Source organism: Streptomyces sp. JLBG701, from assembly GCF_058544905.1.
The window spans coordinates 5,543,086-5,654,708 of the sequence record NZ_CM178588.1 but is presented as its reverse complement, the minus strand read 5'-3'; the positions used below and the strand labels follow the sequence as shown (position 1 = coordinate 5,654,708).

The window sequence follows — 111,623 nt, the reverse complement described above, 5'->3', positions numbered from 1 at the left end:
CCGCGGCCTGGGGTTACGTCCTCCTCAACCGCACCCCCGACTACCTGCCCTGGCTGAAGTGGCTGGTCCTCATCGGCGGCCTGGTCGGCGCCCTCGGCCTGATCTTCGCGGCCAAGCTGAGCCGTCAGCTCGCGCTCGCCGCGGTGGGCCTGAGCATCGTCGCCTCGGTGGCCGGTCCGACCGCCTACACGATCAGCACCCTCCAGGAGGGCCACACCGGCTCCATCGTCACGGCCGGTCCGGCCGGCGCCAGCATGATGGGCGGCATGGGTGGCGGCGGCGGTCGCGGTGGTGGCTTCCCCGGCGGCGGCAACACGCAGAACGGCAACGGCAACACCCAGGGCCAGGGCCAGCAGGGCGGCGGCATGGGCCAGCCCCCGACCGGCGGCATGGGCGGCGGTATGCCGGGCCAGAACCAGCAGAACGGCAACGGCAGCACCCAGGGCCAGGGCAACCAGCAGGGCGGCATGCCCGGCGGTTCCATGGAGGGCGGCATGGGCGGCGGCGGTGGCGTCGGCGGCCTGCTCAACGGCGCGACGGTCACCGACGAGGCCAAGAAGCTGCTGGAGGCCGACGCCGACAAGTACACCTGGGCCGCGGCGGCCATCGGCGCCCAGAACGCCGCGAGCTACCAGCTCGCCACCGAGCAACCGGTGATGGCGATCGGCGGCTTCAACGGCACCGACCCGTCCCCGACGCTGGCGGAGTTCAAGAAGTACGTGGAGGACGGCAAGATCCACTACTTCATCTCCAGCGGCTCCGGCGGCGGCATGGGTAGCAGCAGTAGCGGTACGTCGTCGCAGATCAGCGAGTGGGTGGAGGCCAACTTCAAGGAGGTCACGGTCGGTTCGTCCACCTTCTACGACCTGACGCAGCCGACGAGCTGATTCCGACGGTTCGCTGAGAGGGCGATGGCTACGGCTGCCGCCCTCTTTCACACCCTCGCGCTGTACGCCGTATAAGGACTGTTCTACGGTGTACAGCATGCCCATGTCCACCACCCCCCAAGGCCACCCCCGCCGCTGGCTGATCCTCGGTGTCATCTGCCTCGCGCAGCTCACCGTGCTGCTCGACAACACCGTCCTGAACGTGGCGATCCCCTCCCTCACCCGTGAACTGGGCGCGGCCACCGCCGACATCCAGTGGATGATCAACGCCTACTCGCTCGTGCAGTCCGGCCTGCTGCTCACGGCAGGCAGCGCCGCCGACCGCTACGGCCGCAAGCGCATGCTGATAGCGGGCCTGACCCTCTTCGGCATCGGCTCGCTCGCGGCCGGACTGGCCGACTCCACCGGCCAGTTGATCGCCGCGCGGGCCGGTATGGGGGTCGGCGGCGCGCTGCTGCTGACCACGACCCTCGCCGTGGCGATGCAGATCTTCGCACCCGAGGAGCACGCCAAGGCCATCGGAATCTGGAGCGCGGTCAACGCGCTGGGCTTCGCGGCCGGTCCCCTCCTCGGCGGCTTCATGCTCGACCACTTCTGGTGGGGCGCGATCTTCCTGATCAACCTGCCGGTCGCGGCGCTGGGCCTGGCGGCGGTCGTAGCCCTGGTCCCGGAGTCCAAAAACCCCACGGGCGACCGCCCGGACCTGCTGGGCGCCCTGCTCTCCACGATCGGCATGACCTCGCTCGTCTACGCCATCATCTCCGGCCCCGAGCACGGGTGGACGTCCGTCCGGGTGCCGGCGACGGCGGCCGTGGCGGTGCTGGGGCTGTTCGCCTACTGGGAGAGCCGCATCCCGTACCCCATGCTCGACCTGCACTTCTTCCGGGACCGGCGGTTCACGGGTGCGGTCGCCGGGGCCGTGCTGATCACCTTCGGGATGGGCGGGGCGTTGTTCCTGCTGACCCAGCATCTCCAATTCGTGCTCGGATACGACGCGTTGGAGGCGGGCCTGCGGATCGCTCCGCTGGCCTTGACCGTGGTGGTGCTGAACTTCTCCGGGTTGTCGGCGAAGTGGATGACGAGGTTGGGGATGCCGGTTTCCATCGCGTTCGGGATGGTGTTGATGTCGGGGGGACTGGTGTCGATCGCGGTTGCCTCCAGTGGGTACGGCGGGACGCTGCTTGGCCTGTTGCTCATCGGGGCGGGGTGTGCGATCGCCAACCCGGCCATGGCGCAGGCCATCATGAGTGCGATTCCTCCGGAGAAGGCGGGGGTGGGGGCCGGGATCAACGGGACGCTTGCGGAGTTCGGGAACGGGTTGGGGGTAGCGGTGTTGGGGGCTGTCCTCAACTCGCGGTTCGCTGCGTTGATTCCGGTGGCGGCCGGCTCCTTGCCAGCGGCGTTGGGGGCTGCGGGGTCGGCTGAGGAGAGGGGGCGGATTACGGAGGCGTTCTCTTCGGGGCTTGAGGCTAGTCAGCTGGTGGGGGCGGTTGCCGTACTGCTTGGGGGGCTGTTGGCGGCGGCGTTGTTGCACCGTGCGGAGCGGGAAGACTCGGAGATGGTGGTCGCCCAATAGCTCGGGTGGCAGTGGTGATTGCGCGAGTGCGGGTCGTTCGTGGTTGATCGCGCAGTTCCCCGCGCCCCTAAAGGGGCGCTTAACATGGGCGGAATGTGAAAGTTCAGGAAGGTGCGCCAATGGTTAGGGCAGGCCAGAAGGCGGCGCGGGCCAGTGTTTGGCTGGAGGGCAAGGTTCGGCGCGGGGGGCGTGGGCAGCCTTCCGGGCTCGACCGGGAGCGGATCACAGGCGTCACCGTGCGGCTCCTGGACGCCGAAGGGCTTGCCAAGTTCTCCATGCGGCGTCTTGCCGGGGAGCTGAACGTCACGGCGATGTCCGTCTACTGGTACGTCGACACCAAGGACGACCTCCTCGAACTCGCCCTGGACGCGGCCTACGGCGAGTTGAGCCTGCCCGACCCGGATGCCGCCGGCGAGGACTGGCGGGGCCAACTGCGGGCGCTGGCCCGGGAGTACCGCGCCCTGCTGGTCCGCCACCCCTGGATCTCGCCGCTCGCCGGGACCTACCTCAACATCGGCCCGAACTCCCTCGCGTTCTCGCGAGTCGTCCAGCGGGTGATGCGCGGGACAGGTCTACCGACCCGCGGCCTGACCGGCGCGATCTCCGCCGTCTTCCAGTTCGTGTACGGCTACGGCACGATCGAGGGCCACTTCATCGCCCGCTGCGCCTCCGCCGGCATGACCCAGGACGCCTATTTCCGCCAGGCCATGAGCGCGGTGACCCAGGCCCCGGAGGCCGCCGAGGTCATCCAGGAGTCGGCCGACCTGATGGCGGCCAGGGGAGGCGACACGGTGGAAGAGATGCGGGAGAGGGACTTCGAGTTCGCACTGGAGCTGTTGGTGGCGGGAATCGAGGCGATGGTGAAAAGAGAGGCTGAGTAGACGTACGTCAGGGGCGCGGGGAACTGCGCGACCAGCCACAGCAAACCCGCACCCGCAAGACGACACAGCCCCCCGAGCTATTAGGCGAGCTAGGCGAGCTAGGCGAGCCGAGCCGGAAAGCCGCCGGTGGCAACCGGCCCCCACCGCTCCGGCGTAACCCGAATAATCGACTTCCCCTGCTTCACCATCGCCTCCCGGTACTCATCCCAGTCCGGATGCTCCCCGGCGATGTTCCGGTAGTACTCCACAAGCGGCTCCACAGACTCAGGCGAGTCGATGACCTCGGCCGAGCCGTCGATCTGAACCCACGGCCCATTCCAGTCGTCGCTCAGAACGACGAGGCTGACCCGCGCATCCCGCTTCGCGTTACGCGTCTTGGCCCGCTCAGGGTACGTGGAGACGACGATCCGCCCCGAGTCGTCGACCCCGCAGGTCAACGGCGACGCCTGGGGCCCACCGTCGCCCCGCCGGGTCAGCAGGATCGCCCGATGGCGAGGCCGTACGAAGTCCAGCAGCTCGGCCAGGGACACGGAGGTGTTGGTAGCGATGTTCGGTGCCATGCCGCCAGCCTAGGCGCAGCGACCGCCGATCAGCCTGACCCTCTCGTGCCTACGCCTGCGGAAGGCTCTCCCCCTGCACCGCCTGGACCTCCAGCTCGACCTTCAACGTCGTTCCGATGGCCGCGATGCCCGCCTGCACGACCTGGTTGTAGTTCATGGCGAAGTCCTCGCGCCGCAGCTCCGCCGTAGCCCGGAAGGCCGCCCGCGTCCCACCCCACGGATCCGACCCCGTACCGAGGTAGGCGAGGTCCAGGTCGACGGCCCGTACGACCCCGTGCATCCCCAACTCACCGTGCACCGTCCACCGATCCGCACCGGCGGCCGTAAGCCCCGTAGAGCGGTAGGTGATCTCGGGGTACCTCTCGACGTCCAGGAAGTCCGCCGACCGCAGATGCGTGTCCCGCATGCCGTTGCCCGTGTCGATGGAGGCCGCCCGAATCACCGCCTCCACACGGGACTTGGTCACCTCGTCCGGCGCGATCTCGATCACCGCGCTGAAGTCGGTGAAACGACCGTGCACGCTGGAGATGCCGAGGTGCTGGGCCACGGCGCCGACGGTGGAGTGCGCCGGGTCGATCGTCCACGGCCCCGGCGGCGGCAGCTCGGTACCGCCCTGCCGGGCCAGCGTCACCGTCCCGACCTCGGCCCGCCGGCTCGCGGTGACGAGGGCGCTCGCGGCGGCGGGCGCGTACCCGACGGCCGTGACGATGACGGTGTACGCCCCGGGCGCCAGCGCCGTCCCGTCCCGCACGACGCCCTCCTCGTCCGCCTCGGCCCGCACCACCTGCGACCCGGTCATGTCGGTCACCGTGACGACCGCGTGCTGCACGGCCCATCCGTCCCGGGTCCGGATCCTCGCGGTCAGTCCCATGTCCCTCAAACTCCTTGCCGTACGGCCGTACAAATGAGACCGGCCCGTGGAACGCGCCTCCGCTCGGGACGCGTTCCACGGGCCGGGTGTGAACTACTCGCCGGAATGGGCGAGTTCGATGTCGTGGTCGTCAACGCCACGGCCGTTCACCGTCAGTGCGGTCGCCACCGGCGCGTAACCCGTCGCGATGACCGTGTACTCGCCGCTGTCCAGGTCGGTGAAGGCGTACGCCCCGTCCGTCCCGGTCGTCGCCGTGCCGACCACGTTGCCCGCCGCGTCGACGAGCGTCACCCGCGCGTCCGCCAGCGGACCGTGCGGGGCGCGTACGACACCCTGGAGCTGGGCGCCCGAGTCCAGGTCGACCTCGATCCGGGTGACCCCGCTGCCGCCCACCTCGACGGGCAGGGCGCGCGGCCGGTACCCGGCGGCGTTCACCGCGACGGTCACGGCACCCGGCACCAGCTCGGCGAAGCTGAACTCGCCCTGCTCACCGGTGGCCTGGGTGGCCAGCAGATCGCCGCGCACGTCGGTCACGATGACCATGGCGTCCTTGACGGGGACCGAGGTCTCTGCGGCCCGCACGATCCCGTTCAGCCCGCTGGTACCGCTGAGCAGGATGTCGTACGACACCGGCTCACCGCCCACCACGACGGTCGAGGCCTGCGGCTGGAACCCGTCGGCGGAGGCGATCAGGACGTAGGAACCCGTGCCCGGCGCGTCCACCGCGTAGGAGCCGTCGCCCTGCGCGACCGAACGGCCCAACTGCCGTCCCGCGAGGGAGATCAGCGTGACGGCGGCCCGCGGGACGGGCGCGCTCTCGGCGCCGCGCACGAAGCCGCGCACCGGGATGCCGCCGGAGCCGGCCGGGGTCTCGGTGGCCACCGCGACAGCGGCCGCGAGCTTCTGCGTGCCCCCGGGGCCGGCCTCGGTGTCCGAAGAGTTCGCGGCGACGGCCCAGCTCGGGACCCTCTCCTCGACCGGCGCGGACGCCTCGACGGCCGCCTCGGCCGGGGTTTCCTCCGACGCCGCCTGCGCCAGCGCGCCCTTGGTCCGCAGCGGGACCTCCTTGATGAACAGGGTGATCAGGAAGGCGATGAGGGCCCCGCCGGCCGCGATGAGGAAGACGTCCGCGATGCCGTGGCCGTACGCGCTCTCCATGACGGTGCGCAGTGGCGCGGGCAGGCTGTCCATGTCCGGGATGCTGCTGGTGGAGCTGGAACCGGACAGTGCGGAGGCGTACTTGGGACCCAGGTCGGCGACGCCGTCCTTGGCGTAGTCGGTGATCCGGTTGGCCATGACGGCACCGAGCGCCGAGACGCCGATCGCACCGCCCAGCGAACGGAAGAACGTCACCGTGGAGCTGGCCGAGCCGAGGTCGGAGGGGTCCACCTGGTTCTGCGTGGACAGGACCAGGTTCTGCATCATCATGCCGATGCCGAGACCCAGCAGCGCCATGAAGACCGCGGTCTTCCAGTAGTCCGTGTCGTAGCGGATGGTGCTCAGCAGACCGAGGCCCGCGGTGATGAGCACACCGCCGCTGACCAGCCAGGCCTTCCACTTGCCCGTCCGGGTGATGAACTGCCCGGAGACGGTGGAGGAGACGAACAGGCCGCCGATCATCGGGATGGTGAGGACACCCGACATCGTCGGGGACTCGTCCCGGGCCAGCTGGAAGTACTGGCTGAAGAAGACCGTGCCGGAGAACATCGCGATGCCCACGAAGAGCGAGGCGACGGAGGACAGGGTGATGGTGCGGTTGCGGAACAGCCGCAGCGGAATGATCGGCTCACTGGCCCGGCTCTCGATGAGCACGAAGATCAGCCCGAGCACGACCGAGCCGCCGACCATCGCGTACGTCTGCCACGACAGCCACTCGTACTTGTCACCGGCGAAGGTGACCCAGACCAGCAGCAGCGAGACCGCGGCGGCGATGAAGAAGGCGCCGGACCAGTCGACCTTCACGTCCCGCTTCACGACGGGCAGCTTCAGGGTCTTCTGCAGGACGATCAGCGCGATGATCGCGAAGGGGACACCGACGTAGAAGCACCAGCGCCAGCCCAGCCACGAGGTGTCGGTGATGACACCGCCGAGCAGCGGGCCGCCGACGGTCGCGACCGCGAACGTGGCACCCAGGTAACCGGAGTAACGCCCGCGCTCACGCGGGGAGATCATCGCGGCCATCACGATCTGCGCGAGGGCGGAGAGCCCGCCGACGCCTATGCCCTGGACGACACGGCAGGCGATGAGCATGCCGGCGTTCTGCGAGAGCCCGGCGGCGGCCGATCCGAGCACGTAGATGACGAGCGCGGTCTGGACGAGCGCCTTCTTGCTGTACAGGTCGGCGAGCTTGCCCCACAGGGGCGTGGCCGCGGTCATCGACAGCAGGGCGGCGGTGACGACCCAGGTGTAGGCGGACTGGCCGCCGCCGAGGTCGTTGATGATCTCCGGGAGGGCGTTCGAGACGATCGTGGACGACAGGATCGCCACGAACATCCCGAGCAGCAGCCCGGAGAGCGCCTCCATGATCTGCCGGTGCGTCATCGGAGCGGCGTCGTCGTGACCGCCTCCGTGCTTGGCATGAGCCCGCACACCGGCTGGTGTGGTCGTTGCCATGGGCTTCCTTTTCGTCTGTTGCTTATGCGGGTGTACGGGTGGTGTTTTCGAGTACGGGTTCGAGTACGGGGGTGTGCGCGGGGGGCCGGTGGTGGTGGACCGGGGCTCGACAGTCGTCGAAGCTCGCCCGCAGCCGCGTCATGAGCCGGATGAGCTGGGCGACCTCGTCGTCGCTCCAGTCGCCCAGGCGGTCGGCGAGCAGCTGGGTGGTCCGCCGGGACAGTTCGTCAAGGCGGGCCTGGCCTGCCGGGGTGAGGCGCAGGATGCGGGAGCGTTTGTCCGCCGGGTCGGGGGACCGCTGGATCCAGCCGCGCTCCGCGACGTGCGCGACATGGCGGCTGGTCACCGACATGTCCACGGCGAGCAACTCGGCGAGCCTGCTCATCCGCATGTCGCCGTGGCGGCCGAGCAACGTCAGTACGGCCGCGGAGCCGCCGGGGCAGTCGGACGGCAGGATCCGGCCCATCTCCCGCTTCACGGCACCGAAGGCACTGAACTGACGCACCAGCTCCTCGTACTGCGCCTGCTCGGCCATCACACCTCCCGTATTCGTTGCTTAGGGCAACCATAGAGAAGATTGGTTGCTGCAGGCAAATGAAGCGAGGTGTGGGCGCCATAAAAACTTGGCAAAGGCAAGTATTGCGAACGTAAACGCACAGCTCAGAGGAGCCTCCCCTGGCCCTGGCCACCGCGCATTCGCTAGGGTCTCGGACCATGGCCAACACCCAGCGCCCCGAGGGCAACTACGACCCCTCCGGCAGCACCCAGATGTTCCGCGCCTTCGTCGACGAGGCCCCCCAGGGCACCCAGCGGCAGGCCGCCACTTCGTCCGGCCCCCGCATCGGCCTGATCATCGGCGTGATCGTGGCCGTGGCGGTCATCGCGGCGGTGGCCTGGCTGGCGCTCAAGTAGTCCGAGCAGGGCGAGCCGTCGGCTGATGGACCCGGCATCCCTGGACCCGGCATCCCTGGAGTCGGAACTCGCCTCGTTCATGGCCGCCTACGAGCGGGCCAACAACAGCCACGACATCGACCGCGTCCTGCCGTTCATCGCCGAGGACGCCGTGTACTGGTTCTCGGACGGCTCGTACCGGGGCGTCGGGGAGATCAGGTCCGCGATCGAGAAGACGTTCGCGACGATCCTCGACGAGGTGTACGAGGTGCGCGACCTGGAGTGGCCCGTGCTGACGGCCGATGTCGCCGTCTGCCGCTACCGGTTCGCCTGGACCGGTGTCGTCGGCGGCGAACCCCGCTCCGGCGAGGGCCGGGGCACCAACGTCATCGTGCGGCGGGCCGCCGGCTGGAAGATGCTGCACGAGCATCTGAGCTCTTGACCCCGGCTACTTCCACTGGACATCCACGTCTCGCGTCTCGATGTGCATGCCCAGCGGCACACGCCACGCGTCGACGCACACCGTCCAGGTCTTCTCCTCGCGCGCGTCGGCCGAGATCGGCACCGGTAGTTCCACGGCCGTCTCGACGGTCGCCCAGTCGACCCCGAGCGCCCCGATGATGTGCGTCCCGAACGTCACCGTGCCCGAACGCACCGGGCTTCCCCCGCTGTTGCGGAAGCCGACGGTCACGTCCTCGCACCAACGCTCGTCCGTGGCCGCCCGCACGGGGTCGCCCCAGCTGAGTGCGGCGGGCCCGCTGGGCGTCGTACGACCGGCAGTCGGGGTCGGTGACGGTGAATCGACTGTCGTACGACCGGACTTGGCGTCGTCGGGTGAGGGGCTCGGGTCGGACGTGCTCTGTGGTGACGCGCCCGAAGTCTCGCCGAGGTCGGGCGAGTTGCTCCGGTCGGCAGACGCCGGTCCGTCGAGCGGCACCAGCGTGACACCCTCCGTCGGTTTCACCGCCGTAGCGGACCCCTGCGGTGAGCCACCCGCGGCGCCGACCGCCACGTACCCATCGCCATCTCCGCTTCCGCACGCGGCCAGAAGACCGCCCAGGCAGACGACGGCCGCCGACGCGCCCAGTAGGGCGCCCCGGCGGCCAGGTGTCCACGTCGATCGAAGCATCGCGCCATGGTGGCTGACACTCCGTCAAATAGGAAGCCTCGTGAGCTTGTTGGGACTCAGTCGGCTCAGTCGGCTCAGTCGGAGATCAGGCCCTCGCGCAGCTGTGACAGCGTGCGGGTCAGGAGGCGGGAGACGTGCATCTGAGAGATGCCGACCTCCTCGCCGATCTGCGACTGGGTCATGTTGGCGAAGAAGCGCAGCATGATGATGCGGCGCTCGCGGGGCGGGAGTTTGGCCAGGAGCGGCTTCAGGGACTCGCGGTATTCCACGCCCTCCAGGGCCGTGTCCTCGTAGCCGAGGCGGTCCGCGAGGGAGCCCTCGCCGCCGTCGTCCTCGGGGGCCGGGGAGTCGAGCGAGGAGGCCGTGTAGGCGTTGCCCACGGCCAGGCCGTCGACTACGTCCTCCTCCGATACGCCCAGTACCGCGGCGAGTTCGGGGACGGTCGGGGAGCGGTCGAGCTTCTGGGCGAGCTCGTCACTGGCCTTGGTGAGGGCCAGCCGCAGCTCCTGCAGACGGCGCGGGACGCGCACCGACCACGACGTGTCGCGGAAGAACCGCTTGATCTCACCGACCACCGTCGGCATCGCGAACGTCGGGAACTCCACGCCGCGTTCGCAGTCGAAGCGGTCGATCGCCTTGATCAGGCCGATGGTGCCGACCTGGACGATGTCCTCCATCGGCTCGTTGCGTGAGCGGAAGCGGGCTGCCGCGTACCGCACGAGCGGGAGGTTGAGCTCGATGAGGGTGTCCCGGACGTAGACACGCTCGGGGCTGTTCTCGTCGAGTGCGGCGAGCCGCAGGAAGAGGGAGCGGGACAGGGTGCGGGTGTCGATGGGGCCTGAGGCCGGGAGGACGACCGGCGGTGCCTCGGCCTCCACAACGGCCGGGACATCGTCGAGCGCGATGTGCGCCTCGGGCGCTGCCTCGCTCTTCGTGAGCGTGAGCACCTTGGAGCTGCCCTGGTCTGCGGACATGCCACCCCCTTTGGGTCGCGGGACGGTCGCGGCGGACGCTCCCATTGAGGAACGCAGCCTTCACCTGAATACCGGAGCCGAAGCCACGGCAAACGCGTCTCCGGCAGAATGTCACATGTCGGCAACACGCTGTAGTGACATGTCGACATGCCGGTAACGAATCGGCCCTGGAAAGAGGGGGTCTGACGGTTTTTCAGCCGAGAACTGTCGGGAAGCGCACCAATGAGCGATTCGCTCGTGCCGGTGACATCTCGCTCATGCTTGCGGTTAAGCCCCGATCCACCTGTTGGGCTACGCCTCGATCCGGTTCGCGGACCGCAGCCGCTGGAAGCTACGGGCGAGTAGCCGGGAGACGTGCATCTGGGAGACGCCGAGTTCCGCGCTGATCTGAGACTGGGTGAGGTTGCTGTAGTAGCGCAGGAGAAGGATCCGCTGCTCGCGCTCGGGGAGTTGGACGAGGAGATGGCGGACCAGGTCGCGGTGCTCGACCCCGTCCAGCGCCGGGTCCTCGTAGCCGAGCCGGTCGAGGAGGCCCGGCAGGCCGTCGCCCTCCTGGGCCGCCTCCAGCGAGGTGGCGTGGTACGAGCGTCCGGCCTCGATGCAGGACAGCACCTCCTCCTCGCTGATGCGCAGCCGCTCGGCGATCTCGCCGGTCGTCGGGGTGCGTCCGAAGGCGGTCGTCAGGTCCTCGGTCGCGCTGTTGACCTGCACCCACAGCTCGTGCAGCCGGCGCGGGACATGGACCGTGCGGACGTTGTCCCGGAAGTACCGCTTGATCTCGCCGATCACCGTCGGCATCGCGAACGTCGGGAACTGCACGCCCCGGTCCGGGTCGAAGCGGTCGATGGCGTTGATGAGCCCGATGGTGCCGACCTGGACGACGTCCTCCATCGGCTCGTTGCGGGAGCGGAAGCGGGCGGCGGCGTAGCGCACGAGCGGGAGGTTGGCCTCGATGAGCGCCCCGCGCACCCGGCTGTGCTCCGGCGTGCCCGGCTGCAGGTGCTTGAGCTGGCCGAAGAGCACCTGGGTGAGGGCCCGGGTGTCGGCGCCGCGGCTCCGGGGCGGAGCGGGTTCCTGTGGAGCGGCCGGGGCGGGAGCCTCTTCCTGGGGCGGCGCAGTACTGGCCGACACGGTCAACGCCACCTCTTCATCGGTCAATCATCCGTCAAAAGCGGTCATAGCATCACAAGACATGTGCACTGTGTGCAAGCACCGCATAACGATGTGTTATGTCGTGTTGAGGGGCGAGTTGGGGCATAAGGCACAGAAGAGCCCCCTGCCGTTCCCGGCGGGGGGCTCGAACGTGTGGCGCTCAGAACTCGTAGTCCGCGATCACCCAAGTGGCGAACTCGCGCCACAACGCCACGCCCGCCTGGTGCGCGGGGTGCTCCGCGTACCGCCGCAGGGCGTCCTTGTCGTCGACCGCCGAGTTGATCGCGAAGTCGTAGGCGATGGGGCGGTCGGAGATGTTCCACTCGCACTCCCAGAACCGCAGTTCCTCGATCTGGTCGCCGAGGCCGCGGAAGGCCTTGACGCCCTCCACGACGCGCGGATCGTCGCGCCCGACGCCGTCGTTGAGCTTGAAGAGGACCAGGTGGCGGATCATGTGCGCTCCCAGCTACTGCGCCCCGTTGGCGAGCCATGTGAAGAAGTCGCCTATGGCTGTGGCGGCGTCCGATATGCCCTCGAACCCTATCTGGACGTAGTCCGCGGACTTCTCCGGGTCCGTGATGATCACGTACGCCACGAAGACCACGACCACATAGACGGCGACCTTCTTCGAATTCACCGCCACGGCGGCCTCCCTGTGACTGTTGTGCCCTTAGGGCCCCCTGTTGCCGGCGGCAAGAGTAACCTTCACCGGCACTTTTATGGACGCACGAAGGGCCCCGTCTCTCGACGGGGCCCTTCTCAAGCGGTAGCGGAGGGATTTGAACCCTCGGTGACTTGCGCCACACTCGCTTTCGAGGCGAGCTCCTTCGGCCGCTCGGACACGCTACCGAGAGAGACCTTACAACAAGGTCGGGCGTGGTTTGAAATCGGTATTTGGCGAAGCCGGGTTCAGCGGACGCGGAAGAACTCGGTGAGCAGAGCGGCGCACTCCTCGGCGAGTACGCCCTCGATCACCTCGGGGCGATGGTTGAGGCGACGGTCGCGTACGACGTCCCAGAGGGAGCCGGCCGCGCCCGCCTTCTCGTCGCGGGCGCCGTAGACCACACGGTCCACCCGGGACTGCACGAGCGCGCCCGCGCACATCGTGCAGGGCTCCAGCGTGACGACGAGCGTGCAGCCCGTCAGCCGCCACTCGCCGAGTTCCCTCGCGGCCCGGCGCAGGGCCAGGACCTCGGCGTGTGCCGTCGGATCGCCGGTGGCCTCACGCTCGTTGTGGCCGGCCGCCAGCACGGTCGTACCGTCCGGTGACAGTACGACGGCGCCGACGGGGACGTCCCCGGAGCGGGCGGCCTGTCCGGCCTCGTCCAGGGCGAGCCGCATCGCGGCCCGCCAGCGGTCGCGTACCGGGTCGGACGGCTCCTGTCCGCTCAGCGCACCGTCTCCAGGACCTCCGAGGCGCCCAGCGCCTCGGCGATGGCGCTCAGCGCGTCGTCCGCGTCCAGGGCGCGCAGCTCCTTCTCGCCGACACCGAGATCATCGAGGATCTCCGTGTCGCCGACGGGGCTGTGCGGGACGGCGTCGGCCGAGGCGGCGGCTTCGTCGCCGTCATCCTCGTCCTCGTCGGTTTCTCCTTCCCCGTCTTCCGTACCGTCGAGATCCAGGGCGTCCAGGTCGGCGACGTCGTCGTCACCCGGATCCCGTCCGAGCAGCTCATCGGTGAGCAGGATCTCGCCGTACGAACTGCGGGCTGCGGCGGCGGCGTCCGAGACGTAGATGCGAGGGTCTTCCTCGCCGTCCACGCGGACGACGCCGAACCACGCGTCTTCCTGCTCGATCAGTACGAGCACCGTGTCGTCCTCGGTCGAGGCTTCCCGGGCGAGGTCGGCCAGATCCGACAGGGTCTCCACATCGTCGAGCTCTGTGTCGCTCGCTTCCCACCCGTCTTCGGTGCGCGCGAGCAGTGCGGCGAAGTACACCGTGACTCTCCCACTGGTCATAGGCGTGCCGGTTGGGGGTCCCCCCGGCGGAGGTTGGTTGGGCGGGGAGAGCTGCGCTCCGAGCCCGCCCACTCGGAATCGTGGCAGAAACGGAGCGTTCAGGGGACGTCTTCGGCTCCCTGTGTGTCCGGCTGTTCCGATCTCGTGTCCGTACGGGACTCACCAGCGCACTCGCTGCCGCCACCTGCGGATCGTACGCGGCCCAGGCGCCGCATATGCACGCGGGCGCCCCCGAGTTGCGCCTCCGGTTGCCCCGGCCGCCGTCCGGTTACCAGCGGAATGTGCGCATGCGCACGGCGTGGCGGAGGCGGGCGGTCTTGGCGCGGCGGGGCTGGACACGGTCGCGCAGTTCGCGTGCCTCGGTCAGCTCGCGCAGGAACTGCGCCCGTCGTCGGCGCCGCTCGGCGTCGGTCTCGCGCTGTGACGCGTCCGCTCGGGACTCACGGTCAGGCATAGGCACACCACCCCAGTCCGTCCTCCCACTTTCCCCCTGATGGGCGGTTTGATGCCAGCGCGAGGGTGACGGCGGCCCGGTTAGTGTTAGCCCATGCGCCTCCACGTCGTCGACCACCCCCTGGTCGCCCACAAGCTCACCACGCTGCGCGACCAGCGCACCGACTCCGCGACCTTCCGCCGCCTCGCCGACGAGCTGGTCACCCTGCTCGCCTACGAGGCCACGCGCGATGTGCGCACCGAACAGGTCGACATCACGACGCCGGTCGCCTCGACCACGGGCGTCAAACTCTCCTACCCGCGCCCGCTGGTCGTCCCGATCCTGCGGGCGGGTCTCGGCATGCTGGAGGGCATGGTCAGGCTGCTGCCGAGCGCCGAGGTGGGCTTCATGGGCATGATCCGCGACGAGGAGACCCTCCAGGCCTCCACGTACGCCACGCGCATGCCGGAGGACCTCTCGGGCCGCCAGGTGTACGTCCTCGACCCGATGCTCGCCACCGGCGGCACCCTGGTCGCGGCGATCCGGGAACTCATCAAGCGCGGCGCCGACGACGTGACCGCCGTGGTGCTGCTCGCCGCGCCGGAGGGCGTCGAGGTCATGGAGCGCGACCTCGCGGGCGCCCCGGTGACGGTCGTGACGGCGTCGGTCGACGAGCGCCTCAACGAGCACGGCTACATCGTGCCGGGCCTGGGCGACGCGGGGGACCGGATGTACGGGGCCGCCGAGTAGGCGGCCCGTACGACAGCTCGGCTCAGCAGGTCTTCTTCGTGGAGGTGGCCGTCGGCTGCGGCGCGGCCAGCTTGGCCAGTGCCTTGTCGGCGGCCGCCTTCGTCGTGAGCGACTTGAAGCCGGTGCCGAGGATCAGGTCGATGTCGGTGCCCTTGCGGGCCGCGTCGGTGCGCTGCTCGGCTGTGGCCAGCTGGGTGCCGAGCACGGGCAGCGAGCTCTTCAGGGCGGACGCGGGGCCGAGCAGTATCCCGGTGCCGTCGACCTTCTTGTCGAACTGCTCCGTCGCGTTGCCGACCTCGCCGATGCGGAAGCCGCGCTTCTTCAGTTCGTCCGCGGTGTCCGCGGCCAGGCCGGCGCGGGGCGTGGCGTTGAAGACGTTGACCGTGATCTTGCCGGGCTTGGGCAGGGCGGCCGCGGTTGTTCCTGAGCCCGTGCCCGTGCTCGAACTGGCCGAGGGGCTCGCCTTGGTCGAGCAGTCCGCCTTGGGGCCGGCCGCCGATGCCTTCTCGCCGCCGCCCGTGAAGACGTCGATGAGCTGCAGGGTGCCCCAGCCGGCCACGCCGAGCACGGTGACGGAGACGACGGACAGGGCGACGAGCCTGCCCCGCCGCCGGGGTCGGCGCATTCGCGGGTACTTGTCCCCCGTGATCCGGTACTGGCCGCCCATGCCAGGGGGAGTGAGCATGCTCATGAGCGCAGCGTAGTGCGCCTGAGCGACGATGCCTACTAAATGATCATTGGACACCGTGAAGAAGAACCCGAAAGGGCCAACCCGTTACCGGGAAGTGGCGTCGGGCAGGCCTTGAGGGCGGGCTCTAGTCCAGTTCCAGCACGCGCGCGTGCAGCACCTGGCGCTGTTGCAGGGCCGCCCTGACCGCGCGGTGGAGGCCGTCCTCCAGATACAGGTCGCCCTGCCACTTCACGACGTGCGCGAAGAGGTCGCCGTAGAACGTCGAGTCCTCGGCGAGGAGGGTTTCCAGGTCGAGCTGGCCCTTGGTCGTCACGAGTTGATCGAGGCGGACCGGGCGCGGCGCGACGTCCGCCCACTGCCGGGTGCTTTCCCGGCCGTGGTCGGGGTACGGCCGGCCGTTTCCGATGCGCTTGAAGATCACACGGAAAGCCTACCGGTCAAGACCTTCCGGGCGCAGCCATGGAGACGCAGTGCGACGCCGGAAAAGGTGCCACAAAACGGTTGAAACGGGAACCGTGACGGGAACGTGACGGGAAAAAGAGGTCCGACATGAGCGACAGCGAGACCGTGCCACCGGCAACTGCGCCCGAGGCGCCCGGGAGAGGCATGTACAAGGCAAGCGGAGGCGGTAACTCCACAAGGGGGCCCCGCCTCCGCCGGACGCTCAGTGCTCCCGTTCCTTCGGGGCCTGTTGCGGCTGGGGCTCCTTCGTCGGTTCTGGTTTGGGCGCGTTGCGTACGGCTTCCGCGCGCAACAGGGCCCGCAGGACCGCGTACGGGTCTGTGGACATGTCTGTGTTCCTTGTGTCTGTTGCGTCGAACTGACTGACCTTGCTCGGGGTGGGAGCGGTCGATCAGCAGCGCAGGATCACCGAGCGCGGGGTCGGCGGCCCGTACGGCGGCCGGGGCGGGGCCGGAACACAGCGGGGGGTGTGCGGGACCGCGGGTGCCGCAGGGCGCAGGGGTGCGGCGGGGCGCCGGCAGCCCCGCATCGGGAGTCGTAGCGCCGTGTCGAGTACGTCGGGTTCGGCGGCCTCGCTCGCCATGGCCGTGACCGGTACGGCGTACGCCTCGCTGTGCGCGCCCGGGACGAGCAGGGCGAGCAGGAGGACGAGGGCCCGTAGCCAGGTGTTGCGGCGCGGGGCGGCGGGGCTCATACGAGGTCGTCTGCCCGTCGGGCGTACCTCTTTCATCGCGTTCGCTGTGAGAACCGCTCGCTCGGCGTACCGATGGGGCATGAGGTTGACGCGGTCACACGGTGCGGGGCACGCGCTGGGCGCCGCCTCGGATCCGGAGCGCCGTGATGATCTCGACGGCGCCGACCACGACCAGCCAGATGCCGCCGACGAGGGTGAGTACGGCGACCGACTCGAACGGGGAGTCGATCAGCACGATTCCGGCGATGAACGTGACGACGCCGAGGAAGATCTGCCAGCCGCGTGCGGGCATCGTGGGGTCGTGGATGGCGGCCAGGGTCTGGGTGATGCCGCGGATCAGCCAGCCGATGCCGATCCACAGGGCGAGCAGCAGGATCGACTGCATGGGTCCGCGGAAGCAGAACAGGCCCAGCAGGATCGACAGGGCGCCGCTGATGAAGGCCAGGACGCGCAGGGACGTCGTCCGGTGGGTGCCGAAGGCGGAGGCCAGCTGGAGGATGCCGCTGAAGAGGAGGTAGAGGCCGAACAGGATGCCGGCCGCGAAGATGGAGGCGCCCGGCCAGACGAGGACCAGGATGCCCAGGATCAGGGACGCGACGCCGGTGAGCAGGACGGCCTGCCAGGCGGTGCGGGACAGGGCGTGCAGGGGGCCCTCGAACGGGGGCTCGGGGGCGGGTGCTTCACGCGTGCGTGTGGCGTGTGCCCGGCGGTCGTCGTACTCCGGGCCCCAGGAGGGGGAGCCGCTCGGTGGCTCGTTCATGTTCCATGTATGGACCTGCGGCCCGGGACCCGCAACCGGCGCGGGCCACCCGGCTGAACCCGTGAATCCAGTGAGTCCTGCCCCTACTTCTTCGCGGCCTTCGCCGCCGCCTTCATCTCCTGCTTGTGCGCGCGGACCTTGGCGAGCGACTCCGGCCCGGTGATGTCGGCGACGGAACGGAAGGACTCCGGTTCGCCGTAGGCGCCGGCGGCCTCCTGCCAGCCCTTCGGGCGGACCCCGAGCTGCTTGCCAAGGAGGGCCAGGAAGATCTGGGCCTTCTGCTTGCCGAACCCGGGGAGGTCCTCAAGCCGCTTCAGCAGCTCGCGTCCGTCGTCGACGCCCTTCCAGACGAGCTCGGCGTTCCCGTCGTAGTGCTCGACGAGGTACTGGCACAGCTGCTGGATCCGCTTGGCCATCGAACCGGGGTAGCGGTGCACGGCGGGCTTCTCCGACAGGAGCGCGGCGAAGGCATCGGGGTCGTACACCGAGATTTCGTGCGCGTCGAGGTCGTCCGCACCCATGCGGCCGGCGATCGTCGCCGGTCCCTTGAACGCCCACTCCATGGGCACCTGCTGGTCAAGCAGCATGCCGGTGAGCGCGGCGAGGGGGCTGCGGCCGAGCAGTTCGTCGGCCTCGGGGTCCTGGGCGAGGTGCAGGGTGACGTCCATGGGTCGATGATGCCGCGTACGGGTTCAGGCCGCGCGCCAGTACCCCAGTGCGTGCACCCGTTGTTTCGGGAGGGCCAGGTCCTTGCGCACGTACGAACTCAGCGCGCGGGTCGTCGTCGTGTCGCAGGCGATCCAGACGTACGGGTCCGGGCTGGCCTTGAGCAAGTCGGGCAGGTCCGCCTTCACCCGCTCGACGAGGTGGGTGCCGGAGTTCAGGCGCAGGATCTGCCGCATGTCGTGGCGGGACGGGTCGGCGCGGCAGGGGAGGTCGTCGGCGGTGCCCTCGAACCAGATCGTGGCCGGGGCGGAACCGAGGGCGTCGAGGAGGGAGTTGAGGGCGGGCAGGGAGGCCGGGTCGGCGATCGCGAAGACGTGGGAGGGGGCGGGGGCGGGCTGGTCGAAGGCCGAGCCGTGGACCGTCGCCTCGATGGTGTCGCCGGGTTTGGCCGACCGGGCCCAGTCGCAGGCGGGGCCGTCGTGCAGGGCGAACTCGAAGCTGAAGGTGCCGGCCGCCGGATCGGGGTCGACGAGCGTGTACGCCCGCTGGTGCGGCCGGCCGGCGTTCTCGAACCACAGCCGGACCCACATGGTCGGGTGGACTCCGGTGGCCGCGAGCATGCCGCCGTCCGTGAAGTGCAGCCGCCGGTAGTGCGGGGTGACGTCCTCGGCGCCCGTCACGGTGAACACGAAGTCCTTGCCACGCAGCAGCTTGAGGACCGCGCCCTCCCAGCCGTGACCCTGCCCCATCGTCTCTTCACCCCTCGCGTACGATTTCCTCACCGAGCAGATAGTTAGGCAAGGCTAACCTAAAGAACAGAAGGGTCAAAGGGTGGGTACCGAGATCTATCGCGATGCCTGGGGCATCCCGCATCTGCGAGCGGGCAGCGCGCTCGAACTCGCCCGCGCCCAGGGCCGGGTCACCGCCCTCGACCGGGCCTGGCAGCTGGAGGTCGAACGGCATCGCGCCCAGGGCACCTCGGCGTCCTTCCTCGGCACCGACGCCCTGCACTGGGACCTGTTCGCGAGACGCGTCCGCCTCGACGACACCGCGCGACGCTGTTTCGCCGCGCTGGAGGAACGGGATCCGGAGACCGCGGACTGGGTTCGCGCGTATGTGGACGGGGTGAACGAAGGGCTCGCGGGAAGCACCGCCCCCGAGTTCGATGCCGTCGGCCTCGCGCCCGGCCGTTGGCAGGCCTGGACCCCGCTCGGCGTCTGGCTCGCCACGCACATCCTCTTCGCCGGCTTCCCGGCCAAGCTGTGGCGCGAGCAGGTCGTCCGGCATCTCGGCCCCGACGTGGTCGCCCTGTTCGCCACCGACGGCACCGGTACCTCCGGCAGCAACGGCTGGATCGTCGCCGGTGAACGCACCAGCACCGGCCAGGCCGTCATCGCGGGCGACCCGCACCGCTTCATCGAGGACCCCGGCGTCTACCAGCAAATCCGCCTCGCCTGCCCCGAGTTCGACGTCATCGGCCTCGCCGTCCCCGGCGTCCCCGGCATCGCCCACTTCGGCCACACCGGCACGGTCGCCTGGTCCATCACCAACGCCATGGCCGACTACCAGGACCTGTACCGGGAGCGGTTGCGGCGCACGGGGGCCGGCATCGAGGCCCTCGGCCCCGACGGCACGTGGGCTCGTGCCGCGCGGCACACGGAGACCGTCGAGGTGGCGGGCGGGGAGCCGGTTGAGGTCGAGGTGATCGAGACGGAGCGGGGGCCGGTGGTCATCGGGGGGCCGGAGGGGCTGGTCGACGGTCCGGTCGTCATCGGGGATGAGGAGGGCCTGGGCGACGGCCCGGGCGTCGGCGGGGGCGTGGAGGGTTTCGCCGACGGCCAGGCTGGCAGCGGTGGTTCGGAGGGGCTGGTCGCTGGTCCGGGCGTCATCGTGGGCCAGGAGCGGCTCGCGGGCGCCCAGGCTGTCACCGGCGGTCCGGAGGGCCTCGTCGGCGACCCGGCCGCTCTCGACGCCCCCGAGCTTCCCGGCCTCGGCAACTCCGCGCCCGGCAACCTCGACGGCGGCCGGACCGACCCCGTCGCCATCAGCCTCCGCTACCCGCCCCGCGTCACCGGTGACCTCGGCTTCGGTGCCCTGCTCCCCCTCCTCCGCGCCCGCCGAGTCGCCGACGTGGACCGGGCCTTCGACCTGTGGGCCGAGCCTGTCAATGTCGTTCAGGCTGCCGACGCCAAGGGCGGGCTGCTGCACCGGGTCGCCGGGCGGGTCCCGGTTCGCGGTACGGACAACCGCACCCGGCTCGTGCCCGCCTGGGAGCCCGGTCACGAGTGGGTCGGTTGGCATGAGATGCCCCGGGCCGAACTCGCCGATGGTGTCGCCGTGATGGCCAATCAGCGTGGTCTGGCCACCCCCCTGGGCGTCGAGTTCGCCGCGAGTCATCGCGCCGACCGCATCGCCGCGCTGCTGGGGGAGCGGGAGGTGTGGTCGGCCGACGACATGCCCGCGATCCACACGGACACCCATCTCGCCTCCGCCGACGCCCTGTTGGACCACCTCGCAGCCCTCGGCGATCTCTCCCCCGCAGCCGCCCGCACCAGGGAGAGCCTCCTGCGCTGGGACCGCCGCATGGAGGCGACCAGCACAGGTGCCGCCGTTTACGCCGCCGTGCGCAGTGCGGTCGTACGACGTCTCGCGGCGCACCCCGCGTTCGCCGTACTCGCGGCCCCGCCCGCCTACCCCGAGGTCTTCCTCCCCTGGCTCGGCCTCCTCCCCCGCATCGGTTTCGCGCTCGAAAACCTGCTCAGGGTCCAGGGGTTGGAGGAGTCGTACGGCATCGATCGGCCGGCGATCGTCCGCGAGGCCCTGGAAGAGGTCGCCGCCCGGTCACCCACCCCCGCCACCTGGGGCGACACCCACCGCCTCGTCCCCTGGCGCGCGATGACGACCGACACCCCCTACGACGAACCCGGCCTCTCCGGCGACCATGACTGCGTGCTCTGCACCTCCGCCGTGCCCGGGCTCACCGACCTTGCCGCGCGTGGGCCGGCCGCACGTTACGTCTGGGATCTGGCCCGGCGTGAGGACAGTCGTTGGGTGGTTCCCTTCGGGGCTTCCGGGGTGCCCGGTTCGGCCCATCACCGTGATCAACTCCCCTTGTGGCTCAAGGGAGATCTCGCCCCCGTCGTCACCGACTGGGACCAGCTCACACTCGAAGAACTCGTAGAGGAGACGAAGGACCCCCATGCCTGAGCAGTACGCCGCCGACCGTCCGGCCGTCCACGAGCAGGTCGTCGACGGGTTCGGAACCGTCCGTATCCTCCCCCTCGACCCGCACGCCGACGCCGGGACCGTCCACGGCTGGGTGAGCGAGGAACGCGCGTCCTTCTGGGGCATGAACGGCCTCACGCGGGAGCAAGTCGCCGAGATCTACGCCCATATGGAGACCCTCGACACCCATCACGCCTTCCTCGCCGTGAAGGACGGGGAGCCGGTCGCGCTGCTCCAGACGTACGAGCCGGAAGCCGACCGGGTGAGTGAGGCCTACGAGGTGCGGCCCGGTGACATCGGCATCCATCTGCTGCTCGCGCCCGCCGGGCCGGAAGGGGCACGCCCCGGCTGGTCCTCGGCGTTGCTGACCGCCTTCACGGCCTACGTGCTCGTCGGCCTCGACCGGCAGCGCGTCGTCGTCGACCCCGATGTCGGCAACATCAAGGCCATCGACCGCTTCCTGCGCCACGGCTTCGTCGCCGGGCCCGTCGTCGTCCTCCCGGAGATCGACATCCCCGACGTCTATCTCCCCAAGAAGAACGCCCGACTGGCCTTTCTTCCCCGGACGATAGCCTTCCCCGGGTGACGTTGACGCCGGAAGACCTCGTCGCCCACTACGGACTGGAGCCCATCCCCCGCGAGGGCGGGCTGTTCCGTCGTACGTGGGAGGGGCCGGCGCGGGCCGACGGGCGCCCCGAGGGCTCCGCGATAGTCGCCCTGCTCACCGCCGCACCGGACGACTACTCGGCCCTGCACCGCCTGCCCTCGGACGAGGTCTGGCACTTCTACCTCGGCGACCCGCTGGAGCTCCTGCTGCTCTTTCCGGACGGGACGTCGAGGACGGTCGTGCTGGGGCCGGACATCCTGGGGGGCCAGCACCCCCAGTTCACCGTCCCGGCCGGGACCTGGATGGGCGGGCGGGTCGTCGCGGGCGGCGCCTGGACCTTCTTCGGCTGCACCATGGCACCCGGTTTCACCTACGAGGGCTACGAGCACGGGAACGCGACGGAACTCACCGCGCGCTATCCGGCACGGGCCGCGCGGATCGTGGAACTCTGCCGCCCATGAGTCTTCTCGGCGGCACTCTTCTCAACGGCCAGGTCGCCCTGGTCACCGGCGCGGGCGGGGGCATCGGGCGCGGCATCGCCCTGCGGTTCGCCGAGGAGGGGGCGGCCGCGGTCGCCGTGCACTGTCGTACGGGGGTGGAGGCGGCGCGTGAAGTGGCGGCGCGGGTACGGGAGTTCGGGACGCGGGCCGTCGTACTGCAAGCCGATCTGACCGACGAGGACGCGTGCCGGCGGCTCGTCGACGATGCCGCCGAGTGGGGCGGCGGGCGGCTGACCGCGCTGGTCAACAACGCGGGTGTGCAGCCGACGCGGGAGCTGCCCGGGATGACGGCGGCGCAGTGGCGGGAGGTCGTCGACGCCAACCTGTCGAGTGTCTTCGCGTGTACGCAGGCGGCGGCCGAGGTGATGCGGGGCAAGGGCGGGAGCATCACCCACATCGCCTCCATCGAGGCTCGGCAGCCCGCGCCCGCCCACGCGCACTACTCCGCGTCCAAGGCGGCCGTCGTGATGCACGCGCGGTCGGCGGCGCTGGAGTACGGGAGTTTCGGCATCCGTGTGAATACGGTCTCGCCCGGGCTGATCGACCGGGAAGGGCTCGCGGAGGCCTGGCCCGAAGGGGTGCGGCGGTGGGAACAGGCGGCGCCCGTCGGGCGGTTGGGGCGCCCGGAGGACATCGGTGACGCCTGCGTTTTCCTCGCCTCCCCGCTCTCGTCCTGGGTCACGGGGCACGACCTGGTCGTGGACGGAGGGGTGTCCGCGCGGCCGACGTGGTGAGCAGGGCGCGTTTCGCGTACGTAACTATCGAGGTGGCCGAACAGTCGAAGGAACAGCCGAAGCACGACGGAGATGTGACGTGGGCCGAGGGTACGGCGAGGGGCGGGCCGGGCGGCGGGGACTTCAAGGGCTGGTGCTGCTGGGCGCCCTGCTGGTCCTGCTCCTCTTCGGCGGGGCGGGACCCGCGTCGGCGCACGCGGCCCTCCGCGACAGCGACCCCGGAGACGGAGTCGTCCTCAAGTCGGCCCCCCGCGACATCACCCTGACCTTCACCGAGTCCGTCGGCCTCCTCGACGACTCCTTCCGCGTCCTGGACCCCGAGAATCAGCGGGTCAAGATCGGCGACGCGGAACACGGGCAGGGCGGCTCCCGCACCGCCGGCGTCACCCTGCCCGCGAAGCTCGCCACCGGCACCTACACGGTGGCCTGGCGCGTCGTCTCCGCCGACAGCCACCCCGTCGCCGGCGCCTTCACCTTCTCCATCGGCAAACCGTCCGCGACGACGGCGACGATAGACACGGGCCCGGTGGAAAACCCGGCCACGGCCAGCCTCTACAACATCCTCCGCTACGGCGCCTACCTGGCCGTGGCCCTCCTCATCGGCCCCCTCGTCTTCATCGCGGCCTGCCGCCCCAAGGACCCCGGCCCCCTGCGCAGGCCCCTGGTGGCGGCCTGGTGGACCCTGGTGGCGACGACGGTGGCCTTGCTCGTCCTGAGGGGCCCCTACGAGACGGGAACGGGCCCGGAGACGGCCTTCGACTCCGGGGCTCTCACGCGCACGCTGACGGGCCGCCCGGGAGTGGCCCTACTGGTGCGTCTGGCGCTGCTTCTTGCAGTGGCTGTGCTGGTCCGACTTCAGGGGCGCGGGGCTGTGTTGAATTTGCGGCTACCGCCGCGTGGGCGCGACCAGCCCCCACCGGCGGACAGCCAACGAACCACCTACCCGGCGAAGTACTGGGCGCCGGGCACAGCCCTGGCAATAGCCCTGGCCCTCACCTGGGCGTCGGCCGAACACGCCTCCGCAGGCATCCAGGTCCCTGTCGCGATCACATCCTCTGTACTGCACCTCCTAGCCATGTCGGTCTGGCTGGGCGGTCTGACAGCCCTCCTCATCACCCTCTACCGCTCCCCAACCGCCGACCCCCTCCCAGCCACCCGCTTCTCCAAACTCGCCCTGACCTCGGTAACCGTCCTGGTCATCACCGGCGTCTACCAGTCCTGGCGCGGCCTGGGCTCCTGGAGCGCGCTCACGGAAACGACGTACGGCAGACTCCTGACCGTCAAGCTGATCGCGGTGGTGCTGCTGCTGGCGGCCGCGGCCTACTCACGCCGCTGGACGACGGCGAGCCTGGTGACGGCGGACGCCGAGGCGGCCGTACGGGAACGGGTACCGGAGCCGGCCGGCGGCCCACCGCTTCCCAAGCCGGAGGCCCCGGCGCCGGCCCCCGTGGACGCCCGCGCCCTGCGCCGCTCCGTGCTCGCCGAGGTCGCTCTCGGCGTCGTAGTCCTGGTGATCACGAGCGTACTCACCGGAACCCTGCCGGGCCGCGCGGCGGCGGAGGCGGCCGAGGCGGCTCCCGCCACCGGCCTGCCCGCGGCGTCGGTGACGGTCGTCCCCTTCGACGTGGGAACCCCGGGCGGACGCGGCAAGGTCCAGATCACCCTCGACGCCGGGCGCGTGGGCGAGAACACGGTGGAGGCCGTGGTCTTCGGCGCCGACGGCGGTATCGCCACCGTCCCCGAACTCCGCCTCTCCTTCACGCTCGCAAGCCAGGACATCGGCCCGTTGGACGCGAAGGTGACCGACAAGGGCGGCTACTGGGGCACCAGCTCCCTCAACCTGCCCATCGCGGGCACCTGGACGATGAAGGTGACGATCAGGGTGTCCGACATCGACCAGGTCACCGAGACGAAGTCCGTGGTGATCCGCTAGCGGAGTACCAGCGAGACGAACACGCACGTGTGGGGCCTTTGAGGCGGAGAAGTCGATCAAGTGTGTGTCGGTCACGTTTCCACAACGTGGACTGGCAGGTCTTGACGCATGACCGGACAAAGAGCTGTCATTACGCCCACGATGTTCGGTCAAGTTGATTTCTGGTTGGTTTCGACTGGTCTTCAGCGCGGCGCGGTCCACGGCCGAACCCTGCCCTCACAGGAGCCGTCATGCACCTCTCCCCGTCCGGTCTTGTCGTTCCGGGCCCGAGCCGCCGCAGCGTGCTGCGCGGCATAGGCGGCGCCGCCGCTCTCGGCGCCGGTATTCCCCTGCTCAGCGCCTGCGGCGGCAGCGGTACTGCTGCTGACCCGAAGACCGTCACCCTCGGCTCCAACGGCTCCGACGCGGTCCCGAAGAAGGCCTACGCCGAGATCTACGCGGCCTTCAAGAAGCAGTCCGGGATCACGGTCGACGTGAACACCAAGGACCACAACACCTTCCAGGAGCAGATCAACGCGTATCTGCAGGGCACGCCGGACGACGTGTTCAACTGGTTCGCCGGTTACCGCATGCAGTTCTTCGCGGCCAAGGGTCTCGCCACCCCCCTCGACGACGTCTGGGAGAAGATCGGGGACAACTTCCCGGACGCGATGAAGAAGCTCAGCAAGGGCGCGGACGGCAAGTACTACTTCGTCCCGCTGGACACGTACCCCTGGGCGATCTTCTACCGCAAGAGCGTCTTCAAGCAGTACGGCTACGAGGTCCCCACCAAGTGGGACGACTTCGTCGCTCTCTGCAAGCAGATGAAGAAGGACGGGCTCGTCCCGATCGCCTTCGGCGACAAGGACGCCTGGCCGGCCCTCGGCACCTTCGACCAGCTCAACTTCCGGACGAACGGCTACGACTTCCACGTCGAGCTGATGGCGGGCAAGGCCTCCTGGACCGACGCCAAGGTGCGCAAGGCCTTCGACCTGTGGACCGAGATCCTCCCCTACCACCAGGAGGGAGCGACCGGCCGCACCTGGCAGGACGCTGCCCAGACACTGGTGTCGAAGAAGGCGGGCATGTACCTGCTGGGCTCCTTCGTGGGCCAGCAGTTCACCAACAAGGCCGACCAGGACGACCTCGACTTCTTCCCCTTCCCGGAGATCAGCTCCGAGTTCGGCCAGGACACCGTCGAGGCGCCGACCGACGGCTACATGATGAGCAAGAGCCCCAAGAACCACACGGGCGCCGTCAAGCTCCTGGAGTTCCTCGGCACCCCCGAGGCCGAGGCGATCTACCTCAAGGCCGACTCGAGCGTCGTCGCCGCCTCCAGCACGGCCGACACCTCCTCGTACACCGCTCTGCAGAAGAAGGCGTACGACATGATCAGCGGGGCCAAGAGCCTCACCCAGTTCATGGACCGCGACAGCCGCCCGGACTTCACCTCGACGGTGATGCAGCCGGCGCTGCAGAAGTTCATCCGTGACCCCAAGGGCGTCGACAGTCTGCTGACCTCGATCGAGCGCCAGAAGAAGACGATCTTCGCCTCGTCATGAGCACCGACATCAAGGAGACCCCGGAGGCGGCCGCCGTGCCGCCTCCGGGCGCTGCCCCCGCCAAGAAGACCAAGGTGCCCCAGGGGCACCGCCGCCTGCTGACCCGCCGCGACCGTGTCGTGCTGGGTTTCATGGCGGGCCTGCCGACGTTTCTGCACATCGCCCTCGTATGGGTGACGGCCCTCGCCTCGATCCTCCTGGCGTTCACCACCTGGGACGGCATCGGCTTCGACACGATCCAGTGGGTCGGGCTGCAGAACTTCAAGGAACTGTTCGAGCAGAACCCGCAGTTCTGGCCCGCCGTCCAGCACAATGTCATCTGGTTCGTCGTGCTGATCGCCATCCCGACGCCCATGGGCCTGTTCCTGGCCGTGCAGCTGGACAAGAAGATCAAGTTCAGCCGGGTGTACCAGACGGCGTTCTTCCTGCCCGTCGTGCTGTCCATGGCCGTCATCGGCTTTGTGTGGCAGCTCGTCTACAACCCCGACACGGGCCTGATCAACAGCCTGATCGGGGCCAACCAGCCGGGCAAGTACATCGACTGGATCGGCGACCCGGACCTCAACCTGTGGGCCATCCTCGTCGCCGCGTCCTGGCGCCACACCGGCTACATGATGATCCTGTACCTGGCCGGCCTGAAGGGCGTCGACCCCTCGCTGCGCGAGGCGTCCTCGCTGGACGGCGCCAACGAGTGGCAGACCTTCAAGAACGTCATCTTCCCCACGCTGCGGCCCACCAACACCGTCGTCCTCGTCGTCACGATCATCGAGGCGCTGCGCGCCTTCGACCTCGTCTACGTCTTCAACGGCGGCGCCCAGGGCACCGAGCTGCTGTCGATCCTGGTGACCAGCAACATCATCGGTGAGTCCAGCCGTATCGGATACGGGTCGGCCATCGCGGTCGTCCTGCTGGTGATCTCGCTCGTCGTGATCATCCCGTATCTGATCAGCACCTTCCGGAAGGAGCGGCGCGCATGAGCACTGTGAGCACCAACGCCGTGAACGTCACGGGCAAGGTCCGTGCGCCCATCCGCCCCGCCCGGGTCCTGCTGCACGTGTTCCTGGCCGGCACCGCGCTGGCCTGGCTCGCCCCGCTGCTGTGGGCGGTCTACGCGGCCCTGCGGCCGTACTCGGAGACCAGCGAGAAGGGGTATGTGTCCTGGCCCGACAAGCTGACGTTCGAGAACTTCACGAACGCGTTCACGCAGTCGGACATGTCGCACTACTTCGTCAACACGATGATCATCGCCGTGCCGGCGGTGCTGCTGACGCTGTTCCTGTCGTCGATGGTCGCGTTCTACGTGAGCCGCTTCGACTTCCGCCTCAACCTGGCGCTGCTGCTGGTCTTCACGGCCGGCAACCTGCTTCCGCAGCAGGTCATCATCACCCCGCTGTACCGCCTGTACCTGCTCATCGACCTGCCCGGCATCACGATGAGCGGCAAGCTGTACGACTCCGCGCTCGGCCTGGTCCTCATCCACATCGCGTTCCAGTCGGGCTTCTGCGCCTTCGTGCTGAGCAACTACACGCGCTCGCTGCCGCACGAGCTGACCGAGGCCGCGCTCGTCGACGGCGCCTCGGTGTGGCGCATGTACTGGCAGGTCGTGCTGCCGCTGTGCCGTCCGGCGATGGCCGCCCTGGCCACGTTGTTGTCCATCTGGATCTACAACGACTTCTTCTGGGCGCTCGTGCTGATCTCGACCGGTGAGAACATGCCGATCACCTCGGCGCTCAACAACCTCTCCGGCCAGTTCTTCACCGACAACAACCTGGTCGCCGCCGGCGCCCTGCTCACCGCGATCCCGACGCTGATCGTGTACTTCGTGCTCCAGCGGCAGTTCGTCAGCGGCCTGACGCTCGGCGCCAACAAGGGTTGACAGCCAACAAGGGCTGACGCTCTCGTACTTGAAAGAGAACCACCGTGCCCCACCCCTTCACTCCGATCGCCTCCCTCCCCGTGGACCCGCGCACCGCTCGCGTCCACGAGGAGGGCTGGCAGTCCTGGAGCCCCAGCGGCGCCTACGCCCTCGGCGAGAAGCCGTACCGCCCGACCAACGACAACTGGGCGACTGTCTGTTACCGGCCCGGGGTCACCGTGCCCGACGGTGCCTTCCAGGGCGAGGGGCTCCTGGCGCTCGACCCGGGCGACGGTTCCCCGGTGCGGCTGTGGGCGGCGACCGATCCCACGGTCACGGTCCCGTCGATCCGCCTTGAGGTAGGCGACAGACGCGCCGAGGTGAGCGCCGACGGTCCGGTGACGGAGCTGACCCACGAAGGGGACATCCAGGGGGCGCTGGCCGCCTGGGCCGACGGGCTGGGGCTCGCGGCACCGGGCCCGGCGCCGACCGCCTGGTGCTCCTGGTACGAGTACTTCACGAACGTCACCGAGGACGACATCCACGAGAACCTCCGTGCGATGGACACCCTCGACCTGCCCATCGACGTGGTCCAGATCGACGACGGCTACCAGAAGGCCCTCGGCGACTGGCTCACCCTCTCCGGCCGCTTCCGCTCCCGCGCGGGCATCGCCGAACGCATCCGCGCGAGTGGCCGCCGGGCGGGCATCTGGACGGCCCCCTTCCTGGTGGACCCGGCGAGCGAACTGGCCGCCGAACACCCCGACTGGCTGGTGAAGGACGCCGAAGGCGGTCCCCTCCACGCCGGCCGCAACTGGGGCCACGACCTGTGCGTCCTGGACACCACCCACCCGGCCGCGGCGGCGTACCTGACCGAGGTGTTCACGACCCTGCGCGCCGAGGGCTACGACTACTTCAAGGTCGACTTCCTGTACGCGGGCGCCCTGGACGGCGTACGCCACGACGGGTCCGACGCCCTCGCCGCCTACCGCGCCGGCATCGGCATCATCCGCGAGGCGATCGGCCAGGACGCCTACCTGCTGGGCTGTGGAGCGCCGATCCTGGCCTCCATCGGCCTGTTCGACGCGATGCGGGTCAGCGCCGACACCGCCCCGCACCGCCGCCCCGAGGCCGGCGACTTCAGCCAACCCGGCCAGGACGCCGCCGAGTTCACCGGCGTCGGACGCCAGTGGCAGCACGGCCGCCTCTGGGTCAATGACCCGGACTGTCTGATGGCCCGCCCGTCCGTGGAGACCCGCGAACGCTGGGCGGCGCATGTCGAGGCGACGGGCGGTCTGATGGCGTCGAGTGACCGGCTGCTGTCGCTGGACGAGTGGGGCGTGGAGACAACCCGCCGCCTTCTTGGGGGAGTTGCGAAGTGAAGCGTGTGCTGAATGTCCCCGGTATCGCCTACGGCGGCGACTACAACCCCGAGCAGTGGCCCGAGGAGGTGTGGGCCGAGGACGTACGCCTGATGCGCGAGGCCGGCGTCACCATGGTCAGCGTCGGCATCTTCTCCTGGGCTCTGATGGAGCCGTCCGAGGGCGAGTTCGACTTCTCCCGCATGGACAGGATCCTCGACCTGCTCCACGCCAACGGCATCGCCGCCGACCTGGCGACCCCGACCGCCGCACCCCCGGCGTGGTTCTTCCGGGCCCACCCGGAGGCACTCCCGGTGGACAAGGACGGCCGCACCCTGTCGTACGGCAGCCGCCAGACGTTCTGCCCGAGCAGCTCCGCCTACCGGAGTGCGGCCCTGCGGATCGCGGGCGCGCTGGCGGAGCGGTACGCCGAGCACCCGGCCGTGGTGATGTGGCACGTCCACAACGAGTACGGCTGCCACAACGCGGAGTGCTACTGCGACGAGAGCGCCGCGTCCTTCCGGCGCTGGCTGCGGAACAAGTACGAGGATGACCTGGGCGCCCTCAACCACGCCTGGGGCACCACCTTCTGGAGCCAGTGGTACTACGACTGGGACGAGATCATCCCGCCGCGCGCGACCGGCGCCGTCCCCAACCCCACCCACCAGCTGGACTGGCGGCGCTTCTGCTCCGACGAGCTGCTGTCGCTGTACGTGGCGGAGCGGGACGTGCTGCGGGCGGCGGCCCCTGCCATCCCGGCCACCACCAACTTCATGGTGATGTACAACTTCGACGCCCTCGACTACTGGCGCTGGGCCCCGGAGTTGGACGTGGTCGCCAACGACCACTATCTGATGTCCGCCGATCCCGAGTCGGAGATCGACGTCGCGATCAGCGGCGACCTGATGCGTTCGCTGGCCGGCGGCCCCTGGCTGCTCATGGAGCACTCCACGGGCGCGGTGAACTGGCAGCCGGTCAACCGGGCCAAGACGGCGGGGGAGCTGCGCCGCAACGCCCTCGCCCATGTCGCGCACGGGGCCGACGGCATCGCCTACTTCCAGTGGCGGGCCGCGAAGGCGGGCGCCGAGCAGTGGCACTCGGCGATGCTGCCGCACGCGGGCACGGACAGCCAGATCTGGCGTGACGTGGTCCAACTCGGCGCGGATCTTGGTGCGTTGGCGGAGGTGCGCGGCAGCACGGGCGCGTCGGACGTGGCGATCGTCTGGGACTGGGACGCGCGGTGGGCCGTAGAACTGCCCTCCCAGCCGAGCGAGAAGCTCCGCTACCAGGACCTCGTGCGTGACTGGTACGAGCCGCTGTGGCGCTCGGGCGTGGCGGTGGACTTCGTACGCCCGGACGCGGACCTGTCGGCGTACCGCCTGGTGCTGGCCCCGAGCCTGTACCTGGTGGACGACGAGGGAGCCGCCAACCTGACGTCCTTCGCGGAGGGCGGCGGCACGCTGGCGGTCGGCTTCCACAGTGGAGCGGTGGACGCCAACTGCCATGTGCGCCTTGGCGGTTACCCGGGCGCGTTCCGGGAGGCGCTGGGCGTGCGCACGGACGAACTGTTCCCGCTGCTGCCCGAGGAGTCCGTCGGCCTGAGCGGGGGCGGTACGGCCACGCTCTGGTCGGAGCGGGTGCGGCTTGAGGGCGCGGAGGCGGTGACCTCCTACACAGAGGGCCCGCTGACGGGCGTACCGGCGGTGACGCGGCACGCGTGGGGGACGGGGTCGGCCTGGTACCTGGCCACCCGCCCGGACCCGGCGACCATGGCCGGGCTCCTGGACCTCATCCGCCGGGAGGCGGGCGTGCAGCCGGTCCGTACGGCTCCGGCGGGCGTGGAGGTGGCCCGGCGGCGCGGCGCGGACGCCGACTATCTGTTCCTGATCGACCACGCGGGGGAGGGTGCGGAGGTGGCTGTGGCGGCCGAGGCCGTCGAACTGCTCAGCGGGAAGCCGGTGGTGGGCGGTTCGGTGACGGTGCCGCCGGGCGACATCGTGGTGGTGCGCGAGCCGCGTTGAACAGTGGGGGTGGGGGTGGGGTGTGGCCAACACCCGTGAGGCGTAAGGAACTTGAGTGCCGGGTGGTTCGTTGTGAACAGACGGAACCGTCAACACAACTGTCCACAGAGTTGGCTCCCCACCCCCCTTCCCGGAGGCTCGGAACCATGACCCGGATCCACCCCCACACCCCCTCCCGCCCCTCCCGCCGTGCCGTCCTGGGCGGCACCGCTCTGGCCGCGTTAGGCCTGGCGACGGCCGGCGCCGGCACCGCGAGCGCGTCCTCGGCGGCCACTTGGCCGACCGAGTTCGCGCTCCCCAACGGCTGGCTCCCCGAGGGCATCGCCATCGGCAGAAGGCCGTACGCCTACATGGGCTCGCGCGGCACGGGCGCCGTCTACCGCACCGACCTGCGCACCGGCGAGGGCTCGGTCCTCTACGCCGGCGGCACCGGCCAGATATCCGTCGGCCTCAAACTGGACGACGACGGCCTGCTGTACATAGCCGGCAGCACGGGCGTCGCCAGGATCGTCGACTCCGCCACGGGCGAGCTGGTCACGACCTACCAACTCACCGAGGCGACCGGCCACTTCATCAACGACATCACCCTCCTCGGCAAGTACGCCTGGTTCACCGACTCCCGCGACGCCTTCCTCTACGGCGTGCCGCGCGGCTGCGACGGCGAGGTCCGCGCCCTCCCCCTCACCGGCGACTGGGTCCAGACCCCGAACGTCAACAACGCCAACGGCATCGTCGGCACCCCGGACGGACGCGGCCTGATCGTGGTCAGCAGCACGCCCGGCGTGCTCTACAACGTCGACGTGAAGACGGGGTACGCCACCGCGATCACGCTGGTCGGCGCGGACAACGTGGTCAACGGCGACGGCCTGTGGCGCATCGGCCGCACGCTGTACGTCGTGCAGAACCGGCTGAACCTGATCAGCGTGTGGGACCTGGACGCGACGGCCACGACGGCCACGCTGCAGACGACGATCACCGACCCGCGCTTCGACGTACCCACCACGGCCGCACGCTTCGGCGACCGCCTGTACCTGGTCAACGCGCGCTTCACCACCACGCCGACGCCGGAGACGACGTACAACGTGGTGGCGGTGTCGATCTGAGGGTCGTACCCGAGGGTCGTATCTGAGGGTCGTATCTGAGGGGTTCTAGGCGAACGCCGGGACCCGGACCGGAGCCGGAGTCTGGACCGGAACCGGAGCCATGACCTTGATCGTGGCCCGGTTCTGGTTCTGCTTCTGGTTCCCGCGGGCGGCGAAGACGAACAGGCGCAGGACCAGGAAGCGGGCTATCCCGGCGAGCCCGGAGGCGCCGAGGTAGACGATCTGCTCGGTCAGCATCCCCGGCGACGACTGCACGAGGTGCAGGACGAACACGGCGGCCGACGTCACCGCGAAGGCGGCCGCGGCCGAACCCGCCGACTGCACATGCTGCCGCCACTCGGCCCGCCGCCCGCCGCCGAAGGTGAACCGGGCGTGCAGCTCGGTGCACAGGACGGTCGAGGCGACGGTGATCACCGCGTTGGCCAGCCCCCAGGGCATCGCCACGGCGAGCAGCGCCACACCGAAGCTCGACAGCACGCCCACGCCCCCGCCGAACACCACGAACCGCATGAAGGAGGCAACCGGCCCGGGAACTGCGGCGGAGGAGGGCTGCGGCTTCATGGCGGTTACCTTTCGAATGGGGACTGGCTGAGCAAGGTCAACGATGCCGCTCAGGCCCCATCCGCCACGAGGACGTACACCCCCGAAACCGTGGTGTAGCCAGCCCCACCATGAGGGCGGGGTCAGTACGAGGGCGGGGCTAGTAGTACCCCTTGCCGCCGTCGAGCAGCTCACGGATGACATCGGCATGACCCGCGTGCCGTGCCGTCTCCTCCAGCATGTGCAGCAGCATCCAGCGCAGGGTCGCGCTCCCCGCCTTGTAGTCCGGGTGCCGGCCCGTCTCGTCGAGCGAGTGCGCGGCGATGATCTCGTTGGACTTGGCGCACTGCTCGGCGTACTCCGCGCGGAGCCGGGCGAGCGGGATGCCCTCGACGCGCATGTCGGCGTCCTCGACGGTCTCGTCGAACTGAGGGCTGACGGCAGGGCCGCCGAGGAACACGACCTCGAACCAGGTGTGCTCGACCCATCGCATGTGGGACACGATCCCCGCCATGGTCATCAGAGGCGAGGTGGGCAGCACGGCCCGGTGCGCGTCCTCCTCGGACAGGCCCTCGCACTTCCAGCCGATGATCGAGCGCTGCAGATCGAGCCAGCCGAGCAACTGCGTACGCTCATCGGCGACAAAGGGGGGCCTGGCATGGGAAGGCGTCATGCACCGGGACGCTACGGAGTGCCCCGAGCGGCGCGCAACGGATTTCCTGTCCGTCGGGGCGCCCGGGAGGACTTGGCTGGCTGCCGTCTCTGTACACGGTGGACGGGCAAGGGACATCCTGCGTAGTCGTGACCACTACGACAGACCCCGAGATCCGTGCGCTTCTCTCCTCGCTGGAGAGCCAGCGGCGCCACATCCTGGGGGCCCTCGAAGGCCTCGACTCCGACGCGCTGCGGCGGCCGGTGCTGCCGTCCGGCTGGCACTGCCTGGGCCTGGTCCGGCATCTGGCCCTGGATGTCGAGCAGTTCTGGTTCCGTGCCGTCGTCATGGGGGAGCAGGAAGTCATCCGGTCCCTCGACGACTCCGAGGACGCCTGGCAGGTGGGGCCCGACGTCCCCGCCGAAGAGGTACTGGCCGGCTACCGCCAGGAGATCGCCCACGCGAACGAGGTCATCACCGCAACACCGGCCGGCGCTGCCCTGTCCTGGTGGCCCCACGACCTCTTCGGCGAACCCCACCTGCACACCCTGCGGGACGTCCTGCTCCACGTCATCACCGAGACGGCCTGCCATGCCGGTCACCTTGATGCGGCCCGCGAACTCATCGACGGGCGGCGGTGGTTGGTGCTGACCTGATGCCTCGGGGCATTGGAGAGGATGGCCCCGCCGCACGCGGCTGACTCGCTGCCGTGCCCTGCCCCGCCCGGACTCTGGGCGGGGCTTCGTCTCAGGCCATGCCGTAGAGGGTCTCCAGGCCGACCAGTTGGACTCCGGGGTCGGCAACCGCCGCGCCGTACGCCTTGTCGTTGAAGCCCGCGCCGCTGAGACACAGGAGCCGCGTGCCGGTTTGCATAGCGTGGCATCGCTCGCTGTGCCTACTTGTTCCCCGCCAGTCGAGCCCCGGTCGGGACAGACGGTGGCGGGGCTGAGGTAGTGGCGTGCCGCGAGTTGGGCGGTGGAGGTCGATCGGGCCAGGTCCGCGGGGAAGGGCGGCGCGGGTGGGGCCGAGTAGGCGGGCCAGTTCGGTGGAGAAGGTGCGGGTGCGGGTGCGGGTGCGGGTGCGGTGAGCTTGCCGCGCCCGGTCCCGGTGTCACCAGCGACGGCAGTAGGAGTATCAGTGGCACGGTCAGCCCGATCGTGAACCTGCTGTCAACGCGCAGTCTGCCGTCTGCGCCCAACGGATGCCGGGGTACAGGGCGTTGAAGAATCCGGCGGTGACGGGCCGGGTCAGCAGGCCGGCGCACCGGTCGATCTCCGCGTCGAGGGCGGCCTTCGCGGCGGCGCAGTGCGGGGCGAAAGTCTGGTCCCAGTAGCGCCGGTGTCGAGAGGACTCGGCCTGTTCCTCCTCGACGGTGGGCGAGGGGTCGGAGGGGGGTGGGTCGAGGAAGTCCGGTATCTAACCGATGTCTTCCAGGGTCGGCTCCGACAGCAGCGGGAACCGTGTACTGCGCCATACGTGTCGGGTGCGACCTCGTGCAGGGGCGAGACCCCGAAATCGGAAGCGGGCCAGCCCGGCGGCATCCACCGTGAGCTCGATCAACCTCCGCCCCCTGTCCCCTCGTACGGCCCCTTCGTGCCGCCTCCTTCCCAGGCGCCACCCCAACCCCCCGTCACCGTAAGGGTGATAAACCCTGCGCCCATCCCACCAGCCGATTACTGTACGAACACGCCGCGCTACCCGGCGCAGTCGTCCGAGGAGGAATCCTGTGCCATCGTCATCGCCCTGTGACCCCCGGTACGCTCCCGTCGGTGACGTCGGGGCGGCGCTCATGATGGTTGACTCTCGGCTCAAGGAGATCCACGCCGGGAAGACCGGGACCGATCCCGAACAGAAGGCGCTGATGGACCAGTTCATCGCGTCGCTGGGCGCCAAGGGGTTCGATGACGTGCTGAACGGCACGTGCACGCTGATCTACATGTTCATGACTTGGCTGCGGAAGGCCCACGAGGAGCATGGGAAGGATGTCATCGAGTACGTGGTGCCCAACCTCGTCGCCACGATGCGCATGATGCCCAAGAGCATTCCCTCCGAGGTCATCCCCACCATGGCCGGTCTGGTCATCGCCGCGGGCACCGGGCTGAGCCCCAACCTGTGGCGCATGCAGTACGGAGACTGGACCGAGGCGGAGATGAACCCCCTGGAGGCCACCGCCTTCCTGCTCGCGGAGCACATCAACCGCATCGCCGACGACCCCGACTTCGCCACCCGCGTGATCACCGAAGCGCTGTCCCGCTCGGACGAAGACTAACGTGCCACCCGAATCCGCGGTGTTCGATTTTCTTTGCGGAGCCTGACGCTCCGTCACGCCTTTGACCGTGGCTGATCTGCGTTCGTGAGCTCTCTCGGGGTCCTGAAACGTGGCCCTCATATCGGCCACACAGGAAGTGACTCTTTGTCGATGCGTAACACCGCCTGCCCGCACGGCAATTGCCTGGTGGGCAGGCCGTGTCCGAATTGGACGGACCCTGTTCGCCCTTGAGTTGTTTCGCTCCGTGACGTGACCGGACCGGGTCGACTTGTGTTCCATATCGCACGATTGAGCCGATGTGCAAGGGGACGTGTTTCAGTCAACCTTCCTTCGTGATCTTGGCTCGGATGGATCGATAAGTAGACAATCCATTGGGCTGTGGCCCTGGGGCGAGGAACCACTGCCCGACGAATGACCTCCGGATCCGAACGGAACCGGAGTCAGCGTGCAGGAGGGGTTGTGGAGCGCTATTTCACCAGCGGGTGGCACGAGGACCTGCGAAGTAGGGTGCACGAGTTCGCCGAGAGGGAAGTACGCCCCCGGATAGCGGAGATGGAGACATCGCGCACGGTGGCACACGAGCTGTCCCGGCTCATCGCCCGCCAGGGCTGGATCGGCGTGACCATCGACAAGGTGTACGGCGGTATGGCGGCCGGGCACCTGGCCAAGACCATCATCATCGAGGAACTCGCCCGCGTCAGCGGAGCCATGGGAGCCATGGTGCAGGCCTCCCAGCTCGGCGTCGCCAAGATCAACCACTTCGGCGACGAGGAGCAGAAGCGCACCTGGCTGCCGCGTATCGCGGCGGGCGACTGCCTGCCGACGATCGCGGTCACCGAGACGGAGTCCGGCGGCCATGTCCTGGGGATGAGCAGCACCGCCGTCCGCGACGGCGACGAGTACGTCCTCAACGGCCACAAGGTCTTCGTCGGCAACAGCCACGTCGGCGACGTGCACGGCGTGGTCGTGCGGACCGGCGAGGGAGCGAAGGGCCTGTCGGCCTTCCTCGTCGAGGCGGACCGCCCCGGCTTCTCACTCGCCGAGCAGCAGACCGCGATGGGCCTGCACGGCTTCAGCTTCGGCAAGCTCATCTTCGACAACTGCCGTATACCGGTGGGGAATCGGCTGGGCGCGGAGGGCCAGGGCCTGGCCGTCGCGTACTCGTCGAGCATCCTCTACGGCCGGCCCAACCTCACCGCCGTCTCCCTCGGCATCCACCAGGCCGTCCTGGAGGAGACGACCGCCCTGTGCATCGAGCGTGAGCGCTACGGTGCGCCGCTCGGCGCCCTCAACAGCATCAAGCTCAAGCTGGGCAGGATGAAGTCCCGGCTGATGACCGCAAGGTTGGCCGCCTATCACGCCGTACACCTGCTCGATCAGGGGCTGCCGTGCGACGCGGAACTGATGAACGCCAAGTACCTCAACCACGAGTCCGCCGTCGACTCCGCCCGCGAGGCCATGGAGATGCACGCGGCGAGCGGCCTGTTCACCGACCGCCCGGTGGAGCGTTATCTGCGCGACGCCCACCACATCTACGCGCCGGCCGGCACCTCCGACATCCAGCTGCTGCGGCTGGGTGAGGTCGCCCTCGGCGCCTCCAAGGGCCAGTGGTCGGAGCGCCTGTCCGACCTCGTACGGACCCGCGTGCCGCGGACCCGGGACGAGCAGCTGGAGACGGCAGGCCACGCGGGCTGACCCCCGCGACACGCACCACGCACAACGGGGAGCCACGGACACGGCGCTGTGCCCGCGGCTCCCACATCCATGTCCGGCTGCTGCAGGGTCGTAGTCCGGCTACAGGGTCGTACGACCGCCCGTGCCCGCCTCAGATCCCGCCCTGCTCCTCCATGGTGTGGATCCGGTCGACCAGCTGCTGGGCCAGCGACTTGATGACCGCCAGGCCGTCCCGTCCCCACGGGTGGGTGTCCGTGTCGACCACGCAGATCGTGCCCAGCGCCATGCCCGTCTTCCAGTCGATCAGCGGCGCGCCCATGTAGGAGCGGATGCCGATCTCGTCCACGACGCGGTTGCCGGCGAACCGGGGGTAGTCGCAGACGTCCTCCAGGACCAGCGCCTTCTTGCGCACGACGACGTGCGGGCAGTAGCCCTGGTCACGGGTCATCGTGCGGCCGACCTGCTGGGTCTCCTGCGGCGCCGCGTCCAGTGCGACGCCGGGGCGGCCGGCGGCGTAGAGGCCGGCGAAGTACTGACGGTTCTCGTCGATGAAGTTGACCATCGAGAAGGGCGCGCCGGTGACGTTCGCCAGGTTGCGCGCGAACTCGTCGAACTCCGGGATCGGGGTGTCCCCGATGCCGAGTTCGCGCAGCCGGGCCACCCGGGCGGGCGCGTCCCGGTCCTCGGGGGTCAGCAGCAGATGGCTGGTCGGGTCAAACGTCGACGGGGGGGTGTAGGGAACCGGGGCTGACATGCAGGCTCCATTCGGCCGCGCTGGGGGTGCCTCAGCGCAGCGGGTTGAGTTCCGCGGGCGGTGTGCCGGGAGTCGAGGCGAGCAGATGCTGTACGAGTGCGATCAGGACGCGGGTCCCGGAGTTGCACTGCCGTGCGTCGCACATCACGACGGGGACGTCGGGCTTGAGGTCGAGGGCCGCGCGAATCTCCTCGGACTCGTAGCGGTAGCCGTTGTCGAACTCGTTGACGGCCACGATGAAGCCGATGCCGCGCCGCTCGAAGAAGTCGACGGCGGCGAAGCAGTGGTCCAGCCTGCGGGTGTCCGCGAGGACCACCGCGCCCAGCGCACCGTTGGACAGTTCGTCCCACATGAACCAGAACCGTTCCTGCCCGGGCGTGCCGAACAGGTACAGGACGTGGTCCTTGTCCAGGGACATACGGCCGAAGTCCATCGCCACGGTGGTGGTCGTCTTCTCCTCGACGCCGACCAGGCTGTCCGTGCGGGCGCTGACCTGGGTCAGCAGCTCCTCGGTGCTGAGCGGTTCGATCTCGCTGACCGCTCCCACGAACGTGGTCTTGCCGACCCCGAAGCCTCCCGCGATGAGGATCTTCAGAGCGGTGGGAAAGGGGTCAGAGCCGCTGGCGAAGTCCATGCAGCACCGCCTCCAGAAGGTTTCGATCGGTCGGGGAGGCTGCCTCGATCGGACGCGGCGCGCGCGTGGTGAGCGCCTGGTGCGTCACGAGGTCGGACAGCAGAACTTTCGTGATGACGGCCGGCAGGCGAAGATGCGCGGCCACCTCGGCGACCGAGACGGGCGCGCCGCACAGGGCCAGGACCTGGTCGTAGTCGGGGCCGAGGTAGGTCTGCGGCCGGGTGCCGGTGGCCATCACCAGGGTGAGCAGGTCGAAGTGCGCCGAGGGACGGGTGCGCCCGTTGCTGACGGTGTACGGGCGTACTAACCGCCCGGCCTCGTCATCGAGCCACGACCCGTCCTCGGCGTCCGTCATCCTCAACGCCCGGCGTCCGCCGCACCGGACGGCTGCTGCCGGGCCGGGGTGGCGAGGTACGGGCGCACGCTCTTGACCAGCATGGCCATCTCGTAGCCGAGCACGGCCGCGTCCGCGTCCCGCTCGGCCAGGACGGCCAGACAGGCACCCGAGCCCGCCGCGCACACGAACAGCAGGGCGGTGTCCAGCTCGACCACCACCTGTCGTACGTCCGCGCCATGGGCGAACTGCATGCCCGCGCTGCGGGCCAGCGAGTGGAGCCCGGAGGCCAGGGCCGCCAGGTGTTCCGCCTCGGTCGATGTCTCGAACCCGTCGTGTGCCTTCGCCAGTCCGTCGGAGGACAGCAGCAGGGCGCTGCGGGTGTAGGGGACCCTCTGCACGAGTCCGGCCAGAAGCCAGTCCAGGTTCTGCTGCTGGCCGGCATACATGTCGCTCACGGTGGCGTTCTTCTCCTTGCTGCTAAACGGAGCCTGTGGTCAACGGGGGGTGTCGGCGGGAGGCTCGTCGGCTTCGTTGTCGGCGAGGCTGACTCCGCGCCGGAACATGGCCATCAGTCCCGGATCGTGCTCGACCTCCTGGTCGTCGGGCCTGCGGGGGGCGGGACCGTTGCGGAGCTCCGGTACCAGGTGCTCCTGAGCGTTGCGCTGGGGCAGCCGGGGCCGCCCGTCACGGGCGTCCATGTGCGCCGACCCGCGGTCGTAGGCCGGCGGCGCCGAGGCGCTCCGCGTCTGCTGCTGAGGGTGCTGCGTGTGCTGGGGCGCGTGCTGCTGCGGTGCGGGCCTGGCCGCCGCGGCCTGGGCCGGCGGCAGCGGCTGCCGCATCTGCTGCGGGGGCATCGCCTGGCGGGTGGGAGACGCCTGCACGGCCTGCGCGTGGTGGTGCGCGGCGGCCTGCGGCGGCCTGGGCATTTCGCGGGGCGCCTCGTCGGACGCGTCGCCGAGCAGCCCGCGCGGGATGATCAGCACCGCCTGGATGCCGCCGTAGATGTTGGTCTGCAGCCGGACCGCGATGCCGTGGCGGCGGGCCAGCGCGGACACCACGTACAGGCCGATACGGCCGTCGGCGAGCAGCTTGCTCAGGTCGATGTGGTCCGGCTCGGCGAGCAGGGTGTTGATGCGCGCCTGCTCCTGGAGGGGCATGCCCAGACCGCGGTCCTCGACCTCGATGGCCAGACCGGCGGTCACCCGCTGGGCGCGCAGCAGGACTTGGGTGTGCGGCTCGGAGAACATCGTGGCGTTCTCGACGAGTTCGGCCAGCAGGTGGATGACGTCGGCGACGGCGTGGCCGCGCAGCGTGCCCTCGATCGGCGGCACCAGCTTGACCCGGGAATAGTGCTCGACCTCGGCGATCGAGGAACGCAGCACCTCGGTCAGGGTCACCGGGCGGGTCCACTGGCGGCGGGAGACCGAGCCGCCGAGCACGGCGACGTTCTCCGCGTGGCGGCGGATGCGGGTGGCCAGGTGGTCGACGTGGAAGAGGCCCTTGAGCAGCTCCGGGTCCTCGACCTCGTTCTCCAACTGGTCGAGCATGTTGATCGCGCGGTGCACGAGCGACTGCAGTCGCCGGGCGAGGTTGACGAAGACCTCGACCCGCTCCTCGCTGTCCGGCACGACACTGCGGGGAATCTGCGCGGACTGCGCCAGGACCGACCGGGCCTGCCACATCCCGACCCTGATCTCGTGCGCGAGACGGCTGTACGGGTCTGTCTGCGGCGGCGCCTGGGGGGCGAACGGAAGCTGCTCCACCGGCTCACCCCGCTCCAGCCGCTGCAGCATGTCCTGGAGATCGGACTGGCCCTCGGCGAGAGCGCGGCGCGGCGCCGAGAGCTGCCGTGCCACCCCCTTGGCCTCGGCGCGGCCGGCCCGCACGGCCCAGGCGAGCACGCCACAGCCGAGAACGGCGCCGCCGACCAGCACTCCCCAGGTGACCGCGTCGGCGCTACCCTCCTGGCTGAGCAGTACGAAGACGATCAGCGCGGCGGAGAGCACCGCCATGAGTACCGCGGGCAGAACGGCGAGGCGAACCGTGCCGGACTGGGTGGCCGGATCCGGCTGTCCGTCCTGAGCAGGGGGTCTGGCATGCCTGTTCCGTGCCGAACCCGGCACTGCATAGGTCGGGGATTCGGGCATCGGAGTCCCTTCGATCAGCCAACTCGGACACGCGGCGCGCAGCGCGGAGTAACCGTCAACTCGGGTACTGGATTTGACAGTTAATAGGACAGCCACCCTACGCCCTCCCCCTCAAGGTGGCGTAATCAGATCGCCACGGAGAGGGGTGTCCGGACTGATGAATCGATTCGGCTCCATCTACGGCAACACACTGGTAATACTGCGTTCTCCCGGTGTTGTGAATCCGCGTGTGAATCCGCGCTGTGAACGCTGTGAATGAAAGCTCGGTCAGGCGCCGACGTAAGCCGCGAGGTGCTCGCCGGTGAGCGTGGAGCGGTCGGCGACGAGGTCGGCCGGGGTGCCCTCGAACACGACCAGACCGCCGTCGTGACCGGCGCCCGGGCCGAGGTCGATGATCCAGTCGGCGTGCGCCATGACGGCCTGGTGGTGCTCGATGACGATGACCGACTTGCCGGAGTCGACGATCCGGTCGAGCAGCCCGAGCAGATTTTCCACATCGGCGAGGTGCAAACCTGTGGTCGGCTCGTCGAGAACGTAGACACCGCCCTTCTCGGCCATGTGCGTCGCCAGCTTGAGCCGCTGCCGCTCGCCGCCGGACAGCGTCGTCAGCGGCTGGCCGAGCGTGAGATAGCCGAGCCCGACATCGGCCAGCCGGTCGAGGATGGCGTGCGCGGCGGGCGTACGTGCCTCGCCGGCGCCGAAGAACTCCTCGGCCTCGGACACCGACATCGCGAGCACCTCGCTGATGTCCCGGCCGCCGAGGTGGTACTCCAGGACCGAGGCGTCGAACCGCTTCCCCTCACAGTCCTCGCAGGTCGTGGCGACGCTCTGCATGATCGCCAGGTCGGTGTAGATGACGCCGGCGCCGTTGCAAGTGGGGCAGGCACCCTCGGAGTTGGCGCTGAACAGCGCGGGCTTGACGCCGTTGGCCTTGGCGAAGGCCTTGCGGATCGGCTCCAGCAGACCGGTGTACGTCGCCGGGTTGCTGCGCCGGGAGCCGCGGATCGGCGCCTGGTCGACCGCCACCACACCCTCGGCGGCCGGGATCGACCCGTGCACGAGCGAGCTCTTGCCGGAGCCCGCGACGCCGGTGATGACGGTCAGCACCCCGAGCGGGATGTCGACGTCGACGCCCCGCAGGTTGTTCGCCGTGGCGCCGCGGATCTCCAGGGCGCCCTTCGGTGTCCGCGCCGTCTCCTTCAGCGCGGCCCGGTCGTCGAGATGGCGGCCGGTGATGGTGCCGGCCCCCCGCAGCCCGTCGAGGGTGCCCTCGAAACAGACGGTGCCGCCCGCCGTACCGGCGCCGGGCCCGAGGTCGACGACATGGTCGGCGATCGCGATCGCCTCCGGCTTGTGCTCCACGACGAGCACGGTGTTGCCCTTGTCCCGCAGGCGCAGCAGCAGGTCGTTCATCCGCTGGATGTCATGGGGGTGCAGCCCGATCGTGGGCTCGTCGAAGACATAGGTGACGTCGGTGAGCGCGGAACCGAGGTGGCGGATCATCTTGACGCGCTGCGCCTCTCCGCCCGACAGCGTGCCCGCGGGCCGGTCCAGCGAGAGATACCCGAGCCCGATCTCGGTGAACGAGTCGAGGGTGTGCTGCAGCTTGGTGAGCAGCGGCGCCACCGACGGCTCGTCGAGCCCGCGGACCCACTCGGCCAGGTCGCGGATCTCCATCACACAGGCGTCGGCGATGCTGATCTTCTTGATCTTCGAGGACCGAGCGCCCTCGCTGAGCCGGGTGCCCTCGCACTCGGGGCAGACGGTGAAGGTGACGGCCCGCTCCACGAACGCCCGGATGTGCGGCTGCATCGCCTCCTTGTCCTTGGACAAGAACGACTTCTGGATCTTGGGGATCAGTCCCTCATAGGTGAGGTTGACGCCGTTGACCTTCACCTTGGTCGGCTCGCCGTAGAGGAAGTCCTGCATCTCCTTCTTGGTGAACCTGCGGATCGGCTTGTTCGGGTCGAGGAAGCCCGACTGGGCGTAGAGCCCCACGGTCCACTGGCTGTCCGACTTCCAGCCCGGGATGGTGAACGCGCCCTCGGCGAGCGACTTCGAGTCGTCGTAGAGCTGCGTGAGGTCGATGTCGGTGACCTTGCCGCGGCCCTCGCAGCGCGTGCACATGCCGCCGGTGCGCTGGAAGGTCGCCTTCTCCGCCTTGGTCTTGTTGCCACGCTCGACGGTGATCGCACCGCTCGCCCGGACCGAGGCGGTGTTGAAGGAGTACGCGCTCGGCGGGCCGATGTACGGCTTGCCGAGCCGGCTGAAGAGGATCCGCAGCATCGCGTTGGCGTCGGTGGCGGTGCCGACCGTGGAACGCGGGTCGGCACCCATCCGCTGCTGGTCGACGCTGATCACGGTCGTCAGCCCGTCCAGTACGTCCACCTCGGGCCGCGCCAGATTCGGCATGAAGCCCTGCACGAAGGCGCTGTACGTCTCGTTGATCAGCCGCTGCGACTCCGCGGCGATCGTGTCGAACACCAGCGAGCTCTTGCCCGACCCGGACACCCCGGTGAACACCGTCAGCCGCCGCTTCGGAATCTCGATGCTGACGTCCTTGAGATTGTTCTCCCGCGCACCGACCACTCGGATCAGATCGTGACTGTCGGCAAGGTGCGGCACGGGCGACCGGCTGTCCGTCTTCCTGACCTGGCTCATCATCTCTCCATCCGTCGGGCGGCCGTGCCTTCACCGGGCTCGCAGGGCTCGCAGGCCACGCTAGACGCGGCCCGGGGTCCGGCGCTTCTCGAATCCTGACCGGTACGACCCGAACGGACAACGGAGATCTGCTCAGAAGCCTCCCGCCAGCAGGAAGTCCGCGCAGTGCTCGCCGATCATGACGGTGGGTGCGTGGGTGTTGCCGGAGGGGACGGCCGGCATCACGGAGGCGTCCGCGACGCGCAGTCCCGGCACGCCGTGGACCCGCAGCAGAGGGTCGACAACCGCCTCGGGGCCGGTGCCCATGGCGCAGGTGCCGACCTGGTGGTGGTAGCTGGTCAGGTTGCGTTTGACGTACGAGGCGATCTCGTCGTCGGTGACGACACCCGGCCCGGGCGCGACCTCGCGGGCCCGCCAGTCGGCCAGCGCCTTCTGCTCCCCGATCTCACGGGCCTGTCTGACCGCCGTCACCATCGCCTGGAGGTCGTACGGCTCGGCGAAGTACCGAGGATCGAGGGCCGGCGCCTCGGTGGGATCGGCCGAGCGCAGCCACAACCGCCCACGGCTGAGCGTACGGATCGTGCCCGGGGCCACGCTGTACCCGTGCCCTTCCTCCGGGACGTCCTGTCCTACGACGGGCAGCGGCACGTGGGACATCACCGGCTGCAGGTCGGGGGCGGCCAGCGCGGGGTCGGTCTTCGCGAAGTACTGGGCCTCGATCTTGTTGGACGTGCCCGGCGGCACGGGCCGGGCCGACTCGTACACCACCGGGGCCAGCGCGTGATCGTGGAGGTTGGCGCCGACCCCCTGCAGATCGGCGACCACGTCGATGCCGAGCGCACGCAGCTCGTCGGCCGGACCGATCCCGCTGAGCAGCAGCAACTGGGCGGAGCCGATGGTGCCGCCGGACAGGACGACGTCGCCGGTGCAGCGGTACGGCGGTGCGCCGGCCGTCCTGGATGATCTCGACTCCGCGTGCGCTTCCGTCCTCGACGACCACCCGGGCGACCGCTGCGCCCGTCAGCACCGTCAGCAGCGGACTGTCGAGTACGGGCTGCACGAAGGCGTTCCAGGCACTGACCCGCCTGCCGTCACGGATGTTGAGATGGAGCAGGTTCACACCGAGGATCTCCTCGGCGTTGCAGTCGTCGTTGTGCGGGATCCCGTACTGCTCGCAGGCCTCCACGAAGGCGACGGAGACCGGGTTGGGCGTGTGGTTGCGGGTGACGGGCATCGGCCCGCCCGCCCCGTGGAAGTGCGAGGGGCCGTCCTCGAAGTCCTCGGAGCGTTTGAAGTACGGCAGGACTTCGTCGTACGACCAGCCGGTGGCCCCGTGCCGGGTGGCCCAGTCGTCGTAGTCCGACCGGTGTCCGCGTATGTAGATCATGGCGTTGATGGCGCTGGTTCCGCCGAGTACCTTGCCCCTCGGCCAGAACACCCTTGTGCCGTCGGCGTGTTGCTGGGGTTCGGTGAGGTAGGCGTAGTCCTCTGACGAGGTCCACAGTTCCCACATGCGGCCCGGGTCGTGGATGGCCGGGTTGGTGTCCGGGCCGCCGGCCTCGATCAGCAGGACGCTGCGGCCGGCGTCCACGAGTCGGCGGGCGATGACACAGCCGGCGGACCCGGCGCCGACCACGATGTGGTCGTAGGTGTTCTGGTCATGAGCGTTCTGTGCGGCTTCCATGGCGGAAGAGTGCCGCCCGGTGGGCGTGGGGGCTTTCACGGCGGTGCACGGGGACTTGCCGGGCTGAGCACGGTCACCGCGCCGTGCGGGCCTCACGGGGACTGATGCCGTAGGCGGTCTTGAAGGCGTGGCTGAAGTGGGCCGGGCCGGGGAAGCCCCAGCGGCTGCCGATGGCGCCGACCGGCAGATGGGACAGCGCCGGGTCGGCGAGGTCGCGCCGGCAGCGGGCGAGCCGGTGCTCGCGGATCCAGCCGGAGACGGTGTACCCGTGCTCGGCGAGCAGCTTGTAGAGGTAGCGGCGGGAGATGTGATGGGCCGCCGCGATCTGGTCGGGGCCCAACTCCGGGTCGGAGAGCCGCTGTTCCATGTAGGAGAGGATGCGTTGCGTGAGGACCTGGCGGCCGTCGTCGTAGGGCGGCGTCGTCCGGTCGGCACCGGTGTGTTCCGCGAGGAGGGTGCCCACCAGGTCGGCCACGTTGTCGGCGAGCCGGGGCGTGCCGAGCGACTCCAACTCGTCCACCTGACGCGCCAGTCCGTACAGGAAGGGGCGCACCACCGTGCCAAGCCCGTCGCGGCACGACACCGAGATCGCCGTCACGCGCGCCAGGTCGCGTTCCGGCAGCCGCAGCATGGTCCGGGGGAACATCAGGGCCAGACTGCGGCCGGGCCGGTCGGTGTCGAGGCAGTACGGGTGCCGGGTGTCGTAGACCGCCAACTCGCCGGGTTTCAGCTCGGCTTGGTGGTCTCCCTGAGTGAGCACACAGTGCCCGGTCAGCTGCAGACTGACCTTGACGTGGTCGGACGCGTCCGACCCGAGCGGCCGCCGGGTGCGAGCCGTGTGCGGCGGGGTGGTCACGACGGACACCTGGACCGGTCCGACCCGGGCGATGCGCAACTGCGCGTGGAATTCGGGCCCTTCACGCGGCACGATCTCCAGGGGCACAAAGCTCCGGCTCACGACGTCCTGCCAGAACTCCAGCCTCGTCGCGGTGTTCTCGTCACTCGGCGTCATGATCGAGGACATGCGCCTCTCCCTCCTCGAATCCGGCCCGAGGACGCGGGACCGGACAGCCGGCCCCTGGCGGGGAGTGTAGGCCAGGCCGCAGTGGAACGCTTTGGTGTCCTCCGGGCGTCGTCCCTCACCAGGGCGCGGTGGTCGTGTCCCGGAGAGGGGTGACCGGGTGCTTACGGACGGCGGATTCGCCAAGTGGACGCGGCGGTTCGAGGAGGAGCGGGAGCGCAGGCACGCCCAGGGGGACCCGGACTGGGGACAGGGGGCGACGCTGGATCGGGCGGTGTGGGCCGGCATCCAGCGCTTCCAGGTCGGGGAGGAGGGTGACGGCGCCAACCTCGTCGCCAAGGCGGACCAGGCCGGCGACGCCGACTACGCGCAGGCGGTCCGCCTCTTCGTCGCCGAGGAACAGAACCACGCCCGCCTGCTCGCCGGGCTGCTGGCCGCGGGTGGCATACCGACGCTGAACGGTCACTGGAGCGACACCGTCTTCGTATGGCTACGGCGTCTCATGGGCCTGCGCATGGAACTGCTGGTGCTGATGATCGCGGAGGTGGTGGCGCTGCGTTATTACCGGGCCCTCCGTGACGGCACCGACGATCCGCTCACGTCGGAGGTGGCGGCACGGATCCTGTCCGACGAGCAGCGCCACGTCCCCTTCCACTGCGAGCGCCTGCACGCCTCGCTGGCGGAACTGCCCCGCCCGACGCGTCGCCCGGTGATGGCTCTGTGGCGGTTTCTGCTGCTCGCGGTCACGCTGGTCGTCGCCGCCGATCATGGCTCGGCGCTGCGCCGGCTGGGCATCGGGCGGCTTCGTTTCGTGGCGGACGTGATGGTGTCGGCGGGCGAGGTGGTGTCTGCGGTGCTGGCCCCGAGGCCGGACGCGTGGTCAAGCGTGAGTTGACCCCGGGCGGCCCTTCCTTACTTACTCCGACCGGCTCCCCGACGGTTGCGGTAACGCTGCCGACAGGCCCGCAGATGACGGTCGTACGAGCCTGACTCCAGCAGTGTCGCGAAGGCGAGCTGGTCGCCGACTGGCACGCCGAGTCCGGTGCCATGTCGGCACTGCCGGACGCACCCGTGGTACAGGACGATTCCCGGAAGCGACGGCCCGCGTGGCGGCGGTGGCTGACGAACTCGCGCTCGACGAGCTGCGGTTCACCTACCGCGACCGCATCAGGCTCGACATACTGCACAGCACCCACGGCGTCCTGACGCGGCGACGGCAGCACCATCGACCCACAGCGAGGTGGACATGGGAGGAAAGCCACTCACCGTCGTGCAGTGGGCCACCGGCAACATAGGAACCGGCTCCCTGCGGGCCGTAATCGGGCACCCCGGCCTGTCCCTGGCGGGCGTGTACGTCCACACACCGGAGAAGGCCGGCCGCGACGCGGGTGAACTGTGCGGCCTCGACGCCACCGGCATCAAGGCCACCCACGACATGGACGAGATCCTGGCCCTCGGCGCCGACTGCGTCCTCTATATGCCGCGCGCGTGCGCCATGGACGAGGTGTGCCGCCTGCTCGCGTCGGGCGCGAACGTCGTCACGACCCGCGGCGAGTTCCACCACCCACCGAGCATGGACCCGGCCGTACGCGAACGGATCGAGGCCGCCTGCGCGCGGGGCGGCACCTCGATCCACAGCACGGGCAGCAGCCCCGGCTTCATCACCGAGGCCGTCCCCCTGGTCCTGGCGTCGATCCAACGGCGCCTGGACCGCCTGACCATCCACGAGTACGCCGACCTGTCGCGCCGCGACTCCCCGGGCATGCTCTTCGACGTGATGGGATTCGGCCGGGCTCCGGCGGCCTCCGACGAGGCCCGACTGTCCCACCTGCGCGACAGCTTCGGCCCCTCCCTGCGCCTGGTCGCGGACGCCCTGGGCCTACCGCTCGACTCGGTCGTCGCGACCGGCGAGGTGGCAACGGCCCACCGCCCGACGGAGATTGCCGCCGGTACGCTGCCGGCCGGCACCGTGGCCGCCCAGCGGACGATCGTCTCCGGCCTGCGCGACGGTGAGACGCTGCTGCGGTTCGTGGCCACCTGGTACTGCACCACCGACCTGGACCCCGCATGGGACGTCAAAGCCACAGGCTGGCACCTGACGGTCGAGGGCGACGCCCCGCTCGACATCGACATGCGCCTCGCGGTCCCCCTCGAACAAATGGCAGCGGTCTCCCCCGGCTACACCGCCCACCGCGCGGTCAACGCCGTCCCGCCCGTGTGCGCGTCCGCCCCAGGCATCCGTACGACCCTCGATCTGCCGGCGTTCACGGCCACCCTGGCCTGAGAGTCGTATCGCTACTACCTAGGTAGTAGCGCACCGTTCCACCAAGGGCGCTCCCCTGTGGCGGTACGTAGAGCCTCGGCCGGAAGCCGTTGCGGCCGAAGGTACGGACCGCGTGGGATGGCTCCGATGAGTGACGGGCGGCCGAAAGTCGCCGCCGGTCGCACCGAGCCCCGACGGGAGTCGCTCACTGTGTCCACACAGACCGGTCCTGGTCAGTCGAAACCGAAACCGGAGGCCACGCCGTCGCTTGCGGAGCCACCGGCGGAACCGTCGGAGGTCGCACCGCGGAAGCTCGGCCTGTCGCTGGCCGTTCTGTCGGTGGCGGCCTTTATGGCCGGACTTGATCTGTTCATCGTCAACGTCGCCTTCGACGACATCGGCCGCGACTTCGACAACGTCGCGCTTTCGGATCTCTCGTGGGTGCTCAACGGCTACGCGATCGTCTTCGCCGCACTCCTGGTGCCGCTGGGCCGGTTGTCCGACCGCGTCGGCCGCAAGCGCATGTTCCTGCTCGGCCTGCTGGTCTTCACCGTCGCCTCCGCGGCCTGTGCCACCGCGACGGGACTGTGGGCGCTCGTCGTCTTCAGGGTGCTCCAGGCCGTGGGCGCGGCGGCGTTGACCCCGGCCAGCCTGGGCCTGCTGCTCTCGGTGTTCCCGCCGGAGAAGCGGCACGGTGCGGTCAGGATCTGGTCGGCCAGCGCCGCGCTGGCCGCGGCGGCGGGCCCCGTCTTCGGGGGCCTGCTGGTCAGCGCGTCCTGGCGCTGGGTCTTCCTGGTGAACATCCCGATCGGAGTGCTGGCCCTGCTGATGGCCGTACGGATCCTGCCGGAGTCGCGGGAGGCCACGGCGCAGCGGCTGCCGGACCTGACCGGGACCGGCCTGCTGACGGCGTCGATCGGGCTGCTGGCGCTCGGCCTGGTGAAGATCAACGACTGGTCGGTGCCCCTGACGTCCGCGGTGCTGGCCGGCGCCGTCGCCGGAATCGCGGTGTTCTGGTTCCGCTCGAAACGCCATCCCTCCCCGGTGATCGAACCGGCGCTGCTGCGCGTACGGGCGTTCGCCTGGTCCAATCTCGCGGCGCTCGCCTTCAGCGCGGCGTTCGCGGCGAACCTGCTGACCGCGATCCTGTGGATGCAGCAGGTATGGCACTACTCCGCGCTGCGGACCGGCCTGTGCATCGCGCCGGGCCCCCTCATGGTTCCCCTCGCGGCGGTACTCGCCGGAAAGCTGGCGGTGCGCCTCACGCCGGCGGTGGTGGCCGCCCTGGGCTGTCTGATCTGCGCCGTCGGCGTGGTGATGCTGACGGTCAGCATCGGTCAGACGCCGCATTACGCCGCCGAGTTGCTCCCCGGCTGGCTGGTCGGCGGCGTCGGGGTCGGCCTCGCCCTCCCGACGATCCTGGCGTCGGCCACGGCGGACCTGCCTCAGGAGCGGTTCTCCACGGGCAGTGCCGTGGTCAACATGAGCCGGCAGATCGGCAGCGTGTTCGGGATCAGCGTGCTGGTCGCGATCCTCGGAACCCCGCTCACCTACGACGCGGCACATCGGGCCTTCGTCAACGCCTGGATCGCGATCGGGGCGCTCATGCTCCTTGGCGCCGTGACCGCCCTGGGTATGACGGCGCGGCCCGCCGCGGCTCCAAGGTCACTCAACCGAAAGGAAGCCTCATGAGCGAGCTCGTGAGCAAGAAACGCATCGTCTTCGTCGACTGCCTGCCCGGAGTCGTTCTCGACAAGGAACTGTCCCTGGCGCGCTTCGGAGAGATCGGCCTCGACCGGTCCCAGCCCGACACCTTCGAGCGCTATCTGCACGAACTGGAGCCCGGCACCGAACTGGCCGTCGCCTATATCGGGGGCGGTGGGACCTCGATACCCACGGCGTTGAGGCAACTCCGGGGTGTACCGGAGTTCACCAAGACCCGGGTGTTCATCGTCGGCGAAGCCGCGGGCGGGCCCGTTCCCGGCTGGGCCGAGGCACTGGACGTCGAGGACTTCCTGGCCCCGTCGGCCTTCGACGGCTTCGGCTTCACGGACACGGTCGAGATAGGTCTGCGGGCGTACAACTCGCTGATCCTCGACCCGCTGTACACGGACTTCTACCTCGACATGACGTGGAACAAGATCTTCGACTGGTTCGAGACCACCCGCTGGGACTGGCGCGAGCTCGACCTCGACCGCCTCAACCCGGAGCTGATGAGCGCCGAGGAGATCGACTTCCTCACCGAGGCCGCCATCATCGAGTTCGGCACGCTGCCCGGCGCGCACAACTTCCTGCGTGAGTGGGAGGGGGAGACCAGCTTCTCCTCCTGGGCGCTGAGCTGGGGCGCGGAGGAGGCACGGCACTCGCTGGTGCAGGCCCGCTGCCTCGACAAGATCGGCATCAAGGTCCGCTCCAAGCACGCTCTGTACAAGCGGGAGCCGTACCCGATCGGCGACACCCGGACCGGCACGCTCATGATGAACATCATCTCCGAGGCCCGCGCCGCGGAGCTGTACCGGTGCCTCGCGGCCGAGACCAAGGAGCCCGTGGTCCGGGGAATCTGGAAACTCCTCGGCCGCGACGAGTCCCGGCACGCCCGCGCGTTCTACGTCTTCACGCAGGAACTGTGCGACGGCAACCGGGAGAGCCAGATCGCCGCGCTCAAGATGGCGTACGTCTGGCTGGCCGACCGCAGCGACGGCCTCAAGCACCCGGCCGGACACTTCTACCCGCACTCCACCTCGGCCAAGGGCATCCGCCGCATCGAGCTCATCAAGGACGACGCCACCGACGCGGCCGACGGCAAGGTGCTGCAGATGGTGCGGCGCCTGGTCGAGGACGACTCGATCGAGTCGTCGAGGGACATCAAGCGAAAGCTCCGGTCGCTCATCTAGTTCGCTCATCGAGGGGGTGAGAGGTTTGCCGGAACAGGCGTCCATCGATTCCGAGATCGACAACCCATCAAATTGCTTCGGCTGCGCCGCACACAATCCCATCGGTCTGCGGCTGGTCTTCGAGGAGCGCGGCAGCGGATTCGCCACACGGCTCACACTCGGTGCCGACTACGAGTCGTTCCCGGGCGTCATCCACGGCGGAATCGTCGCCACGATTCTCGACGAGACCCTCGCACAGGCCGTATACCGCGGGGGCTGGATATCGGCCTTCACCACCGGTCTGCGCATCCGTTACGGCAGGCCCATGGAGACCGGCGTCGAATACACCGCATACGCCGAGATCACCAAGCGCGACGAGCACTCGGTGCGGGCGTCCGGCGAGATCATGTACGGCCGCGATCTCGTGGCCGCGGCGGACGGCACCTTCCATCTGCTCACCGACGAGGTGCTGGCCGAACACGGCCGGCGCCTGCCGGAAAGGCTCGTATCGGCACTTCGCACCGCCAAAGGAACTGTCATTCAGGGGGAATGAACAACCATGGACGTCAGCGAAGAGATAAACGAAGAGATAAACGAAGAGATCAACGAAAAGATCCTTGGCATCATCGCCGAGGAACTGGAGATCACGGCCGCCGAACTCAAGGGCGACCAGTACTTCCGCGCCCTGCCCAACGTCGATTCGATGCGCGTACTCCAGATCATCCTGAAGACGGAGAAGGCCTTCGACATCGAGATAGAGGACGAGGTCACCTTCCGTATCCAGACCATCGGCGAGTTCCAGACCCTGGTCGGGGACCTCTGCCGGCAGCGAGCCACGGCGTGAACCTGGTCCAGGCGCTCGCCGATGTGGCGAACCGCGGAACAGGCCACGGCATACGCCTGTTCCGCGGCGACGAGGAGACCGAACGCGTCACCTACGGCCAGCTGTATGCCGAGGCGGGGAAGCTGGCCTGCGGTCTGCTGGAGCGCGGGGTCCGGCCCAGGGAGCGGGTGGCTCTCGCGCTGCCCACCTCGATCGATTTCGCCAGGGCGTTCTTCGGCGTCCTCGCGGCCGGCGCCGTTCCGGTGCCGCTGCCACCGCCCGTCCGCTTCGCCTCCCTTGACCTCCACCTCAACCGGATCGCTCTCGCGATGCGTCAGTCGAAGGTGCGCGTGGTCCTGTCCGACAGCAAGCTCGCCGGGGTGATCCGGCCGGTGCTCGGCGACACCGGCGGTGAGTTCGAGGTCCTCGACGCGGCCCTGTCCATGGAGTCCGGCACGGAGTACGCCGACGTGTCGGACGAGGCTCCCGGACTCGTCCAGTACACCTCGGGCACCAGCGAAAGCCCGAAGGGCGTGGTGCTGAGCCACGCCAACGTGCTCGCCAACGTCGCGGCCATCACCAAGGGCCTCGACGTCACCGACGCGGAGGTCAGCTGCAACTGGCTGCCGCTCTTCCACGACATGGGGCTGATCGGCACACTCCTGACTCCGGCGCTGGCCGGTGCCGAGACCCTCCTGCTCCCGCCGGAGGACTTCCTCAGGGACCCCGGGCGGTGGCTGCGCATCATCAGCCGGCACCGCGGAACGGCCACCACGGCACCCAACTCCGGCTATCTGTACGCGCTGCGCAAGGTTCCGGCCGACAAGGTGCGCGACCTCGACCTGTTCTGCTGGCGGGTCGCACTCAACGGCGCGGAGACCGTGGACCCCGGCATGATGCGCCGGTTCTCCGAGCATTTCGCCCCGGCCGGCTTCCGCGCCACCGCCTTCCTTCCGGTGTACGGCCTGGCCGAGGGCAGCCTCGCGGTGACCTTCACACCTCTGGGGCGCCCGGCGACGAGCATCCGGTTACGACGGGAACCGCTCGCGCACGGCGTGGTGGAGCCGACGGCCGACGACTGCGACACCACAACTGCCAGGGAACTAGCCTCAGTTGGTGTCCCCGTGGCGAACACCGAGGTCAGGCTGGTGGACGACGAGGGAGCCGAGCTGAGGGACGAGGCCCGGGTGGGCGAGATCCAGATCCGGGGCGACTCGGTGATGCGCGCCTATGAGGCCAACGAGGCGGCGACCCGGACCACCGTCCATGCGGGAGGCTGGGTGTCCACCGGAGACCTGGGACTCCTGCACGACGGCGAACTCTTCATCGTGGGCCGAAAGAAGGAAATGATCATTGTCCTCGGCCAGAACTACTACGCCACCGATATCGAGTCTGTGGCCGGCCGGGTGCCTGGTGTCGCGAACAACGCGGTCCTGGCGACGGCGGTGACATCGGCCGACGGCGAAGGGCTCGCACTGGTCGCGGAAACAAAGGAGGCGGATCCGGCCGTACGGGCCGAACTCGTCGCCCAGTTGAGGCATTCCGTTTCGGACACGATCGGGCTCACCCCGCGCAAGGTGATCCTGGTCAGAAAGGGCGCCTTGCCGCGTACGTCGAGCGGAAAGCTGCAACGATACGGAACAGAAGCCCTAGTGGCGGCTGCGGACGGTCCAGCGGATGACTTTGGCGACAGAGGCGACAGACCGGAGGAAGCTCGATGACGGATGCTCCCAGGACGGCGCAGGATCTGACGGCGACTCAGCGGGAGGAACTCCTGCGCCGCTCGTGGATGGCAACCGACGGACTCTGGTTCTACCAGACCGCCACCAAGAGCGGCATCGACGGAGCCAACGAGGCGAATATCCAGGTGGTCCGTGAATTCGGGCGCCAGGAGATGGTCCGGCTGATGCGCAGTCTGGGCGTCGAGAAAGTCGAAACCGTCGAGCAGTACCGGCACTTGTTCCAGTCGGCGGTGGATCTCTATCTCGGCTCGCTGTTCGCGGCGGAGGAGTCGTTCGAGGACGGTACCCAGCATCTGGAGGTGTCCACGTGTTTCGCCTACAAAGGGGTCAAACGCGCCGGCATCGAGATGACGTACCACTGCGGTCCCGGGGAGCGTCTGACGGGCTGGCTGCAGGCGATGGACCTCCCCGCCGACATCGAACCCGGCGTGGGCCTCTGCCAGATGGCGCACACCGGGTCCTGCGGCTACCGGCTCAAAGTCGGCCTGTGACACCACCAAGGAGCGAACCATGACGTACGTCATCGCCGAACCTTGTGTCGACGTGAAGGACAAGGCCTGCGTCGAGGAGTGCCCCGTCGACTGCATCTACGAGGGCCGCCGGGCCCTGTACATCCACCCGGAGGAATGCGTCGACTGCGGCGCCTGCGAGCCGGTGTGCCCGGTCGAGGCGATCTTCTACGAGGACGACACCCCGGAGGAGTGGAAGGACTACCACCAGGCGAACACCGAGTACTTCGACCAGCTCGGCTCACCCGGCGGCGCCGCGAAACTGGGCCCGGCCGAGCGGGACCACCCGCTCATCGCGGCGCTGCCCCCGCAGCAGCAGGACGGGTGAGCGACCTACGGACAGAGCTCCAGGATCCCCGCCTCCCGGGCCCGGCGAATCGCGTCCATCCGGGAAGTGGCCCCGAGCTTCCGGTAGATGTTCGTCAGATGCTTCTTGACCGTGGTCTCGGCCAGGAACAGGGAACGCGCGATCTCCGCGTTGCTGTGTGCCTCGGCGACATGACACAGGATCTCGATCTCCCGCGCGGACAGGCGCGGCGCCCCCGAGCCGGGCGGATCGAGTGCCTTGACCATGTCCCGGGAGATGGAGAGATGGATCCGCTCCGGGGAGGTGATCACGGAACGGATCACGGCGAGCAGCTCCCGCATGGACACGAACTTCATCACATAGGCGGCGGCACCGTCGTTGATCAGAGCCCTGAGCAGTACGGGGTCGTCGCGCATGGTGAGGACGATGCAGTGCGTGTCCGGGCAGTGCTGGTGGATCTCCTTGATGGTGTCCCGGATCCCCGGCCCGGGCATCTGTACGTCGAGCAGCGCGATGCCGGGACGATGTCGCCGCGCGAGTGTGACGGCGTCGGTTCCGCTCTTGCCCTGGGCGACGACATCCAGCCAGTCCTCCTGCCTGAGGTAGCCGGCCAGCATCTCCCGGAAGAGCGTTTGATCGTCCACCACGATCAGGGTTGTGGTGCCGGTGTTCTCAGGCATCGGTCACCAGTTGACCAAGGGGACGGACACGGCGACCGTCGTACCGCTGCCCACCGAGCTGTCGATGGTGGAGCTTCCCCCGAGCAGTTCGGTCCGCTCGCGGATCGAGATGAGCCCGTCGTGCCGCGCCTTCGGGGCCGTGGCCAGGTCGAATCCCGTGCCGTCGTCGGAGACCGAGGCCTGGACGGTCAGCTCCGAAACACACAGCGTGATCCGCACTCGCCTCGGCGCGGAGTGCCGCAGCGCGTTTCTGACCGCCTCACGGAGTACGTAGTAGAGCTCCTCCGTGACCGGCGAGGGCAACGCGGTGCTGTCCCCCGTCACCGCGAATTCGATCTCCACGTCATCGGGAGCGGCGGACTCCAGAAACTGTCCGAGGGTACGCTCCAGCCCCAGGTCGGAAGCCGAATCGCGGAGTTCACCCGACAGCTTGCTGATGACGCGAAGGGCCTCGCGGAGCGAATCCTCCGCCGATTTCAGCTTGATCCGCGCGAGTTCGGGATCGTGGGCGAGCTCCCCTTCACGCAGTTCGAGGGCGAGCAGGGCCACGAGAATCTCATGAGAGACCTGGTCGTGCAGATTCCGCGAGAGCCGACGGCGTTCGTCGAGATGAGAACCATGGATCTTCTCGCGTAGAAACTTGATGTACCCGACGCAGCCGAGCGCGATCTGCGTCATCACCGCTTCGTGGAGACGCAGCGCGAGATCGAGCAACGCGTCCGCGCCCGGTTCCTGCGGCAGGGTCTCGCGGACGAGCACGGGAAGTGTCAACTCGTAGAACAGACCGGCCGCGCGAACGGTCTCGGTCGGATGGATCTCAAGTGAGGCCCGCTGCCCGCTGAACTCGGCCGCGCTGCGCAGCGATTCCTCACTGGGCTCGGTCCGCCGCCCCACCCCGCCGGACCGGCCACCACGACCGAGGTCACGCAGCAACAACTCGACCTGCCTGGCCAACAGCCCACTCAACACCGGCTTTTCGACCAGTGGACTGCCGTTCGAACGCAGCCGCTGAAAGAACTGGTCGGTGATTTTCACCCGAACTTCGTGGGGTAACTCAGCCTCCGAACTACCCCAGTCGACCGCACCGGACACCATAGCGATTCCCCCGCTTCATACCAGAACAGCGTCCTCCGTGCCATGCCCTGCCAAGGCTACCGTCGACGGGCGGGGGCCGACAGGGCCAACTTGCTGTGCTGCCCCGCCCGTCACCTCGGCCGCGCTACCGGACCGGGTTCCATCCGTCGGTGCCGGCCAGGTACTTCTGGGCGGTGTAGTCCGCGGCTTGGGCGTCGGTCAGCTTCGGTGCGTTCTGGACGCCGGCTCCGAGGCCGGAGTTGCGGTACTCGAAGAACCGGGCCCACGACCAGGGGTACTCGGGGACCATGTCGGTCCAGGGATGTGTGTCGTTCACCTGGGGGTACACGATGGTGTCGCGGACCACCGCCTGGGGCCAGGCCTCCGGCGCGTTGTGCCACGGCCGGCCGAGGTACATCGAACGCGGTGGCGCCTGGCCGTCGCCGAATATCGAGCTGTCGGTGATGAGAATCCCGTACTGCTTCCGGTAGTCGGTGTTCGGCGCCAGTACCGTGCCGCCGGCCCAGTAGGTCTGCTGGATGTCGGACCGGTCGATCACCGCGGTGGCGTTCCCGAAAATGAAGTCCACGTTGCCCCTGATGAAGCACTTGTAGAAGTACTGCCGGGCCTGGTCCGTGGGCGCGATTCCCTTGACGAGCAGGGTGTCCTGACGGCCGAGGATCCGGACGTTCTGGTACACCTGCCGGTCGCCCATGGCGGCTATCGCGACGGCCTGGGTCTCGTACGGGCTGATCTCCGGGTGGGCCGCGGGGTCGAACGTGTTGGAGATCGTGAGGTCCTGGACGGTCAGGTTGGCCGACTTGAAGGTGGCCGTGGCGCTGCCCTGGGTGCCCCACTGTGTGCCGTCGGGCTTGAGCATCCCGTGGGCCCTGGTGTTCCAGATGAGGACATCCGACGCGTTGCCGCTGACGCCCTGGATCGTCAGCCAGCTCTTGCTCGTCGGGACGCTGATGACCTCGTGGTAGCTGCCCTTGTCGACGAAGATGTTGTTCGCGCCCGAGTCGGGAGCGGCGTCGATCGCGGCCTGCACGGTCCAGTAGTCGCCGGTGCCGTCGGGCGCGACGAGCGTCGTGCCGCCCTCGAGAAGGCCCTTGCCCTTGGTGCCCTTGCCCGAGTGGTGGGCCAGCATGAGCACGGCCGCGAGGGCCGCCGAGGTCTCGTAGAGGACGCCGGCGATCTCGATCTCGGGCGAGAGGGCGAGAGTACCTATGAGTACCGCGCCCAGGAGCGCGGCGCTCATCAGGCCCCAGTCGTTGTGCTGCGCGATGTGCTCCGCGGTGACGGTGTACGGCAGACCGTTGCCGAAGGCCGTCACGGTCGCGGCTGCCTGATTCCGGAAGCGAGCGCCCTCGGCGAGCCCCACGATGATCTGAAGGATCGCCGGCGCCGCGATCCTGACGTAGCCGGCGGTGGTGTTGGCACCGTCGTGGAGGGTCAGCACGGCGTTGTTGAGGCTGGCGGGCGTTATGTTCATGCCGTCGCGGGTGGCGCCCTGTCCTCTCAGGGCGTCGTATCCGGCGAGCGTGTTGTACCTGGTGTTCGTGTTGCCGGTCGTGGCACCGGGCAGGGTCACGCCGGCCTCCAGCGGGAAGAACTGGAACCACTCCACGTTGCCGCCGCCGTGGTCGGTGCCGGGCCGCCATCCCATGACGTAGGTGTCCGACCGGCGTATGAACACCCGGATGAACTCGCCACCGCCCTCGGCGTACAGGTCGACGGCGATGAACTGGGCCGTCCCGTCCTCGTCGGTGACGTCGACGGGGCGGCCTCCCTCCGGCCGGACCCGGTGCGAGGAGACCCGCTGCCTGATGGCGTTGATCAGGGCTGCGTAGCCGGTCTTGGCGTCGGCGGGCTCACTGGTGATGGTCCAGTTGATGTCGGAGCCGGTCGCGGCTACGGCGCTGGGCGCGCCAACGGCCACCAGGCCGCCGGCCATCACGCCGGCGGCCACCATGGCGGCGATGAAGGATCTCCGGGGGAGTCCGGACTGCATCTCGGTCGTCACATGAGCTCCTTGTGGTGCGCCCCAACGGTCATGAGCGGCCCACTGATTCATGGATCCGCTGGGCAAAGGCTCTGCGCGGGGTCCGCCCCGGGGCCATGGGTACTTGTACGGGCCCGGGCCCCGCCCCGGCCCGGGTATTTCTACGGGGTTGTCCTACGGGGTGGGTGCCTGGTTCGCTGTCCACCAGGACGCGATCCGGGCGCGGGATGCGAAGCCGAGCTTGGCCAGGATGTTCTCGACGTGGCCGTGGACCGTGCGCGGGGAGCGTCCGAGCGTGGAGGCGATCTGCCGGTTGCTCATGCCTTCGGCGACCAGCGCGGCGACTTCCCGCTCCCGGGGGGTCAGCGGGCTCGGGGCAGAGGCCGTGGCGGGCGGCTCGGGTTCGGTGCGCAGGGCGTAGGCGATGGCCTCGTCGGGGCCGCGGTGACCGCCGCCCTCCGCGAGGGCGTTCTCGTACGCCGCGGGGCCCAGGACCCGTACGACCTCCTCCTCGCACCGGGCGTGCTGGTCGACCATGTGCGGTCCGAACGTCGAGATGCCGGTGTCGGTGTCCCGCCACAGAGCACGCGCGGCACCCAGCAGTCGCCCCGCCTGCTTGTGGTCACCGTCGGCGGCGGTGACCCACGCGAGCTGCTCCAGCATCAGTACGACCCTGACGTAGTCGTTGAAGCCCTGTTCGTTCTCCAGCGCGGACCGGATCATGGCCGAGGCTTCCTTCAGGTCGCCGCGCCGCCAGGAGTCGTAGCCGAGCGTCCACTGCGCATGCGCGCGGACCAGCCGATCGTCATGCGTCTCGGCGAGGGCGACCGCCCGCCGACAGGTCTCCGTGGTGCGCGGATCCTCGAGGTGGGACTGGGCGGTGGCCAGCTGAATCAGCGCGTAGACCGCCCCGACCTCCTCGCCCGTCGCCATATGGGCGGTCGCCGCTTCCTCCAGCAAGGACACGGCCTCCGCCAGCCGGCCGCCGAACAAAGCCAACGTGCCGCGCAGACTCAGCACGTGGGCGCACACCACCCGGTCGGCGAACCGCTCGCCCAGCTCCGCGGCCTCCTCAAGCCACCCGTACGCCGTGACGTGATCGCGCTGCAGCGCCGCCACCCAGGCGGCGACCCACAGTGCCCTGGCCCGGGCCGGAGTGGCCTCGGGTGCGGCGGCGAGCGCGTGGTCGAGCCAGCGGCGTCCCTCACCGAGGAATCCGCCCTCGCACCAGTGGAAGCGCAGCGCGGCGGTCAGCGCCAGGGTGGCCTGCGGGTCGCCGCCCTGGACCAGCGCCGAGCGCAGATTGGCGTACTCGGCACGCAACCGGGTCAGGCTCTCCTGCTGGCCGGGGCCGTGCCATCCGTCGGCGATGAGCTCGGCGAGGGCCAGGTAGAAATCGTGGTGCCGGCGCAGCATCCGCTGTTCCTGGCCGGACTCGGCCAGCCGCTCACGCCCGTACTGGCGGATGGTCGCCAGCAGCCGGTAACGCGGCAGGCCCTCGCGCTCGCAGGGCAGCACGATGGACTGCACGACCAGCCGGTCGAGGAGATCGAGCACCTCGTCCCGGCCGATGCCGTCGTCCCCGCAGACGGCCTCGGCCGCGTCCAGGCCGAAGTCGTCGGCGAAGACCGACAGCCGGTTCCACAGCAGCCGCTCGGCGGGGGTGCACAGCTCGTGGCTCCAGTCGATCAACGCGCGTAGCGTCCGCTGGTGCGGCCGGGCGGCCCGGCAGCCGCTCGTGAGCAGCCCGAAGCGGTCCTCCAGCCGGTTCACCGCCTCGTCGACGGTCAGGGTCCGCAGCCGGGACGCGGCCAGCTCGATGGCCAGCGGCAGCCCGTCCAGGCCGTCGCACAGCCGGAGCACCTGGGCGCGGTTGCCGTCGGTGATCCGGAACTCCGGGCGTACGGCGGTGGTCCGGTCCCGCAGCAGTTCCACCGCGTCGTCCGGCGCCAGCGGAGGGACGGCGAAGACGTGCTCACCGTAGATTCCCAGCGCCCGGCGGCTCGTCGTGAGAATGCGCAGTCCGGGGGAGGCCGACAGCAGCGCGTGTGCCAGCTCGGCGCAGGCGTCGACGAGGTGCTCGCAGTTGTCCAGCACGATCAGCGGACCGCGGTGGGCCAGAAAGACGGCGAGCTGGTCGATGACGGGTCTGGTGCCCAGGTCCGGCACCCCCAGCGCGGTCGCCATGGCGCTCGCCGTCAGCAACGGGTCCCGCACCGGCGCCAGATCCACCAGCCACACCCCGTCGGCGAAGTCCGTCGCCGACGCGGCGGCCACCTCCAGCGCCAGCCGTGTCTTGCCCACCCCGCCCGCACCGGTGAGCGTCAGCAGTCGCGTTGTCGCCAGTCGGCGGCGCACTTCGGCGAGGTCCTGGCGCCTGCCCACGAACGTGGTCAGGGCCGAGGGCAGGTTCCCCACATCTGGTGTCTGGACGGTCACTCGTTCCTTCTCACCTTCCAACGGCTCGCAACCGGCACGAAGGTGTCATCGGTGACAACTTGGGTGTGCGGTACTCGGGCGGCGGAAGGGACGCAGTCGCCCTTATGCCGCTGAGCAGTATGCAATGGGTGATAGGCCCCAGGCGTGGGCTGTGACTGAGGTCTCATGAGTACCCGGCAGTAGCCGACTTCAGGGCCGTTCGCGGTGGGTGACCGCGTAGGCCACGAGGGCGGCGCTGAGGGTGGCCAGGCCGTGGAGGGTGTCGGTGCGGTGACCGGTGCACCGGGTGATGCGCTTCAGCCGCCGGTCGAGAGTGTCGCCGCGGATGCCCAGCTGCTTGGCGGCCCGGTGATGTACGCCGTTGGCCGCGATGAAGGCGTTGAGGGTCTCCCAGAGCACGGGCTGGTCCGGCAGGGGTTCGATGATCTCGACGAGGCGGCGGGAGACGGCGGGGGTCTCGGCGACGCCGTAGTGGACGAGAACGTCGTCGAGCTCGTAGACCCCGGGCGGACCGGCGAGGGCGATGGCCAGGAGGGTGGCGCAGATGTCCTCGACGACGGTTCCGGCGCCCGGGGCCCGGCCGAGGAGCTGCCAGTGGACGGCGATCCAGGCGTCACCGTCCAGATCGGGGTGGACCCGGCGGGCCAGTTCCACGGACTCCTTCCGGCCCTCGGCGGGCACGAGGACGTAGACGCTCTCCCTGGAGTCGGAGGGCAGGACGACGACATCGTCACCGGCGTGGCGTCGGGCCGCGTTTCCGAGAGCCGTCGTGGTGTGGCCGGGCGCCCGGACGGCGAGTACGGCGTAGGCCGTGGCGGGTTCGAAATCCTCATCGTCCGCCTCGAAATCCTCCTCGAAGTAGCCGGAGTTCAGCTCATGGGCGACACGGCGGGCGGCGTCGCCGAGGCGCAGTGCCAGCGTCTCGTGGGCCAGGGGGTCGGGGCGTTTCCCGCCGGCGGTCGGTCGGTTCAGCAGACGCCAGGTCATGGCACGGACCTCGGAGAGCAGTTCTTGGACAGGTTCCCCGCGTGCTGCCCACGCCCTGCCCTCGGCGCGGATCCGGGCAGCTGTCTGTTCGCTCCACCGGCCCTCGCCGGAGATCACTTCGGTGAAGGCAGAGAAGATCAGCAGGTGCAGGTCGGAGGTGGCCACGTCCGGCGGGTGGGTCGTCATGTCCCAAGCCAAGGCCGCCGGGATCGGAAGACCATCAAAGCCCGCTCAGACACCGCTCGGCGGTCTCTGAGCCGACTCTGATGAAACGTTGATCACATGCGACTGCGGCGTGCTGTCTAATGAGCGAAAAGCGCCCCTCGAATTCAAATGCAAAGGGAATTGAATTCGGATAGTGCTGTTCGGTCGTATTGCGCACTTCCCCTTCTCGTTGGAGTGAACAATGGCATTCGCCTTGCGTAAGCGGAAATCCGTCAAGCGCGTTTCCCCCCGTACTCTCGGAGTGCTCGCCGCCCTTACCGTGGGCGCCTCGCTGCTCACGGCCCCCCAGGCCCTCGCCGCCGACGCGCCGACCAACGCCGAGCTCCTGAAGGCCTGCAACTGGGCCAGCTTCTGCAAGTTCCGCCCGCAGAGCTACTGGGGCTACACCGGCCCGGCGCACCAGGTCGGCAGCACCGCGTACAACTGCGGGAGCCAGACCAACCAGCACCGGATCGACTGGTCGGACACGACCACCGCCGGCAACACGGTCGGCGTCTCGGTCACCGCGGGCTACAAGTTCGCCGAGGTCTTCGAGGTGCAGGTCGAGACCAGCTACAGCCACAGCTGGCAGAACTCCCACACCGACACCGAGTCCAACACGCTCAACATTCCGCCGGGAAGCTACGGCTGGATCGAGCGCGGCACGGCCAAGCAGCAGGCCAAGGGGTGGTGGGAGATCCAGTTCAAGGACAGGTATTACGGCCACTACGTCTGGTACGTCTACGACTACCGGGAATCCGGCTTCAACAGCGACAACCCCGGCTACGGCTACGTCACCTTCAAGGACAAGCCGATGTCCTTGTCGGACCGAGGCCGACACTGCTGATGGGTATCGCGTGATGTCTGGAATTCGATCCCCGTTTCCACCCCCGTTTCGACCCTCATTCAAAGTCGTCGCTCTTGCCGTCTGCTCGCTCCTCGCCCTTTCCGGCTGTGCGAGCGGGAGTACGGAAGGCACGCACGTCGGCTACGCGGACCGTGCGGGGCCGACCGTGATCGGCAGCGACGGCTCAACGGAGAGCCGGGTCGTGGCGGCGCTCTACGGCGAACTCCTCACCCAGGCCGGGGAGGAGGTGCGGACGGCGGACACCGAGTACGAGACCGCCGTCGACACCGCACAGGCCGTGGTGGACGGAAAGATCAGCATCGCGCCCGCCTATGAGAGCACCCTGCTGCGGGCGATGCCGGGCGGCCAGACCATGCCCGGCAGCATGGAGGCGACGCTGAGCATGGCGCTGCCCCCCGGCATCGTCGCGCTGCCGCCGGCCGCCGCACAGGGCGGGGTCGTCCTCGCGGTCACCAAGGCAACCGCCGAGCGCCACAAGGTGCACGGCCTCGCCGACCTCCGCGAGGTCGGCCCCGGCCTGACGCTCGGCGGCTCCGCCTCCGGCGACCCCGACGCCCCGTCGGCCGCCTCCCTGAAGAAGGCGTACGGCGTCACGCTCACCTCCGCCGGGACCTCGGGGACGGCGGACGTACTGGTGCTGCGCAGCACCGACCCGGCGATCGCCCGGGGCGGGCTGGTCGTGCTCACCGACCCCGAGTCCGTCGTCCCGCCCGAGCACGTCTTCCCGCTGATCAGTGCGCCCGCCGTGGACCTGACCGGCCGGACGGCGCTGGCCCGGGTCAACACCCTGCTGACGACCGCCCAATTGGCCGCGCTCACGTCGTCGGTCGACGCGGGCGAGACCCCCGGCAAAGCGGCCCAGGCCTGGCTGCGCTCCAAGGGCCTGCTGGGGTGAGCCCGCATCCGATCAGGCACGAACAAGTCCTCAGACACGAACAAGAGTGGTGGTAATTCCATGCGCACTATCAGACGCAAGGTCGTCATGGCCGTGCTCGCCGCAGCCGCCTTCGCCGGCGGCCTGGCGGCCCCCGGAGCGGCCTACGCGGCCGACACCAAGAACGTGACCCTCAGGGTCTGCAGCGGGTCCAACGAGTGGGTGAAGTTCTACTTCGTCGGCGAGAACCAGTACGGCGACTGGGGCGGCTCGCAGTTCTGGGAGATCGCGCCGAAGGGCTGCACCACGGCGTGGGGCTACTGGTGGAAGGCCGGGCAGTCGGTCGAGTTCCACCACCGCAAGCCCAGCACCGGCTGGCGCTGGGAGCCCAGGCTCATCTCGTACAACGACACGCGGGACCAGGCTGTGTACGACCTCTGGATCGGCTGACGGCCCGGTCGGGCCCCCGGATCCGGGTTCCGCGGGCCGCGCCACGAACGCGGCCCGCGGAACCCGACCCGATATTCAGCTCTCGGTGGCCTCGGCGCTTACCAGGTAGCCCGCGCCCCGCACGGTGCGGATCAGCGACTGGCCGGTGTCGCCCAGCTTGCGCCGCAGGTAGTAGACGTAGGTCTCCACGACTCCGGACTCGCCCTGGAAGTCGTACTTCCACACGGTGTCCAGGATCCTCCCCTTGGAGATCACCTGGCCCGCGTTCTCCATGAGGACCTTCAGCAGGGCGAACTCGGTGGCCGACAGCTGCACCGGCTGCCCCTGCCGCCACGCCTCCCGGGTGCCGACGTCCAGTTCGACCCCGGCCGCGCGCAGCCGCCTCGGGGCCGAGGGCACCGTGTAGCCGACGTCCTGGTGGTGGCCGGTGACCCGGGAACGCCGGATCAGCGCGCGGATCCGAGCGCTGACCTCGGTGAGGTCGAAGGGCTTGGTGACGTAGTCGTCGCCCCCTACGGCCAGCGCACGGCACTTGTCCTGCACGGCATGGCGGGCGCTGAGGAAGAGCACCGGCGTGTTGTTCCCCGAGGCACGCAGCCGTCGGCAGACCTCGGCGCCGTCGTGGTCGGGGAGCGTCAGGTCCAGCAGGACGGCGTCGGGCCGCCGATGGCGTACGGCGTCCAGCGCCTCGGTGCCCGTGGCCACGGTGTGTGCGTCGAAGCCGAGGAAGCCCAGGGCTGTCACGAGCAACCCTGAGCCGCCGGCTTCGTCCTCCACCACGAGGACGGAGGGATGGTCGGGTGAACGATCTCGGGTCAAGGCTGACGCACCTTTGGTCAAGTGGATCTGTCAGGTCTCACCCCAAGGCTGGCAAGTCGCGGGTTGTCCAAGTAGCCCCTTCCATCACTCCGGACAATCCGCGGAAGGGGTTACTCAGGAGTATCACCGCTGGTCACAGGTATCGCGGTAGGGCGCGTCAGGGATGTAGGTGCTCCACTGGGCGGGGGTCAGTGCGGTGCCGGCGCGTGCGCACACCCGGGTGAGGGCGGCGGACGAGGTGATGGCGTACCGCTGCAGCGGTACGTGGTCGCCGGCGGCGTACAAGGTGCCGTTGTCGGGGCTGAAGGCGAGGGAGCGGATGCCTTCGCCGGGGGTGGCCAGGGTGCCGCCGAGGGGCTGCTGGGTGGCGGTGTCCCAGAGCTGGATGGTGCCGGCGTCACCGGCGACGGCGAGGGTCCTGCCGTCGGGGCTGAAAGCCAGGGCGCTGACGGCTTCGGGGGTGTTGAGGACCGGGGCGGGAAACACGTTGGGCAGGATGCCCGCGCGGTGGCGGAGCGCTCCGTCCCAGAGGGCGACGCGGCCGGTCAGGTCGCCCGCCGCCACCCGGGAGCCGTCGGCGCTGAAGGCCAGGGCGCCGATCTGTCCGCTCTGGCCGAGGGCCTGTGCGGCGACCGGCCCGGAGGGCAGTTCGGCGGTGTGGCTGTTGCCGAGCAGCAGACGGCCGTCGGGCCGGACGGCCAGGGTGTGGCTGTCGAAGCCCTTGAGTACGGCCGTTCTGCGGTGCGTCGCGGTGTCCCAGACCTCGTCGGTGATCTCGGGGGAGCCTGCGGTGCGGGCGGCCAACAGGGTGCGTCCGCCCGGGCCGAGGGCGAGCTTGACCGCCGTCCCGGCGGAGGAGGCGGAGGGGGACGAGGCGAGGTCCAGCGTCGTCCGTTCGCGGTCGTGGGCGACATCCCAGACGATCACCTGCTGGGGCGCGGTGTCCCGGCCCGGGGTGGACACCCCGTAGGTGAACGCCTCGCCGTCGGGGCTGAAGGCCATCAGGGATCTGGTGTCCTTCGGTACGACCGGGTCGCTCCGGTCACGGGACACCGGGAACGCCGGGGACCGCAACTCGTTGAGCAGCCGCCCGTCGGTGGTGTCCCGCAGCTGGAAGCGGTAGTGGCCGCCGGTCCGCTCGGCGGTGGCGAGGGTGCGGCCGTCGGGGCTGAGCAGCGCGTTGTCCAGCGGGTGCTCGCGCCACCGGGAGGTGACGGCGGCGGCGATGTCGAGGGTGTGGACGGTGCCGCCTTCGAGGTAGCGCAGGACCGGCCGGCCGGGATCCCAGGCGAGGCTGCCGGAGGGGAGCTGGCCGTTCAGGAGGTACCGGAAGACGGGGGCGCCGGGCGCCGACAGCCGCCACACCCTGACCTCGTTGCGGCACGAGGCCGCAAGGAACTGTCCGTCCTCGCTGAACGCGGCGTACTCGACGTCCGGGTAGTAGATGTCGGCGAGCTGCCGTCCCGACGCGGTGTCCCAGGCGCGGATGCCCATGGTGGACAGGGCGGTCAGCCGGTTGCCCGCTTCGAACCGGAGCAGCACGTCCTTGTTGTCGCAGATGCCGTGGGTCTGCTCCCAGGCGCCGTGCAGCGTACGGCGACGGGCGAGATCCCGCACCACCGGTGCGTGCCCCTTGGCGCAGACGGCGACCTGACGGTCGTCCGGGCTCGGGGCCACGTCCGGACTGCCCTTCCCCGAGGCCTCGAACAGCAGCCGGTCGTCCGCGACGGAACGCAACTGCGTCCGGCCGCCGTCCGGTTCGGCCACCACATAGCTGCGGCCGCTGGGCCCGATGCCGACGAGGGACGACGACGGCAGTGCTCGCGCGGGACCGGTCCACTTTCCCGTGGACACGTCCCACAGCCGCTGGCCGCCGGGCACCTGAAGCACCAGGACCCGGGCGTCGGGACCGGCGGCGAGCACCGTGTCCTGCGGCAGGCGTCCGGACGCGGTACGGCGGTGTGCGGCGACGTCCCAGCTCCGCCACGACCGTCCCTCCGTGCCCAGCACGGTGCGGCCGGAGTCGGCGAGGAAACGCGGGGTGTCGCCGCTCGCTCCGGGCGCGGTGAAGGCGTCCAACTGCGGCTGGGTGAGGGCGCCGAGCAGGGCCGAGCGGGTCTCGGTGAGCGGGGCGGTGCGCCAGGCCGCGGCGCTGAGCAGCATGGCGGTCCTGGGGTCGGTCGTCCGCATCGAGGCGGCGACCGAGGCGACCCGACGGGCCGCCGTCTCGGTCTCCTCCCGTACGCCGGTCCGGTGCTGCTGCCAGGCGACCAGGCCGGTGACCAGCGACAGCGTCACGGCGACGGACAGCGAGGCGACCAGCCGCCGGGCCCGGCGGGCGGTCCTGGTGGCGGTCCGGTGTTCGCCCGCACGGGCGTCCAGGGCGGCGGTGAGGAAGTCCCGCTCCGACGTGTTGAGTTCGTCCGATGTCCTGGACGTGCTGCGTCCGGGGGACCGCCCGGCCGCGAACAACTCCTCGGCGTGGGCCAGCCGGGTGCCCCGGTAGAGGGTGCCGGAGTCGCGGCCGAGCTCCTCCCAGGTGTGTGCGGCCTGGGTGAGGCGGCGGTGGTGACGCAGCCGTTCGCGGTCCTCCTCGACCCAGCCGCGCAGACGGGGCCAGCTGTTGATCAGGGCCTCGTGGGCCAGCTCCACGCACTCGGCGTCCACGGTCAGCAGCCGGGCGCGGGCCAGCCGCTCGACGACCACGGACACCTCCGGGTCGGCCGACTCCAGTTCGGCGCGCCGGACCGGGCGCCGGGTGTCCGAGGTGCCCTGCCCGGGTTCGATCAGCCGGAGCAGCACCTGCCGGGCCGTGCGGGCCTGGGTGGAGGAGAGTTTGCCGTACAGGTGCTCGGCGGTTGCGGCGATCGCGCCGTGCACCCCGCCGGCCGCTTCGTAGGCGGCCATCGTCAAGGTCCGGCCGCGGCGCCGGTGCCAGGTCTCCAGCAGGGCGTGGGACAGCATCGGCAGTGCGCCGGGCTGGTCGACGACCTCGTCGATGATTCTGGCGGTCAGTTCCCGCTCGACCAGCAGCCCGGCGGCCGCGGCCGGCCTGACGACCGCCTCCCGCAGCTCCGTCGCGTCCATCGGCCCGACCAGCAGATGGGCCTCGCTCAGCGCGTCCACGAGCCCCCGGTGCTCCGCGCACCGGGCGTAGAAGTCCGCCCGTACCGCGATGACCACCCGCAGCCGGGTGCCCGGTTCCCGGGCGGCCAACAGCAGGTCGATGAAGCGGGAACGTTCCTCCCGGTCTCGGCACAGCGTGAAGATCTCCTCGAACTGGTCGACCACCACCCAGCTGTCCGGCTCGCCCTCCTCCGGGACCAGCAGCCGCCCGTGGGTCGCCGCCGGCATGGCCCCCGGGGTGAGCACGCGCAGCACCGCCGCGACGCCCTCTTTCTGGATGTGCCGCCGCAGCCGGGGTATCAGCCCGGCCCGCAGCAGCGAGGACTTCCCGCTGCCGGACGCGCCGAACACCATCGCCAGCCGGTGCTCGCAGACCAGCCCCAGCAACTCCCCGACCAGCCGATCCCGGCCGAAGAACAGCTCCTCGTCACCGGGTTCGAACCGCATCAGTCCCCGGTACGGCGGCTCGGCCGAGCCGTCTTCGCAGCTCTGCCGGTTGGCCTGTTCCTCCTCGGCCGCGGTCTTCCACCGCGCCTCCCACTCCCCGGGGTCCGCCCCGCAGGCCAGCGCGTACGCCCGCACCACCGCCGGCGACGGCAGCCGCTCACCGCCGGCCGCCTGGGCCAGCGAGGCCGCCGAGTAGTGGGCCCGCTGGGCCATCACCCGGTACGACGGCCCGCCGCACTCGGCGCGCAGCACCCGCAGCTCATGGGCAAGCCGTTGCACGGCTCCGGCCTCGGGATCCACCGGCCGCTCAGGACGCCCCATCGCACCGCCATTCGTCCGCACTCGGCATGATCGCCATGATTGAAACATCAAGAAGTAACGGTGAGACTTCGACCGGGCATCGGGGACTGCTTGTGCGGCCGTCGTCGGCCGGCTGTGACGCCACCGAGATGTTGGCCCTGCGTAATGCCGGGGTCAGCATCCCCCGCTCCCCCGAACGGAGTCCCCCCGCATGCGCACCACAGCCCTTCGCCGCATCGGCGTCACCACGGTCGTCGCGTCCGCGCTCGCCGCCGTCGTCCTGGCAGGCACGCCCTCCCTGGCGGGCCACACACCCGCCGCGGACGCCGCCGGCAGTGTGAAGATCCAGGCCCAGGACGTCGCCCAGGTCAACTTCCCGCAGATCTATTGGAACGTCGACGGCGGCAAGGACGCGTACCTGGCCATGCTCCAGGAACTGCGCCAGCAGGCCGAGTCCACCGGCGGCGCCCGGCATACCAGCCTGATCGCCGGGAGCGACGGAAAGCAGCACAGCGTCGTCATCACGGACAACACGAGGACCAACAGCTTCGCCGACATCGTCATCAGCGGGACGTCCACGCCCGCGGTGCACGCCATCGTGCGACTCAGCGACTTCTACGTCGTGCGCTTCTACCACCTGGCCGACGGCTACCCCGCCCAGACGCTCAACCTGATCCGCGGCGTCCCCAACGAGGCGAGCACCGACAACAACTCCTTCGTGGGCAGCGAGAACTACAACGCCCTGGCCCAGAAGGCCGGGACGGCCGTGGGCGACGTCCAGCTCGGCCCGACGAGCTTCGAGCAGGCCATCTACGCGCTGGCCCGCCCCAACCAGTCGGTCTCCACCCGGGCCAGCGCCATGCTCACCTTCATCATCGGCATCTCCGAGGCGTCCAGGTTCAACCAGATCGCCGGCCGTATCGGCGACACCATGGACAACTTCGGCAGCACCACGCTCAGTTCGCAGCAGGTCTCCCTGATCCGCAGCTGGGCCGCCGTCAGCCACGTCCTCGTGGGCCGGTACAACCAGACCGACCCCTCCGCCGGCACCAGCGTGGCCGGTGCCGACATCTCCGACATCCGAGTCGCCGCCGCCCTGCTGGCCGTGGCACTCAACGACGGCTCCAACCCCAACCCGCACGACGAGCTGTGACGTCTCATCCCTCGGATCCGGCCACCTGATCAGGCAGCCGCAGCACCGCCTCCGCCCCGCTCCCCGGATGGTTGCGGAAGGTCAACTCGGCGCCCAGGAGCCGGGCTTGGCCGACCGCGATCGTCAGTCCCAGTCCGGTGCCGGTGCCCGGGGCGGACGTACGGAAGCGCTGGGGGCCGGAGGTGTGGAGCACCGAGAGCAGGGCGGGCGGGAAGCCGGGGCCGTGGTCGCGGACGCGGACGAGCGGGCCGTCGACCTCCACGACGACGGGCGGGGCGCCGTGCCGCAGCGCGTTGGCGGCCAGGTTGGTGAGGATCCGCTCGGCCCGTCGGGGGTCGGTCTCCACGACCGCGTCGGCGACAACCCTCACCTCGGCCTTCTCCGCCTTCTCCAGCGCGGCCACCGCCCGCCGGGCCATCGCGCTCACCTGCCGCTGCTCCGTCGCCGGCGTCGCCACCTGTGCGTCCAGGCGGGCCACCTCCAGGACGTCCTCGACCAGCCCGCGCAGGTTGTGCACGGAGCGTTTCATCAGGTCCGACGCCGGGCTCGGCGGCAGCAGGCCGACCGCCGTCGACAGGCCCGCGACCGGCGTGCGCAGCTCGTGCGCGATGTCGGCCGTCACGCGGCGTTCCGCCTCCAGCCGGGCGCCGAGCGCGTCCGCCATGGTGTTGACGGAGACGCCGAGCCGGGCGATCTCGTCCCGGCCGTCGGGGCGGACACGGGCGCCGAGGTCGCCGTCGGCGATGCGCTCCGCGGTGTGGGCGGCGGCCTTGGCGCGGCGGCCCATGCGGACGCCGAGGATCAGCCCCGCCAGGGAGACCAGGACGGTCGCGGCCGAGCCCACGGCGGCCAGGGTCCGGTCCAGCGTGGCCAGGGCGCAGGCCTCGGGGGCGTACGAACGCGACAGCGCGAGCACGTCGTGGTCCGAGACGCGGGTCGCCGCCCAGAGCACCGGGTGCGTGCCGTCCTGGAGGTAGGTCACGCGGACGTCCCCGCGCACGGCGTCCGCCACCGGGGCGGGCAGGTCCGGCGGGTCGACCCTGGCCGGGGACTTGCGGGCGGCCGCGTAGTCGTACGCCGCGCTCATCAGCTGCTCGTCCAACTGGGTGCGGGCGGTGGCGAGTTGCTCGTCGGCCGTGAAGCGGTGCACCAGGACGCCGATCACGGCCGCCACGGTCAGGGCCGCGGCGGCCACCGCGAGGGCGACCTTCGCACCGACGTTCACCGGCATGGTCCGCCTCATTCGCGCCACTTGTACCCGAAGCCGCGCACCGTCTCGATCCGCTCCCGGCCGATCTTGGCGCGCAGTCGCTGTATGTGGACGTCCACGACCCGGGTGTCGCCGGACCAGGCGTAGTCCCAGACCCGCTCCAGAAGCAGGTCGCGGGTGAGCACGGTCCCGGGCGAGGCGGTGAACTCCCGCAGGAGCTTCAGCTCGGTCGTGGTCAGGGACAGGGGCGTCGAGCCCCGGTGTACGTCCAGCGACACCGGGCAGAAGACCAGGTCACCGAAGTGCAGGGGGGCCGCGCTCTCAGGGCTCCCCGTTTCGCGCTCGGCGGGCGCCGCCCGGCGCAGCAGGGAGCGGATCCGGGCGACCAGCACCGCGCCGTCGAACGGCTTGGTGACGTAGTCGTCGGCGCCCGCCTCCAGCCCCATCACCACGTCCACCGGGTCGTTGCGGGCCGAGACCAGCAGGACCGGCACGCCCGACTCGTCACGGATACGGCCGGCCAGACTCACCCCGTCGAGCCCCGGCAGCATGATGTCGAGCACGGCCACGTCCGGCCGGCGCTCCCGGAAAAGCGCGAGACCGGTCACGCCGTCGGCCGCCGTACGGACCTGGTAGCCGCGTTCCTCCAGGGTCAGCCGGGTGGCCTCGCGGATCATCTCGTCGTCCTCGACAAGGAGTACGTCGTGCATGAGCAGGCCTCTCAGGAACTCGGCAGCGTTGTCATGTCTTCGGCGTCATGTCTTCGGCACGTGCAGGGGCACGCTGCTCACGTCCTCCGCCCACTGGGGCACCGGCCGGTGGACGGGGGTGACGGCCGCGTGGCCGTAGTAGGCGGCGTACTGCCGCTTCACCAGCCCGCTGAAGACGATCGTGACCTGGTAGCTGGGCAGGTCGCCGTGGGGACAGCCCGAGGCACAGGGCAGGTCGATCACCACGCCGGTCGCGGTGGCCCGCGGTGAGCCCCAGCCGTGCCACCTCACCCGGTCCAGGACGGTGTTCTCGGTGAGGTCCATCAGGTCCGGCCCCTGCCGGGGCAGGGACCGCCAGTCCAGGACGTACACCGGCCCGGCCCACGGGATACGGGTGGCGGCGGGGCCTTCGACCCGGATGCGCTCGCCGCCCGTACCGCATCCGGTGAGGCCGACGAGCAGACCGGCGGCGAGTGCCGCGCACAGCGCCGGCCGGCGAAGAGTCATGCACGTCTCCCCTCAGGGTGCGGTGAGTGATTCCGCCCTGATAGTGCATGTCATGACATGAAGGGTGGGTTAAATCCGCCCGTGATGTCGGCAACAGCGACAGCGCTTACCGCTCCCGGACCGCGTAGGTCAGGTGGGTCACCCGCTGCGTCGGCTCCGCGTGGACCGGCTCCAGGGCCACGCGGCCCGCGTCCACGCCCTCGAACAGGCGGGTTCCGGAGCCGAGCAGCACGGGTGAGAGCGCGATCGTGAACTCGTCGACCAGGCCGGCGTTCACGTACTCCAGGATCGTCGCGCCGCCGCCCGCGATGCGGACGTCCCGGTCGCCGGCGGCCTCGCGGGCCTGGTCGAGCGCGGTCTCGATGCCGTCGTTGACGAAGTGGAAGATGGTGCCGCCCGGCCGCTCCCAGGGGTCACGCTTCTCGTGCGTCACGACGAAGACCGGCGTGTGGAACGGCGCCTCCTCCGGCCACGACTGCTCGCCGAGGTCGAACATGCGCTTGCCCATCACGCTCGCGCCGGTGCGCTCGAACGTCTCCCGCACGATGTCGTTGTCGCGCCCTTCGTCGCCGCCCTCGCCGAACTTCAGGTTCTCCCGGATGAACCGCAGCGGGAACAGCCACTGCTGGAGCTCCGCCCACTGCGCCATCCAGCGCCGCGCACCCGGGTCATCCGTGCGCTCCTCGGGCGCGATGAACCCGTCCAGCGACATCGTCACACTGAAGAACACCTTTCCGGCCATCAGTCCTCGACTCCCTTCCGAACGAGCTCGGTGACGTAGGCAGCCAGGTTGTTCAGGGTCTGCCGGCCGCCCTCGATCGCGTGGTACTTCTCGACCGCCTCGTCGCGCAGCTCCTTGGTCTGGAACACCGTGCGCATCTCGATCCGGGTCGCCGCGCCGGCGGGCGCGAATGTGAGGACCGACTCGAAGGCGTTCGGGTCGTCGCGGGACTCACCGTGCAGCAGCGCGATCCGCTCCGGCGGGGCGATCTCGGTCCAGGAGATCCACTCCTGGTAGTCCGTCCCGTCCGGTCCGTGCATCACGAAATCCCACACCCCGCCGACGCGGAACTCGAACGCCCGCGTGGTGGTGGTGAACCCCTCCGGTCCCCACCACCGCGACAGGTGCCGCACCTCGGTGAACGCCTCGAACACCAGCTCCCGTGGGGCGTCGATGACCCGGGAGATCACGATCTCGCGGTCGGCCGTCGCTGACTGCGCCGGCGCGTCCCGTCCTGTCGCTGCCATCGGTCACTCCTCCTGCCGTGCCTGCTTTAGGTCCTGCACGTACGCGTCAAGCCGGTCGAAGCTCTCGTTCCAGAACCGCTCGAACCCGCCGGTCCACTCGTGGACCGGTCGCAGCCCGCGGGCGTCAAGCCCGTACAGGCGCTGCTTGCCCGCCTTGCGGTCCCGCACCAGCCCGACCTCCCGGAGCACCCGCAGGTGTTTGGATGCCCCCGGCTGGGTCATCCCCAGCTCCTGGGCCAACTCGGTCACCGGCCGCTCACCCGCCCGCAGCAGCACCAGGATCTCCCGGCGCTGCGGCTCGGCGATCGCGTTGAAGACATCCGACGTCGTCGCTGCTCGTGCCATGGGCGCCATCGTATGCCCATATCGGCATGCGTCAAGCGCCGGCGGGCGGGAGGCGATCAGGTCCCGGGACCTCAGATCCAGGTGGGCACGTGCTCCTCGGCGTAGCGGGCGCCGAAACCGCCGTGGGGCAGGATCTCGTCGATCGCGGCCAGGTCGGCGTCGGTCAGGGTGACATCGGCGGCGCCGGCGTTCTCCTCGATGCGCTGGACGCTGCGGGTGCCGGGGATGGGCACGATGTGCTCGCCGCGGGTGAGCAGCCAGGCCAGGGCCAGCTGGGAGACGGTGACGCCCTTGGCCGCGGCCAGGTCGGCGAGCTTGTCGACGGCCTCGACGTTCTTCTCGAAGTTGCCGGGCTGCCAGCGCGGGTCGCCGTTGCGCATGTCGGTGGCGTCGTACTCGCCGGCGGGCTTGGCGGTACCGGTGATGAAGCCGCGGCCCAGCGGCGAGTAGGCGACGAAGCCGATGCCCAGTTCGTCGAGGACCGGGAAGAGCTGCTCGACGTCCCGCTCGAAGAGGCTGTACTCGGTCTGGAGGACGGAGACCGGCTGTACGGCGTGGGCGCGGCGGATGGTCTCCGGGCCGGCCTCGCTCAGGCCGAAGTACTTGACCTTGCCCGCGTCGATCAGCTCCTTGACGGTCCCCGCGACGTCCTCGATCGGCACGTCCGGGTCGACGCGGTGCTGGTAGAAGACGTCGATCTGGTCGACACCCAGGTAGCGCAGGCTGTTGTCAGCGACCTTGCGGATGTTGTCGGGGCGGCTGTTGAGGCCGAAACCCTTGGACAGGTCGGACAGGTCGAAGCCGAACTTGGTGGCCAGGACCACGTCGTCGCGGAAGCCCTTGACCGCCTTGCCGACCAGGATCTCGTTGGAGCCGGTGCCCCAGCCGTAGAGCTCGGCGGTGTCGATGAAGGTGACGCCCAGGTCGTGTGCGCGCCGGATGGCGGCGATGCCTTCCTGTTCGTCGCCGCCGGGGCCGTAGGCCATCGTCAGGCCCATCGAGCCGTAGCCGATCGCCGAGACGGTCAGGCCCTGGCTGCCGAGTGTCCTGTGCTGCATGACGTACTCCTCAAGTCGAACGCAGATCAAACCAAAATCTTTGTTTTTACCGTACGCGTTCGCGGTGGCCTTTGCCAAACAAAGCTTTTTGGTTGGGTAGTCTCAAGATATGACCTCTTCGACCAGCGCGGACTCCACCCGGGATCGCATCGTCACCGCGGCAAGGGCCGAGTTCGCCCGGTACGGGATCGCCGGCGCACGGATCACTCGTATCGCCAAGGCCGCGAAGACCAGCTCGGAACGCCTCTACGCGTACTTCCGCAGCAAGGAAGAGCTCTACGGGTTCGTCGCCGGACAGGAGATCGCCGCGGTGGCCGAGGCTACCCGCCTGGACCCCACCGACCTGCCCGAATACGCCGGCCGCGTGCACGACTACTTCGTCAGCCACCCCGACCGGTTCCGGCTCATGAGCTGGGGCAGGCTGGAACTCGCGGGCGACGAAGCCGACACCGCCACCCAGGAAACCGTCCGCCGCAAGGTCGAGCAGCTCCGCAAGGCCCAGGAGGCGGGCCACCTGGATCCCGCCTGGGACCCCATCGACATCCTCGTCTTCCTCAACCAGATCGCCATGGCCTGGCCCGGCCAGCTCGACCTCGTGGACGCGGCCGCCGACCAGGTCCGCGACCCCTCCCTGGCAGCCCGCCGCGCCGCGGTCGTCGCCGCCGTCCAGCGCCTCTTTCCCGCTACGGCGAACAACCGGGCCGACGGCACCGACTGATCACCCCCGGCGGACGCGCGCGGGCGAGGTGGCCCCGCGACGACCGCCATCCGGTCGCTGATCTCGCCTGCTGTGGACAGCACCTTCCGCGCGATCTCCGTCTCCTCTTCTCCACCACCGACTCATGGCCGGGGATGTCCCTCTGCGCGAGGCGCTCGATGCGCTTTCCTGGGCGGACGGGCGGATCAGCGCAGTCCGGCGAAGAGATCGTTCTCGGGTACGGCCGTGCCGGTGGTGTCCTGGACGCGTACGAAGGTCTCCGTGCCCATCAACTCGCCGAACCTCTCCTTGCCCATCTTGAGGAAGAAGATGTTGTCGCCCTGACTGGCGTGCGCGGCCAGCGCGTCGAACTTCTGACCGCTGAACGCGGTGGTGTCCACCCACGTGGTGATCTCGTCGTCGGGGAGACCGATCTCGGCCAGCGCGGCGGCCTCGGCAGGATCCGGCTCCGGCATGTCCTCTCCGAACTCGCGCATGATCTCGCCGAACCGCCGCATCATCGAGCGGGGCATCGTGGTCCAGTACACCTTCGGTGTCAGCGCGGTCATCTCCAGCGCCGCCATCGTGATGCGGTGGGCCTGGATGTGGTCGGGGTGGCCGTAGAAGCCGTTCTCGTCGTAGGTGACGACCACATCGGGCCGATAGTGCCGCATGAGTTCCGCGAGTCGGGCCGCGCCTTCCCGCACGGGGGTCTGCCAGAAGGATCCGGGGGCGTCGTTGCTCGGCCAGCCCATCATCCCGGAGTCGGCGTAGTCCAGCATCTCCAGATCGCTGATCTTCAGGACGTCACGGCTCGCTTCGAGTTCTTGACGGCGCATCAGGGCGACTGCCGCCGGATCGTGCCCGGGATCGCCCGGCTTGACACCCCCTGGTCCGTCGCCGCAACCGCCGTCGGTACACGTCACGAGAACCGTGCGGATGCCTTCGGCCGCGTACCGCGCGAGGACCCCTCCGGTTCCGGTGGCCTCGTCGTCGGGGTGGGCGTGTACTGCCATGAGCGTCAAGGGTCGGTCAGTCATGAAACAGTCCTCCTGCAGAAATACGTCCTGGTCCGAGTGCACGGCGGGCGTACCACGGTCCTGTACGGCGTCGGTCCCTCGGTCGATGCAACCGTGCCGGCCGGACCGGCTGTTCCCGGCATGGCAACTTGGCCTTCCAGGCGTCGGCGTTCCAACGCGCACGAGGTACAGGCGCGGCCGACCTCGGCTGGCGCATGTGGCCCTGTGGACAAAAACCAGAACAACGAGGGCCGAGGACAACGACGAAGGGCCCCACCTCGCGGTGGGGCCCTTCGACATCGTGCCCGGTGAGGCACTGGCGGAGGATACGAGATTCGAACTCGTGAGGGGTTGCCCCCAACACGCTTTCCAAATGTTCGTCTGGGGGTACGGGGATGTGCGGGAGCGTTCTGACCTGCGGTGCAGTCGACTCAGGTGGGGCTTCTGAACGATGTCGTACGGCGGTGAACGCAACCAAAACTGCAACTACTGCTGACCTACTTGCCGTGTTCCGGGCCGTACCACTGGAGGGCTTGCCCGGTCGCTGCGGCGATGCACTCGAAGTCGTGATCGCGATGGAGCAGGGTGAGCCCCTGCAGCTCAGCGGTCGCGGCGACGACCAGGTCGACCGCTCCGGCACTTCGGTGTTTCCCCTGCTTGGTGAGGGCTTCCTGGACCTGCCAGGCACGGTCGTAGGCGCGGTCGTCGACGGGAACCCAGCCGAAGATCAGCCGCATGTCCTCGATGCCGCGCGCCCGGTCGGCAGCTGACCGTGCGCTGTAGAAGAACTCGAGCTCGGTGATCGGGCAGGTCGCTATGAGTCCAGCCGCGGCGGCCTGGTCCCAGCCGTACTGCTCTGCGTCCCCGCGCATGAACCGCGCGAGCGCGCTGGTGTCGATCAGGAACTGGGCCGCGTTCACCGGCGGTAGTTCTCCTTGTTCTCGAACAGCTCCAGATCAAATGCGCCGTCGCCCGCCGCGGCCCGCAGCCGGGCGAGAGCCAGGGCGCGACGCCGGCTCTCCAACACTTCGCGAAGAGCGGTGTTGACGGTCTCCTTCTTGGTGCTCGTCCCGAGAGCTTTCGCCACGTCCGCGACCAGGTCGTCGTCCAGGTCGATAACCGTCCGACTCATATACGCCTCCTGATATCAAATGTTGGATCAAGTATATCTCGCGAGGCGCCTTGTGGGGTGCCATCGGGCGCCTCGGCCTGGCCACCGTCCTACGCGGGCATCACGCCGTGGATGCGGGAGAGAGCGAAGGCGCGTCCCGCATCGCGCAGGTGACGCGAGGCATCACCACGGCTTCTTCGGTGCGGCTTCGGGACTGGTGGCCTTGACCGTCGAAGGGAGAGGCGAAGTGGACGCCGTTGAGGCAGATGTCCACCACGTGCCGGGTTCGTTGACGACAGCTCCGGGCCTCGCCAAGAAGCCCGATGTCGTGCTCAGCGGTGATGATGCGGCTGCCAACGGCGCGAAGGAGCGCAGGGCGACGAAGGATGGATCCTGGCGGTGCAGGCCGGCTGCGAGCGCCAGCAGGGTGGCGTCGATGGCTCGTCCAGATCAACGGCCCACCCGCCGCGGTTTTGAAGGTACTGGAGGAGTGCGGCGCTGCTGATGACAGTCGGGTCATGGTGGAGGCCAACGGAACCGAAGAAGGGCCCCGCTGCAAGCAGCAGGGCCCTTCGACATCGTGCCCGGTGAGGCACTGGCGGAGGATACGAGATTCGAACTCGTGAGGGGTTGCCCCCAACACGCTTTCCAACTGTGGTGGTGGGGGCTTGGGCGTCGTTCGGGGGCGTTCACCTGGGTTCACGGGTGGTTGACCGCCGAGACAGAGACACCCCTGGGTCTTGCCTGAACGACCGTGAACGGCGCTGAATGAGACGGAAACTGAGACGGCCCGAGACGCAGGGCCTCACTCGATGGTCGCGGACCGCTCTCGAACCTGGTCGTCCAACTTGCCTTCCTCAAGGTCGCTCAGCGCGGCCGCATATCCGGCCATGACCGCCTCGTGTACGACGTTGTGGAGGTCTACCGGGATGTTGTCGAAGATGCCGGAGCAGATGTTCGCGGCTGCGTCATACGCGGCTCGGTAGTCCGTTTCACGGATGTCAGCGCCCAAGCTGCTGACGAGACTGCGTAGCTCTTCCTTGTGGTCATCGCTCACGTCGACGTCACTACCCTCGTGCCTCGGTCGAGAACCGTGCTTTCGTGGGCCTCGGTCAAGGACAGTCAGCCACGGTGGCGGGTCAACGAACCGACAAGGTGCGCATGTGCCTCGCCGCACCACCGGCCTCAACCGCGCTGCCGGTGCCGTACGACCGGAGCAAGCTGCGACGGCAGACCCGTGGGGAGAACTCCGAAGCGGCTCGACTCCCAAAGAGTCTCAGCTTGGGAAGCTGCGATCATTTGCGGCTGGTTCGGGCGTTGACCTGGGCGAACGGCGAGACGGTGGCCTCGTTCGGCGGGGCTGCTTTCACCGTGATTCCCCGCTCGTTCTGGTGCGCTTCTGCGCCACTCGGGCTGACTCGCTTCTGCAGTGGTGTTCTGTCGTAAGCGTTGGGTGGTGGCCCCGTTACCTGGCAGAGTGCAATCGTCGTCCGCGACGCGGAGGATTCTGGTTTTTCCAGATCAGGGCTCGGAATTTGGGGAACTTCCGATAGGCCTTATCCGGATCGCCCAGCTTCGGGGGCAGAGATCCCCCTTCGCAATGAATGGTATTCAACGAACTGCGTACCTGGTGACGGATTAGTGCGGCTCGGGCCGGATCGGAATTTGCTGCGATCGGTTCCTCGAACAGTGCGAGCGGCGTCAGACCCGTGTTCTGTAGAAGCTGCTTCAGGTCGGCCCAGATGGGGGCATATCTCTTTGTCGCGCTGCCTAGTACGACGAGCAACCCTCCAGGCGTGAGGCTGTGGGCCAAGTCGCGGATCTCCTTGCGGAAAAGCGCGACGGTCTCTTGGTTTGTGAGGAAGTTACACATAACCACTAGGTCATAGGCACTGGGAGTGCGGATGCCCTCTTCCTGAGCCAGCATCCGAGCGAAACCCGGGCTGATTGGTTCGTCGTCTCTGTCGAACTCATCAGCAATTAGCTGAGCTTTCGATTCCAACTCACGGACATGTTCTCTAAGGACAGAAAATTCAGTGAAGTCAGGATGCGTCACTCCGAAGGGGAGAGTGCCCGAGAACGTAGGCACTTCCCGCCGAACTTGATGGATCTCTTCCGAGAAGTGGTGCAACAGGCGGCTCCAGGCTGGCCCTCTGTCCAAGGCACGCATTTCTGTGGCAGGAGCGAACTCGACCTGTTGCTTTGTGGTCTGGGCCCACAGTGCCAGGTCGTCGTAAAAGTCGTGCACCGCGTAGAGGGCGGGAGCTGGTCCGGCCCCAACCTCAAGCACCGAAAGTCGCTGCCGGCGGATCGGCAGATGGCCCGCAGTGAATAGCCGCTCGAGTGTCTGCGTCACGCGCCCGTACCGGTCGGCTAGGTGCAGGATCATGTAGGCGGTCACTTCGGCGGGATCCCGAAATTCCAGATCGTCGCAGCGGTCGAGAACATGAGCCAGCCGGTCAGCCACGGCCTCGGCGGTATCTGTTGCAGCGGCAACCGTATTGATCGCTGCGCACAGGGACTTCAAATGCGGCTGGAGGAGGCTGCGCGACGAAGATCGCCACTCGTTCAGACTTGCGGCCGAAGTCCGCTGCCATAGGCCCGCGCTCCATGACCGTGGCTCGGCCTCCCCGTCGACTGCCATGTACTACCTCCCTGAGGTCTCTGAACCCGCGGAGCCCACGCGTACCCGGCACCTCGACGGCCGTCAAGCGGTGCGTTGCCCTAGTCAACATACCGGCGTCGATGGCGAGTTGGCCCTGGCCATTCCGGCGTAGATCACCACCTGGCAGCGCAGATGGCTCTGTAGCGCTGAGCTTGGGAAGCTAAGGGCATCTAGCGGTTGCTCCGGGCCTGACCTGCGGCGGAGCGTTGTCCGGGCCCCGTGGGCGGTCAGCGGATTCCCGGCGTTCCCCGTTGCACCCCGCACGATCTGGCACACGAATGGCACGGCCCTGCGCTGACTCGCTCGGGTAAAGACTGGATCTTGAAACGTTTGCGCCTCAGCCCCCGACAGCCAGCCATGATGGTGGGTTCGCCGACGGACTAGGCGCGCGTGTGTCTCGCTGTAGGTCCACCGGGCCTTACGACGCTATTTAGGTCTCCAGGGCAGCAGTGACGACCCGGCGGCGATGATTCCAGTGCTCCATTAGCAGGTGATGGCTGCCTCATTCCCCCGCACCTCCCACACTCCTCCGACGGATCGCGCCTGAATATGACCCATTTGCAAAGTGTGCGGCCGGAAAGAGCGCGTGGCACCTCGAATGTCCTTGTCGACACCATTTCCTCTGCGTGATGCTGCAAATCTGCGCGCACTGGTTACGAAAACGCTGTCCACTTGCGTACGAATCCGGTCGATATCTGTGGGGCGGGGTAGTGGAGTCTTACCCCTCTCGAATGGAGTCAGGACGCATACAGGCTCATCCGAGAGGAGATGCTGCCAGATTTCAGGACAGTCCGCATTTTCGGATCCATGATGGGGGATCTTGTAAAAAGTTGCTCTCGTCTCTGGACGTCCAGGGTGGTCTATTACAGCGTGCCAACCCCTATCTCTGATCGCGCGGTGGTGCTCTAGATCCCCTCCCAAGAGGATGCCTCCGAGTGATGTTTCTAGGTGAAGAACCACACTGACATCATTTGGTGGTAGATCGGGGATTCGAGCAGCCTTATTAGATTGCGCATCGATGAGTGCTGCAATTTGCTCAACTCCGCGCTCAACTTCCCCAGAAGAGGGGCTAAGAGCCCAAATCTCCTTAACAATCCGGCTGGGAGTGAATGAGATTCTGTTCACCGCGCTGACCTGCCCTAGGTGAGTTCCACCTGACGATCTTCTCTGTTCGATAATTTCTCGAACTGCAGACAATTCGTCGATACCGGAAGTGAACTTTGAGATCAGCTGAGGGCGCTGTGCGACGGCCAGGAACTCGTCTCCACGAAAGACGCCAGCTGCGTAGAAGCGGGCTCCTACCGCCTCGCGAAACAGGGCAGATATACCCTTTACGTGGTCATCATGCCAGTGTGTGGCAACCACGGTGCTCACTGAATCAGCGATGCTGACGCCAAGCTGCTGCAAGTACTCGATGGCAATAGGGGTCTTTGATCCTGTGCGCACGCAGGAGTCAACGACCATCCATTCCGAATTTCCTAGATGGACCACGATGCATTCACCGACGCCAGGCCCGAACACGCTTACTTCCACCTGGTCAATGTCGGGGGGATGTAGTAGCACTGCTTGCATGGGGTTATTGTTAGTCAAGCTGGACGCTCACTCTGAGGTGCGGCCTAGCCGCCGAAAATTGATGACAGATGTTCGGCTGCGCTGACCTCCCTCTTTTACGTCGTATCCGATCGTCCAGTAAAAGAGGGCACCTGGCTCGCAGAGCTGAACATCACCCGGCGTTAGGTCGGATATACTGAACTCCGCAGTGGCGGGTTCATTGTTGTCGAGATCAATTACTTCCGCTACGAAATAAGTATCGTAGCGTTCCGAGACCACTCCCTCCCATCGGGCGAGAGGGATGAATTGCTTACTGTCTGCGCGACGCGTGATCTTGCGAAACGCTTGATTTCGAACACGGCCCGTCGACTCGTCTAGCTTTGTAGTCGTGGGGCTGCTCTTATTGAGTGCAGTGAGATTAGAGGACGGAACGAGCTTCGGGTCAGGAATCCGGGTAACCTCCCGAGCGTTGACGTCAACACGACTTTCCGCAGTTACTACATCTGCTGATTCGACGGTCATCGCATCTCCAAAGCCTTGTTGACAATATTATCCCGAATTGAAGCCACCCGTGCCCTGTGGTTGTCCCACTCGTTGCCGATAATGGAGGTTGCCCATTCGGCGGAGAGTGAATCATTGTTAACGTACTCGTCGTTAACATCAACGAAGAGTCCATCTGTGATTCTTGCCGAGGGCTCAATTTTTGCGCGGACGTTACCCTGGTGTCCATCGTCGCGCTCACCCATGACGGTCAAAGAGAGCAGCCGTGGGTCTTCCATCACGGGTCGCCAAAAATCATCTTTGGGGGCGACTGCATGTCCAAAGTTGTCTAGTGCTTCCCGACTCGGCATCGCGTAATGACTGTGCGAGTTGAGGCCGATTTTTGAAATCGGGTCATGCCGCAACAGGTCAAATGTGCCGAGCGCTAGATCGCGCAACATTTCTACGGCTGGCGTCGCCCTAGTGAATAGCGTCCACCTGTCATTCAGGGCCTCTAGGCGAAACCAACTGGATTCCCAGACGGATACGTCATTGCTGATAACCTGCACATTGGCTTCGTCAGCTTCTTCCTGGCGAATCAAGTCATGTGCTGCAAACCATGCTGGCTGAAAGACCTTTGCGTTGAAGGAGCCGACAAGCACAATGCTCACTTGATCGTGTTCTGGGGTGCGCGACTCCTGCACGCTTCCTCCTGGGCCGACTCCATCACCGACGTCACCGTACAACGGCTAGCCATCAACTGTCGTTACGTGCTGCTGGAGATCTTGTCTGATGCACCTCTACTGTGCACTACTTCGAACCGCCCCCTTCTGTCGACAAGTGGCTGACTTGCTGTGCGCGCGGCACGGACACCGGCCGGGCTGGAGCGGGGCGGAGACAGGAGCGCAGGCCCGGCCGGGGGTCGGGCCGCGCGCGGGGAGCGGAGCGAGCCGCCTTGAAACTGTAGAGAAAGTTGTAACTCAGTCGGTGGCAGGGGGCTGTTGGGTCTCAGGTGTTGCTTGGTGCGATTGCTGTTTCGGAGTTTGGGCATCGTGGTGTGCGGCGCGGAACGCGTCCCACAGTTCGAAGAACATCTCTATGGCGGGCCTGTCGGCCTTCTCGGCCGCGCGCTCGATCTCTGTCGCCCAGCCCAAGGAGCTGGCGTTGGGCATGCCTGGCTGGCCCCACAGCCACTCGGCGAATGAGCTCTGACTCCCGGGGGACCAGAAGTCGAAGGGCTCCTCGATGCCGTGGACGTCCAGCGCGACCCGGTAGCCGAGCAGCATGGAGTTCAGATGCTGTAACGAGCTGCCGCGCACCCACATACCCGGGCGCAGTCGTACTTCCTCGAGGAAGCCGTGCGCGTCGTACAGTTCGCTCAGTTGTCTTGGCGCTCGTCTGGCCTTCCCCGTCTCCGTCATACGGGCACCCTAGTGATGACCTGCCGCTACAGGGGACAGCTGTCGTAGGGCTTGAAGTCGTGTGCACAGGGCGGGAGTTCGGAGCCTTGGCGGTGTGCGAGCGGCAGGAAGATCACTGGTCGGATGGTCCAGGTGATGCGGGTGCGGGCGTGGGTGACCGAAACCGCGCAGGGTTCGGCGCGCAGGAGAGCACTCCTCGTCTGGATGCGGCCCTCGTACAGCCAGGCCCACGCTTCCTCTGACGCGTCGGGGTCGAGTGCCGGTGAGATCGTGCGGAGTGCGACCGCGACCCATCTGTCCGCCTGGGGTGCCGAGTACGCGTCGAAGGATGCCCGGAGTGCCGGCCGCCCCGTGTCGGTGAGGTCTTCGGTCCAGCACTCGCACCAGTAGCCCCGCTGCGGCTTGTCCATCAGCACGGGAGACCTCCCCGGCGGGCGTCCGTGAAGAGTTCCGCGGTGATCGTGTGGCCGCCGTCGCTGTCGTGGACCACGACCCGGTGCGCGATCACGCTGACCATGCCCAGGCCCCGGCCGTGCTCGGCGTTCTCGTCCTGGTGCTCGACCTTCGGGGCCGTGCCGGTGCCGCCGTCGTCCGTCACCGAGAGGGCGATCACCTGGGCGGACACCGCAAGGGCCAGGTGGAAACTGCCGGATTCCTGCCCGCTGGCCGTGTGCAGGATCGCGTTCGCGCTCAGCTCGCTCACGATCAGCTCGGCGTCCTCGGCCAGTGGCGAGCCACGCAGGATGTCCCGTGTCCAACGGCGGGCCCGGCTGACCTCTTCCGGGAAACCTGGGCAAGTGAGTCCCCAGACCCGAGCCGTGCTCGTATACTCGTGCATACAAGTTCCTTCGTGCTGGTAGGCCGCCATGTGCAGCGGGTTCGGGCTAGACGAGTTTCACGCCGTCGTGGGCACGGATGGCCGGCGGGGATGCCCCGTCGAGCGCATCCAGGACGCGGATCGCGTACGCCTCGTCGGCGAGGTCGGAGACTTCTTCACGGGTGGCCCAGCGCAGCGCGCGGGTTTCGCTTCCGGTGGTGGGCGTGCCGTCGGCGGCCTCGCAGCGGAAGACCAGCGAGACGATCAGGCCCGTCATGTTCTTGTAGACGCCGGTCAGGGTCGCGGGGAGCTCGATCTTGACGCCGGTTTCTTCCAGAACTTCGCGTTGCAGGGCCTCGGGGATGGTCTCCTCGCGTTCGAGGACGCCGCCCGGAGGTTCCCACTGGCCGTTGTCGCGCCGCTGGATCAGGAGGGCCCGGCCCTGGTCGTCGACGATGACTCCGGCGACGCTCACGGAGTGCGGACGGTCAGTGCTCACGTTCCTCGGCCCTCTCGGCTGACTAGGCTCTCCACCGTAGCAACAACACTCGCCCACTCGTCTAGATACCTAAAGGAGTACGCGTGAGTCCTCTCAGTTCCGGCCTGCTCGGCGACCTCGACCCCACGAGCGATCGTGCGGTCTTCCGGCAGATCGCCGATCAGCTGCGTGAGGCCATCGACCGTGGGCGATTCAGAGAGGGCGAGAAACTGCCCTCCGAGGCTGAGCTTGTGGACCATTACGGGGTTTCCCGTATGACGGTCCGCAACTCCTTCTCCGTCCTTCAAGGGGAAGGGCTCGTGCACGCCGAGCACGGCAAGGGCGTGTTCGTGCGGCCCCGGCCGCCCGTGCGGCGCCTCGCCTCGGACCGGTTCGCGCGGCGGCACCGGGAGCAGGGCAAGTCCGCGTTCATCGTCGAGGCCGATGCCGCCGGCAGTCACCCCCAGGTCGATGGCCTGGAGGTCAAGGAGGAGAAGGCCAGTCAGGACATCTCCACCCGGCTCGGCTCCGTACGGCGAGTACTTGCCCGACGGCGCCGGTATCTCCTCGACGGGCGGCCGGTCGAGTTCGCCACCTCCTATCTCCCGCTGGACATCGCGCGCGGTACGCAGATCGCCGAGCCGAACCCCGGACCCGGCGGCATCTACGCCCGCCTCGAAGAACTCGGCCACCGCCTCGACCACTTCGAGGAGGAGATCCGCGCCCGGATGCCCTCGCCGTCCGAGGTCAAAACCCTCCACCTGGCCTCCGGCGTGCCCGTGATCCACCTGATCCGGACCGCGTTCGACACCGAGGGGCGGGCCGTGGAGGTCTGCGACACCGTCATGGCGGCGGACGCGTACGTCCTGTCGTACCAGCTCCCGGCGACGTGAGCGTATGACCGGCCGTGGTGCGCGGGGACGCCTTCCCGAACTCGTACGCCCCAACAGGCATACTCGTATAGACGAGTGGGCAAGTTGTGTGGCAGGGTGATCGTCGCGACCTCGAAGATTGGGTTCGCGGATCGCATCATGTATAGACGAGTAGATAGGGAAACTTCCTTGCGTACCATCCGTGTTGAGACCTCGGCCGCAACGATCCTGCTGACCGAGGCGCCCGAGCCCAAGGTCCGCGACCGCCAGACCGGCGAGCGGGCCACCGACGCCGTCAGCGGCGAGCCGCTGATGACGATCGGCGTCGTCCACATCGAGGACGGCGAGTCGTCGCTGATCAAGGTCACCGTTCCCGAGGGCGGTGTTTCCGAGGGACTGACGCTCGGCGCGCCGGTCTCCCTGCCGGGGTTGATCGCCCGGCCTTGGGAAAGCGTGTTCAACGGGCAGCAGCGCCACGGCATCGCCTTCCGCGCCGCCGCCGTGACTCCGGCCGCCTTCCCGGTCACCACCGAGGCCGCCGCCTGATGACCGACCTGACGACGCTCCTGGAGGTGGGTGGTCCCCTCGCCGCACTCGGCGGTGGGGCCGCCTACGCCCGGGCCCAACACCCCAGCGTCTACTGGTCCGTGGTCGGCGGTCCGATATCCACGGCCCGACTCCTCAGCTCGTACGGCTCGGTCATGGAAGCGTGCGGTCTGACCGTGGTGCCGTCCCGGCTGCGCGGCCTGGCGGTCAAGGCCACTACTCGCCGGGAGGTCCGGCCCGTACCGCCGCGCCGGGGCATCATCCGGCCCACCTCGACGGGGCTGCGGCTTCGCCTCCGGCTTGCCCCGGGCCAGGAGCCCGCCGACGTTGCCGCCTCCGCCGAACGGCTGCGGCACGCCTGGGGCGTTCACGCTGTGTACGTCACCACCGTCAAGCCCGGTGTGGTCGAACTGCGGCTCGTCGGCTTCGACGTCCTGCGGAAGGTGAAGATGCCTCGCAGGGTCGAGGCCGGGTTCCTGAAGGTGCCTGTGGCGCTGCGGGAGGACGCGACTCCCTTCGTACGCGACTACCGAACTGTTCCGCATCAACTCACCCTGGGCGCCACGCTGTCCGGCAAGTCCATGTACCTGCGGCATCTGGTCTCAGGGCTCGCTCGGCAGCCGGTCGCCCTGGTTGGCATCGACTGCAAACGGGGCGTGGAACTGGCGCCCTTCGCCTCACGGCTCTCGGCGCTTGCCACCGACCCGGACGAGGCGGCCGAACTGCTGCCCGCGCTCGTGAAGGAAATGGAGGACCGATACGACCTGATCAAGGCCCGGCAGGGCATCGCGCCGAGCACCCCGCAAGAGGAGATCACCTCGGACATCTGGGGCCTGCCCGAGCACGAACGCCCGGTACCCATCGTGCTGTTCGTCGACGAGGTGGCCGAACTCTTCCTCGTCGCCACGAGGAAGGACGAGGAACGCCGGGACGAGATGGTCACCCAGCTCATTCGCCTCGCCCAACTCGGCCGCGCCGCCGGCATCTACCTGGAGGTCTGCGGGCAGCGCTTCGGCGCCGAACTGGGCAAGGGCGCCACTATGCTCCGAGCCCAACTCACCGGCCGCGTCTGCCACCGCGTCAACGACGAAGCCTCCGCCAAGATGGCCCTCGGCGACATCGCCCCCGAAGCGGTCTACGCCGCCTGTGCCATCGCCCCCGAACGCCCCGGCCTGGCCGTCGCCGGTGACACCTCCGGCGGCTGGTCCCGCATCCGCACTCTCTACCTCTCCCTCGGCCACGCCGCCGAGATCTGCCGCGAGTCGGCGCACCTGACGCCCGCGCTGCCCGCGCTCAAGCCCTTCCAACCCGCCGTGCCCGTACGACCGGTCGAGACCCCGACGGCTCCCGCAGTCCAGCCGCGACCCGTGACCGACTGACCTTCCCCAACCCGGCCGGCGTGACCGCCTCACGCCACGTCCCTACCCCTCCCATGCCCGAACCCGGAAGGAGCCGCACCATGCGCGCCCACCTGGCCCGTGTCGACGCGGTGCTCGTCCAGGCGCTCATCGCCGCCGCGCTGTCCTTCGCCCACCTGCACGACATCGCCTCGGCGGCCGGACAGGACGGTTGGAAAGCGTGGGCCTACCCGATCAGCGTCGACCTGCTGCTCGTCGCCGCCTGGCGCCGACTCCGTTCCGGCGACGCCAAAGCGTCCGGGTGGTGCTGGTTCGTCATCGCGCTCACCGCATCCCTCGGCGCGAACGTAGCCACCGCCGGACTCCTCGACCTGCACCAGGTGCCGGCATGGCTACGCATCCTCGTCGCGGGCTGGCCCGCAGTCGCCTTCCTCGGCGGAACCCTCCTCGCCCACACCACACCGACCCCAACAGACAACGACGTAGAGGCCATTGAGGACCAGGAGGACGCGCCCGAACCCGCTCCCGAGACACCTGCCCAACCGGCCATCGAGGCAATACCCGAACGCCCCGCCGTTCCCGTACCGACCGCCCTGGTCGACCACGCCCGCAAGGTCGCCGCCGAACACCACACCCGCACCGGCACACCGATCGACACCCCGACTCTCCGCGCCCGCCTCGGCGTCCCGGCTCCCATGGCCGAAGCCATCGCCGCCCAAATCTGAAAGGAGACCCACGTGACCGCCAACCGCCGCTTCCGCAACGTCATCCGCATCGGCCCCGTCCAGGTCGGCACGTACTACGACAGCCGAGGCCAGGAGAAACACACCGCCGCCTGTACCGCCCCGCGTTGCGGCTTCTCCGCCGACTACGACAGCCGCGCTGCCGCCGAGTTGGCCGCCCGCACCCACCGCTGCCCCGCCCGCTGAAAGGACACCGCACACCGTGACCGTCAGCCTGCCGCTCGTCGTCGTCCTCGGCCTCTTCGCCTGGGGAGCGGTCAAGTTCCTCGGCGTCCGCACCTGGATCGTCGTCCTGATTGCCCTCTTCGGCTTCTGGCTCTCACACACCTTCCTCGCCCCCGCCATCGAGTCCGGCACGCGCTCCGGCGTGGACGTCATAAACGGCTCACATGACTAGACGAGTAGATGAGAAAGGGTTCGCCGTGTTCCTGCCCAAGTACCCCGACAACCCGACCCCGCCGCCCGCGCACACCCACGCCCCGACGGAACCCGCGCCCGTACGGCCCCCGCTCCCGTCGATCTCCATCGACAACAAGGCGGTCGCGGCCGTGCTCGTGGGCGGCGTGGTCCTCACCGCGCTCCTGGCCGCCGTAGCCGCAACGGCCATCTCCGTAGCCATCGCCGCCGTGGTCCTGCGCTCCCTGCTCCGCGAACACCACCGGCGCTGAACGGCGCCTGGCCTCCGGGGCGGCGGCACACGACCAAGCATTTCGCCGCCCCGGGGCCCGTCTCTCCTGACCGAGCCAGCCAGAAGGAGCAAGCCATCCTCACCCGCCCCACCCCGGCCCCACTCCCCGAACTCTCGAACCTGGCCTCGCAAGGCACCCTCCCGGGTATCCTCCGCCAGCTCTCCGGCCTCGGCGGCTGCACCAACCCCATCCGCCTCGACGGCCACCGCACCGAGTACGACGTCGACACCGTGACCGGCGAGATCGGCAACGTCCGCCGCCACCTCGACTCGTCGACGCTCCCGGCCGGCCAACTCCTCGTCCGCTGCAACAACCGCCGTGCGACTCGCTGCGCGGCCTGCTCCGAGGTCTACCGCCGCGACACCTTCCACCTGATCACCTCCGGCCTGCGCGGAGGCAAGGGCACCCCGGAACACGTCGCCACCCACCCACGCGTCTTCGCCACCTTCACTGCACCGAGCTTCGGCCCGGTCCACAACCGCCCGACCGGTCCGGCCGGCGCAGTCCGTCCGTGCCGCTGCGGGGTCATGCACGACCAGGACGACGACGCCCTTGGCACTCCGCTCAACCCGGACACCTACGACTACGAAGCCGCCGTGCTCTGGAACGCACATGCCGGTCCGCTCTGGAGGCGCTTCTCCACCTACGTCCGCCGAGAGGTCGCCAAGCGCGCGGGCTTGTCCCAGCGGCGGTTCCGCGAGCACGCGCGCGTGTCCTTCGCCAAGGTCGCCGAGTACCAGAAGCGCGGCGCCGTCCACTTCCACGCAGTCATCCGCATCGATGGCCCCTCCGGCGGCGACACCCCACCCCCGCCCTGGGCCACCGCCGAGCTGCTCACCGACGCCATCCGCACGGCCACAGCCAAGGTCCACGTGGACGGCCCGGTCATCGACGGACGTTCGCACTCCTTCGCCTTCGGCCGCCAACTCGACGTCCGTACCATCCGCTCCGCCGACTTCAACGACGGCCAGGAGCTGACCGAGCGAGCCGTAGCGGCGTACATCGCCAAGTACGCCACCAAGGGCGCCGAGGCTGCCACGGGAGCTCTCGACCGGCCGCTGAAGTTCGCCGCCGAACTGGCCCAGCTCGACATCAGTGACCACGCCCGACGACTGATCCGCACCGCATGGTCGCTGGGCGCCCGCAAGGACCTGGAACACCTCCGCCTCCGCGCCTGGGCCCACATGCTCGGCTTCCGCGGCCATTTCTCCACGAAGTCCCGCCGCTACTCCACCACCCTCGGCGCCCTCCGCGACGCCCGCGCCGAATGGCGCCGTGCCCAAGCAGCAGCCACAAACCCCGACCACGAGCCCGACACCACGTACGTCCTCGCCCACTGGGTCTTCGCCGGAACCGGCCTGTCCAACACCGAAGCCTGGCTTGCCGCATCCCTCGAACCCGCCCCCGGAACGGAAGGAGAACCGACGAATGCCTGAGCCTCAGGTGACCGCTGGGGGGCGGGACCCGTTCGACCCGTCCCTCGTGCTTCTGACCGTGGAAGAGGCGGCCCAGCGGCTCCGTATCGGCCGTACGACGTGCTTCCGGCTCGTGCTCGCCGGAGAGATCGAGTCGGTCATGGTCGGGCGACTGCGCAGGGTCCCCGCCGATGCCATCCCCGCTTACGTGGCCAAGCTGCGCTACCGACCCGCCCAAGCGGCCTGAGGAGGACGGACATGCCAGAGAACAAGCGCACCCGTCAGCCCAACGGGGCCTCGTCCATCTACTTCGGCAAGGACGGAAAGTGGCACGGCCGGGTGACCGTCGGCGTCCGTGATGACGGCAAGCCCGACCGCCGTCACGTCGAGCGGAAGACAAAGTCCGAGGTGACCAAGGCTGTCCGCGAGATGGAGCGGGCCCGGGACGCCAAGAAGCTCCGGAAGCCGGGCAAGGGCTGGACCGTCCAGAGCTGGCTTGAGCACTGGGTCGAGAACATCGCCAAGCCGTACGTCTCCGAGAACACGTACGACGGGTACGAGGTCGATGTACGCGTTCACCTCGTCCCCGGCCTGGGCGCTCACAAGCTCGACCGGCTGGAGCCCGAGCGCCTCGAACGCTTCTACCGGAAGATGCAGGAGTCTGGGAGCTCCGCCGGCACCGCCCACCACGCTCACCGCACAATTCGGGTCGCTCTCGGTGAGGCCGTGCGACGCGGGCATGTCGTCACCAATGCAGCTGAGATCGCCAAGGCTCCCCGCCTCGAAGAGGAGGACATCGAGCCTTACACGATCGAGGAGGTTCAGAGCCTCCTCGTCGAAGCGGCCAAGCTCCGCAACAGCGCGCGGTGGGTCGTCGCCCTGGCGCTCGGCCTTCGGCAGGGTGAGGCGCTCGGCCTGCACTGGGAAGACGTCGACCTTGCCTCTGGGTACGTCCGCATTCGTAAGAACCGGCTGCGTCCCAAGTACGCGCACGGCTGCGGTGCCAACCCGTGTGGCCGGAAGGCGGGCTACTGCCCCAAGAAGGAGCAGACCCGTCGCGAGCACAAGTCCACTAAATCCCGAGCCGGACGGCGCACCATCGGCCTGCCCGATCCGCTGATCAAGATTCTCCGCCAGCACCAGGAGGCGCAGGAACGGGAGCGGATCGCGGCCGGTACGGAATGGGAGGGCAAGGGGTACGTCTTCGCCTCGCCGATCGGCGGACCGCTGAGCCCGAACACCGACTTCCACACCTGGAAGCGGCTACTGAAGGACGCAGGCGTACGAAACGGCCGTCTCCACGACGCTCGCCACACCGCCGCGACCGTCCTCCTGATCCTCGGCGTCCCAGACGTAGTGATCGACTCGATCATGGGTTGGGAGCCCGGGGGAGCGGCCCGGATGCGCGCTCGGTACATGCACGTGACGGGGACCATGCTCCGCAAGGTCGCGCAGCAAGTCGGCGATGCGCTGTGGGAGCTCCCGAAGACCAACTGAGACGGAAAGTGAGACGGAGAACGACGAAGGGGCCCGCTGCAAGCAGCGGGCCCCTTCGACATCGTGCCCGGTGAGGCACTGGCGGAGGATACGAGATTCGAACTCGTGAGGGGTTGCCCCCAACACGCTTTCCAAGCGTATCGTCCAAATGCTGCGACGCACCTAGTCTGACCTGCGGAAATGCGCCGGGTCAAGGCGGTCCCGGGTACCGGAGCGACTTGTCTAGCGTGGGCTAGGACATGCCTGTTCCGTTTCGAAAAGGGTCACGTCGTCGAGCGCACTCCTGGCCAGGTTGGGACTCAAAACTAGAACGCGTTGCAGGCCCTTAAGGACTAGGTCGACTTACTAAGCAACGGGGGGTTGTACCACACCAGCCAGCCGATGACGCGGTCTGTCCTCTGACTATGCATCCGCTAGCCGTAGCCGTACGGCTCGGTCTCGCTACGCTCACCCGCTCCTCCAAGCGTTGCGCCCTAGGCCCCAATGGCTCAGGTGCCCGCGTCTCTCTAGCCCGTCCACCGCCGCCCGCTCTCAGCGTCACCCGTCCGTAAGTTACTCGCGAGTTCCTATGTAGTGACAGAAAAATTGTCACCTGTAGGTAGCTCTTATACGCGTTAGAGAAGAACCCTCAGATGACAGTTTTTTTGTCACGGTACGGTACTCGTGAGTAGCCACCAGGCACGCGAAACGGCGAGCGCTCACCCTCTCAGCGCCCGCCGTCTCAGCGCGGATCAGGTCACAGTTCGTGCAGCTTGTCCATCTGCTCGGCATACACCCTGAGATCGTCTCCCAGGTCGCTGCCGCCGTACTGAGCGGTGAGCCTCACACCCTCGAACATGACCCCGAGCTTGCCGCTACGGCTCTCGGTCACCTGCCCCGTGGAAAGGAGTCTGTCCTTGACCCACATGGGCGTGTAAAGCCCGGCCTTGACCTCGTTATGGCCCCGCCACTTCTTCAACTGGGCGTTGAACTCGCCGCGCTGGACACGGTGACCCTCCACGAACTCGAACAGGTCGCCGATGAGAAGCCGAAGCGGGTCCACTCGCTCCTTGTGGTGCTCCGTGGCCTTGACGACGCTCTCAGCGTCCTTCAGGCCCTTCTGGTAGTAGCTCACGGCTCCGCGCACAACCCATGCGGCGACGCCCTCGGCCTCCGTGCCCTGGATCGTCGGCTCCAGCTCGGGGTCAGTGCGGCCAGCGAACGACACCCCGAAGTGGATGGCCTTGGTACGCGCCCAGAGAGCGGCACCACCCGCCGAGAACTGGGGCAGGTTGTTGGTCACGAGGACCAGGGTGAACGTGGGCTCAAAGTCGAATTGCTTGCCGTGCAGGTGCCGCGTGCTGATCCGGTCCCCGCCGCTGAAGTTCTTGAGAAGCGCGGTGTTCATCGGGGTGCCCTCGTTGCCCTCCTGCGCAACGACCATCCGAGCGCCACGCAGACCCGCCACCAGCTCCGTGTGCGGCTGCTGTCCCCTGACGTTCTCGAACATGGAGAACGGCACCTCTCGGATGATCCGAGGGCCGAACACCTTCTGGAGGGTGCGCACCGTCACGCCCTTGCCGTTCCGGCCGAAGTCGCCGTACCAGACACCCAGGACGTGATCCTTGACCTCGCCGGTCACGGACATGCCGATCCACGTCTGGTAGTACCGCTGGAGCTCCGCGTCACCCGGGAAGATCTCTTCCACGAAGCGCAGCCAGCGGGGGCACTCGGCCTCGGGCTTGTAGTCGACCTGGGTGCACTGGGTCAGCATGTGCTCAGGGCGGTGTGGCACAAGCTCACCCGTGCGGAGATCCACGGTGCCGTTGCGGAACGTCAGGAGGTGCCGCTTCGCGTCCATCTCATCCACGGTCGCGTGGAGCTGGGGAAGCACCGCCATCTCGGCCACGATCTTCCGGCGCACGTCGTTGACCAACATCTTGTTGGACGCGGGCACGCACCACGCGAGATCCGAAGGGTTGTCGGCAGCGCGCCGGATGAGAGCGCCCGACGCGTCCGTCACAGCCTGGTAGGCGGCTCGAAGGTCGCCGGTCGCCTCCCAGTACTTCCCGTTCCACTTGAACCAGCCGACGCCCTGGACGTGCCTCAGTTCCCGCCCGCACTGGTCGGCTACGAACTCGGCGAAGTGGACGTGCCGAACCTCGGCGGTGATGTCCAACCGCTTCTGCTGCTGGTCCCAATACGCGGTCCCAAACCGCGACTCGGGAGCCGCAGATATCGCGCTAGTCTCGTCCACGAGTGAGCGTCCTTTCTCGTTTTGCCGCGTAGGTGAGGACTCATCGGAGCGGCCCGCTTGCCCGAGCGGGCCGCTCTGCTCTTCCTCGGTTCTGTCTCCCTCGGTTCGATCCCCCACGGCCACCGTCTCGGCCTCGCGCTCCGCCTTCGCGTACACCCGCGCCACGTCGGCGGCGATCTGCGCAGGCGTCCACTTGTCGTGAGCGGCCAGGCACCCAGGCGTCGGGCTGTCCTCGACTCCGAGACCCAGCACCACACCCAGCGCCTCAGGTTCGGTGATCCCCCGCTTCCACAGGTCCCTGACGAGACCGGCGGCGAGCGTGTGCCGCCTCCCGTGGTTCCCGGCCTCGAACATCTGGTTGGCCTTGCGGAGAAGCGGCCGAGCGGCCCTGTGCTTCTTGAACGTCTCAGCGGCGCTTACGGCGCTCTCTACGGCGACAGACGCACGCTGATACTCGCTCGCATCCAGAAGCGCCGTACCGAGCGCTGAGGCAGCGTCAGGGACGCTCACACGCTGACTCGCGTACGTCTCGACAGACACGAGACGACCGATGCCGTCCGCGTCGCGGTTCACCGGCTTCCAGTTCCGCGTGCCAGGCAGGCGAAGGATCACGCCCACGCTGGTCTTGCTGTCCCCACCGAGACGCTTGGACAACGCCTGGTTGAGCTGTTCGACCTCGTGATGGGCGGGTGTGGAACGCGTGACGTCCAGCGGCAAGTGCACGTGGTAGCGCGGGACTTCCTTGCCGGACTCGGTCAGTACCACACCGCCCGAGCGCACGAGGCAGGCTCCGAGACCGCGCAGCCAGGCGAGCGTACGAGCCGGAAGGGCGCTCTTGTCTACGTCGGCGTACACGGTGCGAGGCACGCCGGCGTTCTCTGCCGACGGGTCACCCTTGGCGCTGCGAGGCACCGGGGTGAAGAAGACCTCCATGCCGTCGCGGTTGGACACGCGGACGATCTTGGCAATGTTCTCGTCCGTCAGGCGGAGGCAGTAGGTCATGCGCCCGGCCCAGTCCAACCGCCCGTTCTCGGTGCCGTCGTCCAGTCGCTCAGCGACCACGACGGTAAAGCGGAGATCCGCGTAATCCTCACCATAGAGCGACGCGAGGAATTGCCGAATCTCCGTTTCCCGCGCCTCAGAAGAGCGTGTTACGCTCACAGCGGTTCCTTTCCTTTCTCAAAGGCCCCGTGCTGAATTCGCGCCAGCACGGGGCCTTTTCGTTGGTCACTTGCCGAGGTGCCGGTCGAGCTTCTGTTCCATCCGCCTCAGAATCTCCGACGGGTCTGGCCGCTGCTCCATTACCGCCACGCCCTCTCGCGGGGCTTGCCCACCTTCGCCGACCAGAACGGTCGGCCGTAATGAACCTTCGCGGCGATGTCCCCGTCACGCTTCCTGCACGGTTCGCCTCGCCCTGCTCCGCACTTGGGGCATTTGCTCTTCTGGTGCTCGGGGTTCTGCATTGCTCATGGTTCCCATTCCTCCCTCGGTTCCACTAATGCCCTCACTCTCGATGGCGGTTAGGCGCGGTGCACTTCCGCGAACGCGTATGCCTCTTCGCCTTCCAGGTCGCTGATGTCGGCGACGATGAATGCATGGCCGCCGAGGCGCTGGAGTTCCCGCATTCGCCCCAGTTGGCCCTCATCGAGGTTTTCCAGCTCTTCCCGGAGCCGCGTCCTCACTCGCGGGTCCTTGCTGGCCTCGAACAGGAAGTCATCCACGGCGCTCATTCCTGGCCACCACTAGGGACGGGAAGGAACTGGAACACGACCACCGTCTGATCCTCGACCTTGTGCCGGAGCCGGAGGTCGTTCTTCTTGGCATACGCACGGGCGGCGGCAAGGAATGCCTTGGGCTCCACGTCGAAGTCCTCTCCGCGCTTTGCTGCCCAGACCTTACTGTCGTCCCATTCCCAGAACGGGTACTTGGACCTCTCGTGTGCGAGGCGGGACTTATCCACCTGCTGGGCCATAGTCGGCTCCTCCTTTCTGCGCAATTCGCGCTGACAACAACGACTTTACGCAGCATGAAAAAGGCGTGGCTAATAGCTCGATGATCAACGTGGATAACGTTTTGATCACGCTTCTGAGGTGCGCTTGAGGTGGGATTGAACCGAGCCGCACTCATGCTGGCAAGTTGCAGTCGTCACGCTCGGTAATCGAGAAAGTGTCACGTGGTCGTTAACGATCGTTAGCCGCGCAGGTCAGGGCGTCGCGGATTTTCGAGTGATCTGTGCCACACCGCCCCGTCTCGCGTGACGTGCGTCAGCCAGCAGAGGTGACAGATTTTCTGTCACGTGCACTTAGCCTTCATACGCGTATGAGTACTGAGGTACAGATGACAGTTTTTCTGTCACCTCACAGAGCAGCGACCGCTACGGCTCACGAACGAGCAACGGGGCGGTGTGGAACACGTGTCGGCAGCTCAGCGCACGCGCGTGTGACGTGCGCAGTGCAGATGCGTGATTAGGGCGCTCAGAAGCGCCTGTAAGGCGCTGAGCAGTGCTCGCCGACAGGAGAGAGACACGCGAGACGTGAGAGGCGCCGAGAAGCGCACAGAGCGATTAGGCGTCGGCCTGGGCGGCGCGGGCCTTGCGGCACTTAATCCGCTCTGCCTTCGTGGCGGGGTGAGTACATGTCGCGTGGCTGGTCTGGCCCCGCTTATCGGTAGTGGACAGGACGGCGGCTCTTCGACTTCCCCAGCCGTCCCGCGCCGCGACCTCCCGAGGGAGGTAGTCGGACACCTCGGAGTCCATGTCGGCGCTATTACCCATGGCGAACCGGATGCCGTTCTCGGTCGACTTGGCCGAGCACTTGAGGCCGTAGTTACTGGCGTGGGCCCGTAGGCGACGCTCGAACTGGTGGGGTGTGGTGTTCTCGCCGGTGAGTTCCCGGATCTCCTCGGCCGTCAGTTCGTAAACCTCGCCATCCATGAACTGTCCCCAGCGGGAGCGGAATTGCTTCTCTTGGGAGTCGGCGGGATTGCCGTCACTTACCGGGAACCAGCAGTAGCCCCTCCCCAACCGATGTGAGCGGTAGATGGCCCGCCCGTTCTTCAGGAAGTCGAGATATGCGCTGGCCGTATCCGGGTCGTCGGGGAAGAACTCCCGCACCACATCCGGCTCCAGGACGCTTCCCTTCTCGCGGATGTAGTCGAGGACCCAGCGCGCTATCTCCAGGTCAACGTCAACGGCGAGCATCGGTATCCACCCATCGAATGCCGACCTGGAGTCCGTACCAGAGAGAGCGGGCTCTTCCTTCTGTCTTCAGGTCGGCAAGACGCCGTGCCGTGGCGCTGAGATCCCCCGCGAAGAACTTACGGGCGATGTCATCCGGGGCGCATTCTCCACGCTCCCGAAGGAAGTCGAGAACCTGTGAATCCAGGTCAAGGTCAACGGCGCTCATCGGCCACCACGGCTTTCATTAGGAAATGCCAAAAAGAAACCCCCGGCCCTCGTTTCCGAGGCTCGTGTGCCGGGGGTTTCTCTGGTTCCGGGACATCACCCCCGAAACCTATTCACCGCATACATCTTCCGCACGTCTGAGGCGGACACAACCGTGCACTAACTATCGAGGCAGTCAGCACTCATCTAGTGAGTCCTTTACCTTTCTCGCTAGAGCTTGGTTGATTTCCACTCAAAGCTACATGACGGAAAAGCCACGCTCCAAAGGTCAGATCAGAGCGGGTTGCCACGACAACCAATGGACTGTCGTATCTGCGTCACTGGTCCGGAAGATGTATGCGGTGAACCCGGTCGGTGTCGAGAAGCGGAAGCCGACTTCACGGACACGAGTCCACGGGAAGCCCGAGTGGGCACACAGCAGGACCACCGGTTCGTTCGTGTCTGGCTGGTTGAGCTTCACCTCAGACGCCGTGGCGGTGTTCACCTGGGGCGAGATCGTGACCGCACCGAAGATGATGTTGGCAGCGGAGATGGCCCCGGCTACGACCAGGTCATCGTTGATGGTGGTGGTCATGTCCTCTTCCTCCACATGAACCAGGCGACCTTGGTGGACTCCGTGTTGTCGCGGTACGTCCACACGGTCATGCCGGTCGAGGTCGGCGACGAGATGCTGGACTCCAGGACGTCCGTGTTCGGCAGTGAGGTGACCGAGGCACACAGGGCGACCACCGAGCCAGCACCCTGAAGGTTGAGCCCGGAAACGGCCACAGAAGTGGGAGTGTTCGCGGTGGGAGTGATGGTCACATATCCTTGGGCGACATTTCCCGCCTTGAGCCTGCCACTGATACGCAGGTCTCCATTACGGATCTGGGTCACGTCTCGCTCCTCGATTCCAGGGCGTCTAGCAGAGCCTCAGCCAGCGGGTAGACCTTCCGCAGCGCGGCATCCTCTGTCGGCTTCTTCGTGGCCTTGAGCCGCTTGAATGCCTTGTTCTTCTTCTTGGTCACGGCTCACCTCCCGCGGATTCGGATATGCAGAACGGGGGGTGTGGTACGGGTAGAAGGGAGAAGACCCGCGTACCACACCCCCCGCTCGTTTCCCGGCCACACTTTCCGGGAATCCCAGCTAGCCCACTGGGAGTTGAAGGCTGGCGCGGAGCCGCCCTCTGGAAAGCCCCGGAGCCCGGAGGGTTCAGGCTCCTACTCCGCACCAGCCGGTCTCAGGAAGCCGCGTTGACGTCGGCGAGGACGGCGGCGATGTTGGCGGCGGCGGCGTTGTGGTCGAGGATCTGAACGGTAGGCACAGCAGCCTTGCCGTTCTTCACACGGATGGCGTTGTAGAGCGCCATGCCACGGACCTTGCGGGCCTGGCCTTCGATGAGCCAGCCGACGACGGTCTCCAACTCGGTGGTGTCGATGGATGCAGTAGCCATGGTGGCTGTCCTTTCAGTGAGTCCCGCCCACGGCGTGAACGGGCCTATGGATAGGTGGTGATACGTGGGTGGTGCAAACGGCCGGCTCAGGCGGTGCGGTACGCGCCGGTGATGGCTTGCAGCCTGGCGACCAGGAGCGCGTCCGCCCTCTCGCGCCGCTGGATGGTCGCCTGTCGGATGTCCTCGCGGAGGGAAGCGGTCGACGTGGACTCACCCTCGCGGCGGGTGTTCTCGCGCATCGCGTCGTAAGTGGCGCGACGAGAGGCGACCTCCGAACGCGCCTGAGCTTCCCGCTGGAGCTGCTGACGGGCGACGCCTTCCAGGTCGCGGGTGTCCAGGGGACTGCCGCGTCGGAGCTCCGCAGCACGCCTACGGACGGCCCGCTCGAACTCGGCCTGACCCTTCGCGTTGGCCTCGTGGACACTGCTGTAGTCCACGCTGCCCCGGCTCGCCTGCTCCATGAGCGCGACGGTGGTCGGGTCCAGCCTGGGCTCCTCGGGCGCATCCTCACGGGTGCCGCGCATCTTGGCCATGAGCCGGGCGGCCATGTCGTCGGTCATTCCGTCTCCTCGAATTCCGGGACGGCTTCGCCGTAGCCCTCGGGTATGTCAGCCATCGGACTCTCCAGTCACGAGGCCGTAAAGCTCTGCCTTCTTCATCGCGGTATCCGTGATGAGTTCCAGGACGGCGAGGTGATCCGTCATCTTGAGTTCCTGCTCCCACTCCAGGAGCTCGTAACTGCGTCGGATCACGTCATCGAGAGTGGCGCTCACATCCGTGAGTACATCGCTACCAGTCACCTCGGCCCTGCTCGTCCGAGCACGGGAAATCCGGAGTTCCACCTGGGCGGGTGTCAACCCCTTCATTTCCGCGATATCGCCGACGCTGCGCCCTTGGATCCATGAGGCATAGCAGTCGGTCGCTTCCTTAGCCAAGCCGCTGACTTCTTTTGCCACTCTCGCCCCCTTTCAATTCCTCGATATCGAGAATATCGCGAATTCAAGAAAGTGGCAATTCCCTACTTGACAATTCTCGCGTAATCTGAATTGCATGAACCGAGCAGAGAATCAACGGGAGTGCATTCTCCAAGTCATCGCCGAGGAATACCCGGACGGCATTACACCCGGCGAGCTACGAGCACGCATGAAACGCAGCGGCCGGGCCTATACCCTCGGAGTCGTACAGGCCGCCGTGGCTTCACTCCGCGCTCAGCGTCGGTTGGTGTGGAACGACGACTCCCACACCCTCCAGGCCGCCAAGCCTTCCGACGCGCCGCCCCTCGAAGATCTCGACAAGGGAGCTGAGCCAAGCGATTCGTACGCCCCGCTTCCGAGGAGCAGGCCCCGGCGCGCGAACTACTGGGGCCAATAGTTATGAGCCGGATCTATAGCGCCCTATACCGGGTGGATAACGTCGACCGTCCTCACGCCCACTGTGACCACGAGAACACCAAGGTTGCTCGCGCTGCCTGCCGCCGAAAGACGCGCAAGGGGAACGGCGGGGAGCTACTACCCCAGCTCCCAAGGATTCCAGGCGGGAGGGCCCGCTCGCGGCGCGTGGGCGGGCCCATCGATAAGCCCCCGCTATCGAGTCTCGCGTGGGACGTGTACGGGCACATGAGGGCGAACCGAGAACAGCAGCCATTCACTTGGATGTCGGTTCGCTCGGCGTTCCCCGGTGAGCCACCCGGAGACGTCACGGAAGCCATGCGCTCTCTCTTGCGGCACGGCAAGATTTGGGAAGCGTACTGATGTGTGCGAGCGAACGTCACGCGCTCTCTTGTGCGTTAGGAGCGCTGTACGACGTCTCTAGGCTCCCAGCAGAGTGCGAGCGAAAGAAGAGACGCACTCAGCAACCGATCTCGTCAGACGCGCGCACAGCGCTTTCCGCTCTCGTGAGACATCCGCGCTGGTCAGCGCGTGCCGGCGCGTCCATGAGAAAGGGCCCTGACGCTGAATGCGTCGGGCCCTTCTCTGCTGAGTTCGGAGCGTCAGACGGTAACGCGCTCGATGGTGCTGGCGGGGATCTGCTGACGCTTACCCTCGGCGTCGGTGAACTGGAGGAACTTGATGCTCCAGCCGGTCACACCCTGAGCGGCGAAAGGCTCGTCAACGCCCTTCACGTAGACGCTCGCAGCCTGGCCCTTGTGCTCCTTCCACGTCTCGCGGGTGATCTCGACAGGCCCGGCAGCGGGAGCCGTCTCGGTCTTCTCGGGAGCAGTGGTCGGCTCGGTCTCGGCCTGTGCCACACCCGCCTTCTGCGCAGTGGGCTTTGCCGCGTTCTCGCCGAGTGCTGCGGCTCGCATTGCCTTACGGCATCCGGCACGCCCGGCCTTCGTGGAGGGGTGGGTGCAGGCTGCGTGAGAGAAACGCTCGCGGGTCATTTGAACTCCTCGTGTTCGTCGCGGTCTTGCTGACAGGACGACACTCCCAAGCGCAGCAAGCGAACCCAAGGGATATCGCTGGACTCCGTGGTGACTCGTTATCTGCCCATGTGGCTAGCGGTAATTGGCAGCGTTGCCAAGGTCACGATCCACCTAGGAATCCAGGCGCGACCCTTCGGACGCGGAGCCGTGCGTTCTTAGCGTCTCCCGTGTACGCACCAACTACGCGAAAGCGAGAGCGACATGGGAAAGCACACCCGACGATTCCGCTACATCGCCCAACGGGGAAAGACGTGGGTCTCCTGCACCTCGTGCGGTGAAAACCTGGTACCCGCCCCGCGCACATTCGAGGAAGACCCGATCTGCCGTGACTGCCGCCCGATCTCTCAGCGCCGTCACTTCGCCTGGCTCGTCGCGGGACTCGTTACCGTGTGGCTGACCGTCGTCTGCACCGTGCTCGGGTGGGACGGAATCACCACGATGTACCGGCTGGTGTGGGACATGATCACGCCGTGGTGATCTGAGCCAGCGCCGATAGGAGAGAGCCCCGGTCAGGGTAAGTGACCGGGGCTCTCGTCTGGGCAGTGTACGTTCCACACCCCCCTGAGCTTCGCGGTCTTGACGCTCCTCAGCCGTGCGGGCGACGCTCGTGCACACCTGTGCAACCGACTCGGTAGAGGAGCGCGCAATGGCCCTACAGTTCCTGGGCATCTGGCCCAACACCCCGGACGACGGCTCGCCAACCATCTGGCTGGACGACACGACGGGGGACCTGATCATCCAGTCGTGGAAGGCCGACGAGGCAACGATCCAGCAGGCGCAGGAGGTCGGCTCGGTTCCTGGCCACTCGACCGACGTGCCCGACCACGAGACCGTGATCAGGCTTCCAGCCAACATGCTCCAGTTCATCCCGCGCCCGGACAGTGAGGTCAACGGTGGCAACAGCAGTACGTGAGGAGCTGGCGAAGGCTCAGCGCTCCGCGATGCACCTTGAGATGCGGGACGGCTACATGCTGGACGACCCGGAGTTCATCCGCTGGCAGGAAGGACACCGCTACGACCCGAACGACCGTGAGTCGTGGTGGCGGTCATGGCTGGACGTCGTCGCCGAGACGACCGGCCGGGGCGTGGTCATGCGGCGGCTCCGCGTCGTCTCCGAGCCGCTGAGCGACTACGTCCGGTACGAGTACGACGGCACGTTCACCAACGTGGCAGCGGGTGAAGACGTGCGCTGGCTGCCTCGCTCGCGCGCCCGCGACCTTCTGTTGCCTGCGCTGGATGGCTGGGTCATGGACGAACAGACCGTGATCCTCCACCACTTCAGCGGAGACGGTCAGTGGACTGACCCGCGCATGGAAGTCCTCAACGATCCCGCGTTGGCCAAGCAGTACGCGGCGGCGTACGAAGCGGCCTGGGAACGAGCCATCACGCACGAGGAGTACAGGCCGGTCTGACCCACACCCCCCATGGCACTTTCCGCATCATCGAGTGTCCAGCAGGCCCGGCAGGTTCTCGCCGATCGTCTCGGCGAGATCCGCCGGGATGCTGGGCTCACCGGGCGTGACATCGCCCGCCTCTGTGGCTGGCACGCCTCCAAGTCGTCCCGCATCGAGAACGCCCGTACGCCTCCGTCCGCCGACGACATCCGGGCGTGGTGCGCTGCGTGCGGCGCGGAAGACCGGACGGAAGACCTCATTGCCTCCCTCCGCGCGGTCGAGGGCACCTGGATTGAGTGGCGGCGCATGGAACGCGCCGGCCTCCGGCAGGCGCAGGAAGCCAGGCTGCCTCTGTACGAGCGCACCCACCGGTTCCGTTCGTACTCGTCATGGCTCGTACCGGGCATGATCCAGACGCACGCGTACACCACTGCGGCGCTGCGAGCGATCCAGCAGCGGCGCGGCCTCGTGGACGATGTGGCCGACGCGGTAGAGGCGCGCATGGAGCGTCAGCGGGTCCTGTACCAAGGTGACCGCCGCTTCGCGTTCCTGGTCGAGGAGTCGGTTCTGCGGTCTGGCATCGGCGGCTCAGAGGTCATGGTCGGGCAGCTTGGCCACCTGATCACCATCGGGTCACTTCCCAACGTGAGCATGGGAGTTGTGCCCATGCGGCCGGATCGTGCCCGCTGGCCTGTCGAAGGGTTCTGGCTGTACGACGCGGCACAGGTCAACGTCGAGTTGGTCTCTGGGTACCTCACGATCACGCAGCCGAGCGAGGTAGCCATGTACGCCGAAACCTTCGCCGAGCTAGCCGAGTTGGCGGTCTACGGAGCGGATGCCCGCGCCCTGATCACAGCGGCCATGGACTCCCTCGGGTGAACGCTCGTGCAATCTCGTAGAACCTCCTTCTAGTTGAGACGCCCGCGTTCCTAGCGTTGTCGCATTACGGACGATGCGAAGGGGACAGCGCCGTGACCGAACTCCCCCCACCGGGCGCCCTGGTGCGAGACACAGCCAGAGGACGCGTCGGCGAGTTCATGGGTAAGGCTGGCCCCTACTTCATGCTGCGCCCGTTCGGCGGCGGTCGTGAGTGGGAGGTGTCCCCGGAATACGTGGAGCCACTGAGTCCAGAGGAAGTGCTGTCCCTCAAGGTCAAGCGAGCCAACGCACAGAGCACTGGAGCCGTCCTGTGACCCGAGCCGTGTACCGCTTCGTAGACCACACGATCAACCACGCACCCGAGGGTGGGTACACGTTCGAGATCTTCTGTACCGCCCACGAGTGCGGCGAGGACAGCGGCCCGCAGGGTGAGCAGAACGACGCCCAGGACTGGGCGCTCCGTCACACGGGCCGGACGGGTCACGACCTGTTCCGCCGTGTCGTCACCGACCACGCGAGGGTGACGCGAGCCGACCAGGAAGAGGTGGGTGTGGAACATCTCCGTTCCACACCCACCGACTAGGTGTGCCTGGTCAGTACCTGTCGCCGAGGTTCTGCACTGCGGTGACCGCGCGCTGGCTCGCCATGTCTGCCCCGTACCTGCGCAGCATCGCGGGTGAGCGCCAGCCTCGGATGGCCATGATGTGCTCGCCGCTCACGCCCTTGGCCTTGAGGTCGTCGGCCCACGTGTGACAGAAGGAGTGGGGCGAGACTGCGGCGGGGTCGTACCCAGCTTCCTCGGCTCGCCGCTTGGTCATGCGGTGCAGACCCGCGTACAGGAGACGTGAGCGGTTGCGTGTCCCGAGCCATAGCCATTCGTCGTCGGCACGGCGGTGCAGTGCGCGCACGCGGAGATAGCGGGTCAGTGCCTTGACCGTCTTGGGCTGGAGCGGGATCACACGGCCGTCTGTGCTGTTCCGGTCCATCTTGATCGGGACGACCACGAGAGTGCCAGCGCGTAGGTCCAGGTCGATGACGCGGAGGTTCAGCACCTCGTCGGAGCGCAGGCCCTCAGTCAGCACACGCAGGATCGCGTGATCACGGACGGCGTGGAAGTCCTTGTTGCCGGGACGCGGCCCCCACTCGGTGATCTTGAGGCAGTCGCTCACGAACTCCTCGGACAGCGTCTTGGGCTTGCCCATCGGAGGCGTGGCGTAGCGCTGGAGCTTCGGGTCGTCGTACGGGTTCGGGTGGTCGTACTCCTCGGAGAGGTAGACGAACAGCGCACGTAGGTTGCGCTGAGTGGTGTTGGTCCCGCCTGTGTACCCGCCCTTGCCGTCCTGGCTCTTGGGCACGTCGTGGGTCTCGTAGTACCAGCGGAAGTAGCGGTTGAGCGTGGCGGTATCCACGTCGGTGAAGCTGGAGACTCCCACACCCACCGCGTTGATCTGCGGAGATCGGGACAGCCAGTGCCCGAGCTGGACAGCCGCGTACTTGTACGCGTTGATCGTCCGGCGCTGGAAGGGGCGACCTTGCTTGTTCGTGGTCGTGCTGAGATGCAACTCAAGCTCTGCGATCAGCGACGTGCGTACGTCCTCAGCGCTCCTGACGCTGCGCACAGGCGCCGGTGAGAGCGCGTGCGTCTGTGTCTGTGCAGAGCGAGTGTCGGCGCTCCTGACGCGCGTCTGTGCGCGCAGTGGATTGCGTGCTGCCATGTGTCTGCTGGCTCCTCGTGCTGGGCCGCTAGACAAGTGCCGGTTACCGAAGCGTCTTGCGTAGCGACCTGCGGACAGTGAGCCGCAGCACGAGGACCCGTGAGAGCAAAGAAGCCCTGATCCACGTAATCGCAGATCAGGGCTACCTTGATCGTGCCCGGTGAGGCACTGGCGGAGGATACGAGATTCGAACTCGTGAGGGGTTGCCCCCAACACGCTTTCCAAGCGTGCGCCCTAGGCCTCTAGGCGAATCCTCCGCCGCAAACAATACAAGACGTTGAGGAGTGCTCGCGAACTCGTTCCGGCCCCTCACCATCGGGTACTGTGTGCGGAGCCCCTCACGTGGCGCTATCTGACTGAACTCCCCCAGGGCCGGAAGGCAGCAAGGGTAGGTTGGCTCTGGCGGGTGCGTGGGGGGCGCTTGCGTTCCCGGGGCCGGGAGGGGATCGGGAAGGGTCTCGGGAGGCCTTGGGCGGGGCGGGTTGTCAGTGGGCGCCTATAACCTCGTATGCGTGTCGTCTCTCGCGCTGTACCGCCGCTATCGCCCGGAGTCGTTCGCCGAGGTCATCGGGCAGGAGCATGTAACCGACCCGCTGCAGCAGGCGCTGCGGAACAACCGGGTCAATCACGCGTACCTGTTCAGCGGTCCGCGAGGGTGTGGCAAGACGACCAGCGCGCGGATCCTGGCCCGGTGTCTGAACTGTGAGCAAGGCCCTACGCCGACGCCCTGCGGGGAGTGCCAGTCGTGCCAGGATCTCGCTCGGAACGGGCCCGGTTCCATCGACGTCATCGAGATCGACGCCGCGTCGCATGGTGGTGTGGACGACGCCCGTGAGCTGCGCGAGAAGGCGTTCTTCGGGCCGGCCGGCAGCCGCTACAAGATCTACATCATCGACGAGGCCCACATGGTCACGTCGGCCGGCTTCAACGCGCTGCTGAAGGTCGTCGAGGAGCCGCCGGAGCACCTCAAGTTCATCTTCGCCACCACCGAGCCCGAGAAGGTCATCGGGACGATCCGGTCCAGGACCCATCACTATCCGTTCCGGCTCGTGCCGCCCGGGACTCTGCGCGAGTACCTGGGTGAGGTCTGCGGGCGCGAGGGCATTCCCGTCGAGGACGGGGTGCTGCCGCTCGTCGTGCGCTCCGGCGCCGGTTCCGTGCGTGACTCCATGTCCGTCATGGACCAGCTGCTCGCTGGCGCCCGTGCCGACGGTGTGACGTACGCCATGGCCACCTCGCTCCTCGGGTACACGGACGGTTCGCTGCTCGACTCCGTCGTCGAGGCGTTCGCCTCGGGGGACGGGGCCGCCGCCTTCGAGGTCGTCGACCGGGTGATCGAGGGCGGCAACGATCCGCGCCGCTTCGTCACCGACCTGCTGGAGCGGCTGCGGGACCTCGTGATCCTCGCCGCCGTTCCCGACGCGGCCGAGAAGGGGCTCATCGACGCCCCCTCCGACGTCATCGAACGCATGCAGGCCCAGGCCGGCGTCTTCGGCGCCGCCGAACTCAGCCGAGCCGCCGACCTCGTCAACCAAGGCCTCACCGAGATGCGGGGCGCCAACTCGCCCCGACTCCAGCTCGAACTCATCTGCGCGCGCGTGATGCTCCCCGCGGCATACGGGGACGAGCGGTCCGTCATGGCCCGCCTGGACCGGCTGGAGCGCGGCGTCAACTTCTCCGGCGGTGGCGCCGCCCCCGCGATGGGATATGTGCCCGGTCCCGAGGTGCACGGGGGCGCGCCCGTTCCGCCGGGAGGCGGAGTCGCAGCGGCCCGGGCCGCGGTACGGGGATCGGGTGCGGGAGGTGGGGGCGCCCCTGCGAGCGGGAGCGCTACGGCGGCCAGTGCGCCGCCCGTCGCACCCATGCCGATGGACCAGGGCGCGGCCCCGATCGCCGCTCCTGCAGCCGCCAACCAGTTCCAGTCACCCCAGCCCCAGCCCCAGCCCCAACAGCCTCAACACGAGCCCCAACCCCAGGCCTCCCCGCCGGCCCCCGCAGCCGCGCAGGCCCCCGGATCCTGGCCCACCGCGACGGCCGCGGGCAGCGGCCGACGCCCCGGCGGCTGGCCCACGGCAGCCCCCGCAGGCGGCGTCCAGCCACCAACCGCGCCCACCGCCCTGGCACAGAGCGCCCCCACACCCACACCAGCCGCAACACCCCCTCCCGCCATGTCCGCGCCCCCGAGCGGTGGCCTCGACCCCCGCATGCTCTGGCCCAACATCCTGGAGGCGGTGAAGAACCGCCGCCGCTTCACCTGGATCCTGCTCAGCCAGAACGCCCACGTGGCAGGTTTCGACGGCACGACCCTCCAGCTCGGCTTCGTCAACGCGGGCGCGCGCGACAACTTCGCCAGCAGCGGCAGCGAGGACGTACTACGCCAGTCGCTGGCCGAGCAGTTCAACGTCCAGTGGAAGGTCGAGACGGTCATCGACCCGTCGGGCGGCGGCTCGACACCCGCCCCGAGCGGCGGTCCCTCCGGCTACGGGGGCGGCGGTGCGGCAGCTAGTGGCTACGGCGGTGGCGGCGGTGCTACGTCCGCACAGCGCCCGGCGCAGCCCCAGCCCACGCCCCCACCGTCCCCCTCACAGGCCGCCCCGCCGGTCCAGTCCCCGGCACCCTCCACCCCGGCCCCCACACCTCAGCCCTCCACCCCGGAACCACCCCCGGTCGCCCCCGAGGACGACACCCCCGAGGACGACGACCCCGACCTCGACGAGTCGGCCCTCTCGGGCCACGACCTGATCGTGCGGGAGCTCGGGGCAACGGTGGTGGAGGAGTTCTCGAACGAGTAGCCGACGCCCACATCCGGGCGCCGCCTCAGAGGAACCCACAACCCCACTCCCCCCACCCCCTCAGCAGCCCGCACAAATGACAAGGCCATCCGCCAGCTACCCTGACCCCGTGAACGTCCTCGTCATCGGTAACGGCGCCCGCGAACACGCCCTGTGCCGCTCAATGTCCCTCGACCCAGCGGTCAGCGCACTCCACTGCGCCCCCGGCAACGCCGGCATCGCCGAGGTCGCCGAGCTGCACCAGGTCGATCCCCTGGACGGCAAGGCCGTATCCGCCCTGGCCACGGAACTCGGCGCCGACCTGGTCGTCGTAGGCCCGGAGGCGCCCCTCGTCGCAGGGGTCGCCGACGCCGTGCGCGAGGTGGGCATCCCGGTGTTCGGGCCGTCCAAGGAGGCCGCGCAGCTGGAGGGCTCCAAGGCTTTCGCCAAGGAGGTCATGGCGGGGGCCGGGGTTCCGACGGCGCGCTCGTACGTCTGCACGAATCCCGACGAGGTCGATGAGGCACTCGACGCCTTCGGCGCACCGTACGTAGTGAAGGACGACGGGCTCGCGGCGGGCAAGGGCGTGGTCGTCACCGGCGACATCGAGGCCGCGAAGGCGCACGCCAACGCCTGCGACCGGGTCGTCATCGAGGAGTTCCTCGACGGCCCGGAGGTCTCCCTCTTCGCGATCACCGACGGCGAGACGGTCGTCCCGCTCCAGCCCGCCCAGGACTTCAAGCGGGCCCTGGACGGCGACGAGGGGCCGAACACCGGCGGCATGGGCGCGTACTCCCCGCTGCCGTGGGCCGACCCGAAGCTGGTGGAAGAGGTCATGGAGACCGTCCTCCAGCCGACCGTCGACGAGATGCGGCGCCGCGGCACCCCGTTCTCCGGTCTGCTCTACGCCGGCCTCGCGATCACCTCGCGCGGTGTCCGGGTGATCGAGTTCAACGCCCGCTTCGGCGACCCCGAGACCCAGGTCGTCCTCGCCCGCCTGAAGACCCCGCTCGCCGGCGTGCTCCTGGCCTCGGCGAACGGCACCCTCGCCGACCTGGAGCCGCTGCGCTGGAGCGACGAGGCGGCGGTCACCGTGGTCATCGCCTCGCACAACTACCCCGGCACCCCGCGCACGGGCGACCCGATCACCGGCCTCGACGAGGTGGCGGCCCAGGACGCCCCGGACGCGTACGTCCTGCACGCCGGCACCAAGCGGGACGGCGACGCGGTCGTGAGCGCGGGCGGACGTGTGCTTTCCGTCACGGCGACCGGCAAGGACCTCGCCATGGCCCGCGAGCGCGCGTACGCGGCCGTGGCCCGCGTCAACCTGGACGGCTCCCAGCACCGGACGGACATCGCGGCGAAGGCGGCGGCAGGCGCGTAAAACCGTCGGAAGCCAGGCGGTAGCCCGCCGGAAGCCAGCCGAACATCAGCCGAAAGTCGGCCGAAAACCACCCAAAATCCAATCCCCGACCAACCCGACAGGCCCCGATCCCGTCTAAGGATCCGGGGCCTGATCGTTGCCGTCCGTCATCCACCTCTCCCCAAGGCCATTCCATCGAGTGACCGCTGTCCCATCCGGCTGACGGGGGCCGAGGCCCCAACTATGGTGCGGCGAAAGCGTTCCGGCACTTGGCCCACCGGCATTGCGATGTCAGTGGTGGGTGCCACAGTGGGGGAGTGAGCAAAGCAGGTCGTACAGGACGCCGTACGGGACAGGTAGGGGGTGGCATCCGGTCGTGACCGGTATGGGTGTGGAGGTCGGCGCGCAGTCCGCGCGCTCCCGG

120 protein-coding genes, 2 tRNA genes, 1 other RNA gene and 1 pseudogene (2 of these 124 only partly in view) are annotated in these 111,623 nt (G+C 68.4%); 54 read left to right on the top strand and 70 right to left on the bottom strand.

The annotated features are described in order from the left end of the window. The 3 genes from AC5DRG_RS26075 to AC5DRG_RS26065 all read left to right on the top strand — a co-directional run. A protein-coding gene (locus tag AC5DRG_RS26075; RefSeq protein ID WP_491801851.1) for a mannosyltransferase YkcB-related protein crosses the window boundary here: on the top strand, positions 1-887 show its final stretch. It extends 1,345 nt beyond the left edge of the window; the window shows 887 of its 2,232 coding nt (coding positions 1,346-2,232); the start codon falls outside the window, past its left edge; the stop codon is at positions 885-887. Between the two features lie 97 nt (positions 888-984). Continuing rightward, positions 985-2,463, top strand: a complete 1,479-nt coding sequence (locus AC5DRG_RS26070; RefSeq protein ID WP_491801850.1) for an MFS transporter — start codon at positions 985-987, stop codon at positions 2,461-2,463. Between the two features lie 119 nt (positions 2,464-2,582). Then, entirely contained in the window at positions 2,583-3,344 is a 762-nt protein-coding gene (locus AC5DRG_RS26065) for a TetR/AcrR family transcriptional regulator (protein WP_491801849.1), read from the top strand. 98 nt (positions 3,345-3,442) lie between these two features. On the opposite strand, the gene AC5DRG_RS26060 is transcribed toward AC5DRG_RS26065, so the two are convergent. The 4 genes from AC5DRG_RS26060 to AC5DRG_RS26045 all read right to left on the bottom strand — a co-directional run bounded on the left by AC5DRG_RS26060 (position 3,443) and on the right by AC5DRG_RS26045 (position 7,923). After that, positions 3,443-3,904 (bottom strand): PPOX class F420-dependent oxidoreductase, encoded by a 462-nt coding sequence (locus tag AC5DRG_RS26060; protein ID WP_491801848.1) that lies wholly within the window; start codon positions 3,902-3,904, stop codon positions 3,443-3,445. Between the two features lie 49 nt (positions 3,905-3,953). Further along, the gene (locus AC5DRG_RS26055) at positions 3,954-4,775 is read right to left on the bottom strand and encodes a YceI family protein (RefSeq protein ID WP_491801847.1); all 822 of its coding nucleotides are present in this window, start codon (positions 4,773-4,775) and stop codon (positions 3,954-3,956) included. Positions 4,776-4,868: 93 nt separating this feature from the next. After that, positions 4,869-7,316, bottom strand: coding sequence for an MFS transporter (locus tag AC5DRG_RS26050; RefSeq protein WP_491813159.1), 2,448 nt, complete (start codon positions 7,314-7,316; stop codon positions 4,869-4,871). A gap of 94 nt (positions 7,317-7,410) precedes the next feature. Beyond that, entirely contained in the window at positions 7,411-7,923 is a 513-nt protein-coding gene (locus AC5DRG_RS26045) for a MarR family winged helix-turn-helix transcriptional regulator (RefSeq protein ID WP_491801846.1), read from the bottom strand. A gap of 179 nt (positions 7,924-8,102) precedes the next feature. On the opposite strand from AC5DRG_RS26045, the gene AC5DRG_RS26040 reads away from it, so the two are divergent. Then, positions 8,103-8,300, top strand: a complete 198-nt coding sequence (locus tag AC5DRG_RS26040; protein WP_491801845.1) for a hypothetical protein — start codon at positions 8,103-8,105, stop codon at positions 8,298-8,300. Between the two features lie 25 nt (positions 8,301-8,325). Then, the gene (locus AC5DRG_RS26035) at positions 8,326-8,721 is read left to right on the top strand and encodes a YybH family protein (RefSeq protein WP_491801844.1); all 396 of its coding nucleotides are present in this window, start codon (positions 8,326-8,328) and stop codon (positions 8,719-8,721) included. 6 nt (positions 8,722-8,727) lie between these two features. Here the strand turns inward: AC5DRG_RS26035 and AC5DRG_RS26030 are convergent, their stop codons facing one another. The 9 genes from AC5DRG_RS26030 to AC5DRG_RS25990 all read right to left on the bottom strand — a co-directional run bounded on the left by AC5DRG_RS26030 (position 8,728) and on the right by AC5DRG_RS25990 (position 13,946). Next, positions 8,728-9,408, bottom strand: a complete 681-nt coding sequence (locus AC5DRG_RS26030; protein ID WP_491801843.1) for a hypothetical protein — start codon at positions 9,406-9,408, stop codon at positions 8,728-8,730. A gap of 74 nt (positions 9,409-9,482) precedes the next feature. After that, positions 9,483-10,382 (bottom strand): RNA polymerase sigma factor SigF, encoded by a 900-nt coding sequence (locus AC5DRG_RS26025; protein ID WP_491801842.1) that lies wholly within the window; start codon positions 10,380-10,382, stop codon positions 9,483-9,485. 291 nt (positions 10,383-10,673) lie between these two features. Continuing rightward, positions 10,674-11,525, bottom strand: a complete 852-nt coding sequence (locus AC5DRG_RS26020; protein ID WP_491813158.1) for an RNA polymerase sigma factor SigF — start codon at positions 11,523-11,525, stop codon at positions 10,674-10,676. Positions 11,526-11,694: 169 nt separating this feature from the next. Beyond that, complete coding sequence (locus AC5DRG_RS26015) at positions 11,695-11,988, bottom strand: Dabb family protein (RefSeq protein ID WP_491801841.1); 294 nt, start codon at positions 11,986-11,988, stop codon at positions 11,695-11,697. 12 nt (positions 11,989-12,000) lie between these two features. Next, positions 12,001-12,177, bottom strand: a complete 177-nt coding sequence (locus AC5DRG_RS26010) for a hypothetical protein (RefSeq protein WP_491801840.1) — start codon at positions 12,175-12,177, stop codon at positions 12,001-12,003. A gap of 121 nt (positions 12,178-12,298) precedes the next feature. Next, positions 12,299-12,383, bottom strand: a tRNA-Ser gene (locus tag AC5DRG_RS26005). Positions 12,384-12,443: 60 nt separating this feature from the next. After that, positions 12,444-12,875, bottom strand: coding sequence for a tRNA adenosine(34) deaminase TadA (gene tadA, locus AC5DRG_RS26000; RefSeq protein ID WP_491801839.1), 432 nt, complete (start codon positions 12,873-12,875; stop codon positions 12,444-12,446). A gap of 47 nt (positions 12,876-12,922) precedes the next feature. After that, positions 12,923-13,471 (bottom strand): tRNA adenosine deaminase-associated protein, encoded by a 549-nt coding sequence (locus AC5DRG_RS25995; protein WP_491813157.1) that lies wholly within the window; start codon positions 13,469-13,471, stop codon positions 12,923-12,925. Between the two features lie 289 nt (positions 13,472-13,760). Then, entirely contained in the window at positions 13,761-13,946 is a 186-nt protein-coding gene (locus AC5DRG_RS25990; protein ID WP_491801837.1) for a hypothetical protein, read from the bottom strand. A gap of 93 nt (positions 13,947-14,039) precedes the next feature. Here AC5DRG_RS25990 and upp point away from each other — a divergent pair, with 93 nt between their 5' ends. Next, positions 14,040-14,675 (top strand): uracil phosphoribosyltransferase, encoded by a 636-nt coding sequence (upp, locus tag AC5DRG_RS25985; protein ID WP_491801836.1) that lies wholly within the window; start codon positions 14,040-14,042, stop codon positions 14,673-14,675. Between the two features lie 22 nt (positions 14,676-14,697). Here the strand turns inward: upp and AC5DRG_RS25980 are convergent, their stop codons facing one another. From AC5DRG_RS25980 to AC5DRG_RS25950, 7 genes are all read right to left on the bottom strand, one after another. Next, entirely contained in the window at positions 14,698-15,366 is a 669-nt protein-coding gene (locus AC5DRG_RS25980) for a LytR C-terminal domain-containing protein (protein ID WP_491801835.1), read from the bottom strand. A 124-nt stretch (positions 15,367-15,490) separates the two neighbouring features. Then, on the bottom strand, positions 15,491-15,787 hold the full coding sequence (locus AC5DRG_RS25975; protein ID WP_003999914.1) for a type II toxin-antitoxin system VapB family antitoxin: 297 nt from the start codon (positions 15,785-15,787) through the stop codon (positions 15,491-15,493). Between the two features lie 243 nt (positions 15,788-16,030). After that, positions 16,031-16,156, bottom strand: a complete 126-nt coding sequence (locus AC5DRG_RS25970) for a hypothetical protein (RefSeq protein ID WP_491801834.1) — start codon at positions 16,154-16,156, stop codon at positions 16,031-16,033. Positions 16,157-16,219: 63 nt separating this feature from the next. Further along, the gene (locus AC5DRG_RS25965; RefSeq protein ID WP_491801833.1) at positions 16,220-16,522 is read right to left on the bottom strand and encodes a hypothetical protein; all 303 of its coding nucleotides are present in this window, start codon (positions 16,520-16,522) and stop codon (positions 16,220-16,222) included. Between the two features lie 94 nt (positions 16,523-16,616). After that, on the bottom strand, positions 16,617-17,282 hold the full coding sequence (locus tag AC5DRG_RS25960; protein ID WP_491801832.1) for an HdeD family acid-resistance protein: 666 nt from the start codon (positions 17,280-17,282) through the stop codon (positions 16,617-16,619). 83 nt (positions 17,283-17,365) lie between these two features. Then, positions 17,366-17,950, bottom strand: coding sequence for an HhH-GPD-type base excision DNA repair protein (locus tag AC5DRG_RS25955; RefSeq protein WP_491801831.1), 585 nt, complete (start codon positions 17,948-17,950; stop codon positions 17,366-17,368). Between the two features lie 24 nt (positions 17,951-17,974). After that, on the bottom strand, positions 17,975-18,697 hold the full coding sequence (locus tag AC5DRG_RS25950) for a siderophore-interacting protein (RefSeq protein ID WP_491801829.1): 723 nt from the start codon (positions 18,695-18,697) through the stop codon (positions 17,975-17,977). A gap of 82 nt (positions 18,698-18,779) precedes the next feature. Between AC5DRG_RS25950 and AC5DRG_RS25945 the strand changes: the two genes are divergently transcribed. From AC5DRG_RS25945 to AC5DRG_RS25895, 11 genes are all read left to right on the top strand, one after another. Continuing rightward, the gene (locus AC5DRG_RS25945) at positions 18,780-21,155 is read left to right on the top strand and encodes a penicillin acylase family protein (protein WP_491801828.1); all 2,376 of its coding nucleotides are present in this window, start codon (positions 18,780-18,782) and stop codon (positions 21,153-21,155) included. Then, positions 21,148-21,759: a GNAT family N-acetyltransferase gene (locus AC5DRG_RS25940; RefSeq protein WP_491801826.1), complete on the top strand. Its 612-nt coding sequence runs from the start codon at positions 21,148-21,150 to the stop codon at positions 21,757-21,759. Before AC5DRG_RS25945 ends, AC5DRG_RS25940 begins: the two co-directional genes overlap by 8 nt. Positions 21,760-21,761: 2 nt before the next feature. Beyond that, positions 21,762-22,241 (top strand): cupin domain-containing protein, encoded by a 480-nt coding sequence (locus AC5DRG_RS25935; RefSeq protein WP_491813156.1) that lies wholly within the window; start codon positions 21,762-21,764, stop codon positions 22,239-22,241. Further along, positions 22,238-23,014, top strand: a complete 777-nt coding sequence (locus AC5DRG_RS25930; RefSeq protein WP_491801825.1) for an SDR family NAD(P)-dependent oxidoreductase — start codon at positions 22,238-22,240, stop codon at positions 23,012-23,014. Before AC5DRG_RS25935 ends, AC5DRG_RS25930 begins: the two co-directional genes overlap by 4 nt. A gap of 133 nt (positions 23,015-23,147) precedes the next feature. Beyond that, positions 23,148-24,947: a copper resistance CopC/CopD family protein gene (locus tag AC5DRG_RS25925; protein ID WP_491813155.1), complete on the top strand. Its 1,800-nt coding sequence runs from the start codon at positions 23,148-23,150 to the stop codon at positions 24,945-24,947. 230 nt (positions 24,948-25,177) lie between these two features. Then, on the top strand, positions 25,178-26,488 hold the full coding sequence (locus AC5DRG_RS25920) for an ABC transporter substrate-binding protein (RefSeq protein WP_491801824.1): 1,311 nt from the start codon (positions 25,178-25,180) through the stop codon (positions 26,486-26,488). Then, complete coding sequence (locus AC5DRG_RS25915; protein WP_491801823.1) at positions 26,485-27,465, top strand: carbohydrate ABC transporter permease; 981 nt, start codon at positions 26,485-26,487, stop codon at positions 27,463-27,465. Before AC5DRG_RS25920 ends, AC5DRG_RS25915 begins: the two co-directional genes overlap by 4 nt. Continuing rightward, positions 27,462-28,364, top strand: a complete 903-nt coding sequence (locus AC5DRG_RS25910; protein ID WP_491801822.1) for a carbohydrate ABC transporter permease — start codon at positions 27,462-27,464, stop codon at positions 28,362-28,364. The genes AC5DRG_RS25915 and AC5DRG_RS25910 overlap by 4 nt, the downstream gene beginning before the upstream one ends. Before the next feature lie 44 nt (positions 28,365-28,408). Next, entirely contained in the window at positions 28,409-29,725 is a 1,317-nt protein-coding gene (locus AC5DRG_RS25905) for a glycoside hydrolase family 36 protein (protein ID WP_491801821.1), read from the top strand. Beyond that, positions 29,722-31,725 carry a beta-galactosidase gene (locus AC5DRG_RS25900; protein WP_491801820.1) on the top strand — a complete coding sequence of 668 codons (2,004 nt, stop codon included), beginning with the start codon at positions 29,722-29,724 and terminating at the stop codon, positions 31,723-31,725. Before AC5DRG_RS25905 ends, AC5DRG_RS25900 begins: the two co-directional genes overlap by 4 nt. Before the next feature lie 146 nt (positions 31,726-31,871). After that, positions 31,872-32,828: an SMP-30/gluconolactonase/LRE family protein gene (locus AC5DRG_RS25895; protein WP_491801819.1), complete on the top strand. Its 957-nt coding sequence runs from the start codon at positions 31,872-31,874 to the stop codon at positions 32,826-32,828. Positions 32,829-32,873: 45 nt separating this feature from the next. Here the strand turns inward: AC5DRG_RS25895 and AC5DRG_RS25890 are convergent, their stop codons facing one another. Then, positions 32,874-33,389: a GtrA family protein gene (locus AC5DRG_RS25890; RefSeq protein ID WP_491801818.1), complete on the bottom strand. Its 516-nt coding sequence runs from the start codon at positions 33,387-33,389 to the stop codon at positions 32,874-32,876. Between the two features lie 139 nt (positions 33,390-33,528). Beyond that, positions 33,529-34,041, bottom strand: a complete 513-nt coding sequence (locus AC5DRG_RS25885; protein ID WP_491801817.1) for a DinB family protein — start codon at positions 34,039-34,041, stop codon at positions 33,529-33,531. A gap of 128 nt (positions 34,042-34,169) precedes the next feature. Between AC5DRG_RS25885 and AC5DRG_RS25880 the strand changes: the two genes are divergently transcribed. Beyond that, positions 34,170-34,676, top strand: coding sequence for a DinB family protein (locus AC5DRG_RS25880; RefSeq protein WP_491801816.1), 507 nt, complete (start codon positions 34,170-34,172; stop codon positions 34,674-34,676). Between the two features lie 91 nt (positions 34,677-34,767). On the opposite strand, the gene AC5DRG_RS25875 is transcribed toward AC5DRG_RS25880, so the two are convergent. After that, complete coding sequence (locus AC5DRG_RS25875) at positions 34,768-34,893, bottom strand: hypothetical protein (protein WP_491801815.1); 126 nt, start codon at positions 34,891-34,893, stop codon at positions 34,768-34,770. A gap of 916 nt (positions 34,894-35,809) precedes the next feature. Here AC5DRG_RS25875 and AC5DRG_RS25870 point away from each other — a divergent pair. Both AC5DRG_RS25870 and AC5DRG_RS25865 read left to right on the top strand, forming a co-directional pair. After that, positions 35,810-36,289 carry a hypothetical protein gene (locus AC5DRG_RS25870; protein ID WP_491801814.1) on the top strand — a complete coding sequence of 160 codons (480 nt, stop codon included), beginning with the start codon at positions 35,810-35,812 and terminating at the stop codon, positions 36,287-36,289. A 459-nt stretch (positions 36,290-36,748) separates the two neighbouring features. Then, positions 36,749-37,984 (top strand): acyl-CoA dehydrogenase family protein, encoded by a 1,236-nt coding sequence (locus tag AC5DRG_RS25865; protein ID WP_491801813.1) that lies wholly within the window; start codon positions 36,749-36,751, stop codon positions 37,982-37,984. Positions 37,985-38,114: 130 nt separating this feature from the next. On the opposite strand, the gene AC5DRG_RS25860 is transcribed toward AC5DRG_RS25865, so the two are convergent. The 9 genes and pseudogenes from AC5DRG_RS25860 to AC5DRG_RS25820 form a co-directional block, all read right to left on the bottom strand. After that, the gene (locus tag AC5DRG_RS25860; RefSeq protein WP_491801812.1) at positions 38,115-38,717 is read right to left on the bottom strand and encodes a GAF domain-containing protein; all 603 of its coding nucleotides are present in this window, start codon (positions 38,715-38,717) and stop codon (positions 38,115-38,117) included. Between the two features lie 31 nt (positions 38,718-38,748). Then, entirely contained in the window at positions 38,749-39,351 is a 603-nt protein-coding gene (locus AC5DRG_RS25855; protein WP_491801811.1) for a GTP-binding protein, read from the bottom strand. Then, on the bottom strand, positions 39,329-39,706 hold the full coding sequence (locus tag AC5DRG_RS25850; protein ID WP_491801810.1) for a DUF742 domain-containing protein: 378 nt from the start codon (positions 39,704-39,706) through the stop codon (positions 39,329-39,331). Before AC5DRG_RS25850 ends, AC5DRG_RS25855 begins: the two co-directional genes overlap by 23 nt. Positions 39,707-39,708: 2 nt before the next feature. Then, positions 39,709-40,134 carry a roadblock/LC7 domain-containing protein gene (locus AC5DRG_RS25845; protein ID WP_491813154.1) on the bottom strand — a complete coding sequence of 142 codons (426 nt, stop codon included), beginning with the start codon at positions 40,132-40,134 and terminating at the stop codon, positions 39,709-39,711. Between the two features lie 48 nt (positions 40,135-40,182). Next, the gene (locus AC5DRG_RS25840; protein WP_491801809.1) at positions 40,183-41,835 is read right to left on the bottom strand and encodes a sensor histidine kinase; all 1,653 of its coding nucleotides are present in this window, start codon (positions 41,833-41,835) and stop codon (positions 40,183-40,185) included. A 267-nt stretch (positions 41,836-42,102) separates the two neighbouring features. Then, positions 42,103-44,496 carry an ATP-binding cassette domain-containing protein gene (locus tag AC5DRG_RS25835; protein ID WP_491801808.1) on the bottom strand — a complete coding sequence of 798 codons (2,394 nt, stop codon included), beginning with the start codon at positions 44,494-44,496 and terminating at the stop codon, positions 42,103-42,105. A gap of 132 nt (positions 44,497-44,628) precedes the next feature. Continuing rightward, positions 44,629-45,378 carry a GMC family oxidoreductase gene (locus AC5DRG_RS25830; RefSeq protein ID WP_491801807.1) on the bottom strand — a complete coding sequence of 250 codons (750 nt, stop codon included), beginning with the start codon at positions 45,376-45,378 and terminating at the stop codon, positions 44,629-44,631. Between the two features lie 121 nt (positions 45,379-45,499). Continuing rightward, positions 45,500-46,180: pseudogene (locus tag AC5DRG_RS25825) on the bottom strand (GMC family oxidoreductase); the annotation flags it as partial. A gap of 73 nt (positions 46,181-46,253) precedes the next feature. Continuing rightward, positions 46,254-47,204, bottom strand: a complete 951-nt coding sequence (locus AC5DRG_RS25820; RefSeq protein ID WP_491801806.1) for an AraC-like ligand-binding domain-containing protein — start codon at positions 47,202-47,204, stop codon at positions 46,254-46,256. Positions 47,205-47,361: 157 nt separating this feature from the next. Between AC5DRG_RS25820 and AC5DRG_RS25815 the strand changes: the two genes are divergently transcribed. From AC5DRG_RS25815 to fdxA, 9 genes are all read left to right on the top strand, one after another. Further along, the gene (locus AC5DRG_RS25815) at positions 47,362-48,096 is read left to right on the top strand and encodes a ferritin-like domain-containing protein (RefSeq protein ID WP_491801805.1); all 735 of its coding nucleotides are present in this window, start codon (positions 47,362-47,364) and stop codon (positions 48,094-48,096) included. Between the two features lie 351 nt (positions 48,097-48,447). Next, positions 48,448-49,485, top strand: a complete 1,038-nt coding sequence (locus AC5DRG_RS25810) for an NAD(P)H-dependent amine dehydrogenase family protein (RefSeq protein ID WP_491801804.1) — start codon at positions 48,448-48,450, stop codon at positions 49,483-49,485. 189 nt (positions 49,486-49,674) lie between these two features. Then, positions 49,675-51,156 (top strand): MFS transporter, encoded by a 1,482-nt coding sequence (locus AC5DRG_RS25805; protein WP_491801803.1) that lies wholly within the window; start codon positions 49,675-49,677, stop codon positions 51,154-51,156. Continuing rightward, complete coding sequence (locus AC5DRG_RS25800) at positions 51,153-52,358, top strand: ferritin-like domain-containing protein (RefSeq protein WP_491801802.1); 1,206 nt, start codon at positions 51,153-51,155, stop codon at positions 52,356-52,358. The genes AC5DRG_RS25805 and AC5DRG_RS25800 overlap by 4 nt, the downstream gene beginning before the upstream one ends. A gap of 25 nt (positions 52,359-52,383) precedes the next feature. After that, on the top strand, positions 52,384-52,890 hold the full coding sequence (locus AC5DRG_RS25795) for a PaaI family thioesterase (RefSeq protein WP_491801801.1): 507 nt from the start codon (positions 52,384-52,386) through the stop codon (positions 52,888-52,890). 6 nt (positions 52,891-52,896) lie between these two features. Further along, on the top strand, positions 52,897-53,181 hold the full coding sequence (locus AC5DRG_RS25790; RefSeq protein ID WP_491801800.1) for an acyl carrier protein: 285 nt from the start codon (positions 52,897-52,899) through the stop codon (positions 53,179-53,181). Next, positions 53,178-54,881 (top strand): fatty acyl-AMP ligase, encoded by a 1,704-nt coding sequence (locus AC5DRG_RS25785; RefSeq protein WP_491801798.1) that lies wholly within the window; start codon positions 53,178-53,180, stop codon positions 54,879-54,881. The genes AC5DRG_RS25790 and AC5DRG_RS25785 overlap by 4 nt, the downstream gene beginning before the upstream one ends. Further along, positions 54,878-55,393 (top strand): DUF6125 family protein, encoded by a 516-nt coding sequence (locus AC5DRG_RS25780; RefSeq protein WP_491801797.1) that lies wholly within the window; start codon positions 54,878-54,880, stop codon positions 55,391-55,393. Before AC5DRG_RS25785 ends, AC5DRG_RS25780 begins: the two co-directional genes overlap by 4 nt. Before the next feature lie 19 nt (positions 55,394-55,412). Beyond that, positions 55,413-55,739, top strand: a complete 327-nt coding sequence (gene fdxA / locus AC5DRG_RS25775; protein WP_491801796.1) for a ferredoxin — start codon at positions 55,413-55,415, stop codon at positions 55,737-55,739. 5 nt (positions 55,740-55,744) lie between these two features. Here the strand turns inward: fdxA and AC5DRG_RS25770 are convergent, their stop codons facing one another. The 5 genes from AC5DRG_RS25770 to AC5DRG_RS25750 all read right to left on the bottom strand — a co-directional run bounded on the left by AC5DRG_RS25770 (position 55,745) and on the right by AC5DRG_RS25750 (position 63,089). Beyond that, entirely contained in the window at positions 55,745-56,398 is a 654-nt protein-coding gene (locus tag AC5DRG_RS25770) for a response regulator (protein ID WP_491801795.1), read from the bottom strand. Between the two features lie 3 nt (positions 56,399-56,401). Beyond that, a complete protein-coding gene (locus tag AC5DRG_RS25765) occupies positions 56,402-57,433 on the bottom strand; it encodes a sensor histidine kinase (protein ID WP_491801794.1) in 1,032 nt (343 codons plus the stop codon). A 184-nt stretch (positions 57,434-57,617) separates the two neighbouring features. Continuing rightward, positions 57,618-59,498, bottom strand: coding sequence for a pectinesterase family protein (locus AC5DRG_RS25760; protein WP_491801793.1), 1,881 nt, complete (start codon positions 59,496-59,498; stop codon positions 57,618-57,620). A 153-nt stretch (positions 59,499-59,651) separates the two neighbouring features. Next, the gene (locus AC5DRG_RS25755; protein ID WP_491801792.1) at positions 59,652-61,916 is read right to left on the bottom strand and encodes an ATP-binding protein; all 2,265 of its coding nucleotides are present in this window, start codon (positions 61,914-61,916) and stop codon (positions 59,652-59,654) included. A gap of 189 nt (positions 61,917-62,105) precedes the next feature. Next, positions 62,106-63,089, bottom strand: a complete 984-nt coding sequence (locus AC5DRG_RS25750; RefSeq protein WP_491801791.1) for a helix-turn-helix domain-containing protein — start codon at positions 63,087-63,089, stop codon at positions 62,106-62,108. 280 nt (positions 63,090-63,369) lie between these two features. On the opposite strand from AC5DRG_RS25750, the gene AC5DRG_RS25745 reads away from it, so the two are divergent. From AC5DRG_RS25745 to AC5DRG_RS25735, 3 genes are all read left to right on the top strand, one after another. Next, complete coding sequence (locus AC5DRG_RS25745) at positions 63,370-63,954, top strand: hypothetical protein (protein WP_491801790.1); 585 nt, start codon at positions 63,370-63,372, stop codon at positions 63,952-63,954. Between the two features lie 166 nt (positions 63,955-64,120). Continuing rightward, positions 64,121-64,870: a glycine betaine ABC transporter substrate-binding protein gene (locus AC5DRG_RS25740; RefSeq protein WP_491801789.1), complete on the top strand. Its 750-nt coding sequence runs from the start codon at positions 64,121-64,123 to the stop codon at positions 64,868-64,870. A 60-nt stretch (positions 64,871-64,930) separates the two neighbouring features. Then, positions 64,931-65,299, top strand: coding sequence for a hypothetical protein (locus AC5DRG_RS25735; protein WP_491801788.1), 369 nt, complete (start codon positions 64,931-64,933; stop codon positions 65,297-65,299). A 75-nt stretch (positions 65,300-65,374) separates the two neighbouring features. On the opposite strand, the gene AC5DRG_RS25730 is transcribed toward AC5DRG_RS25735, so the two are convergent. Next, a complete protein-coding gene (locus tag AC5DRG_RS25730; RefSeq protein WP_491801787.1) occupies positions 65,375-66,118 on the bottom strand; it encodes a response regulator transcription factor in 744 nt (247 codons plus the stop codon). 123 nt (positions 66,119-66,241) lie between these two features. Next, positions 66,242-70,012 (bottom strand): nSTAND1 domain-containing NTPase, encoded by a 3,771-nt coding sequence (locus tag AC5DRG_RS25725; RefSeq protein ID WP_491801786.1) that lies wholly within the window; start codon positions 70,010-70,012, stop codon positions 66,242-66,244. 190 nt (positions 70,013-70,202) lie between these two features. Here AC5DRG_RS25725 and AC5DRG_RS25720 point away from each other — a divergent pair, with 190 nt between their 5' ends. Then, positions 70,203-71,144 carry a ribosome-inactivating family protein gene (locus AC5DRG_RS25720; RefSeq protein ID WP_491801785.1) on the top strand — a complete coding sequence of 314 codons (942 nt, stop codon included), beginning with the start codon at positions 70,203-70,205 and terminating at the stop codon, positions 71,142-71,144. A gap of 4 nt (positions 71,145-71,148) precedes the next feature. Here the strand turns inward: AC5DRG_RS25720 and AC5DRG_RS25715 are convergent, their stop codons facing one another. The 7 genes from AC5DRG_RS25715 to AC5DRG_RS25685 all read right to left on the bottom strand — a co-directional run bounded on the left by AC5DRG_RS25715 (position 71,149) and on the right by AC5DRG_RS25685 (position 76,222). Further along, complete coding sequence (locus AC5DRG_RS25715; protein ID WP_491801784.1) at positions 71,149-72,375, bottom strand: ATP-binding protein; 1,227 nt, start codon at positions 72,373-72,375, stop codon at positions 71,149-71,151. 8 nt (positions 72,376-72,383) lie between these two features. Further along, positions 72,384-73,064, bottom strand: a complete 681-nt coding sequence (gene cseB / locus AC5DRG_RS25710; protein WP_491801783.1) for a two-component system response regulator CseB — start codon at positions 73,062-73,064, stop codon at positions 72,384-72,386. Between the two features lie 45 nt (positions 73,065-73,109). Next, on the bottom strand, positions 73,110-73,571 hold the full coding sequence (locus AC5DRG_RS25705; protein WP_491801782.1) for a hypothetical protein: 462 nt from the start codon (positions 73,569-73,571) through the stop codon (positions 73,110-73,112). Positions 73,572-73,677: 106 nt separating this feature from the next. After that, positions 73,678-74,313 carry a dihydrofolate reductase family protein gene (locus AC5DRG_RS25700; RefSeq protein ID WP_491801781.1) on the bottom strand — a complete coding sequence of 212 codons (636 nt, stop codon included), beginning with the start codon at positions 74,311-74,313 and terminating at the stop codon, positions 73,678-73,680. After that, entirely contained in the window at positions 74,313-74,819 is a 507-nt protein-coding gene (locus AC5DRG_RS25695) for an SRPBCC family protein (RefSeq protein WP_491801780.1), read from the bottom strand. Before AC5DRG_RS25695 ends, AC5DRG_RS25700 begins: the two co-directional genes overlap by 1 nt. Before the next feature lie 3 nt (positions 74,820-74,822). After that, the gene (locus AC5DRG_RS25690) at positions 74,823-75,164 is read right to left on the bottom strand and encodes an ArsR/SmtB family transcription factor (protein WP_075033765.1); all 342 of its coding nucleotides are present in this window, start codon (positions 75,162-75,164) and stop codon (positions 74,823-74,825) included. 71 nt (positions 75,165-75,235) lie between these two features. Then, positions 75,236-76,222, bottom strand: a complete 987-nt coding sequence (locus AC5DRG_RS25685) for an aldo/keto reductase (protein ID WP_491801779.1) — start codon at positions 76,220-76,222, stop codon at positions 75,236-75,238. Between the two features lie 109 nt (positions 76,223-76,331). On the opposite strand from AC5DRG_RS25685, the gene AC5DRG_RS25680 reads away from it, so the two are divergent. Continuing rightward, positions 76,332-76,940, top strand: a complete 609-nt coding sequence (locus AC5DRG_RS25680) for a TetR/AcrR family transcriptional regulator (RefSeq protein WP_491801778.1) — start codon at positions 76,332-76,334, stop codon at positions 76,938-76,940. A 185-nt stretch (positions 76,941-77,125) separates the two neighbouring features. On the opposite strand, the gene AC5DRG_RS25675 is transcribed toward AC5DRG_RS25680, so the two are convergent. From AC5DRG_RS25675 to AC5DRG_RS25625, 11 genes are all read right to left on the bottom strand, one after another. Beyond that, positions 77,126-77,959, bottom strand: coding sequence for a PIG-L family deacetylase (locus AC5DRG_RS25675; protein WP_491801777.1), 834 nt, complete (start codon positions 77,957-77,959; stop codon positions 77,126-77,128). 476 nt (positions 77,960-78,435) lie between these two features. Further along, complete coding sequence (locus AC5DRG_RS25670; RefSeq protein ID WP_491801776.1) at positions 78,436-78,858, bottom strand: PIN domain nuclease; 423 nt, start codon at positions 78,856-78,858, stop codon at positions 78,436-78,438. Then, positions 78,855-79,070, bottom strand: coding sequence for a type II toxin-antitoxin system VapB family antitoxin (locus tag AC5DRG_RS25665; protein ID WP_023548893.1), 216 nt, complete (start codon positions 79,068-79,070; stop codon positions 78,855-78,857). Before AC5DRG_RS25665 ends, AC5DRG_RS25670 begins: the two co-directional genes overlap by 4 nt. Before the next feature lie 784 nt (positions 79,071-79,854). Further along, positions 79,855-80,106: a hypothetical protein gene (locus AC5DRG_RS25660; protein WP_491801775.1), complete on the bottom strand. Its 252-nt coding sequence runs from the start codon at positions 80,104-80,106 to the stop codon at positions 79,855-79,857. 408 nt (positions 80,107-80,514) lie between these two features. Then, positions 80,515-81,693 carry a hypothetical protein gene (locus tag AC5DRG_RS25655; RefSeq protein ID WP_491801774.1) on the bottom strand — a complete coding sequence of 393 codons (1,179 nt, stop codon included), beginning with the start codon at positions 81,691-81,693 and terminating at the stop codon, positions 80,515-80,517. A 504-nt stretch (positions 81,694-82,197) separates the two neighbouring features. After that, positions 82,198-83,286: an MBL fold metallo-hydrolase gene (locus AC5DRG_RS25650; RefSeq protein WP_491801773.1), complete on the bottom strand. Its 1,089-nt coding sequence runs from the start codon at positions 83,284-83,286 to the stop codon at positions 82,198-82,200. A 497-nt stretch (positions 83,287-83,783) separates the two neighbouring features. Continuing rightward, the gene (locus tag AC5DRG_RS25645; RefSeq protein WP_491801771.1) at positions 83,784-84,449 is read right to left on the bottom strand and encodes a hypothetical protein; all 666 of its coding nucleotides are present in this window, start codon (positions 84,447-84,449) and stop codon (positions 83,784-83,786) included. Between the two features lie 276 nt (positions 84,450-84,725). Further along, positions 84,726-85,166 (bottom strand): hypothetical protein, encoded by a 441-nt coding sequence (locus AC5DRG_RS25640; protein WP_491801770.1) that lies wholly within the window; start codon positions 85,164-85,166, stop codon positions 84,726-84,728. Positions 85,167-85,192: 26 nt separating this feature from the next. Next, on the bottom strand, positions 85,193-85,576 hold the full coding sequence (locus AC5DRG_RS25635) for a hypothetical protein (protein ID WP_491813153.1): 384 nt from the start codon (positions 85,574-85,576) through the stop codon (positions 85,193-85,195). Then, positions 85,576-86,004, bottom strand: coding sequence for an ATP-binding protein (locus AC5DRG_RS25630; protein ID WP_491801769.1), 429 nt, complete (start codon positions 86,002-86,004; stop codon positions 85,576-85,578). Before AC5DRG_RS25630 ends, AC5DRG_RS25635 begins: the two co-directional genes overlap by 1 nt. Before the next feature lie 46 nt (positions 86,005-86,050). Continuing rightward, on the bottom strand, positions 86,051-86,458 hold the full coding sequence (locus AC5DRG_RS25625; RefSeq protein WP_491813152.1) for an NUDIX hydrolase: 408 nt from the start codon (positions 86,456-86,458) through the stop codon (positions 86,051-86,053). 107 nt (positions 86,459-86,565) lie between these two features. On the opposite strand from AC5DRG_RS25625, the gene AC5DRG_RS25620 reads away from it, so the two are divergent. The 10 genes from AC5DRG_RS25620 (at position 86,566) to AC5DRG_RS25575 (ending at position 93,581) form a co-directional block, all read left to right on the top strand. Continuing rightward, positions 86,566-87,354, top strand: a complete 789-nt coding sequence (locus AC5DRG_RS25620) for a GntR family transcriptional regulator (RefSeq protein ID WP_491801768.1) — start codon at positions 86,566-86,568, stop codon at positions 87,352-87,354. 168 nt (positions 87,355-87,522) lie between these two features. Continuing rightward, positions 87,523-87,879 carry an SCO3933 family regulatory protein gene (locus AC5DRG_RS25615; RefSeq protein ID WP_491801767.1) on the top strand — a complete coding sequence of 119 codons (357 nt, stop codon included), beginning with the start codon at positions 87,523-87,525 and terminating at the stop codon, positions 87,877-87,879. Then, on the top strand, positions 87,879-89,258 hold the full coding sequence (locus AC5DRG_RS25610; protein ID WP_491801766.1) for an FtsK/SpoIIIE domain-containing protein: 1,380 nt from the start codon (positions 87,879-87,881) through the stop codon (positions 89,256-89,258). The genes AC5DRG_RS25615 and AC5DRG_RS25610 overlap by 1 nt, the downstream gene beginning before the upstream one ends. Positions 89,259-89,338: 80 nt before the next feature. After that, positions 89,339-89,962, top strand: coding sequence for a DUF2637 domain-containing protein (locus AC5DRG_RS25605; RefSeq protein ID WP_491801765.1), 624 nt, complete (start codon positions 89,339-89,341; stop codon positions 89,960-89,962). 12 nt (positions 89,963-89,974) lie between these two features. After that, positions 89,975-90,166, top strand: coding sequence for a mobile element transfer protein (locus AC5DRG_RS25600; RefSeq protein WP_491801763.1), 192 nt, complete (start codon positions 89,975-89,977; stop codon positions 90,164-90,166). A 16-nt stretch (positions 90,167-90,182) separates the two neighbouring features. After that, complete coding sequence (locus tag AC5DRG_RS25595; protein WP_491801762.1) at positions 90,183-90,377, top strand: hypothetical protein; 195 nt, start codon at positions 90,183-90,185, stop codon at positions 90,375-90,377. Between the two features lie 25 nt (positions 90,378-90,402). Next, positions 90,403-90,648 carry a SpdD protein gene (locus tag AC5DRG_RS25590; protein WP_491813151.1) on the top strand — a complete coding sequence of 82 codons (246 nt, stop codon included), beginning with the start codon at positions 90,403-90,405 and terminating at the stop codon, positions 90,646-90,648. Between the two features lie 140 nt (positions 90,649-90,788). Then, positions 90,789-92,105, top strand: a complete 1,317-nt coding sequence (locus tag AC5DRG_RS25585; protein ID WP_491813150.1) for a replication initiator — start codon at positions 90,789-90,791, stop codon at positions 92,103-92,105. Further along, on the top strand, positions 92,098-92,331 hold the full coding sequence (locus tag AC5DRG_RS25580; protein ID WP_491801760.1) for an excisionase family DNA-binding protein: 234 nt from the start codon (positions 92,098-92,100) through the stop codon (positions 92,329-92,331). The genes AC5DRG_RS25585 and AC5DRG_RS25580 overlap by 8 nt, the downstream gene beginning before the upstream one ends. Before the next feature lie 11 nt (positions 92,332-92,342). After that, a complete protein-coding gene (locus tag AC5DRG_RS25575; protein WP_491801759.1) occupies positions 92,343-93,581 on the top strand; it encodes a tyrosine-type recombinase/integrase in 1,239 nt (412 codons plus the stop codon). Between the two features lie 736 nt (positions 93,582-94,317). On the opposite strand, the gene AC5DRG_RS25570 is transcribed toward AC5DRG_RS25575, so the two are convergent. The 6 genes from AC5DRG_RS25570 to AC5DRG_RS25545 form a co-directional block, all read right to left on the bottom strand. Then, on the bottom strand, positions 94,318-96,978 hold the full coding sequence (locus tag AC5DRG_RS25570; RefSeq protein WP_491801758.1) for a DNA primase family protein: 2,661 nt from the start codon (positions 96,976-96,978) through the stop codon (positions 94,318-94,320). A gap of 140 nt (positions 96,979-97,118) precedes the next feature. Next, positions 97,119-97,280 carry a zinc finger domain-containing protein gene (locus tag AC5DRG_RS25565; protein ID WP_456340574.1) on the bottom strand — a complete coding sequence of 54 codons (162 nt, stop codon included), beginning with the start codon at positions 97,278-97,280 and terminating at the stop codon, positions 97,119-97,121. Positions 97,281-97,337: 57 nt separating this feature from the next. Beyond that, the gene (locus AC5DRG_RS25560) at positions 97,338-97,547 is read right to left on the bottom strand and encodes a hypothetical protein (RefSeq protein WP_491801757.1); all 210 of its coding nucleotides are present in this window, start codon (positions 97,545-97,547) and stop codon (positions 97,338-97,340) included. Then, positions 97,544-97,789 (bottom strand): hypothetical protein, encoded by a 246-nt coding sequence (locus tag AC5DRG_RS25555; protein ID WP_491801756.1) that lies wholly within the window; start codon positions 97,787-97,789, stop codon positions 97,544-97,546. The genes AC5DRG_RS25560 and AC5DRG_RS25555 overlap by 4 nt, the downstream gene beginning before the upstream one ends. A gap of 591 nt (positions 97,790-98,380) precedes the next feature. Then, positions 98,381-99,016 (bottom strand): hypothetical protein, encoded by a 636-nt coding sequence (locus tag AC5DRG_RS25550; RefSeq protein WP_491801755.1) that lies wholly within the window; start codon positions 99,014-99,016, stop codon positions 98,381-98,383. Positions 99,017-99,488: 472 nt separating this feature from the next. Further along, positions 99,489-99,794 (bottom strand): hypothetical protein, encoded by a 306-nt coding sequence (locus AC5DRG_RS25545; protein WP_491801754.1) that lies wholly within the window; start codon positions 99,792-99,794, stop codon positions 99,489-99,491. Between the two features lie 15 nt (positions 99,795-99,809). On the opposite strand from AC5DRG_RS25545, the gene AC5DRG_RS25540 reads away from it, so the two are divergent. Next, positions 99,810-99,965: a hypothetical protein gene (locus AC5DRG_RS25540; RefSeq protein WP_491801753.1), complete on the top strand. Its 156-nt coding sequence runs from the start codon at positions 99,810-99,812 to the stop codon at positions 99,963-99,965. A gap of 127 nt (positions 99,966-100,092) precedes the next feature. Here AC5DRG_RS25540 and AC5DRG_RS25535 read toward each other — a convergent pair whose 3' ends face one another. The 5 genes from AC5DRG_RS25535 to AC5DRG_RS25515 form a co-directional block, all read right to left on the bottom strand. Then, positions 100,093-100,227: a hypothetical protein gene (locus tag AC5DRG_RS25535; RefSeq protein WP_491801752.1), complete on the bottom strand. Its 135-nt coding sequence runs from the start codon at positions 100,225-100,227 to the stop codon at positions 100,093-100,095. Between the two features lie 212 nt (positions 100,228-100,439). After that, complete coding sequence (locus AC5DRG_RS25530; protein WP_491801751.1) at positions 100,440-100,652, bottom strand: hypothetical protein; 213 nt, start codon at positions 100,650-100,652, stop codon at positions 100,440-100,442. A gap of 86 nt (positions 100,653-100,738) precedes the next feature. Next, on the bottom strand, positions 100,739-101,212 hold the full coding sequence (locus AC5DRG_RS25525; RefSeq protein WP_491801750.1) for a hypothetical protein: 474 nt from the start codon (positions 101,210-101,212) through the stop codon (positions 100,739-100,741). Positions 101,213-101,260: 48 nt separating this feature from the next. Further along, entirely contained in the window at positions 101,261-101,608 is a 348-nt protein-coding gene (locus tag AC5DRG_RS25520) for a hypothetical protein (RefSeq protein ID WP_491801749.1), read from the bottom strand. Between the two features lie 1,034 nt (positions 101,609-102,642). Further along, positions 102,643-103,035 carry a hypothetical protein gene (locus tag AC5DRG_RS25515; protein WP_491801748.1) on the bottom strand — a complete coding sequence of 131 codons (393 nt, stop codon included), beginning with the start codon at positions 103,033-103,035 and terminating at the stop codon, positions 102,643-102,645. A 243-nt stretch (positions 103,036-103,278) separates the two neighbouring features. Here AC5DRG_RS25515 and AC5DRG_RS25510 point away from each other — a divergent pair, with 243 nt between their 5' ends. From AC5DRG_RS25510 to AC5DRG_RS25490, 5 genes are all read left to right on the top strand, one after another. Continuing rightward, positions 103,279-103,554, top strand: coding sequence for a hypothetical protein (locus AC5DRG_RS25510; RefSeq protein WP_491801747.1), 276 nt, complete (start codon positions 103,279-103,281; stop codon positions 103,552-103,554). 169 nt (positions 103,555-103,723) lie between these two features. Then, positions 103,724-103,990, top strand: a complete 267-nt coding sequence (locus AC5DRG_RS25505; RefSeq protein ID WP_491801745.1) for a hypothetical protein — start codon at positions 103,724-103,726, stop codon at positions 103,988-103,990. Beyond that, positions 103,971-104,489 (top strand): DUF6879 family protein, encoded by a 519-nt coding sequence (locus tag AC5DRG_RS25500; RefSeq protein ID WP_491801743.1) that lies wholly within the window; start codon positions 103,971-103,973, stop codon positions 104,487-104,489. The genes AC5DRG_RS25505 and AC5DRG_RS25500 overlap by 20 nt, the downstream gene beginning before the upstream one ends. A gap of 12 nt (positions 104,490-104,501) precedes the next feature. Beyond that, positions 104,502-105,350: a helix-turn-helix domain-containing protein gene (locus tag AC5DRG_RS25495; RefSeq protein WP_491801742.1), complete on the top strand. Its 849-nt coding sequence runs from the start codon at positions 104,502-104,504 to the stop codon at positions 105,348-105,350. Between the two features lie 310 nt (positions 105,351-105,660). Further along, positions 105,661-105,933: a DUF7848 domain-containing protein gene (locus AC5DRG_RS25490; RefSeq protein WP_491801741.1), complete on the top strand. Its 273-nt coding sequence runs from the start codon at positions 105,661-105,663 to the stop codon at positions 105,931-105,933. A gap of 10 nt (positions 105,934-105,943) precedes the next feature. Here the strand turns inward: AC5DRG_RS25490 and AC5DRG_RS25485 are convergent, their stop codons facing one another. Together AC5DRG_RS25485 and AC5DRG_RS25480 are read right to left on the bottom strand one after the other, a co-directional pair. Next, a complete protein-coding gene (locus AC5DRG_RS25485) occupies positions 105,944-106,969 on the bottom strand; it encodes a tyrosine-type recombinase/integrase (RefSeq protein WP_491801740.1) in 1,026 nt (341 codons plus the stop codon). Between the two features lie 265 nt (positions 106,970-107,234). Continuing rightward, positions 107,235-107,322 (bottom strand) — tRNA-Ser (locus AC5DRG_RS25480). 72 nt (positions 107,323-107,394) lie between these two features. Between AC5DRG_RS25480 and ffs the strand changes: the two genes are divergently transcribed. The 4 genes from ffs to AC5DRG_RS25460 all read left to right on the top strand — a co-directional run. After that, an RNA gene (ffs, locus tag AC5DRG_RS25475) (signal recognition particle sRNA small type) lies at positions 107,395-107,493 on the top strand. An 84-nt stretch (positions 107,494-107,577) separates the two neighbouring features. Beyond that, positions 107,578-109,857, top strand: a complete 2,280-nt coding sequence (locus tag AC5DRG_RS25470) for a DNA polymerase III subunit gamma and tau (protein ID WP_491801739.1) — start codon at positions 107,578-107,580, stop codon at positions 109,855-109,857. Positions 109,858-109,966: 109 nt separating this feature from the next. After that, positions 109,967-111,220 carry a phosphoribosylamine--glycine ligase gene (gene purD / locus AC5DRG_RS25465; RefSeq protein ID WP_491812942.1) on the top strand — a complete coding sequence of 418 codons (1,254 nt, stop codon included), beginning with the start codon at positions 109,967-109,969 and terminating at the stop codon, positions 111,218-111,220. A 364-nt stretch (positions 111,221-111,584) separates the two neighbouring features. Continuing rightward, positions 111,585-111,623 carry the start of a M48 family metalloprotease gene (locus tag AC5DRG_RS25460; RefSeq protein ID WP_491813149.1) on the top strand. 1,743 nt of this gene lie beyond the right edge of the window, so the window shows 39 of its 1,782 coding nt (coding positions 1-39); its start codon is at positions 111,585-111,587; its stop codon lies off the right edge, out of view.

Bases quoted from the DNA above. Each gene is read 5' to 3' on its own strand.
- AC5DRG_RS26070 (WP_491801850.1), top strand. From the start codon at position 985: ATGCCCATGTCCACCACCCCCCAAGGCCACCCCCGCCGCTGGCTGATC.
- AC5DRG_RS26065 (WP_491801849.1), top strand. From the start codon at position 2,583: ATGGTTAGGGCAGGCCAGAAGGCGGCGCGGGCCAGTGTTTGGCTGGAG.
- AC5DRG_RS26060 (WP_491801848.1), bottom strand. From the start codon at position 3,904: ATGGCACCGAACATCGCTACCAACACCTCCGTGTCCCTGGCCGAGCTG.
- AC5DRG_RS26055 (WP_491801847.1), bottom strand. From the start codon at position 4,775: ATGGGACTGACCGCGAGGATCCGGACCCGGGACGGATGGGCCGTGCAG.
- AC5DRG_RS26050 (WP_491813159.1), bottom strand. From the start codon at position 7,316: ATGACGCACCGGCAGATCATGGAGGCGCTCTCCGGGCTGCTGCTCGGG.
- AC5DRG_RS26045 (WP_491801846.1), bottom strand. From the start codon at position 7,923: ATGGCCGAGCAGGCGCAGTACGAGGAGCTGGTGCGTCAGTTCAGTGCC.
- AC5DRG_RS26040 (WP_491801845.1), top strand. From the start codon at position 8,103: ATGGCCAACACCCAGCGCCCCGAGGGCAACTACGACCCCTCCGGCAGC.
- AC5DRG_RS26035 (WP_491801844.1), top strand. From the start codon at position 8,326: ATGGACCCGGCATCCCTGGACCCGGCATCCCTGGAGTCGGAACTCGCC.
- AC5DRG_RS26030 (WP_491801843.1), bottom strand. From the start codon at position 9,408: ATGCTTCGATCGACGTGGACACCTGGCCGCCGGGGCGCCCTACTGGGC.
- AC5DRG_RS26025 (WP_491801842.1), bottom strand. From the start codon at position 10,382: ATGTCCGCAGACCAGGGCAGCTCCAAGGTGCTCACGCTCACGAAGAGC.
- AC5DRG_RS26015 (WP_491801841.1), bottom strand. From the start codon at position 11,988: ATGATCCGCCACCTGGTCCTCTTCAAGCTCAACGACGGCGTCGGGCGC.
- tadA (WP_491801839.1), bottom strand. From the start codon at position 12,875: ATGCGGCTCGCCCTGGACGAGGCCGGACAGGCCGCCCGCTCCGGGGAC.
- AC5DRG_RS25990 (WP_491801837.1), bottom strand. From the start codon at position 13,946: ATGCCTGACCGTGAGTCCCGAGCGGACGCGTCACAGCGCGAGACCGAC.
- upp (WP_491801836.1), top strand. From the start codon at position 14,040: ATGCGCCTCCACGTCGTCGACCACCCCCTGGTCGCCCACAAGCTCACC.
- AC5DRG_RS25980 (WP_491801835.1), bottom strand. From the start codon at position 15,366: ATGAGCATGCTCACTCCCCCTGGCATGGGCGGCCAGTACCGGATCACG.
- AC5DRG_RS25970 (WP_491801834.1), bottom strand. From the start codon at position 16,156: ATGTCCACAGACCCGTACGCGGTCCTGCGGGCCCTGTTGCGCGCGGAA.
- AC5DRG_RS25965 (WP_491801833.1), bottom strand. From the start codon at position 16,522: ATGAGCCCCGCCGCCCCGCGCCGCAACACCTGGCTACGGGCCCTCGTC.
- AC5DRG_RS25960 (WP_491801832.1), bottom strand. From the start codon at position 17,282: ATGAACGAGCCACCGAGCGGCTCCCCCTCCTGGGGCCCGGAGTACGAC.
- AC5DRG_RS25955 (WP_491801831.1), bottom strand. From the start codon at position 17,950: ATGGACGTCACCCTGCACCTCGCCCAGGACCCCGAGGCCGACGAACTG.
- AC5DRG_RS25950 (WP_491801829.1), bottom strand. From the start codon at position 18,697: ATGGGGCAGGGTCACGGCTGGGAGGGCGCGGTCCTCAAGCTGCTGCGT.
- AC5DRG_RS25940 (WP_491801826.1), top strand. From the start codon at position 21,148: ATGCCTGAGCAGTACGCCGCCGACCGTCCGGCCGTCCACGAGCAGGTC.
- AC5DRG_RS25930 (WP_491801825.1), top strand. From the start codon at position 22,238: ATGAGTCTTCTCGGCGGCACTCTTCTCAACGGCCAGGTCGCCCTGGTC.
- AC5DRG_RS25920 (WP_491801824.1), top strand. From the start codon at position 25,178: ATGCACCTCTCCCCGTCCGGTCTTGTCGTTCCGGGCCCGAGCCGCCGC.
- AC5DRG_RS25915 (WP_491801823.1), top strand. From the start codon at position 26,485: ATGAGCACCGACATCAAGGAGACCCCGGAGGCGGCCGCCGTGCCGCCT.
- AC5DRG_RS25910 (WP_491801822.1), top strand. From the start codon at position 27,462: ATGAGCACTGTGAGCACCAACGCCGTGAACGTCACGGGCAAGGTCCGT.
- AC5DRG_RS25895 (WP_491801819.1), top strand. From the start codon at position 31,872: ATGACCCGGATCCACCCCCACACCCCCTCCCGCCCCTCCCGCCGTGCC.
- AC5DRG_RS25890 (WP_491801818.1), bottom strand. From the start codon at position 33,389: ATGAAGCCGCAGCCCTCCTCCGCCGCAGTTCCCGGGCCGGTTGCCTCC.
- AC5DRG_RS25885 (WP_491801817.1), bottom strand. From the start codon at position 34,041: ATGACGCCTTCCCATGCCAGGCCCCCCTTTGTCGCCGATGAGCGTACG.
- AC5DRG_RS25875 (WP_491801815.1), bottom strand. From the start codon at position 34,893: ATGCAAACCGGCACGCGGCTCCTGTGTCTCAGCGGCGCGGGCTTCAAC.
- AC5DRG_RS25870 (WP_491801814.1), top strand. From the start codon at position 35,810: ATGATGGTTGACTCTCGGCTCAAGGAGATCCACGCCGGGAAGACCGGG.
- AC5DRG_RS25860 (WP_491801812.1), bottom strand. From the start codon at position 38,717: ATGTCAGCCCCGGTTCCCTACACCCCCCCGTCGACGTTTGACCCGACC.
- AC5DRG_RS25855 (WP_491801811.1), bottom strand. From the start codon at position 39,351: ATGGACTTCGCCAGCGGCTCTGACCCCTTTCCCACCGCTCTGAAGATC.
- AC5DRG_RS25850 (WP_491801810.1), bottom strand. From the start codon at position 39,706: ATGACGGACGCCGAGGACGGGTCGTGGCTCGATGACGAGGCCGGGCGG.
- AC5DRG_RS25845 (WP_491813154.1), bottom strand. From the start codon at position 40,134: ATGTATGCCGGCCAGCAGCAGAACCTGGACTGGCTTCTGGCCGGACTC.
- AC5DRG_RS25840 (WP_491801809.1), bottom strand. From the start codon at position 41,835: ATGCCCGAATCCCCGACCTATGCAGTGCCGGGTTCGGCACGGAACAGG.
- AC5DRG_RS25835 (WP_491801808.1), bottom strand. From the start codon at position 44,496: ATGAGCCAGGTCAGGAAGACGGACAGCCGGTCGCCCGTGCCGCACCTT.
- AC5DRG_RS25820 (WP_491801806.1), bottom strand. From the start codon at position 47,204: ATGTCCTCGATCATGACGCCGAGTGACGAGAACACCGCGACGAGGCTG.
- AC5DRG_RS25810 (WP_491801804.1), top strand. From the start codon at position 48,448: ATGGGAGGAAAGCCACTCACCGTCGTGCAGTGGGCCACCGGCAACATA.
- AC5DRG_RS25800 (WP_491801802.1), top strand. From the start codon at position 51,153: ATGAGCGAGCTCGTGAGCAAGAAACGCATCGTCTTCGTCGACTGCCTG.
- AC5DRG_RS25790 (WP_491801800.1), top strand. From the start codon at position 52,897: ATGGACGTCAGCGAAGAGATAAACGAAGAGATAAACGAAGAGATCAAC.
- AC5DRG_RS25780 (WP_491801797.1), top strand. From the start codon at position 54,878: ATGACGGATGCTCCCAGGACGGCGCAGGATCTGACGGCGACTCAGCGG.
- fdxA (WP_491801796.1), top strand. From the start codon at position 55,413: ATGACGTACGTCATCGCCGAACCTTGTGTCGACGTGAAGGACAAGGCC.
- AC5DRG_RS25770 (WP_491801795.1), bottom strand. From the start codon at position 56,398: ATGCCTGAGAACACCGGCACCACAACCCTGATCGTGGTGGACGATCAA.
- AC5DRG_RS25750 (WP_491801791.1), bottom strand. From the start codon at position 63,089: ATGACGACCCACCCGCCGGACGTGGCCACCTCCGACCTGCACCTGCTG.
- AC5DRG_RS25735 (WP_491801788.1), top strand. From the start codon at position 64,931: ATGCGCACTATCAGACGCAAGGTCGTCATGGCCGTGCTCGCCGCAGCC.
- AC5DRG_RS25725 (WP_491801786.1), bottom strand. From the start codon at position 70,012: ATGGGGCGTCCTGAGCGGCCGGTGGATCCCGAGGCCGGAGCCGTGCAA.
- AC5DRG_RS25720 (WP_491801785.1), top strand. From the start codon at position 70,203: ATGCGCACCACAGCCCTTCGCCGCATCGGCGTCACCACGGTCGTCGCG.
- AC5DRG_RS25715 (WP_491801784.1), bottom strand. From the start codon at position 72,375: ATGCCGGTGAACGTCGGTGCGAAGGTCGCCCTCGCGGTGGCCGCCGCG.
- cseB (WP_491801783.1), bottom strand. From the start codon at position 73,064: ATGCACGACGTACTCCTTGTCGAGGACGACGAGATGATCCGCGAGGCC.
- AC5DRG_RS25705 (WP_491801782.1), bottom strand. From the start codon at position 73,571: ATGACTCTTCGCCGGCCGGCGCTGTGCGCGGCACTCGCCGCCGGTCTG.
- AC5DRG_RS25700 (WP_491801781.1), bottom strand. From the start codon at position 74,313: ATGGCCGGAAAGGTGTTCTTCAGTGTGACGATGTCGCTGGACGGGTTC.
- AC5DRG_RS25695 (WP_491801780.1), bottom strand. From the start codon at position 74,819: ATGGCAGCGACAGGACGGGACGCGCCGGCGCAGTCAGCGACGGCCGAC.
- AC5DRG_RS25690 (WP_075033765.1), bottom strand. From the start codon at position 75,164: ATGGCACGAGCAGCGACGACGTCGGATGTCTTCAACGCGATCGCCGAG.
- AC5DRG_RS25685 (WP_491801779.1), bottom strand. From the start codon at position 76,222: ATGCAGCACAGGACACTCGGCAGCCAGGGCCTGACCGTCTCGGCGATC.
- AC5DRG_RS25680 (WP_491801778.1), top strand. From the start codon at position 76,332: ATGACCTCTTCGACCAGCGCGGACTCCACCCGGGATCGCATCGTCACC.
- AC5DRG_RS25675 (WP_491801777.1), bottom strand. From the start codon at position 77,959: ATGACTGACCGACCCTTGACGCTCATGGCAGTACACGCCCACCCCGAC.
- AC5DRG_RS25665 (WP_023548893.1), bottom strand. From the start codon at position 79,070: ATGAGTCGGACGGTTATCGACCTGGACGACGACCTGGTCGCGGACGTG.
- AC5DRG_RS25655 (WP_491801774.1), bottom strand. From the start codon at position 81,693: ATGGCAGTCGACGGGGAGGCCGAGCCACGGTCATGGAGCGCGGGCCTA.
- AC5DRG_RS25650 (WP_491801773.1), bottom strand. From the start codon at position 83,286: ATGCAAGCAGTGCTACTACATCCCCCCGACATTGACCAGGTGGAAGTA.
- AC5DRG_RS25640 (WP_491801770.1), bottom strand. From the start codon at position 85,166: ATGACGGAGACGGGGAAGGCCAGACGAGCGCCAAGACAACTGAGCGAA.
- AC5DRG_RS25635 (WP_491813153.1), bottom strand. From the start codon at position 85,576: ATGGACAAGCCGCAGCGGGGCTACTGGTGCGAGTGCTGGACCGAAGAC.
- AC5DRG_RS25630 (WP_491801769.1), bottom strand. From the start codon at position 86,004: ATGCACGAGTATACGAGCACGGCTCGGGTCTGGGGACTCACTTGCCCA.
- AC5DRG_RS25610 (WP_491801766.1), top strand. From the start codon at position 87,879: ATGACCGACCTGACGACGCTCCTGGAGGTGGGTGGTCCCCTCGCCGCA.
- AC5DRG_RS25605 (WP_491801765.1), top strand. From the start codon at position 89,339: ATGCGCGCCCACCTGGCCCGTGTCGACGCGGTGCTCGTCCAGGCGCTC.
- AC5DRG_RS25580 (WP_491801760.1), top strand. From the start codon at position 92,098: ATGCCTGAGCCTCAGGTGACCGCTGGGGGGCGGGACCCGTTCGACCCG.
- AC5DRG_RS25575 (WP_491801759.1), top strand. From the start codon at position 92,343: ATGCCAGAGAACAAGCGCACCCGTCAGCCCAACGGGGCCTCGTCCATC.
- AC5DRG_RS25565 (WP_456340574.1), bottom strand. From the start codon at position 97,280: ATGCAGAACCCCGAGCACCAGAAGAGCAAATGCCCCAAGTGCGGAGCA.
- AC5DRG_RS25560 (WP_491801757.1), bottom strand. From the start codon at position 97,547: ATGAGCGCCGTGGATGACTTCCTGTTCGAGGCCAGCAAGGACCCGCGA.
- AC5DRG_RS25555 (WP_491801756.1), bottom strand. From the start codon at position 97,789: ATGGCCCAGCAGGTGGATAAGTCCCGCCTCGCACACGAGAGGTCCAAG.
- AC5DRG_RS25550 (WP_491801755.1), bottom strand. From the start codon at position 99,016: ATGCTCGCCGTTGACGTTGACCTGGAGATAGCGCGCTGGGTCCTCGAC.
- AC5DRG_RS25545 (WP_491801754.1), bottom strand. From the start codon at position 99,794: ATGACCACCACCATCAACGATGACCTGGTCGTAGCCGGGGCCATCTCC.
- AC5DRG_RS25540 (WP_491801753.1), top strand. From the start codon at position 99,810: ATGAACCAGGCGACCTTGGTGGACTCCGTGTTGTCGCGGTACGTCCAC.
- AC5DRG_RS25530 (WP_491801751.1), bottom strand. From the start codon at position 100,652: ATGGCTACTGCATCCATCGACACCACCGAGTTGGAGACCGTCGTCGGC.
- AC5DRG_RS25525 (WP_491801750.1), bottom strand. From the start codon at position 101,212: ATGACCGACGACATGGCCGCCCGGCTCATGGCCAAGATGCGCGGCACC.
- AC5DRG_RS25515 (WP_491801748.1), bottom strand. From the start codon at position 103,035: ATGACCCGCGAGCGTTTCTCTCACGCAGCCTGCACCCACCCCTCCACG.
- AC5DRG_RS25510 (WP_491801747.1), top strand. From the start codon at position 103,279: ATGGGAAAGCACACCCGACGATTCCGCTACATCGCCCAACGGGGAAAG.
- AC5DRG_RS25505 (WP_491801745.1), top strand. From the start codon at position 103,724: ATGGCCCTACAGTTCCTGGGCATCTGGCCCAACACCCCGGACGACGGC.
- AC5DRG_RS25495 (WP_491801742.1), top strand. From the start codon at position 104,502: ATGGCACTTTCCGCATCATCGAGTGTCCAGCAGGCCCGGCAGGTTCTC.